This is a genomic window from Roseateles saccharophilus, assembly GCF_031458095.1.
GTDB lineage: Bacteria > Pseudomonadota > Gammaproteobacteria > Burkholderiales > Burkholderiaceae_C > Pelomonas > Pelomonas saccharophila_A.
Window position 1 is genome coordinate 2307363 of the sequence record NZ_JAVDXU010000001.1, and the last position, 111025, is coordinate 2418387.

106 protein-coding genes (2 of these 106 only partly in view) are annotated in these 111025 nt (G+C 68.9%); 47 read left to right on the forward strand and 59 right to left on the reverse strand.

Annotation, left to right across the window (positions count from 1 at the left end):
• A protein-coding gene (locus J2X20_RS10490; RefSeq protein WP_310264171.1) for a TonB-dependent receptor crosses the window boundary here: on the reverse strand, positions 1–1659 show its 5' portion. 1452 nt of this gene lie to the left of the window's left edge; 1659 of the gene's 3111 nt are visible here — the first part of the coding sequence; it begins with the start codon at positions 1657–1659; its stop codon lies beyond the left edge, outside the window.
• Between the two features lie 272 nt (positions 1660–1931).
• Between J2X20_RS10490 and J2X20_RS10495 the strand changes: the two genes are divergently transcribed.
• The 4 genes from J2X20_RS10495 (at position 1932) to J2X20_RS10510 (ending at position 6392) form a co-directional block, all read left to right on the forward strand.
• Positions 1932–2609 (forward strand): GntR family transcriptional regulator, encoded by a 678-nt coding sequence (locus tag J2X20_RS10495; RefSeq protein WP_310264173.1) that lies wholly within the window; start codon positions 1932–1934, stop codon positions 2607–2609.
• Positions 2610–2631: 22 nt separating this feature from the next.
• Positions 2632–3795: a fumarylacetoacetate hydrolase family protein gene (locus J2X20_RS10500; RefSeq protein WP_310264174.1), complete on the forward strand. Its 1164-nt coding sequence runs from the start codon at positions 2632–2634 to the stop codon at positions 3793–3795.
• Complete coding sequence (locus J2X20_RS10505; RefSeq protein WP_310264176.1) at positions 3792–5546, forward strand: IlvD/Edd family dehydratase; 1755 nt, start codon at positions 3792–3794, stop codon at positions 5544–5546. Before J2X20_RS10500 ends, J2X20_RS10505 begins: the two co-directional genes overlap by 4 nt.
• A gap of 114 nt (positions 5547–5660) precedes the next feature.
• Positions 5661–6392: a type 1 periplasmic-binding domain-containing protein gene (locus J2X20_RS10510; RefSeq protein ID WP_310264178.1), complete on the forward strand. Its 732-nt coding sequence runs from the start codon at positions 5661–5663 to the stop codon at positions 6390–6392.
• 22 nt (positions 6393–6414) lie between these two features.
• Here J2X20_RS10510 and J2X20_RS10515 read toward each other — a convergent pair whose 3' ends face one another.
• Positions 6415–6783, reverse strand: a complete 369-nt coding sequence (locus J2X20_RS10515) for a YciI family protein (RefSeq protein ID WP_310264180.1) — start codon at positions 6781–6783, stop codon at positions 6415–6417.
• A 53-nt stretch (positions 6784–6836) separates the two neighbouring features.
• Here J2X20_RS10515 and J2X20_RS10520 point away from each other — a divergent pair, with 53 nt between their 5' ends.
• Positions 6837–7904 carry a pirin family protein gene (locus tag J2X20_RS10520; protein ID WP_310264182.1) on the forward strand — a complete coding sequence of 356 codons (1068 nt, stop codon included), beginning with the start codon at positions 6837–6839 and terminating at the stop codon, positions 7902–7904.
• Here J2X20_RS10520 and J2X20_RS10525 read toward each other — a convergent pair.
• From J2X20_RS10525 to J2X20_RS10535, 3 genes are all read right to left on the reverse strand, one after another.
• Positions 7901–9808, reverse strand: a complete 1908-nt coding sequence (locus J2X20_RS10525) for an AAA family ATPase (protein ID WP_310264183.1) — start codon at positions 9806–9808, stop codon at positions 7901–7903. The two genes, J2X20_RS10520 and J2X20_RS10525, sit on opposite strands and share 4 nt — an antisense overlap.
• On the reverse strand, positions 9801–10034 hold the full coding sequence (locus J2X20_RS10530) for a hypothetical protein (protein WP_310264186.1): 234 nt from the start codon (positions 10032–10034) through the stop codon (positions 9801–9803). Before J2X20_RS10530 ends, J2X20_RS10525 begins: the two co-directional genes overlap by 8 nt.
• A gap of 276 nt (positions 10035–10310) precedes the next feature.
• Complete coding sequence (locus J2X20_RS10535) at positions 10311–10754, reverse strand: Lrp/AsnC family transcriptional regulator (protein WP_310264188.1); 444 nt, start codon at positions 10752–10754, stop codon at positions 10311–10313.
• 92 nt (positions 10755–10846) lie between these two features.
• On the opposite strand from J2X20_RS10535, the gene J2X20_RS10540 reads away from it, so the two are divergent.
• Complete coding sequence (locus J2X20_RS10540) at positions 10847–11470, forward strand: LysE family translocator (RefSeq protein ID WP_310264190.1); 624 nt, start codon at positions 10847–10849, stop codon at positions 11468–11470.
• Here the strand turns inward: J2X20_RS10540 and J2X20_RS10545 are convergent.
• The 4 genes from J2X20_RS10545 to J2X20_RS10560 are packed head-to-tail and all read right to left on the reverse strand — an operon-like array spanning position 11467 to position 16543.
• Positions 11467–12429 carry an SMP-30/gluconolactonase/LRE family protein gene (locus J2X20_RS10545; protein WP_310264191.1) on the reverse strand — a complete coding sequence of 321 codons (963 nt, stop codon included), beginning with the start codon at positions 12427–12429 and terminating at the stop codon, positions 11467–11469. The genes J2X20_RS10540 and J2X20_RS10545 overlap by 4 nt on opposite strands.
• Positions 12426–13256, reverse strand: a complete 831-nt coding sequence (locus J2X20_RS10550) for an NAD-dependent epimerase/dehydratase family protein (RefSeq protein ID WP_310264193.1) — start codon at positions 13254–13256, stop codon at positions 12426–12428. The genes J2X20_RS10545 and J2X20_RS10550 overlap by 4 nt, the downstream gene beginning before the upstream one ends.
• 26 nt (positions 13257–13282) lie before the next feature.
• Positions 13283–14371, reverse strand: a complete 1089-nt coding sequence (locus J2X20_RS10555) for a LacI family DNA-binding transcriptional regulator (RefSeq protein WP_310264195.1) — start codon at positions 14369–14371, stop codon at positions 13283–13285.
• 57 nt (positions 14372–14428) lie between these two features.
• Positions 14429–16543, reverse strand: coding sequence for an alpha-glucuronidase family glycosyl hydrolase (locus J2X20_RS10560; RefSeq protein ID WP_310264197.1), 2115 nt, complete (start codon positions 16541–16543; stop codon positions 14429–14431).
• 237 nt (positions 16544–16780) lie between these two features.
• On the opposite strand from J2X20_RS10560, the gene J2X20_RS10565 reads away from it, so the two are divergent.
• The 9 genes from J2X20_RS10565 (at position 16781) to J2X20_RS10605 (ending at position 27139) form a co-directional block, all read left to right on the forward strand.
• Positions 16781–18304: an MFS transporter gene (locus J2X20_RS10565; RefSeq protein ID WP_310264199.1), complete on the forward strand. Its 1524-nt coding sequence runs from the start codon at positions 16781–16783 to the stop codon at positions 18302–18304.
• Positions 18295–19500 carry an ROK family transcriptional regulator gene (locus J2X20_RS10570; protein ID WP_310264201.1) on the forward strand — a complete coding sequence of 402 codons (1206 nt, stop codon included), beginning with the start codon at positions 18295–18297 and terminating at the stop codon, positions 19498–19500. Before J2X20_RS10565 ends, J2X20_RS10570 begins: the two co-directional genes overlap by 10 nt.
• An 18-nt stretch (positions 19501–19518) precedes the next feature.
• Positions 19519–21153, forward strand: coding sequence for a glycoside hydrolase family 43 protein (locus tag J2X20_RS10575; RefSeq protein ID WP_310264203.1), 1635 nt, complete (start codon positions 19519–19521; stop codon positions 21151–21153).
• A 36-nt stretch (positions 21154–21189) separates the two neighbouring features.
• A complete protein-coding gene (locus tag J2X20_RS10580; protein WP_310264205.1) occupies positions 21190–22707 on the forward strand; it encodes an MFS transporter in 1518 nt (505 codons plus the stop codon).
• A gap of 53 nt (positions 22708–22760) precedes the next feature.
• Positions 22761–24077, forward strand: coding sequence for a xylose isomerase (gene xylA / locus J2X20_RS10585; RefSeq protein ID WP_310264207.1), 1317 nt, complete (start codon positions 22761–22763; stop codon positions 24075–24077).
• Positions 24078–24080: 3 nt separating this feature from the next.
• Complete coding sequence (xylB, locus tag J2X20_RS10590; RefSeq protein WP_310264208.1) at positions 24081–25544, forward strand: xylulokinase; 1464 nt, start codon at positions 24081–24083, stop codon at positions 25542–25544.
• A gap of 50 nt (positions 25545–25594) precedes the next feature.
• The gene (gene tal / locus J2X20_RS10595) at positions 25595–26545 is read left to right on the forward strand and encodes a transaldolase (RefSeq protein WP_310264210.1); all 951 of its coding nucleotides are present in this window, start codon (positions 25595–25597) and stop codon (positions 26543–26545) included.
• A complete protein-coding gene (locus J2X20_RS10600) occupies positions 26542–26664 on the forward strand; it encodes a hypothetical protein (protein WP_310264211.1) in 123 nt (40 codons plus the stop codon). The genes tal and J2X20_RS10600 overlap by 4 nt, the downstream gene beginning before the upstream one ends.
• Positions 26665–26770: 106 nt before the next feature.
• The gene (locus J2X20_RS10605; protein WP_310264212.1) at positions 26771–27139 is read left to right on the forward strand and encodes a response regulator; all 369 of its coding nucleotides are present in this window, start codon (positions 26771–26773) and stop codon (positions 27137–27139) included.
• Between the two features lie 27 nt (positions 27140–27166).
• Here J2X20_RS10605 and J2X20_RS10610 read toward each other — a convergent pair whose 3' ends face one another.
• The 3 genes from J2X20_RS10610 to J2X20_RS10620 all read right to left on the reverse strand — a co-directional run bounded on the left by J2X20_RS10610 (position 27167) and on the right by J2X20_RS10620 (position 30476).
• Positions 27167–27487 carry a plasmid stabilization protein gene (locus tag J2X20_RS10610; protein WP_310264213.1) on the reverse strand — a complete coding sequence of 107 codons (321 nt, stop codon included), beginning with the start codon at positions 27485–27487 and terminating at the stop codon, positions 27167–27169.
• Positions 27488–27579: 92 nt separating this feature from the next.
• On the reverse strand, positions 27580–29265 hold the full coding sequence (locus tag J2X20_RS10615) for a methyl-accepting chemotaxis protein (protein ID WP_310264214.1): 1686 nt from the start codon (positions 29263–29265) through the stop codon (positions 27580–27582).
• A 194-nt stretch (positions 29266–29459) separates the two neighbouring features.
• Complete coding sequence (locus tag J2X20_RS10620) at positions 29460–30476, reverse strand: LacI family DNA-binding transcriptional regulator (RefSeq protein ID WP_310264215.1); 1017 nt, start codon at positions 30474–30476, stop codon at positions 29460–29462.
• Between the two features lie 176 nt (positions 30477–30652).
• Here J2X20_RS10620 and J2X20_RS10625 point away from each other — a divergent pair, with 176 nt between their 5' ends.
• Together J2X20_RS10625 and J2X20_RS10630 are read left to right on the forward strand one after the other, a co-directional pair.
• Positions 30653–31027: a YciI family protein gene (locus J2X20_RS10625; protein ID WP_310264216.1), complete on the forward strand. Its 375-nt coding sequence runs from the start codon at positions 30653–30655 to the stop codon at positions 31025–31027.
• Positions 31028–31045: 18 nt separating this feature from the next.
• A complete protein-coding gene (locus J2X20_RS10630; RefSeq protein WP_310264217.1) occupies positions 31046–32272 on the forward strand; it encodes an MFS transporter in 1227 nt (408 codons plus the stop codon).
• 50 nt (positions 32273–32322) lie between these two features.
• Here the strand turns inward: J2X20_RS10630 and J2X20_RS10635 are convergent, their stop codons facing one another.
• Genes J2X20_RS10635 through J2X20_RS10645 form a run of 3 tightly spaced genes read right to left on the reverse strand, consistent with a single transcriptional unit; the run spans position 32323 to position 39625 of the window.
• Positions 32323–33243, reverse strand: coding sequence for an alpha/beta hydrolase (locus J2X20_RS10635; protein ID WP_310264218.1), 921 nt, complete (start codon positions 33241–33243; stop codon positions 32323–32325).
• Between the two features lie 5 nt (positions 33244–33248).
• Positions 33249–35870, reverse strand: coding sequence for a glycoside hydrolase family 3 C-terminal domain-containing protein (locus J2X20_RS10640; RefSeq protein ID WP_310264219.1), 2622 nt, complete (start codon positions 35868–35870; stop codon positions 33249–33251).
• 14 nt (positions 35871–35884) lie between these two features.
• Positions 35885–39625 carry a glycosyl hydrolase family 8 gene (locus tag J2X20_RS10645; protein WP_310264220.1) on the reverse strand — a complete coding sequence of 1247 codons (3741 nt, stop codon included), beginning with the start codon at positions 39623–39625 and terminating at the stop codon, positions 35885–35887.
• Between the two features lie 229 nt (positions 39626–39854).
• Between J2X20_RS10645 and J2X20_RS10650 the strand changes: the two genes are divergently transcribed.
• Together J2X20_RS10650 and J2X20_RS10655 are read left to right on the forward strand one after the other, a co-directional pair.
• On the forward strand, positions 39855–41474 hold the full coding sequence (locus J2X20_RS10650) for a glycoside hydrolase family 43 protein (RefSeq protein WP_310264221.1): 1620 nt from the start codon (positions 39855–39857) through the stop codon (positions 41472–41474).
• Positions 41471–42481: an aldose epimerase family protein gene (locus tag J2X20_RS10655; RefSeq protein ID WP_310264222.1), complete on the forward strand. Its 1011-nt coding sequence runs from the start codon at positions 41471–41473 to the stop codon at positions 42479–42481. The genes J2X20_RS10650 and J2X20_RS10655 overlap by 4 nt, the downstream gene beginning before the upstream one ends.
• 447 nt (positions 42482–42928) lie before the next feature.
• Here the strand turns inward: J2X20_RS10655 and J2X20_RS10660 are convergent, their stop codons facing one another.
• Entirely contained in the window at positions 42929–43102 is a 174-nt protein-coding gene (locus J2X20_RS10660; protein WP_310264224.1) for a hypothetical protein, read from the reverse strand.
• A 74-nt stretch (positions 43103–43176) separates the two neighbouring features.
• Between J2X20_RS10660 and J2X20_RS10665 the strand changes: the two genes are divergently transcribed.
• Positions 43177–44145 carry a hypothetical protein gene (locus J2X20_RS10665; protein WP_310264226.1) on the forward strand — a complete coding sequence of 323 codons (969 nt, stop codon included), beginning with the start codon at positions 43177–43179 and terminating at the stop codon, positions 44143–44145.
• 90 nt (positions 44146–44235) lie between these two features.
• On the opposite strand, the gene J2X20_RS10670 is transcribed toward J2X20_RS10665, so the two are convergent.
• Positions 44236–44568, reverse strand: coding sequence for a hypothetical protein (locus J2X20_RS10670; RefSeq protein ID WP_310264228.1), 333 nt, complete (start codon positions 44566–44568; stop codon positions 44236–44238).
• On the opposite strand from J2X20_RS10670, the gene araD reads away from it, so the two are divergent.
• The gene (gene araD, locus J2X20_RS10675) at positions 44558–46288 is read left to right on the forward strand and encodes an L-arabinonate dehydratase (RefSeq protein ID WP_310264231.1); all 1731 of its coding nucleotides are present in this window, start codon (positions 44558–44560) and stop codon (positions 46286–46288) included. The genes J2X20_RS10670 and araD overlap by 11 nt on opposite strands.
• Positions 46289–46447: 159 nt before the next feature.
• A complete protein-coding gene (locus J2X20_RS10680) occupies positions 46448–47158 on the forward strand; it encodes a ribonuclease activity regulator RraA (protein ID WP_310264234.1) in 711 nt (236 codons plus the stop codon).
• On the opposite strand, the gene J2X20_RS10685 is transcribed toward J2X20_RS10680, so the two are convergent.
• The 3 genes from J2X20_RS10685 to J2X20_RS10695 form a co-directional block, all read right to left on the reverse strand.
• Positions 47145–48392 carry an SGNH/GDSL hydrolase family protein gene (locus tag J2X20_RS10685; protein WP_310264236.1) on the reverse strand — a complete coding sequence of 416 codons (1248 nt, stop codon included), beginning with the start codon at positions 48390–48392 and terminating at the stop codon, positions 47145–47147. The genes J2X20_RS10680 and J2X20_RS10685 overlap by 14 nt on opposite strands.
• 784 nt (positions 48393–49176) lie before the next feature.
• Complete coding sequence (locus J2X20_RS10690) at positions 49177–49383, reverse strand: hypothetical protein (RefSeq protein WP_310264239.1); 207 nt, start codon at positions 49381–49383, stop codon at positions 49177–49179.
• Between the two features lie 171 nt (positions 49384–49554).
• On the reverse strand, positions 49555–50484 hold the full coding sequence (locus J2X20_RS10695) for a LysR family transcriptional regulator (RefSeq protein WP_310264241.1): 930 nt from the start codon (positions 50482–50484) through the stop codon (positions 49555–49557).
• Positions 50485–50614: 130 nt separating this feature from the next.
• Here J2X20_RS10695 and J2X20_RS10700 point away from each other — a divergent pair, with 130 nt between their 5' ends.
• From J2X20_RS10700 to J2X20_RS10720, 5 genes are all read left to right on the forward strand, one after another.
• The gene (locus tag J2X20_RS10700) at positions 50615–51310 is read left to right on the forward strand and encodes a hydrolase (protein WP_310264243.1); all 696 of its coding nucleotides are present in this window, start codon (positions 50615–50617) and stop codon (positions 51308–51310) included.
• Between the two features lie 24 nt (positions 51311–51334).
• Entirely contained in the window at positions 51335–51601 is a 267-nt protein-coding gene (locus tag J2X20_RS10705) for a XapX domain-containing protein (protein WP_310264245.1), read from the forward strand.
• Positions 51602–53479 (forward strand): amidohydrolase, encoded by a 1878-nt coding sequence (locus J2X20_RS10710; RefSeq protein WP_310264247.1) that lies wholly within the window; start codon positions 51602–51604, stop codon positions 53477–53479.
• A 68-nt stretch (positions 53480–53547) separates the two neighbouring features.
• Complete coding sequence (locus tag J2X20_RS10715) at positions 53548–53910, forward strand: DoxX family membrane protein (protein ID WP_310264248.1); 363 nt, start codon at positions 53548–53550, stop codon at positions 53908–53910.
• Positions 53907–54578: a YoaK family protein gene (locus J2X20_RS10720; protein ID WP_310264251.1), complete on the forward strand. Its 672-nt coding sequence runs from the start codon at positions 53907–53909 to the stop codon at positions 54576–54578. Before J2X20_RS10715 ends, J2X20_RS10720 begins: the two co-directional genes overlap by 4 nt.
• Here the strand turns inward: J2X20_RS10720 and J2X20_RS10725 are convergent.
• The 3 genes from J2X20_RS10725 to J2X20_RS10735 all read right to left on the reverse strand — a co-directional run bounded on the left by J2X20_RS10725 (position 54575) and on the right by J2X20_RS10735 (position 56558).
• Positions 54575–55291 carry a pirin family protein gene (locus tag J2X20_RS10725; RefSeq protein WP_310264253.1) on the reverse strand — a complete coding sequence of 239 codons (717 nt, stop codon included), beginning with the start codon at positions 55289–55291 and terminating at the stop codon, positions 54575–54577. The two genes, J2X20_RS10720 and J2X20_RS10725, sit on opposite strands and share 4 nt — an antisense overlap.
• 67 nt (positions 55292–55358) lie before the next feature.
• A complete protein-coding gene (locus J2X20_RS10730; protein WP_310264255.1) occupies positions 55359–55970 on the reverse strand; it encodes an OmpA family protein in 612 nt (203 codons plus the stop codon).
• A gap of 255 nt (positions 55971–56225) precedes the next feature.
• The gene (locus tag J2X20_RS10735) at positions 56226–56558 is read right to left on the reverse strand and encodes a hypothetical protein (protein ID WP_310264256.1); all 333 of its coding nucleotides are present in this window, start codon (positions 56556–56558) and stop codon (positions 56226–56228) included.
• Between the two features lie 670 nt (positions 56559–57228).
• On the opposite strand from J2X20_RS10735, the gene J2X20_RS10740 reads away from it, so the two are divergent.
• Both J2X20_RS10740 and J2X20_RS10745 read left to right on the forward strand, forming a co-directional pair.
• Positions 57229–57717: a hypothetical protein gene (locus tag J2X20_RS10740; protein ID WP_310264258.1), complete on the forward strand. Its 489-nt coding sequence runs from the start codon at positions 57229–57231 to the stop codon at positions 57715–57717.
• Positions 57718–57860: 143 nt separating this feature from the next.
• Positions 57861–58226: a hypothetical protein gene (locus tag J2X20_RS10745; RefSeq protein ID WP_310264260.1), complete on the forward strand. Its 366-nt coding sequence runs from the start codon at positions 57861–57863 to the stop codon at positions 58224–58226.
• Between the two features lie 125 nt (positions 58227–58351).
• Here the strand turns inward: J2X20_RS10745 and glmS are convergent, their stop codons facing one another.
• Entirely contained in the window at positions 58352–60211 is a 1860-nt protein-coding gene (glmS, locus tag J2X20_RS10750; RefSeq protein ID WP_310264261.1) for a glutamine--fructose-6-phosphate transaminase (isomerizing), read from the reverse strand.
• Positions 60212–60346: 135 nt separating this feature from the next.
• Here glmS and J2X20_RS10755 point away from each other — a divergent pair, with 135 nt between their 5' ends.
• Positions 60347–60817 carry an Lrp/AsnC family transcriptional regulator gene (locus J2X20_RS10755; RefSeq protein WP_310264262.1) on the forward strand — a complete coding sequence of 157 codons (471 nt, stop codon included), beginning with the start codon at positions 60347–60349 and terminating at the stop codon, positions 60815–60817.
• Positions 60818–60907: 90 nt separating this feature from the next.
• Positions 60908–61978, forward strand: a complete 1071-nt coding sequence (locus J2X20_RS10760) for an NF038122 family metalloprotease (protein ID WP_310264264.1) — start codon at positions 60908–60910, stop codon at positions 61976–61978.
• A gap of 55 nt (positions 61979–62033) precedes the next feature.
• Here J2X20_RS10760 and J2X20_RS10765 read toward each other — a convergent pair whose 3' ends face one another.
• The 6 genes from J2X20_RS10765 to J2X20_RS10790 are packed head-to-tail and all read right to left on the reverse strand — an operon-like array spanning position 62034 to position 68081.
• A complete protein-coding gene (locus tag J2X20_RS10765) occupies positions 62034–63215 on the reverse strand; it encodes a class I SAM-dependent rRNA methyltransferase (RefSeq protein ID WP_310264266.1) in 1182 nt (393 codons plus the stop codon).
• Between the two features lie 13 nt (positions 63216–63228).
• Positions 63229–64746: a hypothetical protein gene (locus tag J2X20_RS10770; protein ID WP_310264269.1), complete on the reverse strand. Its 1518-nt coding sequence runs from the start codon at positions 64744–64746 to the stop codon at positions 63229–63231.
• On the reverse strand, positions 64743–65663 hold the full coding sequence (locus J2X20_RS10775; RefSeq protein ID WP_310264271.1) for a tyrosine-type recombinase/integrase: 921 nt from the start codon (positions 65661–65663) through the stop codon (positions 64743–64745). The genes J2X20_RS10770 and J2X20_RS10775 overlap by 4 nt, the downstream gene beginning before the upstream one ends.
• Positions 65663–66370, reverse strand: a complete 708-nt coding sequence (locus J2X20_RS10780; RefSeq protein ID WP_310264273.1) for a DUF484 family protein — start codon at positions 66368–66370, stop codon at positions 65663–65665. The genes J2X20_RS10775 and J2X20_RS10780 overlap by 1 nt, the downstream gene beginning before the upstream one ends.
• The gene (dapF, locus tag J2X20_RS10785) at positions 66367–67206 is read right to left on the reverse strand and encodes a diaminopimelate epimerase (RefSeq protein WP_310264275.1); all 840 of its coding nucleotides are present in this window, start codon (positions 67204–67206) and stop codon (positions 66367–66369) included. The genes J2X20_RS10780 and dapF overlap by 4 nt, the downstream gene beginning before the upstream one ends.
• Positions 67203–68081, reverse strand: a complete 879-nt coding sequence (locus J2X20_RS10790) for a lysophospholipid acyltransferase family protein (RefSeq protein WP_310264277.1) — start codon at positions 68079–68081, stop codon at positions 67203–67205. Before J2X20_RS10790 ends, dapF begins: the two co-directional genes overlap by 4 nt.
• 129 nt (positions 68082–68210) lie before the next feature.
• On the opposite strand from J2X20_RS10790, the gene metK reads away from it, so the two are divergent.
• Together metK and J2X20_RS10800 are read left to right on the forward strand one after the other, a co-directional pair.
• On the forward strand, positions 68211–69392 hold the full coding sequence (gene metK / locus J2X20_RS10795) for a methionine adenosyltransferase (RefSeq protein ID WP_310264278.1): 1182 nt from the start codon (positions 68211–68213) through the stop codon (positions 69390–69392).
• Between the two features lie 330 nt (positions 69393–69722).
• A complete protein-coding gene (locus tag J2X20_RS10800; protein ID WP_310264282.1) occupies positions 69723–71264 on the forward strand; it encodes a methyl-accepting chemotaxis protein in 1542 nt (513 codons plus the stop codon).
• On the opposite strand, the gene glcF is transcribed toward J2X20_RS10800, so the two are convergent.
• The 8 genes from glcF to J2X20_RS10840 form a co-directional block, all read right to left on the reverse strand.
• Positions 71261–72508 (reverse strand): glycolate oxidase subunit GlcF, encoded by a 1248-nt coding sequence (glcF, locus tag J2X20_RS10805; protein WP_310264284.1) that lies wholly within the window; start codon positions 72506–72508, stop codon positions 71261–71263. The genes J2X20_RS10800 and glcF overlap by 4 nt on opposite strands.
• A 7-nt stretch (positions 72509–72515) precedes the next feature.
• Positions 72516–73289: a class I SAM-dependent methyltransferase gene (locus tag J2X20_RS10810; protein WP_310264288.1), complete on the reverse strand. Its 774-nt coding sequence runs from the start codon at positions 73287–73289 to the stop codon at positions 72516–72518.
• Positions 73289–74359: a glycolate oxidase subunit GlcE gene (gene glcE / locus J2X20_RS10815; protein WP_310264291.1), complete on the reverse strand. Its 1071-nt coding sequence runs from the start codon at positions 74357–74359 to the stop codon at positions 73289–73291. Before glcE ends, J2X20_RS10810 begins: the two co-directional genes overlap by 1 nt.
• The gene (locus J2X20_RS10820) at positions 74356–75834 is read right to left on the reverse strand and encodes an FAD-linked oxidase C-terminal domain-containing protein (protein ID WP_310264294.1); all 1479 of its coding nucleotides are present in this window, start codon (positions 75832–75834) and stop codon (positions 74356–74358) included. Before J2X20_RS10820 ends, glcE begins: the two co-directional genes overlap by 4 nt.
• Positions 75835–76099: 265 nt before the next feature.
• Positions 76100–76954: a substrate-binding periplasmic protein gene (locus tag J2X20_RS10825; protein ID WP_310264297.1), complete on the reverse strand. Its 855-nt coding sequence runs from the start codon at positions 76952–76954 to the stop codon at positions 76100–76102.
• A 31-nt stretch (positions 76955–76985) separates the two neighbouring features.
• On the reverse strand, positions 76986–77747 hold the full coding sequence (locus J2X20_RS10830) for a PhaM family polyhydroxyalkanoate granule multifunctional regulatory protein (RefSeq protein ID WP_310264299.1): 762 nt from the start codon (positions 77745–77747) through the stop codon (positions 76986–76988).
• A gap of 21 nt (positions 77748–77768) precedes the next feature.
• Positions 77769–78689 (reverse strand): TraB/GumN family protein, encoded by a 921-nt coding sequence (locus tag J2X20_RS10835; protein WP_310264303.1) that lies wholly within the window; start codon positions 78687–78689, stop codon positions 77769–77771.
• On the reverse strand, positions 78686–79171 hold the full coding sequence (locus J2X20_RS10840) for a retropepsin-like aspartic protease family protein (RefSeq protein WP_310264305.1): 486 nt from the start codon (positions 79169–79171) through the stop codon (positions 78686–78688). Before J2X20_RS10840 ends, J2X20_RS10835 begins: the two co-directional genes overlap by 4 nt.
• A 63-nt stretch (positions 79172–79234) precedes the next feature.
• On the opposite strand from J2X20_RS10840, the gene J2X20_RS10845 reads away from it, so the two are divergent.
• Genes J2X20_RS10845 through J2X20_RS10855 form a run of 3 tightly spaced genes read left to right on the forward strand, consistent with a single transcriptional unit; the run spans position 79235 to position 80998 of the window.
• Positions 79235–79690 (forward strand): DUF6265 family protein, encoded by a 456-nt coding sequence (locus J2X20_RS10845; protein ID WP_310264307.1) that lies wholly within the window; start codon positions 79235–79237, stop codon positions 79688–79690.
• Positions 79687–80154, forward strand: a complete 468-nt coding sequence (locus J2X20_RS10850) for a BON domain-containing protein (RefSeq protein ID WP_310264309.1) — start codon at positions 79687–79689, stop codon at positions 80152–80154. The genes J2X20_RS10845 and J2X20_RS10850 overlap by 4 nt, the downstream gene beginning before the upstream one ends.
• Before the next feature lie 19 nt (positions 80155–80173).
• Entirely contained in the window at positions 80174–80998 is an 825-nt protein-coding gene (locus J2X20_RS10855; RefSeq protein WP_310264311.1) for a DUF6279 family lipoprotein, read from the forward strand.
• 3 nt (positions 80999–81001) lie between these two features.
• On the opposite strand, the gene J2X20_RS10860 is transcribed toward J2X20_RS10855, so the two are convergent.
• The 6 genes from J2X20_RS10860 to J2X20_RS10885 form a co-directional block, all read right to left on the reverse strand.
• Positions 81002–81904, reverse strand: coding sequence for a c-type cytochrome (locus tag J2X20_RS10860; protein ID WP_310264313.1), 903 nt, complete (start codon positions 81902–81904; stop codon positions 81002–81004).
• A gap of 45 nt (positions 81905–81949) precedes the next feature.
• Positions 81950–83173: an ABC transporter permease gene (locus J2X20_RS10865; RefSeq protein ID WP_310264317.1), complete on the reverse strand. Its 1224-nt coding sequence runs from the start codon at positions 83171–83173 to the stop codon at positions 81950–81952.
• Between the two features lie 173 nt (positions 83174–83346).
• Positions 83347–84654 carry an ABC transporter permease gene (locus J2X20_RS10870; RefSeq protein ID WP_310264319.1) on the reverse strand — a complete coding sequence of 436 codons (1308 nt, stop codon included), beginning with the start codon at positions 84652–84654 and terminating at the stop codon, positions 83347–83349.
• Complete coding sequence (locus J2X20_RS10875; protein ID WP_310264321.1) at positions 84654–85928, reverse strand: TolC family outer membrane protein; 1275 nt, start codon at positions 85926–85928, stop codon at positions 84654–84656. Before J2X20_RS10875 ends, J2X20_RS10870 begins: the two co-directional genes overlap by 1 nt.
• A gap of 5 nt (positions 85929–85933) precedes the next feature.
• Positions 85934–86632, reverse strand: a complete 699-nt coding sequence (locus J2X20_RS10880; protein ID WP_310264324.1) for an ABC transporter ATP-binding protein — start codon at positions 86630–86632, stop codon at positions 85934–85936.
• 18 nt (positions 86633–86650) lie between these two features.
• A complete protein-coding gene (locus tag J2X20_RS10885) occupies positions 86651–87928 on the reverse strand; it encodes an efflux RND transporter periplasmic adaptor subunit (RefSeq protein ID WP_310264326.1) in 1278 nt (425 codons plus the stop codon).
• A 204-nt stretch (positions 87929–88132) separates the two neighbouring features.
• On the opposite strand from J2X20_RS10885, the gene J2X20_RS10890 reads away from it, so the two are divergent.
• Genes J2X20_RS10890 through J2X20_RS10900 form a run of 3 tightly spaced genes read left to right on the forward strand, consistent with a single transcriptional unit; the run spans position 88133 to position 91761 of the window.
• Positions 88133–89785, forward strand: a complete 1653-nt coding sequence (locus tag J2X20_RS10890) for a DUF1800 domain-containing protein (RefSeq protein ID WP_310264328.1) — start codon at positions 88133–88135, stop codon at positions 89783–89785.
• A 1-nt stretch (position 89786) separates the two neighbouring features.
• Complete coding sequence (locus tag J2X20_RS10895) at positions 89787–91124, forward strand: DUF1501 domain-containing protein (RefSeq protein ID WP_310264331.1); 1338 nt, start codon at positions 89787–89789, stop codon at positions 91122–91124.
• Between the two features lie 37 nt (positions 91125–91161).
• Entirely contained in the window at positions 91162–91761 is a 600-nt protein-coding gene (locus J2X20_RS10900) for a DUF6151 family protein (protein ID WP_310264333.1), read from the forward strand.
• A gap of 6 nt (positions 91762–91767) precedes the next feature.
• Here J2X20_RS10900 and J2X20_RS10905 read toward each other — a convergent pair whose 3' ends face one another.
• From J2X20_RS10905 to J2X20_RS10930, 6 genes are all read right to left on the reverse strand, one after another.
• A complete protein-coding gene (locus J2X20_RS10905) occupies positions 91768–92277 on the reverse strand; it encodes a hypothetical protein (RefSeq protein WP_310264334.1) in 510 nt (169 codons plus the stop codon).
• A 222-nt stretch (positions 92278–92499) separates the two neighbouring features.
• Positions 92500–93732 carry a DUF1501 domain-containing protein gene (locus J2X20_RS10910; protein ID WP_310264337.1) on the reverse strand — a complete coding sequence of 411 codons (1233 nt, stop codon included), beginning with the start codon at positions 93730–93732 and terminating at the stop codon, positions 92500–92502.
• A 5-nt stretch (positions 93733–93737) separates the two neighbouring features.
• A complete protein-coding gene (locus J2X20_RS10915) occupies positions 93738–95303 on the reverse strand; it encodes a DUF1800 domain-containing protein (protein WP_310264338.1) in 1566 nt (521 codons plus the stop codon).
• A gap of 255 nt (positions 95304–95558) precedes the next feature.
• On the reverse strand, positions 95559–95936 hold the full coding sequence (locus J2X20_RS10920) for a response regulator (protein WP_310264340.1): 378 nt from the start codon (positions 95934–95936) through the stop codon (positions 95559–95561).
• A 207-nt stretch (positions 95937–96143) separates the two neighbouring features.
• On the reverse strand, positions 96144–96878 hold the full coding sequence (locus tag J2X20_RS10925) for an Hpt domain-containing protein (RefSeq protein ID WP_310264342.1): 735 nt from the start codon (positions 96876–96878) through the stop codon (positions 96144–96146).
• Between the two features lie 13 nt (positions 96879–96891).
• Complete coding sequence (locus tag J2X20_RS10930) at positions 96892–97452, reverse strand: response regulator (protein ID WP_409034161.1); 561 nt, start codon at positions 97450–97452, stop codon at positions 96892–96894.
• A gap of 160 nt (positions 97453–97612) precedes the next feature.
• Between J2X20_RS10930 and J2X20_RS10935 the strand changes: the two genes are divergently transcribed.
• The 4 genes from J2X20_RS10935 (at position 97613) to J2X20_RS10950 (ending at position 102222) form a co-directional block, all read left to right on the forward strand.
• Positions 97613–98242 carry an HD-GYP domain-containing protein gene (locus J2X20_RS10935; RefSeq protein ID WP_310264347.1) on the forward strand — a complete coding sequence of 210 codons (630 nt, stop codon included), beginning with the start codon at positions 97613–97615 and terminating at the stop codon, positions 98240–98242.
• The gene (locus tag J2X20_RS10940; protein ID WP_310264349.1) at positions 98239–99021 is read left to right on the forward strand and encodes an ABC transporter substrate-binding protein; all 783 of its coding nucleotides are present in this window, start codon (positions 98239–98241) and stop codon (positions 99019–99021) included. Before J2X20_RS10935 ends, J2X20_RS10940 begins: the two co-directional genes overlap by 4 nt.
• A gap of 192 nt (positions 99022–99213) precedes the next feature.
• Positions 99214–101730, forward strand: a complete 2517-nt coding sequence (locus J2X20_RS10945; protein ID WP_310264350.1) for an ATP-binding protein — start codon at positions 99214–99216, stop codon at positions 101728–101730.
• Between the two features lie 21 nt (positions 101731–101751).
• Positions 101752–102222, forward strand: a complete 471-nt coding sequence (locus J2X20_RS10950; protein ID WP_310264351.1) for a hypothetical protein — start codon at positions 101752–101754, stop codon at positions 102220–102222.
• Positions 102223–102265: 43 nt separating this feature from the next.
• Here the strand turns inward: J2X20_RS10950 and J2X20_RS10955 are convergent, their stop codons facing one another.
• Genes J2X20_RS10955 through J2X20_RS10965 form a run of 3 tightly spaced genes read right to left on the reverse strand, consistent with a single transcriptional unit; the run spans position 102266 to position 103567 of the window.
• Entirely contained in the window at positions 102266–102487 is a 222-nt protein-coding gene (locus J2X20_RS10955; protein WP_310264353.1) for a hypothetical protein, read from the reverse strand.
• Between the two features lie 24 nt (positions 102488–102511).
• A complete protein-coding gene (locus J2X20_RS10960) occupies positions 102512–102754 on the reverse strand; it encodes a glutaredoxin family protein (RefSeq protein ID WP_310264356.1) in 243 nt (80 codons plus the stop codon).
• Positions 102755–102763: 9 nt separating this feature from the next.
• Positions 102764–103567 (reverse strand): ParB N-terminal domain-containing protein, encoded by an 804-nt coding sequence (locus J2X20_RS10965; protein ID WP_310264357.1) that lies wholly within the window; start codon positions 103565–103567, stop codon positions 102764–102766.
• Between the two features lie 87 nt (positions 103568–103654).
• On the opposite strand from J2X20_RS10965, the gene J2X20_RS10970 reads away from it, so the two are divergent.
• Together J2X20_RS10970 and J2X20_RS10975 are read left to right on the forward strand one after the other, a co-directional pair.
• A complete protein-coding gene (locus J2X20_RS10970; RefSeq protein ID WP_310264359.1) occupies positions 103655–103990 on the forward strand; it encodes a hypothetical protein in 336 nt (111 codons plus the stop codon).
• Between the two features lie 62 nt (positions 103991–104052).
• Positions 104053–104388 (forward strand): thioredoxin family protein, encoded by a 336-nt coding sequence (locus tag J2X20_RS10975; RefSeq protein WP_310264361.1) that lies wholly within the window; start codon positions 104053–104055, stop codon positions 104386–104388.
• Here J2X20_RS10975 and J2X20_RS10980 read toward each other — a convergent pair.
• The 6 genes from J2X20_RS10980 to J2X20_RS11005 form a co-directional block, all read right to left on the reverse strand.
• Positions 104385–104543, reverse strand: coding sequence for a DUF3309 family protein (locus tag J2X20_RS10980; protein WP_310264364.1), 159 nt, complete (start codon positions 104541–104543; stop codon positions 104385–104387). The two genes, J2X20_RS10975 and J2X20_RS10980, sit on opposite strands and share 4 nt — an antisense overlap.
• Positions 104544–104635: 92 nt before the next feature.
• Positions 104636–105763: a Gfo/Idh/MocA family protein gene (locus J2X20_RS10985; protein WP_310264367.1), complete on the reverse strand. Its 1128-nt coding sequence runs from the start codon at positions 105761–105763 to the stop codon at positions 104636–104638.
• The gene (locus J2X20_RS10990; RefSeq protein ID WP_310264371.1) at positions 105760–106767 is read right to left on the reverse strand and encodes a sugar phosphate isomerase/epimerase family protein; all 1008 of its coding nucleotides are present in this window, start codon (positions 106765–106767) and stop codon (positions 105760–105762) included. Before J2X20_RS10990 ends, J2X20_RS10985 begins: the two co-directional genes overlap by 4 nt.
• A 2-nt stretch (positions 106768–106769) precedes the next feature.
• Complete coding sequence (locus J2X20_RS10995; RefSeq protein WP_310264374.1) at positions 106770–107720, reverse strand: substrate-binding domain-containing protein; 951 nt, start codon at positions 107718–107720, stop codon at positions 106770–106772.
• Between the two features lie 15 nt (positions 107721–107735).
• Positions 107736–108713, reverse strand: a complete 978-nt coding sequence (locus J2X20_RS11000) for an ABC transporter permease (RefSeq protein ID WP_310264376.1) — start codon at positions 108711–108713, stop codon at positions 107736–107738.
• On the reverse strand, positions 108694–110175 hold the full coding sequence (locus J2X20_RS11005; RefSeq protein WP_310264379.1) for a sugar ABC transporter ATP-binding protein: 1482 nt from the start codon (positions 110173–110175) through the stop codon (positions 108694–108696). Before J2X20_RS11005 ends, J2X20_RS11000 begins: the two co-directional genes overlap by 20 nt.
• Before the next feature lie 163 nt (positions 110176–110338).
• On the opposite strand from J2X20_RS11005, the gene J2X20_RS11010 reads away from it, so the two are divergent.
• Positions 110339–110488, forward strand: a complete 150-nt coding sequence (locus J2X20_RS11010; RefSeq protein ID WP_310264381.1) for a hypothetical protein — start codon at positions 110339–110341, stop codon at positions 110486–110488.
• A gap of 77 nt (positions 110489–110565) precedes the next feature.
• A protein-coding gene (locus J2X20_RS11015) for an HD domain-containing protein (RefSeq protein WP_310264383.1) crosses the window boundary here: on the forward strand, positions 110566–111025 show its 5' portion. 119 nt of this gene lie beyond the right edge of the window; the window shows 460 of its 579 coding nt (coding positions 1–460); the start codon lies at positions 110566–110568; its stop codon lies beyond the right edge, outside the window.

Here is a 111025-nt window from a genome sequence, read left to right on the forward strand (position 1 = left end):
GCAGACGACGTTCTGCAGACGGCCGTCGTCGGTATACGGCGTGATCAGGCGGTGGTAGGTGTCATAGGCCATGCCGCCCTTGACAGTCAGGCTCTCGTCACCCCAGGCCAGGTTCCAGCGTGCACCCCTCGTCTGGATCGAGCGGTCTTCGCGGTTGATGCTGATCTGGGCGCCCGTCGCGTTGCCGTGGTGGTCCCAGGTGTAGAGGGCCGGATTGTTGGGGTCGAAGCCGTTGGGCGTGTAGACCGGGAATTTGCCGTTGGAGCCGATGTTCACCGTGAAGGGCTTGGCCGCGTCGGTCGGGACCAGGATCGTGGGCGCGAGGCGGCTGAATTTGCTGCTGGCCATATTGCCCTGAGCGTCCAGCGTCCACTTGTCGGAGATACGCCATTCGAAGCCCGGGTTCACGGACGTGAAGCTGCTCCTCTCGTCCATCCGGCGGTATTCGAGGAAGCCGGTGCCGTTGAGAAGGGTGCCTCCCGTCACGAAACAGTAGAACGAGCAGTCGCTGCGGTCATAGCTCATGGCCGAAGGGATGACGGCGCTGTTGCGAACGTTGATGTCGAAGTCGGCACGCTCCTGCCTGCTGGTCTTGCGGCCGGTCAGCAAATCAAGGTAGGCGTCGAAATCCGCGGTCGGGCGGAACTCGAAGCTCAGCAGGGCGTTGGCACGGTTGCGCTCACCCGCGAAGTTCACCGGGCGCGGCAGGCGCGGCATATAGCCGTTGTCGATCTGCTGGATCGTGGCATTGGGATTGAGCTGCTTCAGCAGGGCCATGTCGACGGCCTGGCCAGCCGCCAGCGTCGTCGAACCATAGGTGCCGGCGGCCGCGGCGGGCACTGTCGTCGGGATGCCCCAGGCACCGTTGGTGGTCGAGGAGCCCGCACCGGTCTGCAAAGGGTTGGTCAGACGGGGCGTGACCCAGTCCGTGCCGTCCTCGAAGCCGCGCGTGGTGATCTTGTTGCGGGCGAAGGAGACGCCGGCCAGCACGCCGAAGCTGTCGCCGAAGGTCGTGCTGAAGATCGCCGTGCCGCGCGTGCTGGGATCGGGCGCGGGGTCGTTCTTGGCCAGTTGCAGCTTCACGGTGCCGCGCGTGCCGGGCTTGTCGAACGGGCGGGCGTTGCGCATGTTCACGACGCCTGCGATGGCGCCTTCCAGCATCCCGGCCGTGGGGCTTTTGGACACGGTGATGCGCGAGAACAGGTCGCCCGGCATGAAGTCCAGGTCGACTTCGCGGTTGGCGTTGCCGGCACTGGTGAAGCTCGTGGAGGCCGACGCGACGGGGGCGCCGTTCATCAGGATGCGCGTGAAGTTGGAACCCAGGCCGCGCACCTGGATGTTCAAACCCTCACCCGTCACGTCGCGGTTGACCTGGACGCCGGGAATGCGCGAGATCGACTCGGCCAGGTTGTTGTCCGGGAACTTGCCGATGTCCTCGGCGTGGATCGAGTCCGACAGGCCGATGTTCTCGCGCTTGGCAAGCGCCGAGGCTGCCAACGAGCTGCGGATGCCGGTGACGACGACCGTCTCCAGTTGCTGGGAAGGCGCCGCTGGCGCCGTCTGCGCATAGGCCTGAGAAATCAGGCCGGCCAGCAGCGTGCTGCCCAGGGCCAGCGGTCCGCGGACGCGGCGGTTCGGCCGCGAATTCGTCTTGCTCATCTTGTCTCCTGTTGGTTTTATGACGGCCGTTCCATAAAAATGGTAGCGCGCACATTTTCAATTTACGTCCGCCCACCAGGGCCGTCAACCAAGGGTGTGTACTAATGCATTAGTGCGCCAAAAGCCTGAAGCCGCCCGCCAGAATCACCGAGAGCCCCAAGTTTTCGACAACGCCGACGACATGCCGGCCGCCCTGCCAGACAAGTCAAACCCGCGATGACAATGCCTCCTCCAAGGGCCCGCGAACGGCAGAGTTGCCCCTTCCTCCCGAGATGAACACCACGCTAGATCCCACCCGCCATGCGGCGCCCCAGGTCGTCGAGGCGCTGCGAGCCGCCATCATTTCCCTGGAGCTGGAACCCGGCAGTGCACTGGACCGCGGCGAACTCGCACAGCGCTTCGGCGTCAGCCAGACGCCCGTGCGCGACGCCCTGATGCGCCTCAGCGAGGAAGGCCTGGTCATCGTCCGGGCGCAGTCCACCACCCAGGTCAGCCGCATCGACGTGCCCGCCGCCCGCGAGGCCCATTTCCTGCGTCGCTCCATCGAGATCGAGATCGCCCGCCTGCTGGCCCTGTCGCATGACCCGGCCGTCATCGCCGCGCTGCGCAGCCAGTTGGCGCGCCAGGTGGATCTCGCCGTCAGCAAGGACTATCCCGCCTTCATCGCCGCCGACAAGGAATTCCACCGGCTGATGTACGTGGCCGCCGGCCTGCCACGGCTGTGGGCGGTGGTGACGCGCATGTCGGGTCACGTCGACCGGCTGCGCCTGCTCCACGTACCGGCCGAAGGCAAGGCGGAGTCCATCATGACCGGCCACCAGACCATCCTGGAAGCCATCGAGTCCGGCGATGCCGAAGCCGCCCAGCATGCCGTCCGCGACCATCTGACCGGCACCCTGGCTTCGGTGGACGAGATCCAGCAGCGCTATCCCGAGTACCTGATTCTTTAGGTAGCGCTCACAATATCGGCGCATGAATCCTGTCGCCGAGACCTTTCTCCCTGCCGATGCCGAGCGCGCCCTGCTGCTGGGCCGCATCTGGCGCCCCGAAACCGGTGGCCCCGCGCTGGTGGCCGTGCGCCGCGGCGAACTGGTCGACCTGTCTCACCACGCGTCGACGATGGCCGAGTTGCTGGACCACCCGGAGCTGCTGCACATCGCCCGCAGCGCGCCCGGCCAGGCGCTTGGCCCGGTCCAGGCCCTGCTGGACGAGATGCTGGCCGGCACAGGGCACCCTCGCCTGCTCGCCCCCTGCGACCTGCAGGCCGTCAAGGCCTGCGGCGTGACCTTCGCCGTCAGCCTGCTGGAGCGCGTCATCGAGGCCCAGGCCGGCGGCGATGCGGCGCGCGCCCACGCACTGCGCGAGCAGTTGCATGAAAGCATTGGCAGCGACCTGTCCACCATCCGGCCCGGCTCCGAAGCCGCGCAGCGCCTCAAGGCCGAGTTCGTCGCGCACGGCGCCTGGTCGCCCTATCTGGAAGTGGGCCTGGGCCCCGACGCCGAGGTCTTCACCAAGGCCCAGCCCATGTCGGCCGTCGGTTTTGGCGCGGCCGTCGGCCTGCACGCCGACTCGCAATGGAACAACCCCGAGCCCGAGGTCGTGCTGGCCGTCAACGGCCGCGCCGAGGTCGTCGGCGCCACGCTGGGCAATGACGTCAACCTGCGCGACATCGAGGGCCGCAGCGCCCTGCTGCTGGGCAAGGCCAAGGACAACAACGCCTCCTGCGCCATCGGGCCCTTCATCCGCCTCTTCGACGGCGAGCACTTCACGCTGGACACGGTGCGCCAGGCCGAGGTGAGCCTGCGCATCGAGGGCGCCGAAGACGGCTTCGTGCTCGGCGGGGTGAGCCGCATGCAGCAGATCAGCCGCGACCCGCTGGAGCTGGTCGGCCATGCCTGCGGGCCTCACCACCAATATCCCGACGGCTTCATGCTGTTTCTGGGCACCATGTTCTCGCCCATCCAGGACCGCGGCGCACCGGGCGCCGGCTTCACGCATCGCCTCGGCGACCGCGTGACCATCGCCAGCCCGGCCCTGGGCGCCCTGGTCAACACCGTGCAGCGCAGCGACGCCCTGCCGCCCTGGACCTATGGCGTCGGCGCGCTGATCAAGCATTTGCGGACCCGCGCGCCATGACGCGCCGCCTGCGCTCCCAGGACTGGTTCGACAACCCCGACCATGTCGACATGACGGCGCTCTACCTGGAGCGTTTCATGAACTACGGCCTGACGCCCCAGGAGCTGCGCTCGGGCCGGCCCATCATCGGCATCGCCCAGAGCGGCAGCGACCTGAGCCCCTGCAACCGCATCCATCTGGAGCTGGCTCGGCGCGTGCGCGACGGCATCCGCGACGCCGGCGGCATCGCCATGGAGTTCCCGCTGCATCCCATCTTCGAGAACTGCCGCCGCCCCACCGCCGCCCTGGACCGCAACCTGGCCTATCTCGGCCTCGTCGAGATCCTGCACGGCTACCCGCTGGACGCCGTTGTGCTGACGACGGGCTGCGACAAGACGACGCCGGCCCAGGTCATGGCCGCCAGCACCGTCGACATCCCGGCCATCGTGCTGTCGGGCGGGCCCATGCTGGACGGCTGGTTCGAAGGCCAGCTGGTCGGCTCGGGCGCCGCCATCTGGGCCAGCCGGCGCAGGTTGGCGGCGGGCGAGATCGATGAGGAGACTTTCATCCAGATCGCCGCCGCGTCGGCCCCATCGGCCGGCCACTGCAACACCATGGGCACGGCCTCGACGATGAATGCACTGGCTGAGGCCCTGGGCCTGTCGCTGACGGGCTGCTCGGCCATCCCCGCGCCCTATCGCGAGCGCGGCCAGATGGCCTACGAGACCGGCCGACGCATCGTCGAGATGGCGCGCGAGGACTTGCGGCCCTCGCAGATTCTCAGCCGCGATGCCTTCCTCGACGCCATCGTCGTCAACGCCGCCATCGGTGGCTCGACCAATGCCCAGCCGCATCTGACGGCCATGGCACGGCACGCCGGCATCGAATTGACGGCGGCCGACTGGACCGAGGTCGGCCAGCACGTGCCGCTGCTGCTGAACATGCAGCCCGCCGGCCAGTTCCTCGGTGAGCGCTTCCACCGCGCCGGCGGCGTGCCGGCCATCATGTGGGAGCTGCAGCAGGCCGGCCTGCTGCGCACGGCCCGCCCCACCGTGACCGGCCTCACCATGGCCGCCAACCTCAAGGACCGCGAGACACGTGACCGCGAAGTCATCTTCCCGGTCGGCGCGCCGCTGAAGCCCGACGCCGGCTTTGTCGTGCTGAGCGGCAATCTCTTCGACTTCGCCATCCTGAAGGCCAGCGTCATCTCGCCGGCCTTCCGCGAGCGCTATCTGAAGGACGGCGCCTTCGAGGCCCGGGCCATCGTCTTCGATGGCGCCGACGACTACCACGCCCGCATCAACGATCCGGCGCTGAATGTCGACGAAGCCTGCATCCTCGTCATGCGCGGCGCCGGTCCGGTGGGCTGGCCGGGCTCCGCCGAGGTCGTCAACATGCAGCCCCCGGACGCGTTGATCCGCCGCGGCATCACCAGCCTGCCCACGCTGGGCGACGGCCGCCAGTCAGGCACCTCGGACAGCCCCTCCATCGTGCACGCCTCGCCCGAAAGCGCCGTCGGCGGTGGCCTGGCCTGGCTGCGCACGGGCGACATCATCCGCTTCGACCTGAACGCCGGGCGCTGCGATGTGCTGCTCGGCGAGGAGGCGCTGTCACGCCGGCGCTCTGAAGGTCCGCCCAAGCCGCCAGCCAGCCAGACGCCCTGGCAGGAGATCTACCGCTCGACGGTGGGCCCGCTGTCGACCGGCGCCTGCCTGGAGCTCGCCCTGCCCTATCGCGGCGTGGTGGACACCCCGCCCAGGCATAACCACTAGTCTCATCGCCCTCTCAAGCGCACTCGTCGTCTTCCAGCCGGTTTCGTCGCATGCCACAGACGGGGGTCGCCGAGCTCCCTAGATTCCATGACCTCGAATGCAAGAGGTCTGCGCATGGACAACTGGGAACGCCGACGCCTGCTCGGCATGCTGGCCCTCGCGGCGGTGGTGCCGACGCGGGTGGCCGCGGCTGAAGCGGGCGAAGTTCTCGTCATCTCGACGCTGTATTCGCGGCACCGCCAGGTCCCGGCCTATGACCTGGCCGCGCTGAGACGGCTCATCGACGCCGTGAAGCCCGACGTGCTGGTGCTGGACGTGACGCCCACCGAGCTGCGCACGCGCAAGGTCTGGCCCGGCAAGGTCGAGTACACCGAGGTCATCTTTCCCTATCTCGATGCGAAAGGCCTCGTCGCCTATGGCTCGGAGCCGGATGAGGATCTGTTCAAGGAGCTCACCACGGCCGGCGGCGAGAGCTACCAGGCCTTCAAGGCCCAAAACCCCGCCGGTGCCAAGGCCCTGGATGCGCTGAAACAGTCCGCCTACCAGGCGCTGGCCTCGCGCTGGCAATCGGCCGCCGACGTGAACAGCGACAAGACCGACCGCCTGGTGGCCGCCCTGCGCGAGATCGAGGAGGGCCTGGTGGGCGGCAACGCGGGCCCGGTGCAGCAGCAGTGGGACCGGCACCACGCCCTGCGCCTCAGCGACGCGGTGAAGGCCCACCCGGGCCGGCGCGTGCTGATGCTGGTGGGCATGGAGAGCCGCTACCGGGTGCTGCAGGCGCTGCAACAGGGCGGCGACGTACGGCCCGTCGAGTCCGAAGCCTGGCTGCGGCGGGCGGGGTTGTGAGGCTCAGGCCCGGCAACTCGTTTCAATGCGGCCGAGCGCGCTCGGCCATCTCCGCCGGCAGCGGCATGAACTCGCGCACGTCCTGGGCGCAGCGGCAGGCCATGGCGATCCTGGCCGCCCAGTGATGGGCCTCCTCCCGGCTCGCCACCTCGACGATGCTGAAGCCGCCGATGAAATCCTTGCAGGCCCGGTTGGGGCCCTGGCTGATGCTGCCGTCCGTGGCCACCACCGTCGTCAGCGCCGGGTCCAGCAGGCCGCCGCCGAAGATGAACACGCCCTGGTCCAGGGCCTCCAGCACCACGGCGACCGCGGCCTTGCTGACGGCCGGGAAGTCCTCCTCGGGGATGTGGCTCATCGCGCCGTCGTTGAACGAGATCAGATATTGCGTCACTGCGGGTCTCCCAGGGTTCGGCAGGAATCGACACCATCGCCCAGAATGGCGCCATGAGCACCTTGCCCGCTTCCATCGTCGCCATCAAGCCCCTGGCCATGCCCTGGGAGACCCTGGATCCTTTCCTGTTCTGCGTCCACCATGACGACGCCTATCCGCAGGGCAATGGCCGCCATGGGCCGGACGCGGCCCTGCTGCGCGGCCGCCAGATCGGCTCGGACTTCTCCGGCCAGGACGGCTGGAGCATGTACCACGGCCAGCAGGTGCCCGGCTTCCCCGCCCACCCGCATCGCGGCTTCGAGACGGTGACCATCGTGCGTCAGGGCCGCATCGACCACTCCGACTCCCTCGGCGCCGGCGCGCGCTTTGGCGGCGGCGATGTGCAGTGGCTGACCGCCGGCAAGGGCATCGTGCACGCCGAGATGTTCCCGCTGCTGCACACCGACCGGCCCAACCCGCTGGAGCTGTTCCAGATCTGGCTCAACCTGCCAGCCGACAGCAAGATGGTCGAGCCGCACTTCACGATGTTCTGGTCCGAGGACATCCCACGTCATCGCTGCGTCGACCAGGCCGGACGGGCCACCGAAGTCGTCTGCATTGCCGGCGACCTCGCGGCCGCCGATCGCGTGATCAAGCCGCTGGCACCACCGCCGGACTCCTGGGCCTCACGACTGAATGCAGACCTCGCGATGTGGACCTTGCGCCTGGAGCCGGGCGCGCAATGGGTGCTTCCGGCGGCCCTGGGCGACGGCACGCGCCGCAAGCTCTATTTTTTCGCCGGTGCGCAGATCAGCGTCGACGGCCAGGCCGTGGCGGTCGGGTCGGCCATCGAAGTGAAAGCCGGCGCTGCCGTCAGGCTGGTCAACGGCGGCGAAGTCGCCGAGCTGCTGATGCTGCAAGGCCGCCCCATCGGCGAACCGGTGGCGCAATACGGGCCCTTCGTCATGAACACCGAGCAGGAACTGCGCCAGGCCTTCGAGGACTACCGGCGCACCCAGTTCGGCGGCTGGCCGTGGAGCGATGCGGCACCGGTGCACGGCGACGGGCAGGATCGTTTTGCCCGGCATGCCGACGGCAGGGTGGAAAGCCCCGCTTCGCAGGTGCCGCCTCTCCCCGCCTAGGCCCTCAGCAGCGCTGGCCCCGCCGAATTCTCCAGGCGGAACGCCGCCAAACGCTGCGCATACGGGTCCAGGGCATCCTCGGGCCGGCCCAGCGCCAGCCCCGTGACGGCCGCGAACCGCGCTGGCGTGACCTGGCCGTCGGCGATCAGCTCATCCACCAGCGCCAGCAGCGCATGGCGGTGCGTCTGGAGCAGCCGGGTCGCACGCGCATGCTCGGCCTGCAGCAGCGACTCGATGGGTGCATTGCTGGTCTCGACGTCGGTGCACAGATGCTCGTCGCTGTCGGCCGACACGTCGATGCGCCCGATGCGCTCGCCGTGGCCGAGATGGCGCAGCATGCGGGCCGCGGTTTCGGTGGCCTTGCGCAGGTCGCTCTCGGCACCGCCCGAGCTGAGCTCCGGCCCGAAGACCAGCCACTCGGCGGCACGGCCGGCGAGGCTGGTGCAGATGGAGTCCAGCAGATTGCCGCGCGACCAGACCTTGCGCGAGGTGTAGGCGTTGTAGCCGCCCTCGAAGCTGGCGACATGGATCTTGATCTCAGTCGGCGCGCGGCCGAACAGCAGTGCATGCACCAGGCCGTGGCCGGCCTCGTGCACGGCCAGCAAAGCGCGGAAGTCGGGGTTGCTGCGCTGGCGCAGCCGGCTGATCTCGAAAGGCGCGGCGATGGGCTGCGACTGGCCGCGCCAATGCGCGATCAGGCTGCGGCCATCGGCCGTGAGCCCCACGCTGTCGCCGGGGGAGGCGCCGCGCTCCAGCGCCCACAACGCCGCCTTGGCCAGGCCCGCGCCGAGGATGGCGTGCAGCGATGAGAACAGCGGCCGGGTGCCCTGGGCGGGGAACACGGCGTTGGCGTAGATCTGCTCGCGCACGCTCGCGGCCAGCTCGAAGCGCAGGCCGCAGCGGCCTTCAGTTTCGCGGGCATAGCGGAGGCAGCCCTGCTCAATCAGCTGCTCGTAGGCATGGCGCGGCAGCGACGGATAGATCACATGCTCGTTGCCAAGGCGCGCCACCTGCTCGGGCTTGAAACGTTTGTTGAGCGCCTGCTTGACGTCGATGACGCTCAGCTTGACGGTCAGCGCATGGAAGGTGTCCGCATCGCTGTCGCAATCATCCACGCTGGTGGCAAGGTCCTCGTACATCTCGTCGAGGTTGCCGCAGACGAAGATCAGCAGCCGACTGTAGTCGGTGTCCCATTGCGCTTGCCCGCTTTCGCGAAAGGCCTGCAGGCGGGCCTGGATCTGCTCGGGCGTCCAGGCCATGATCTCCAGCAGCGGTTCGTCGAGCTTGAGGTTGCGCTGCAGCTCCTTGGCTTCCCAGCTGCGCAACTTGAAGCGCAGCTTGGCCTCGTCGACGTCGGCGCGTTCGGCGTCGAAGGCGGCCTCAGCGATGGACGACTCGATGTCGCCCAGCAGCGAGAGCGCAGGAGGCAGGCGGCCGTCGGACAGCAGGGCCCAGACGTCCTGGTAGCGTTCGACGCGCAGCTCGTTGCGCTTGAGATCGATGGTGCGAAAACGCTGGAACTCGTCGAGCGCCAGGATGCCTGGCTCGCCCTCGCGCACGCCGGACTGCGCCAGCATGGCCGAGATGCTCGCCGCGGCCCGCCAGCCCGCGCCGTTCGAGAAGCCGTCCATCTGGACTTCGACGAAGCGGTCGTAGAAGCCCAGCAGCTGCGCCAGGCGGCGTACCAACTGGGTCTTGCCCGTGCCCGTCAGGCCCCACAGGCAGACGATGACGGGCCGCGAGACCAGTTCGGGCAGGACATACCAGGCCCGCACCGAATCGATGACGCGGTCGATGATGGCGTCGATGCCGAACAGCTCGGCCTTGAGCTGGGCGGCGATAGCTTGCAGCTGCTCGTTTCTCTGCGCCAGCTGGTCGCGCAGTTCATGCTGGGAATCACTCATCCCAATCCTTTCGTCGCAGCAGCGCCTGCAGCGCCACGCGGTCGGCACGGCGCTGGGCGCCGCGACTTTGGATGTGTTGACCGGCGCCTCGCAAGCCGCGCTGTGCCAGGGCGCGCGCCACGGGGTCGCGCGCGCCTTCAAGCACCAGCGTCATCGGCTGTTTCATGCGGCGCAGGGCCTTGACCCGCCCCTCCTGGAGGGCGCGGGAACGGAGTTGTGCACTCATTCGGTTTCCGAAAAGCAAAAGCCCCGGCTGTGTGGATCCGGGGCTTTGCTCGCCGCGCGGTCTGAGGCCGTATCTGGGAACAGACACGGTTCAGCCGGGGCTCGGGAACCGTGTTCAGTCGATGGTCGTAATGAACAGGGAGGACATAAGGGGATCTCCGTCATGCGGGCGCTGTCGTGGCGCCTTCAGCAATGGGGGCCGGATGATGGTGGTGTTAGCGCCGGCGCGCAAGCGGCAGGCGCTGCGGCGTTGCGCATGGCCAACGGCCTGTGCCGGCTAGAACCGTTGCACGCCGCGTCGCGGGATCTGCGACGACATCACGATGGAGGTGCGCGTCTCGCCGTACTGGTTGATGCCGGCGAGGAAGCCCTCGAGGTCCTGCATGTCCTTGGCGACGACGGTGAACAGGCAGGAGTCGGCCCCCGTCACATGCAGACATTCCAGCACCTGCGGCTTGGCTCTCAGCACCTCGATGAACTTGTGCTTGTAGGGATGCTGGGTGGTGATGGCCACGACGGCCTTGATGATGTAGCCGAGAGCCTCGGGCGCGATGTCGGCGTGATAGCCGCGGATCAGCCCGGCGGCCTCCATCTTCTTGATGCGCTCGGCCGTGGCCGGCAGCGACAGCCCGGCGATCTCGGCCAGGGTCTTCAGCGAGGCGCGGGCGTCGGCCTGCAAGGCCTCGAGAAGGCGCCAGGATTTCTCATCCACGATGCCCATCACGAGATCTCCTAAAACTTTCAGGCAATGCGATGAGTCTGCCTGAAAAACAGCATTTATCGCCCTCACGGCTCTGCATAGACTTTTGGCCCATGGATGCCTCAACCCTGCCCATCTTTCTGAAGTCGACGCTGATTGGCCTGTCCATTGCCGCGCCCGTCGGGCCGATCGGCCTGCTGTGCATCCAGCGCACCCTGGACCACGGCACCCGCGTGGGCCTGGCCACCGGCCTGGGTGCGGCCGTGGCCGACGCCCTCTATGGCGCCATCGGTGCCTTCGGCGTGACGGCGGTGATCACGCTGCTGACCGATGCCCGCTCCGTGCTCGCGCTGGGCGGCGCCCTCTTCCTGCTGTGGCTGGCCTGGCAGGCCTGGCATCAGGCGGAGGCCAGGCAGGCGGCCGCCGTCCAGGGCGGCGTGAAAGGCTGGCAGGCCTTTGGCGGCACCTTCCTGCTGACGATGTCCAACCCCGCCACCATCCTGTCCTTCATCGCGGTGTTCTCGTCGCTGGCCGCCGGCATGGCCAACGTGTCACCCACGTGGATGATCGCCGGCGTCTTCATCGGCTCGGCGGCCTGGTGGCTGGTGCTGGTGGGCATGGTGGGCCGCCTGCGCGAGCGGCTGCGCAGCGCGCATCTGCGCTGGATCCGGCGCGGATCGGCCCTGCTGCTGGCCGGGTTCGCGGCCTATCAGCTGACCACGCTGGTGGCCGGCTAGGCCACGGCGCCGCGCGTGTTCACATACAGCGCGTACAGCGAATGCGTGCTGGCCATGAAGAGGCGATTGCCCTTGGCGCCGCCGAAGCAGAGGTTGGCGCAGCGCTCGGGCAGATGGATATGGGCCAGAGCCTTGCCCGTCGCGTCATAGACCTTGACGCCGTCGAGCCGCGACGCATCGGCGCCGGCGCTGCCATCGCTGCCGAAGCCGCACCAGAGATTGCCCTGCACGTCGATGGCCATGCCGTCGAAGGCGCCGGGGCCGCCGGCATCGACGAAGAGGCGCTTGTTGCTCAGGGCTGCACCGTCCACGTCATAGGCCCAGATGCAGCGATGCGGCCTGGCGCGGCTCTCGATGACGTAGAGGACCTGGCCATCGGGGCTGAAGGCCAGGCCGTTGGGGCCGTTGAGGTCGTCGAGCTGCAGTGTGAGCTCGCCCGTCGCGCCGTCGATACGGTAGACGCCCTGGGCCAGTTCGGGCTCGGCCCTCTCGCCTTCGAAGTCGCTGAGGATGCCGAACAGCGGGTCGCTGAACCACAGGCTGCCGTCAGCTGCGCAGGTGATGTCGTTGGGCGAGTTCAGGCGCTTGCCCTGGTAGCGATCGGCCAGCACCGTGATGCGGCCGTCATACCCGGTGCGCGTGATGCGCCGCGTCAGATGTTCGCAGCTGACCAGCCGACCTTGGGCGTCGCGCACATGGCCGTTGGCGTTGTTGCTGGGGTTGCGGAAGTCGCTGACGGCGCCCGTCGTCTCGTCCCAGCGCAGGATGCGGTTGTTGGGGATGTCGGAGACCAGCAGATAGCGGCCGTCGCCGAACCACACCGGGCCTTCGGCCCAGGCCAGGCCGGTGGCGAGCTGCTCGACGCCGGCGGCAAACAGGCGCAGCGGCAGGAAGGCCTCGTCCAGCACCTCGATGGCCGGATCGGGCCGGCGCGCATTGGGCGTGAAGGCGATCTTCATGCTTCGGGATCTTTTTCGAAGGGACCGAGGGTGACGAACTGGCCGCCCTGGCAGCGCACCTCGGGCCGGCTGGGATCGACATAGGGCTGGGCCGCCTCGACCTCAGCGCGCCAGGGCTCGGAGCTGTCCTGGGGCTTGAAGCCGATGTGGTTGGACTTGCTGTTGTCCCACCAGGTCGAGCGGTTGTCGCTCATGCCGTAGATGATGCTGTGGCCGACGACGGGCGCGCTCAACGCCGCAACCATCAGGCGCTCCAGATCGTCGAAGCTGAGCCAGCTCGACAGCATGCGTCTGTCGGTCGGCACCGGCCAGCTGGAGCCGATGCGCACCGACACCGTCTCCAGGCCGTAGCGGTCGAAATAGAACTGGGCCAGGTCCTCGCCAAAGGCCTTGGACAGGCCGTAATAACTGTCCGGCCGCGGCGCGGCCTGCGGCGTCAGCGTCTCGCCCTGGCTGTAGAAGCCGGTCACATGGTTGGAGCTGGCGAAGATGATGCGCCTGACGCCGCGCTGGCGCGCCGCCTCGTAGACGTTGTAGGCACCGACGATATTGGCCGGCAGCACGACGTCGAAGGGCTTCTCGATGGACACGCCGCCGAAGTGCAGTACCGCGTCGACGTCCTTCAGCAGGGACTGCATCGCGGCCAGGTCTTCCAGGGGCGCCTGCACGACTTCCTCGCCGTCGCCGGCGGGATCCATGGCGGCGAGGTCCGACAGGCGCAGCACATCGCAATAAGCCTTCATGCGCGGGCGCAGCACGCGGCCGAGGTTGCCGGCGGCGCCGGTCAGCAGCAGGCGCTTGAAGCGCGGGGCGGAAAGAGGAGTCATGCAAGACGGCCCGATGCGGGCCGGGGTCAGGAAGCGCCAGCCTTGCGCAGCGGCGGGCGCAGGCGCGGTGCGGCGTCGGACTGGCGTCGGACCAGTTCGAAGTCCTTGAGCTCATGCTCGCAGGGCAGAGGCTCTCCGGTGCGGCGCGCCTTGATGTGGCGCACCAGCAGGTCGACCGCGGCGCCGGCCATCTCCATGATGGGCTGGCGCACGGTGGTCAGTTCGGGCCAGATGGTGGTGGCCAGCGGCGCATCGTCGAAGCCGACGACGGTCAGGTCGCTGGGCACGTCCAGGCCCATGCGGTGGGCGATGGCGACCGTGGCGGCGGCCATGTCGTCATTGCTTGCGAAGATGGCCGTCGGGCGGCGCTCCTGCGACAGCAGGAGCTCCGCCGCGTCCAGGCCCGAGCGGTAGGTGAACATGCCCTGGGCGACGACCTCTTCCTCCTCGATGTTGAGGCCGGCGTCGGCCATGGCCGCATGAAAGCCCGCGAGGCGGCGCGAGCTGCTGCTCTGGTAGGGGTCGCCGATGATGAAGCCCAGGCGGTGGTGGCCCAGGTTCAGCAGGTGGCGCGTCATCTCGTAGGCGGCCTGGTAGTCGTCGATGCCGACGGCGCAGACGTCCTCGGGCGGTTGGCCGGCAGACACGACGACGGCCGGCGTGTCGGTCTCGGCGACGAGCTTCAGAAGCGGCTGGGAATCGCAGAAGGGCGGCGGCAGGATCAACCCGTCGATGCCGTTGGCGATCATCTCGGCCACCGGCTTTTCCTCGCCCTCGCGCGCGGCCTCGCAGCGCTGCACGATGAGCTGCACATGGCGCAGGCTGGCCTTGTTCAGCAGCCCGATCAGGAACTCGTTCAGATAGCCCGCCGTCGGGTCGATATAGAGCATGCCGATGCGGATGGGCTCGGAACCGGCCAGGTGGCGGGCCGCCTGGTTGGGCACGTAGTTCAGCTCGGCGACGGCGGCCTGCACCTTCTCGCGCGTGCCGGGCCGCACGTTCTGCTCACCGTTGATGACCCGCGACACCGTCATCGGCGACACGCCCGCGAGCTGGGCCACGTCGGCGATGGTGGCGACCTTGGTGCTGCGTCCAGCACGTGCGGATGGCTTCAAAGGTTTATTTCCTCGAATGACGGTGGGGCTGTTTGCGCAATCATATTTGGAGCGGGTCTAGCCCCCACGGCCCGGTGCGAAATTGAAACGTTGGGCCTTGTACTCATCCAGGGAATGTGCCGGCGCCCGCGTGCCCGCCGGCAGCGGCAGGCCCGAGACGGACTGGAAATAGGCGACGCAGGCGTCACGCCACCAACGCGCCTCGGCCTCCTGCACGGCGAGATAGGCGGCGACGTCGGCATGGCGCTGCGGGTCGATGTCTGCTTTCAGCGCGGCCCATTGCGAGCGCATGTCGGCCACGGTCGCGACACCGCGGTCATAGCGGGCCACCAGCTCGGCCCACAGCGTGCGGCCCGAGCGCAGCGGATAGTCCCAGGGCAGGTGGTGGAACCACAGCAGCCAGTCTTCGGGCGTCGTCTCGGGCCTGGCCAGGCGGGCGGCCCAGTCGGGCGCGTACTGGGCCACGGCATTGCTGCCGCGCGGCGTGCGGTCGAAGCCGATGCCATCGCGGCCGGCGCGGTGGAAATAGACCGGGTTCCAGTCGGCCCGCTCCAGGTCGTCGACCCAGGGCGCCGGGCCATGGTGGTGGGCGGTGCCCATCAGATGGTGCAGCCCCAGCGGCGTCATGTAGTCGACCACGGCCTCGCGCGAGGCCAGCATCATGGCGACGAGGCTGTCGACGGCGCGCGGCGCGGTCGTGAAGGTCTGCTGCACCCACTCGCGGGCGACGTCGCTTGAGGCCAGCTCGGGGTTCCAGGCCAAGCGGCCGAAGGCGTACCAATTCGCCTGGTCGAAATGCGAGCCGCTCCAGTTGCGGTCGCTGCCGATATTGGCCACACCGGCAATCGCCTTGACATGCTGGGCCACCGGCGCGCCGTCGGGCTGGGCGCGCAGCACCTCCTCGAACAGCGGGCCGAGGTAGACGAGGTGGGTCGAGAAGCCCAGGTATTCCTTGGTGATCTGCAGTTCCAGCGCCAGCGGCGTCTTCGGCATGGCGCCGAACAAGGGATGGAAGGGCTCGCGCGGCTGGAAGTCGATGGCGCCGTTCTTGACCTGCACGATGACGTTGGCAGCAAACTGGCCATCCAGCGGCTGGAACTCGGCGAACGCCTGTTTCGCCCGGTCGCCGGTATCCGGCGCATAGACAAAGGCCCGCCACATGACGACGCCGCCATGGGCGCTGAGCGCCTCGGCCAGCATATTGGCGCCGTCGACGTGATTGCGCCCATAGTCCTGCGGCCCAGGCTGGCCTTCGGAATTGGCCTTGACGAGGAAGCCGCCGAAGTCCGGGATGCTCTGGTAGATCTCGTCGGCCTTGGCCTTCCACCAGGCGCGCACGGCCGGGTCCAGCGGGTCGGCCGTCTTCAGCCCGCCCAGTTCCTTGGGCGCCGAGAAGCGCGCCGACAGCCACACCTTGATGCCATAGGGGCGCAACACCTCGGCCAGCGCCGCCGCCTTGGCGATGAAGGGCGCGGTCAGCGAATCGGCCTTGGCGTTGACGTTGTTCAACACCGTGCCATTGATACCCAGGGATGCGTTGGCACGCGCGTAGTCGACGTACCTGACGTCGCGGAGGTCGGGCAGCTTCCACCAGTCCCAGATCGAGGCGCCGGCATAGCCACGCTCGACCGTGCGGTCCAGGTTGTCCCAATGGTTGAGCAGACGCAGGCCGAGCTTGGGCGCGGCACGCAGGTCCAGCCGGGACAGGTCGGCGCCCGTCTGTGCTGCTCGCAGCCACGCAAAGCTGCCGTAGAGCAGGCCGGTATCGGTGTTGGCGGCGATCACGGTCACCGCCCGGCCGCCCAACTTCAGGCTGCGCAGCGCATAGCCCTCACGGCCGAGTTCTGACCAGGGCAGATCGACACCCTTGGGCGCGTTGGCCGGCGTGACCAGCAGCAACGCGCCGTCCGCCGACTGGGTCGCCGACGCCGCCTCCTTCCCCGTCATGCCGGCCACGCCGCGCTTCAGTTCCGCCACCGCGGCCTGCAGCGTTGGCGAGGCCGGTTCGGCGTGGACGATGCTGCGCGCCTGGGTCGCGACCCGGGCCTGGGCCACCATGGCCAGGCCGCGGTAGCGCAGCCACAAGTCGTAGCCATCCTCCACGGCGCCCCAGGCGGGCAGCAACGCCATCCCCAGCAGCGCCGCTGCCAGCCTCTTGGCCCAAGTCTTCATCCTGTCTCCTGTTGTCGCCCGGGCCAAGACCCCGGAATTGCGGGAATGTTAGAGATTTCTCGCTTGCACAAAGCAAAATGGTAGCGCTACATTTGAGCCCCTAGCAAGCCCGAAAAGAGGCGCCACCGCGCGCCGCGCCCCTGGAGACAGCACGTTGAACCCTGACCTCGCCATCCTGGCTCCCGCGACCTCCGCCCGCGCCACCGCGCCCGGGGCGGCTGCGTTCAAGGGGGCGTGATGGCCGGGGGGCTCGCCAAGCCGCTGGGCCGCCAGCGCTGGATCGTCTGCGCCCTGCTCTTCGTCGCGACCACCATCAACTACATCGACCGCAACGCGTTGTCGGTGCTCAAGACCAGCCTGCAGCAGCCCTTCGAGGCCGGTGGCCTGGCCCTGAGCGACGCGGACTATGGCTGGATCACCTTCGCCTTCACGGCCGCCTACGCCGCCTTTCCACCGCTGATCGGCACGGCCATCGACCGCTTCGGCGTCAAGCGCAGTCTGGCCGCCGCCCTGCTGCTGTGGTCGGCTGCCGCCGCGGCCCATGGCGTGGTGGCCTCGGTGTTCGGGTTGATCGTCGTGCGCTTCCTGCTCGGCATGGCCGAAGCGGCCCATTTCCCCGCTGCCATCAAGGCCGTGGCGATGTGGTTCCCGCAGCAGGAGAGGGCCCTGGCCACCGGCGTCTTCAACTCGGGCACGGCCCTGGGTGTCATCGCCTCACCCATCACGGTCTGGCTGGCGGTCAGCTTCGGCTGGCAGTTCGCCTTTGTCGCCATCGGCGGCGTGGGCCTGGCCTGGCTGGTGTTCTGGGAGCGTGGCTTCAGCGCGCCGGAACAGCACCAGCGCGTCTCGGCCGAGGAACTGGCCCACATCCAGGCCGGCCAGCCGGCGCAGCAGGCGACGGTCAAGCTGCCCTGGACGGCCCTGTTGCGCTTCAAGGCCATCTGGCCCTTTCTGATTGGCAAGCTGCTGACCGACCCGGTCTGGTGGTTCTTCCTGTTCTGGCTGCCGTCCTATCTGGAGCGCGAGCGCGGCCAGAACCCGCTGAAGAGCGCCGGCCTCGTCGCGCTGATCTATCTCGGCTCCAGCGTCGGCTCCATCTTCGGCGGCTGGCTGTCCAGCACCCTGGTCAAGCGCGGCTGGCCCGTCGGCCATGCTCGCATGACGGCCATGGGCGCCGCCGCGGCCTGCATGCCCGGCGCCATCCTGGCCTACAGCAGCGACAGCTTTGCGCTGTGCATCGCGCTGATCACGCTGGCCACGGCCTGCCACCAGGCCTGGTCGGCCAATCTGCTGACCTCGGCGACCGACCTCTTCCCGACCAAGGTCTCGGGCGCCGTCATCGGCCTGGGCGCCACGGCCGGCGGCATCGGCGGCATGTTCATCGCGCTGCTGGCCGCGCTCGCCGTGCAGTGGACAGGCACCCAGCAGTGGGTGTTCGTCTTCGCCGGCCTGATGCACCTGAGCAGCCTCGGCATCTTCTGGCTGTGGTTCCATGGCCGCTTCGAGCGCGTGGATGTCGACGCCGGCATGGACATGCGCCTGCCCCACCGGGGCCTGCTGACGGCGGGCGGCCTGCTCGCCACCGTCGGTGCCGCGCTCGCCTGGCTGATCGCCGCGAACTGGGAAGCCTGCGTCGCCGCAGCCAGGTTCTCCGGCGCCGCCCAGGCCTTGACCGCCGCCATCGGCGTCACGCTGATCGGTGGCGCACTGCTGCATGCCGGCCGTCCGCGTGCCGCTTCGGAGGTGCTGGCATGCAGCTGACCGCCGACCAGCACCTGCTCAAGGACCTCAACCGCATGGCCATCGTGCGGCAGTTGAGCGCCTGGCCGGGCCAGTCGCGTGCGGCCTTGGCCGAGGCCCTGCAATTGACCAAGTCCACCGTCAGCGCCCTGACCAGGGAGCTGATCGCCGAGGGCTGGCTGCTGGAGCGCGAGGTCGTCGCCACCGGCGAGCTGGGCCGCCGGCCCACGCCTCTCTTTGTCGACCCCGGCCGCCTCGTGCTGCTGGGCGCCGAACTGGGCGTGGACGGCGTCAACGTCGTCGCCACCTCGCTGACCGGCGACGTGCTGGCCCGCGCCCGCTCGCCCCTGGACGCCGGCCGCGACGCCCACCTGGCCCTGGTGCGTGCCGCCAAGCTGCTGCTGCAGGTGCATGCGCGCCTGGACACGCCGGCCCAGCGCGTCATCGGCATCGGTATCGGCCTGCCCGGCGCCGTTGACGAGGCGCGCGGCCATCTGCACTTCGCCCACAACCTCGGCTGGCGTGACCTGCCCGCCGGCCGGCTGCTGTCCGAGCACCTGCGCGGCACGCCGCTGCAAGGCGCGCCCCTCTTCGTGCAGAACGACGCCGACATGGCCGTCATGGGCGAACTGGAATTCGGCGCCGCCAACGAAGCCGTACCCGATCCGCTGATCTTCCTGAGCCTGGGCCTGGGTGTGGGCGCCGGCATCGTCGTGGAGGACAGGCTGCTGACCGGCGCCCATGGCCTGGCCGGCGAGGTCGGCCACACGACGCTGGACATCGACGGCCCGCGCTGCAGCTGCGGCCGCCGCGGTTGCGCCGAGGCCATGATCGGCTTTCGCGCCATGTTGCCGGAAGGTGACGCGGCCGGCGGCCTGGCCGAAGTGCAACGCCGCCTGCACAGCAAGGCGCCCGGCAGCACTGAGGCCGTGGCCCAGGCCGGCCGCTATCTCGGCATGCTGCTGGCCAATCTCTGCGCCGCCTACGACCCCGGCCGCATCGTGCTCGGCGGCAGCGCCGTCGAACTCGGATCGCCCTTCCTGCATGCGGCCTTCCAGACCCTGGAAGGCTTTGCCACCGCCGCGAGCGTGGCCACACCCACGGTCACCCTGACCCGCTTCGGCGCCGACGCCGTCCCCGTCGGCGCCGCGGCACTGGCCCGTTATCGACTCACCCGCCCCCTGATCGCCGCCCGCCGCCTGGCCGCGGCCGCCTGACTTCGTCGTACTGATTCCATGATCACCAATCCCATCCTGCCGGGCTTCCATGCCGACCCCTCGATCTGCCGCGTCGGCGACGACTACTACATCGCCACCTCCACCTTCGAGTGGTGGCCCGGCGTGCGCATCCATCATTCGCGCGACCTCAAGCACTGGCGCCATCACAGCTATGCCTGCACGCGCAAGAGCCAGCTCGACCTGCTCGGCCACCCCGACTCGGCCGGCGTCTGGGCGCCCTGCCTGAGCCATGCCGGCGGCCAGTTCTGGCTGATCTACACCGATGTGCGCTCCACCATCGGCGCCTTCAAGGACACGCACAACTATCTGATCACGGCGCCCAGCATCGACGGCCCGTGGAGCGAGCCCATCTATCTGAACAGCTCGGGCTTCGACCCCAGCCTCTTCCATGACGAGGACGGCCGCCACTGGCTCGTGAACCAGCAGTGGATCCACCAGCCCGGCAAGCACCACTTCAACGGCATCCTGCTGCAGGAGTACGACCATGAGGCCAGGCGCCTGGTCGGCCCGGTCAAGAACATCTACGCCGGTACCGAGCTGCAGGTCGTCGAAGGCCCGCATCTGTACCGCCGCAAGGGCTGGTACTACCTGATGACGGCCGAGGGCGGCACCTTCTACGAGCATGCCGTGACGCTGGCCCGCTCGCGCAACATCGACGGTCCCTACGAGACCCTGCCGGGCAACCCGCTGCTGACGGCCTGGAAGCAGCCCACCGACGGCCTGCAGCGCAGCGGCCACGCCAGCCTGGTCGAGACCCAGAACGGCGACTGGTACCTGGCCCACCTCTGCGGCCGGCCGCTGGAATGGAGTGGCCCGAACGCCGGCAAGCAGAACGGCGTCTACGAAAACCTGCACTGCCCGCTGGGCCGCGAGACCGGCATCCAGCGCATCCACTGGCGCGACGATGACTGGCCTGAGATCGAGGGCGGCGGCAATGCGCCGCGCCTGCAGGTTGCCGAGCCCGGCCTACCCGAACATGTCTTCCCCGCCGAGGCGGTGCGCGACGACTTCGATTCGCCGACGCTGAACCATCACCTGAACTCGCTGCGCGTCCCTTTCGACGAGAGCTGGCTCTCGCTGACCGAACGCCCCGGCTGGCTGCGCCTCAAGGGCCGCGAGTCGCTGATGAGCCTGTTTGACCAGAGCCTGGTCGCACGCCGCCAGCAGCACTTCAACTGCCGCGTCGAGACGCGGCTGGAGTTCGCGCCCGAACTCTTCCAGCAGATGGCTGGACTGGTCGCCTACTACAACACCGGCAACCACGCCTATCTGCATATCAGCCGCGACGTCGATTCCAACAAGCGCGTGCTGCGCCTGACCGTCAATCGCGACTCGGCGCTGAGCGAGCCGGCCACGCCCGTCGCGTTGGAAGACGGCGCTGTGGACCTGGCCGTCGAGTTCCGCCACGACCGCTACCAGTTCCAGTTCCGCCAGGGCGACGCGGCCTGGCAGGACGTTGGCCCGCTGCTGGACACCGCCATGCTCAGCGACGAGGCGGTCACGCGCTTCGTCGACGGCTATGCCCGCAGCTTCGGTTTTACCGGCAACTTCATCGGCATCGCCTGCCAGGACCTGTCGGGCCAGCGCCTTGCCGCCGACTTCGACTACTTCTCCTACGAAGCGCAGCCCTGAGACCAGCGCTCACACAACAACAGACGAGACAAGCCCATGGCCACCACCCACGCACCGTTGTCCTTCCTGGAGAAGGCCGGCTACAGCTGCGGCGACGCCGCCGCCAACTTCGTCTTCATGACGATGGTGCTGTTCCAGCTCAACTTCTACACGGACGTGTTCGGTCTGTCGGCCAGCACGGCCGCGGCCATCCTGCTGTGGCCGCGGCTGTGGGACGCTCTCTTCGACCCCATCATGGGCATCCTCGCCGACCGCACGAACACCCGCTGGGGCAAGTTCCGGCCCTGGGTGCTGTGGACGACCCTGCCCTGGTGCGTCGTCATGATCGCGGCCTACACGACGCCCGACCCGAGCTGGGGCTGGAGCACCGGCATGGTCATCGCCTACGCCGGCATCACCAACACGCTGCTGATGACGCTGTACTCGATGAACAACATGCCCTACTCGGCCCTGGGCGGCGTCATGACGGGCGACCTGAACGAGCGCACCAAGCTCAACTCCTACCGCTTCGTGTCGGTCAACATCGCGCAGTTCATCGTCGGCGGCTTCACGCTGCCGCTGGTGGCCAAGTTCGCGCAAGGCCATGACCGCGCCCACGGCTGGCAAGTCACGATGACGATCTGGGCCGCGCTGTGCCTGGTGCTGTTCGTGATCACCTTCTTCACGACGAAGGAGCGCATCAAGCCCATCGTGGAGACCCACGCCTCGCCCCGGCAGGACTTCGCCGACCTGCTGAAGAACGGCCCGTGGATCGCCCTGGTGGCCTACACGGTCTTCAACTTCGGCATGCTGTCGCTGCGCGGCGGCGCCCACTACAGCTACTACCACCACTATGTCGACAAGGCCGCCATGTTCGACTTCGTCGCGGCGCTGGGCCTAACGACGCCCGACCCCGCCGGCACCGGCAGCCTCGCCGACACCCTGGGCTATATCGTGCACGGCACGCGCGACAGCCTGGCCCAGTCCAATGTGGCCGACGTCTACAACAGCATCCTGAACATGGCCGGCTTCGGCACGACCATCGTCGTCATCATGCTGACCGCGGGGCTCTCGGCACGCTTCGGCAAGCGCACCGTCGCGATCGCCGGCTTTGCGCTGGCGACGCTGCAGGCCTGCGCCCTGTACTTCATGCCGCCCACGGCCGTGTGGGGCATGCTGGGGCTGCACATGCTGGGCTCGGTCTTCTACGCGCCCACCATCGCCGTCATGTGGGCCATGTATGCCGACGCGGCCGACTACTCCGAATGGCAGACCGGCCGCCGCTTCACCGGCATGGTCTTCGCCACCATCGGCTTCTCGCTGAAGTCGGGCCTGGCCCTGGGCTCGGCGGGCCTGCTGTGGTGCCTGGCCGGCTTCTTCGGCTACGACACCCAGCAACCCACGGCGGCCAACGCCGTCGAGGGCTACCGCGTCATGTCCAGCTTCGGCGTCGGCGCGCTGTTCGCGGCCTGCACCCTCTGCATGCTGGCCAACAGACTGAACAAGCACACCACGTTGAAGATGGCCGACGACCTCGCCCAACGCCGCCTGCAAGCCGGCCTGGCGCCCGCCTGAACCTCCTGCTCGCCCTTCCCTCCTTCCCTATTCCCCGCTGTAAGGACCCCGCCATGAGCACCGCCTACTCCGACCTCCCCACCGTCAAGTACGAAGGCCCCTCCTCCACCAACCCGCTGGCCTATCGCTGGTACGACGCCAAGCGCGTCGTGCTGGGCAAGACCCTGGCCGAGCATCTGCGCCCCGCTGTCTGCTACTGGCACAACTTCTGCTGGAAGGGCGAGGACGTCTTCGGCCTGGGCGCCACCGCCTTCCAGCGCAACTGGTTCGCCGAGGGCGATGCCGTCAAGTCGGCGCAGCTGAAGCTGGACGCCGCCTTCGACTTCTTCGGCAAGCTGGGTCTGCCCTACTGGTGCTTCCATGACCGCGACGTGGCCCCGGAGGGCGCGACGCTGGCCGAGTCCAACCGCATCCTCGACGGCCTGCTCGAAGTCGCCGCCAGGAAGATGCAGGATCAGAAGATCGGCCTGCTATGGGGTACGGCCAACCTGTTCTCCAACCCGCGCTTCATGAGCGGCGCCGCCACCAATCCGGATCCCGAGGTCTTCGCCTACGCCGCCGCGCAGGTCAAGCATGTGCTGGAGTGGACGAACCGCCTGGGCGGCCAGAACTATGTACTGTGGGGCGGCCGCGAAGGCTACGAGACCCTGCTGAACACCGACCTCAAGCGCGAGTTGGCCCAGTACGGCCGCTTCCTCAGCGCCGTCGTCGAGCACAAGCACAAGATCGGCTTCAAGGGCGCCATCCTCATCGAACCCAAGCCGCAGGAACCGACCAAGCACCAGTACGACTACGACAGCGCCACGGTCTACGGCTTCCTGAAGACCTATGGCCTGGAGAACGAGGTCAAGGTCAACCTCGAGGTCAACCACGCGACGCTGGCGGGCCACAGCTTCGAGCATGAAGTGGCCACCGCCTGCGCCCTGGGCATCTTCGGCTCCATCGACGCCAACCGCGGCGACGAGCAACTGGGCTGGGACACCGACCAGTTCCCCAACAACCACGCGGCACTCGTGCCCGCCATGCTGGAGATCATCCGCGCCGGCGGCTTCACGACCGGCGGCACCAACTTCGACGCCAAGGTGCGCCGCCAGTCCATCGACCCGACCGACCAGCTGGAGGGCCATATCGGCGGCATGGACACCATGGCCCGCGCCTTCCTCAGCGCGGCGGCGCTGTATGAGAGCGGTCAACTGGAAAAGGCCGTTGGCGACCGCTATGCCGGTTGGGAAGGCGACCTCGGCAAGAAGATCCACGCTGGCGCCAGCCTGGATGACTTGGCCGCAGTCGTGCACGCTCAAGGCATCTCGCCCATCGCTCGTTCGGGTCGTCAAGAACGCCTGGAAAACATCGTCAACAACTTCGTCTGATCCATGTTTCTTGGCATCGACCTCGGCACCTCCGAGCTGAAGCTGCTGCTGCTCGACGAGCAGCACCACATCGTCGCGACCACCGGCGTCGCGCTGACCGTGCAGCGGCCTCAGCCGCTGTGGAGCGAGCAGGATCCCGCCGCCTGGTGGGAAGCGCTGGACCAGGGCATGGCCAAGCTTGGCCACGGCCACGCCGCGGCGCTGGCGCGGGTGCGCGGCATCGGCTTGTCGGGGCAGATGCATGGGGCTGTCACGCTGGACGAGGCCGACCGCGTCCTGCGGCCGGCCATCCTGTGGAACGATGGCCGCAGCGCGGCCCAATGCGCGGAGATGATGGCCGCCTGCCCCGAGCTGCCGGCCATCACCGGCAACCTGGCGATGCCGGGCTTCACGGCCCCCAAGATGGCCTGGATGCGCCAGCACGAACCCGAGCTGTTTGCCCGCGTCGCCAAGGTGCTGCTGCCCAAAGACTGGCTGCGCCTGCAGCTCAGCGGCTCCCACGTCAGCGAGATGAGCGACGCCGCCGGCACGCTGTGGCTGGACGTCGCCCGCCGCCGCTGGTCGCCCGAGGCGTTGGCGCTGACGGGGCTGAACGAGAGCCATATGCCGCGCCTCGTCGAAGGCAGCGAACCCAGCGCTGGGCTCAAGCATGAGCTCGCCGAACGCTGGGGCCTGAAGGCCGGCACCGCAATAGCCGGTGGCGGCGGCGACAACGCGGCCAGCGCCGTCGGCATGGGCGTCGTCAAGCCGGGCCAGGGTTTTCTGTCCCTCGGCACCTCGGGTGTCATCTTCCTTTGCAACGAGGCCTTCAGCCCGAATCCGGCCCGCGCCGTCCACGCCTTCTGCCATGCCCTGCCCGACACCTGGCACCAGATGAGCGTCATGCTCAGTGCGGCGAGTGCGCTGCGCTGGGTCACGCGGCTGCTGGGCGAGCCGGGCGAGGCCGAGCTGATCGAGAAGGTCGCCGCGCTGAGTGACACGCAGCGCCAGCAGGCCCCGATCTTCCTGCCCTATCTCAGCGGCGAACGCACGCCGCACAACAACGCCAACGCCCAGGGCGTGTTCTTCGGTCTCACGCATGAGCATGACGCGGCGGCCCTGGGCTATGCGGTGCTGGAAGGCGTGGGCTTCGGCCTGCTGGACGGCTGGCAGGCCCTGCAGGCCGGCGGCGGCACGGCCGAATCGCTGTGGCTGGTCGGTGGCGGTGCGCGCAGCCAGTGGTGGGCCAGGCTGCTCGCCTCGCTGCTGAATGTGCGCCTCGTCAATGGCGTCGGCGCCGAAGCCGGTGGCGCACTGGGCGCCGCGCGCCTGGCCTGGCTGGCCTGCGGCGGCAGCGTCGACGAGGTCTGCCGCACGCCCGACATCGCCCGCGTCGCCGAACCCGATGCCGCGTTGGCTGCAAGCCTGCAGCCGCGCTTCGAGCGCTTCAAGCGTCTGTACAGCGCGCTGCGCGCCGAGTTCTCCTGACCCCCACCACGCCAGGCCATGCCGTTCGCGCGGCAGGCCCCGTCACGCCCATGAACAGCCTAGCCCAGCTCCGCCAACACAGCACCGTGGTCGCCGACACCGGCGACTTCGATCAGCTCGCGCAATTCGCGCCGCAGGACGCGACGACCAACCCGTCCCTGGTGCTGAAGGCCGTGCAGTCGCCGCGCTACCGGCCGCTGCTGGAGCAGGCCGTCGCCGCCCACCCCGGCGCTTCGGCAGCGACCGTGGCCGAGCATCTGCTGGTGGCCTTTGGTATCGAGATCCTCAAGCTCGTGCCCGGCCGCGTGTCGACCGAGATCGATCCGCGCCTGTCGCACGACACCGCGGCCTCCATTGCCACGGCCCAGCGCCTGATCGCCCTCTACGCCGCCGCCGGCGTGCCGCGCGCCCGTGTGCTGATCAAGCTGGCCTCGACATGGGAAGGTATCCAGGCCGCGCGCCAGCTGGAGCAGCAGGGCATCCATACCAATCTGACGCTGCTGTTCTGCCTGGCCCAGGCCCGCGCCTGCGCCGACGCCAGCGTGCAGCTGATCTCGCCCTTCGTCGGCCGCATCTACGACTGGTTCAAGAAGACGGCGGGCCACAGCTGGAACGAAGCGGCCATGGCCGGCCCCAATGACCCCGGCGTGCGTTCGGTGGGGGAGATCTATCGCCACTACAAGCGCCACGGCATCCGCACCGAGGTCATGGCGGCGAGCTTTCGCAACACCGGCCAGATCATTGCGCTGGCCGGTTGCGACTTGATGACCATCAGCCCGGCATTGCTCGCTGAACTGGCTCAGGCGACGACGCCGGTCGAGCGTCGGCTTGCATTGCACGAAGGCCGCATCGAGGTGCCGCCACCCGCATTGACCGAGGCCGAGTTCCACGCCGCACTCGCCGCCGATGCCATGGCCCGCGACAAGCTCGCCGAAGGCATCGCCCAGTTCATCGCCGACACCGAGACCCTCGAACAACTCATCCTGTGCCACAGCGCATGAGAGCACCGGCAGCGCCTTCGCGCATCGACAGCTTCGATGAATCAACGCCGGCGGGCGCGCTGGCTGCCCCCCTCGGCCTGACGGCCCAGGCCATCGTGGACACCGCCTGGGCTGTCTGAAGTGACTCGCCCCCCCACCTTCTTCCCGTGGCATCACACTTGCTTAATCCGCCTATCAGGGCGTTACAAAAGATGCGCCCCGCCGACGCATCGAGAGGAGACAACCATGCCGAAGGAGGACATCCGCGTCGTTCTGGTCGATGACGATCTGGATGCCTGCGAAACCTTGAGCGCGTTGCTCAAGGGTGACGGCTACAGCGTGCGTTTCGCCACCACGGCGGAAGCTGCCATCACCGCCGTGGCTGAGTACCAACCGGTCTGCGCCCTGGTCGACCTCGGCCTGCCCGACCTCGATGGCGTGGAACTGTCCAGACGCTTGCGCGCCCGCTATGGGCCTGACCTCGTCCTCATTGCCGTGACCGGCCGATGCGGCGCCCAGGCCCACGACGAAGCCATGCAGGCAGGCATTGACCATGTCCTGAGCAAGCCCTTGTCGATAGAAAGGCTGCGGCGTTTCTTCCCGCCACGCGGCTGAGTTGACGGCAAATATTGCCGACCGCCCTCAATGGGCCCTGGCCCGCGCCTCGGCATTGCGTTTGCGAGTGGCGGCCGCCTTCTTGGCTGAGGCCGACCGCTGGGCTGCCGTGCGACTCGCCGCGGCCTGGCCACCCAGGCGCCCACCCTTGCGCGAGGGTGCGTGGTTTTCGGGCTGGCCCCGGCCAGAACCCGACTTCTTGCCGCCGCCGGTCTCCTTGTTCACCGTCGCCCAGGCACGGCGCTCGGCCTCGTCCTTGGGCACGCCGCGGTCTTCGTAACCTTCCTCGATGTGTTCGGCCTGGCGTTTCTGCTTGTCCGTATAGGACGACTTGTCACCGCGCGGCATGGCAGTCTCCTGGAGTTGGAAAGCTCTACCATGCAACGGTGAAGTTTGCGGCGTTGTAGGACGCTGTGCCGCTTACATCCGCTTCGACCCGTTCAGAAGCTCTCCCAATTGCCGGCTTCGTCGGCTGCCATCGCCGGTTTGGGCGCCGGCCTGGGCGCGGGCCGCGGTGGCGCCAGGCGTGCCATCGAGGGCGCACGCCTGGGCGGCGGTGGCGGCACCTGCACGTCGGCGCCGAGCTTGAACTGATCCACCACTTCGGCGAGGCGCGCCGCCTGATGCTTGAGGCTCTCGGCGGCGGCGGCCGATTCCTCCACCAAGGCCGCGTTCTGCTGCGTGACCTGGTCGAGCTGGTTGACGGCCTCGCTGACCTGGGTGATGCCCTTGGCCTGTTCGCCGCTGGCCGCATCGATCTCGCCGATCAGGTCGGCCACGCGCTTCACGTGGGCGACGATCTCGCCCATGGTGCTGCCGGCCTCGGCCACCAGCTGGGAGCCGGCGTCGACCCTCTCGACGCTCTGGCTGATCAGGCTCTTGATCTCCTTGGCCGCCTCGGCCGAGCGCTGGGCCAGCACGCGCACTTCGCCGGCCACGACCGCGAAGCCGCGCCCCTGCTCGCCGGCGCGGGCCGCCTCCACCGCCGCATTCAGCGCCAGGATATTGGTCTGGAAGGCGATGCCATCGATGGTCGCGATGATGTCGACGATCTTGCGCGAGCTGGTCGTGATGTCGTCCATGGTGCTGACGACGCGGCCCACCACCTCGCCGCCCTTGCTGGCCACACCGCTGGCGCTGCTGGCGAGCTGGGTGGCGGTGCGCGCGATATCGGCGTTCTGCTTGACCGTCGCGCTCATTTCTTCCATCGAGGCCGCCGTCTGCTGCAGATTGGAGGCCTGCTCCTCGGTGCGCTGCGACAGGTCGGCATTGCCGGTAGCGATCTCGGACGAGCCGGTGGCGATCGAGTCCGAGCTGTGGCGCACCTGGCTGACGATGCGCGCGAGGCTGTCGTTCATCGCCGCCAGCGCGCGCAGCAACTGGGCCACCTCGTCCCGGCCACGCACGCTGATGCTCTGGCGCAGGTCGCCGGCGGAGACGGCCTCGGCCAGCTGTACCGCAGCGGCCACCGGCTGCGTGATGGAGCGGGTGATCAGCCAGGCCAGTAGGGCACCCATGGCGATGGCGAAGACCGCGGCGGACACGGTGATCCATTCGGCGCGATGCTGAACCGCCTGGGCCGCCTCGAACTCCTCTCGAGCCTCGCGCACCTGCAGGCGCTGCAATTCACCCAGGCTGTCCGCCACCTGCGGCGCCATCTCGGCAACCTTGCCGTCGTAGAGGGCGCGCGCGGCCTCGACATCCCCCTTGAGCAGCGCCGCCCGCGCCGGCGCCAGGCCCTGCTGGGCATAGCTGGTGCGCGCGGCGACAAAACGGTCGGCCAGCTGCTTTTCCTCCGGCGTCAGCTTGGTGGCCAGGTACTGCTTCAGCAGCTCGTCGATGGCCTTGATGTTGCCGGCCATCTCCTGGGTGTGCTTTTCGATGACCGCAGGCTCGGCCTTCAGCATCATGTCGGCCAGCAGGAAGCGGTTGCGGATGGTCAGGCGGCTGATGTCGCCGAGTTGGGCCAGCGGCACGGTGCGGTCCTGGTAGACCGTCTCCAGGCCCTCGGCCACCTGGGCCAGGCTGGCCCGCCCGATCAGGGCCACGGCGGCCAGCAGGCACAACACGACGCCAAACGCGAGGCCCAGGCGCGGGCCGATCCTGACCTGTTTCAACCAGTCCATCTTCTTCTCCCTGTAGGTGGACGAACTCTAGGCAGGGCTTGACCGCGCTGTCAAAGGGTGGGTGCGGCGCGCCAAGCTGTTGGACTGATCTGCGTCAAGCGCGCGCAAGGGCGAGGGAAACCAGCCATGGGATTGGCATGCCCCGGGAGAGAGTCCGGCGTGGCAGTCGACGCACCGTTAGCGGCGACGGGCCCTCAGACGAAGCGCGTTGAATGCCTCACCACCAGTTCGGGCTCGGGCGCCACGGCCCGCGGCCGCCTGTGCGCCAGCAGGTCCAGCATGGCCGCAGCCGCGCGGCGGCCCAGCTCGGCCGGCGACAGGTTGACCGTGGTGCGCGGCGGGCAGGCATGGGCCGAGGCCAGCACATCGTCGAAGCCGACGACGGACACGTCCTCGGGAATGCGCAGGCCGTGGCGGCAAAACGCCTGGGCAGCGCCGGCGGCCATCTGGTCGTTGGCGGCAAACAGCGCAGAGAACTCGATGCCGCGGCGCAGCAGGTCTTCCGCGCCGCGCTCGCCGCTGGCCTCCTGGTAGTTGCCGCGCACCACCAGGGCGCGGTCCAGCGGGATGCCTGCCTCCTCCAGCGCCGCCCGATAGCCCTGCTCGCGCTCGAGAGCATCCGGGTGGCTGGGGTCACCGGTGACGTGGGCGATGCGGCGATGGCCGCGCTGGATCAGATGCCGTGTCGCGGCGCGGGCGCCCTCGAAATCGTTGGAATGCAGGCAGTGCAGGCCCGGCGCCTTCAGCTCGCGGCCGGTGGCCACGACGGGCAGCTCCTGGGCCAGCTCGGTCAGGAAGCCGTCGTCCAGCGTGCCGGTCAGCACGATGATGCCGTCCACGCGCCGCGCCTTCAGCGACTGCACGCAGCGCTCCTCCTCGCGCCGGTCCCAATGCCCGCTGGCGACGACGAGGCCATAGCCCGCCTTGGACAGCGCCTCCTCGACGCCGCGCAGCGTCCAGGCATAGCAGGGGCTCTCGAAATGCTGGACGACGATGCCGATGGTGCGCGAGCGCCCGTCGGCCAGGGCCCGCGCGATGGTGTTGGGCACGAAGCCCAGGCGCGCTATCGCAGCGAGCACGGCCTCGCGCTTCTCGGGGCGCACATGGGGTGCGTTGTTGATGACTCGCGAGGCGGTCGTCGTCGAGACGCCCGAGGCGTCAGCCACCATGCGCAGGGTGGCGGCATGAGAGGAGGCGGAATGGCTTTTCATGAAACCGGGCGAAATGACAGCGTTGTCAACGTGTTTGCAATCGTGCATCAAGTTGGGCAGTTCGGCAAGCCGGCGGCTGAATTCGAACTGGCTTGTCGATTTGGCGCGACCTCGTTCGTCATCAGAGAGCCGGCGGAATCCGTCCGCCGCGATTCGAACTTGGATGGAGACCGAGCATGCGATTCCTTTCGATGATCCGCGCCGACGAAACCACAGGCCAGGCGCCCAGCGAGCAGCTGATGACCGAAATGGGCCATCTGATCAACGAGCTGACCCGCAGCGGCCAGCTGATCAGCACCGCAGGGCTGCGGCCCACGTCGGAGGGCGTGCGCGTACGCCTGCACCGCGGCGGCCTGCTGTCGGTGGTGGACGGCCCCTTCGCCGAGACCAAGGAGGTCATCGCCGGCTATGCCCTCTTCGAGGCCCCGTCGCGCGAAGCCGCGCTGGCGCTGACGCATCGCTTCCTGAAGCTGCACGGCAGCGACTGGGACCTCGAATGCGAAGTGCGCCAGATCGACGAGTTCGGCTGCGAGGCCTCCGCCAATTCCTGAACGCCGAAAGGACAGGCTATGTCTTCCCGGACCCAAACCCTGCGCCAGCACTACCGCTGGATCATCGTCGCCGCCGGCGGCCTGCTCGGCTGCGTGGCCATCGGCGCCCTCTTCTCCCTGCCGGTGTTGCTGCGCCCCATTGCCCTGGACACCGGCTGGTCGACCACCGGCATCTCCACCGCGATGACGGTCGCTTTCGTGGCCATGGCGGTGGGCAGCATGTTCTGGGGCACGCTGTCCGACCGCGTTGGGCCACGACTCGTCGTCGTGGCCGGCACGCTGCTGCTCATCGCCGGCCTGACGCTGTCCAGCCTCGCCACCTCGCTGCTGGCCTTCCAGGTCTGCTTCGGCGCCGTCGTCGGCGTCAGCGCAGCGGCCATCTTTGCGCCGCTGATGGCCTGCGTGACCGGCTGGTTCGACACCCACCGCAGCCTGGCCGTGTCGCTGGTGTCGGCCGGCATGGGCATGGCGCCGATGACGATGTCGCCCCTGGTCGCCTGGCTGGTGCAGGGCCACGACTGGCGCAGCACGCTGCAGATCGTTGCGGCCGTGGTGGCGGGCCTCATGCTGCCCGCCGCGATGCTGATCCATCGCCCGCCGGCGCTGGTACAAGCCGCAGCGACGCCCGACGCGTCGCAGCAGGCCGGCCCCTCCGTCGGCCAGGTGGTGCGCTCGGCGCCCTTCCTGATCCTGGTGTTGACGAGCTTTCTGACCTGCGCCACGCACTCGGGACCCATCTTCCACACTGTCAGCTATGCCGTCACCTGCGGCATCCCGCTGATGGCCGCCGTCTCCATCTACAGCCTGGAAGGCCTGGCCGGCATGGGCGGCCGCATCGTGTTCGGCCTGCTGGGCGACCGCTTCGGCGCGGCGCGCACCCTGGTGCTGGCCCTGCTGGCCCAGGCCATCGTCGTGCTCGGCTATATCTATGCCCGCGAGCTGAAGAGCTTCTACACCGTGGCCGCGCTGTTCGGCTTCACCTATGCCGGCGTGATGCCGCTGTTCGCCGTCATCGCCCGCGAGAACTTCCCGCTGCGCATGATGGGCACGGTGATCGGCGGCACCGCCATGGCCAGCAGCATCGGCATGGCGCTGGGGCCGGTGCTGGGCGGGCTGATCTACGACTCGTTCTCGACCTACAGCTGGCTTTTCATCGGCGCGTTTGCGATGGGCATGGGCTCTTTCCTGTGCGCCCTGGCGTTCACGCGTTTGCCGAAGCGGCTGCTGGCCGCTGTGCCGGCATGAGCGCGATGGGGCTGGCGCTGAGAGCCGCGGCGGCCAGCCGCGCGTCTGTGCTACGGCGTGGCCTTGGCGGCGAGCAGGCCGTTCACATCCAGCCAGTGCATGAAGACGGGAAACCAGCCATTGGCGGTGTTGCCCGGATAGCCCAGGCCAAAGCCATGGCCGCCGTTCTGGTAGAGGTGGAACTCCACCGGCCGCCCGGCGTCGAACCAGGACTTGACGACGCCGAACTGGCCGCGGAACAGGAAGTCGTCGCTGGCGATGGCGCTGAACATCGGCGGCGCGTCCTTGGGCACGTCGACCGGGCCCATGCCGCCGTAGATCGGCGCGATGAAGGCCAGCTTCATGGACTTGGAGTTCAGGGTGCTGTGCAGCGTCAAGCCCGCTCCCGCTGAGAAACCCATCATGCCCAGCCGTTTGGGGTCGACGCCCCAGGCCTTGGCGCGCGACAGGATGAGGGCATAGGCAGCCTCGGCATCGGCAAGCTGGTTGGACAGGTCGGGGTTCAGCGGCGGCGGCTTGCCGCCCTCGCCGGCGGCCGAGAACAGGCGGTTCATCGAGTTCTGCAGGCCTTCCAGCGAGTCCGGCGTCGGGATCAGCCGGTACTTCAGGACGAAGGCCGCGACGCCGCGGTCGGCCAGAGCCTGGGCGACCTTCCAGCCCTCGTTGTGGATGGACAACCAGCGAAAGCCGCCGCCCGGCGCGACGAGGACGGCGGCGCCATTGGCCTTGCCCGGCGCGGGCAGGAAGGGCGTGAGCGTGGCGGTGCTGACATTGCGCACCATGGGCTCGCCCCATTGGCGGAACCAGCCCTCGGCGGCCGGCTGCTTGTCGACGCCGCCGGTGCCGAGCGGGATGGCGTGGGGCTCGGGCGGCGCCTGCAGCGGATAGATGCGGCCGTCCTGGGCCTGGGCGCCCGTGGCGCCGGCGAGCAGCAGGGCCAGGGAGATCAGCGTGGTGCGAAGGGATGTCATGGGTTTCATCTCGGCAGCAGGGTTCGTTGTTTCAGGGAAAACTCGGCGCTCACGACCGGCGCACCGGTGTCAGGCTGGCCACCACCGACGCTGAGGCGGTAGCTGCCGGGCATGAGCTGGCGGACCCCGTCGCGGTCCACGAAGCTGAGGTCGCGCGCATCCAGGCTGTAGCTGAGCTCGCGCCGCTCGCCGGCCTTCAAATGCAGGCGCTGGAAGCCGCGCAGGGCCAGGCGCGGGCCGCCTTCGAAACGCGGCGGCAGCAGATAGAGCTGGACGACCTCGTCGCCGTCGCACGCGCTGGTGTTGGTGACGGCCGTGCGCACCAGCAGGCGCGTCTGCAGGCCGTCTTCCTGCACCTCGACCTTGGGCGGCTCGTAGCGGAAGCTCGAGTAGCTCAAACCATGGCCGAAGGGGTAGACCACCTCGCCGCCGAAGAAGCGGTAGGTGCGGCCGGCCATGCGGTAGTCGTCGAAGGGCGGCAGGTCGGCCGCGCTGCGGTAGAAGCTGACCGGCAGGCGCCCGGCCGGGTTGGCCGCACCGCCCAGCACCTGGGCGATGGCCCGGCCGCCGCCTTCGCCGGGATACCAGGCCTGCAGGATGGCCGCCGCATTCACCTTGGCCCAGGACAGGTCGATGGCGCTGCCGCTGAGGTTCACGACCACCAGCGGCTTGCCGAGCCGGGCGGCGGCCTGCAGATAGGCGCGCTGGTCGGCGGGCAGGTCGAGCTTGGTGCGATCGCCGCCCTGGAAGCCGTCGATCTTGACGGGCATCTCTTCGCCCTCGAGGTCGGAGGTCAGGCCCACGACCGCCACTACCACGTCGGCCTTCGCTGCGCCCGCGCGCAGCTCCGCCAGCGGCTGGCGCGACACACGCTTCCAGACCATGCCCGGCGGCGCGCCGCCGCCCGATTCGGCTTCGAAGTGCAGTGCGACGCGCTCGCCCTGCTTCAGCTCGACCTGCGTCAGCGCCACCGGCTCGGCCCATTGGGTTGCTCGCTTGGCGAGGATCAACTCGCGCCCGCCGACGCGCACCTGGCCCTTGATGCCCGCCACGCCGATCCGGTAGCTGCCGCTTTCGGGCGCGACCAGGAAGCCCGTCCAGACGACACGTGTCACTGCGCCCGCCTCGGAAAAGTCCCGTGCGCGCGACTCGAGCTGCGCCACACCGTGGCTGGCAAAGGCCTTGGCCTGGAAGCGGCGCTTGCCCGCGGCCGTCGGTGAGCCGGCCTCCAGGTTGAAGTAGCTGGCGTGCAGCCCCGTGCTGCCGTCGGGTGCAACGAAGGCACTGGCCGGCACCGGGTCGCCGTCGGTGATGGACGGGCCGAAGGGCACCAGCTTGACCTGGGCCGCCGCGAACTGCCGGCTCAAGGCCTCGAAGACCGTCTGCGTCGGCCCGGTCTGGCCCGAGGAATAGTTGCCGCGCATGACGCGACGCGCATCGGCCAGCGGGCCGACGACGGCGATGCGGGCCGTGGCCGGCAGCGGCAGCACGCCGTCGTTCTTCAGCAGCACCAGGCTCTCGACGGCGGCGCGCAGCGCCAGCGCGCGGTGCTCCGCCGAATTGATGGTCTCGGCCGCCGGGAAGCTGCGCTCGCCCAAGCCCGGCAGGTCGCCGTTGCGCAGCCGCGCCGAGAACAGGCGCACCAGCGCGTTGTCGATGTCGGCCTCGCGCAGATAGCCGCGCTGCAGCGCCTGCTTGTAGCGCTCGCCCAGGCCCGGCGTGTGGGACAGCGTTGCGACATTGCACTCGTTGTCCATGCCGGCCTTCAGCGCCGCGGCGGCACCGGCGGCGGCGTCGACGGCGTATTTGTGGTGGGCGCTGATGTCGATGACCGCGTCGCAGTCCGACACCACATAGCCGCTGAACTTCCAGTCCTGCCTCAAGGTCTTCACCAGCAGGCTCTGGCTGGCGCAGGCGGGCTCGCCGTTGACGCGGTTGTAGGCGCACATGAGGGAGCCGGCCTGGGCGTCGACGATGGCGGCGCGAAAGGCCGGCAGATAGGTGTCCTCCAGGTCCTGGGCCGAGACCCACACGTCCACCGAGTGACGCGTCGATTCCGGACCGCTGTGCACCGCGAAGTGCTTGGGGCTGGCAATCACCTGGGGCCGCTCAGCGTCTGGCCCCTGCATGCCGCGCACGAAGGCCTTGGCCAGCGTGCCGGTCAGGAAGGGATCTTCGCCATAGGTCTCCTGGCCCCGGCCCCAGCGCGGGTCGCGGAAGATGTTGATATTGGGCGACCAGGTGTCCAGCGAGCCGCCGATGCGGTTCGGGTTGTCCTTGCCGCGACCCAGGGCGTAGACGGCGCGCACCTCGGTGCTGATGCTGGCCGCGACGTCCTGCATCAGGTGGTCGTTGAAGCTGGCGGCCAGTCCGACGGGCTGGGGGAAGTTGGTCGTCGCGCCGGGGCCGAAGGCGCCGTGCAGCGACTCCGTCCACCAGTTGTAGGCCGGGATGTTCAGGCGCGGGATGGCGGGCGCGCCGTTGAGCAGCTGCTCCGTCTTCTCGTCGAGGGTCAGCTGCGACACGATGCGCCGAGCCTGGGCTTCGGCATCGGCGGGCGGCGCCGCGACGGCCGGGCCGGCCAAGGACAGGCAGCCGGCGAGGCCGACCGTCAACAAGATCTTCATTTGTGTATCCCTTCTCACCAGACCCGGAAACGGCCCGTCACATGCAGCAGGGCCATGAACTGCAGCAACCCGTCGTAGTAGCGCCACCGCCCGGCGGGCGGCTGCAGCGCCCACAGGTCGTTGACGAAGCGCTCGGCCAGCGGCTTGTCGACGAGCAGGGCCGCGACGGCATTGCTGGCCATCAGGCCCGTGGACGCTTCGGGGTCCAGCGGCTTGCCGTCCAGCGTGTACAGATGGGGATAGGGCTTGCCGTTCGGGCCCTGTGACGCGAAGAAGGTCAGCAGCTTGCGGCTCAGGCCGGCGGCTTGCGGGTTCTTGTCCCACCAAACTTGATCGACGCTCCAGTTCACCGCGGTGCGGAAGGCGTCGTAGCGGAAGTCCTCGTGGCCTTCATGCTTGTGGGCGCGGCCGTCGAACTCGGCGTAGTCGGGCGTGAGGCCTGTCTTCGGATGCGCGGCCACCGAGAAATAGGCCCGGCTGATGTCGGCGATCTCGGCCCAGCGCTTGCGGTCCTCGGGCTTGGCGGCGCGCTGTGCCCAGATCTCGTAGAAGGCCGGCAGGTGATAGGACGGATCGCTGAAGTCGGCCGCCTCGCCAATCGGCACGAAGACGACCTGGCCGCGCTCGGGCGAGAACATGGACCGCACACCGGCCACGATGCCGCCGTTCATGGCCTCCTTGTGCAGCATGGTGCTGAGCAGTGCCTGGGCCTGGGCGTTGTAGTCGTAGAGGCCCTGGCCATTGCCCCACCGAGAAGCGGCCATCAGCAGGGCGGTGGCAAAGTAGGCCTCGCCGTCGGAGGCGGGCACGGCGTCCTTGTCGCAGCCCTTGGGCTGGCACTGCCAGCGGAAGTAGCCGGCGCGCGGGCCCGTGCGGTAGCGCATATGCGTCGCGGCCCAGTTCCACAGCGCGTCGAACTCGGGCTTGCGGCCCATCTGCACGGCAATCATCATCCCGTAGGACATGCCCTCGCTGCGCACGTCGGCGTTGTTGACGTCCAGCACATAGGCGGCCGGGCCATCAGGCGTGGTGGCCGCCGGGTAAACGACGCGCTGCTCCGCGCCGCCCTCGAACAGCGACTTCCAATAGCCGGCCAGCTTGGCATCGATGGCGGCCTCGCTGATGTCGGGGCGGATCTCGCGCAGCAGGTTGCGGTAGTTGCCCGTGACCGCCGCGCCGCGCGGCGCGACGTTGACGCTCTGCAGTGGCGCCAGCACCAGCTTCTGCAGCACCGCGTTGTCGTCCAGGCGCCAGACCTTGATGACGTGCTTGCCGGGCTTGATGTCCTTGAACGAGGCCTTCAATACGAAACCGTTGTCCTTGACGGCCTGGGCCCAGTCCTTCTCGCCGCGGCTCAACTCGGGACCTGCGGTGGGCTGCAGGTTCAGCTTGAGCTCCTGCGCCGGCTGCTCGTCGATGCCGACGGCCAGGCGGATGCCGCCGGCATTGCGCGTGTCCAGCGTCGGCACCATGTGCAGGCTCAAGAGCATGTCGCCGCTGTGCACGGTGTCGACGTCGTACTCCAATCGAACCCCATCGGCCAGCGTCGTGGCCGCGCGTCCTTGCGGCAGCGCCGTCACGGCGCCCAGGCCCTGGCCGAGGTTGGAAATGGCGGTCCACGTCAGCCCCTGACCGTTGATGGCGCGGCTGAAGCGCGGCGCTTCGAGGGTGATTGCGGCAGACGCCACCGGCACGCCCCGCGCCAAGTGGCGGTCCACCTCGGCCGCATCCGCGCTGCCCGCCACGCGCGTGACCGCCGGCATGATGTTCTTGTCCGGCTGCTGCCAGCTCGTGTAGCCGATATGGGTCTGCAGCATCATGCCGGCCCATTTGCCGCCGGCCAGGGCGTGGTACTGGTCGGCAATCGCCTGGTCGCGCCGGAAGGCGGCCTCGGCGCGATCGGCAAAGACATTGGCGCGCGCATCGCCGGCGGCGGCCAGCTTGCGGTTCCAGGCCGCGGCGTAATGCAGGCGGTAGAGGTTGGCCAGGGCCAGCACCGGGTGCTCAACGAGCTGGAAATAGGCATCGAGCTGGTCGGCGCGCAGCCCGGCCTTGACCTTGGCCACACGCGCCTCCAGCGCGGCCCATTCGGCGACGCGACGTCCGAAGTCGCCACCCTCCAGCGCATCAGCCGAGGCGTCACCGAGAGCGAACGTCGTTGGGTCGATCAGCTCAGGCTTGCGCCGCGCCGCGTACTGGCTGTAGCGCGTGACCAGCTCGCCGATCTCCGCTGCCTGGGCCGGGCCGAAGGTGCGTGCCGCCCAGTCTTTCGGGTAGGCCGCCAGCGCCGCCGGCGTCATGGCCTTGGGCGACCAGGCCATGTCCAGGAAGAAGCTGATCGGAAACTCCATCGGCTTGATGTCGCCGACGTTGACGATCCACAGCGCGTCGGCCCCGCGCTCGTGGGCGAGGTTCATCTGCTGCCAGGTCTTCTCGATCTGGTTGGTGTTGAGCCACTTGTAGTTGCGCGGCCCGCCGACGTAGTCGAAGTGGTAGTAGACGCCGTAGCCGCCCTTGCGTCTGGCGTCTGTTGCCGGCAGGCGGCGGATCTGGCCCCAGTTGTCGTCGCAGAACAGCAGCAGCACGTCGTCGGGCACCTGCATGCCTTTGTCGTAATAGTCCTGCACCTCCTTGTAGAGGGCCCACATCTGCGGCGTCTGATCGGCCGGCTTGCGGGTCACGTCGGCCAGGATCTGGCGCTGGTCCTTGACGATGCCTTCGAGCAGGCCTGTGGCCGTGCCTTCGCTCATGGCCTCGTCGCCGTCGCCGCGCATGCCGACGGTGACCAGGCTGTCGAAGGCGCCGCCGTCCGGCCGGCCCATCATGCGCTGCACGCCACCGCGCCAGAACTCGCGCAGCTTCTCGCCGTTCTTCGCATAGTCCCAGCGCCCGCCCTTGAAACGCGCCCATTCGTCGTGGGCCCGCATCATGGGCTCATGGTGGGAGGTGCCCATGACGACACCCATCTCGTCGGCCAGCGCCATGTTCTTCGGATCGTCCGCACCAAAGGCCCGCGGCTGCCACATCGCCGGCCATAGATAGTTGCCGCGCAGCCTCAGGATCAGCTCGAAGACATGCTCGTAGAAGGCCGCATTCGTGCCGCCGAACCTGGCCTGGGCCCAGGTGCTGAGTGCCGGCGCCTCGTCGTTGATGAAGATGCCGCGGTACTTGACCTGGGGCTGGTCGTCGCGGCTGCCGGCGGTGATGAAGACATTCGCCTTCTTTTCCACCGGCACATCCGCCCACCAGGCCCAGGGGCTGACGCCGATGCGGGCCGAGACGTCATAGGTGCCGAAGACGGCACCGCGGCGATCCGCGCCGACGATGACGAGGGCGCGGGCGACGCCGGGCCAGGGTTGGTCGACGACGACCTGGCGGAAAGCCTCCCAGCGCCCCCGCAGCCCGTCGACGCTGAGCTTGTGCCGCTTCACCAGGTCGTCCAGCATGACGCTGTGGCCCAGCACGCCGATGACGACGACGTCGCCGCGCGCCGCGCCGGCGCCGTTCAGCAACTTCGCCGGCTGGCCCGACACGCGCTCCAGATCGGCCGCGAAATTGCGGCCGGCGTGCTTGAGCGCGGGATCGGCAGCCGCATCGACGACGACAGCCGCCGGCTGGCCCGACACCACGAGCGCCAGCGCGCGGCCTGGGTCGCGTGAGCAGACCGACGCCGGCGCGTCGCAGGCCAGTGCCGGCACACACAGGCCGGCCACGGCCAGCAACCCGGCCAGGGATTTCAGAACACGACGAATCACCGTTTGTCTCCAGGCCCGGCACCTCTCGGCGGGTGCTCTTTGCCATTGATGTTTACGCAATCAGTTTTGTGGCTCGTCAATGAGCCTCGGGCCCGATCGGGATTTTCCCTTGGATTGACGCCACTTTTGCCATGGACTTGCCGTCAGGCCGGGTTCAGGCAAAGCGCGCCGCAATCGATTCATGGTAGCGTAACCTTTTCAATGCCGCCAGCTGATTCGAGCCCGATCCATGATCCGCAACCCCGTGCTGCCCGGCTTCAATCCGGACCCGTCGTTCTGCCGCGTCGGTGACGACTTCTACATCGCCACCTCGACCTTCGAGTGGTATCCGGGCGTGCAGATCCACCACTCGCGCGACCTGGTCAACTGGGCGCTGGTGGGCCGGCCGCTGAACCGCAGGAGCCAGCTCGACCTGCGCGGCAACCCCGACTCCTGCGGCGTCTGGGCGCCCTGCCTGTCCTACGCCGACGGCCAGTTCTGGCTGGTCTACACCGACGTCAAGCGCTTCGAGGGCAACTTCAAGGACGCGCACAACTACATCGTCACAGCGCCCAGCATCGACGGGCCGTGGAGCGACCCTGTCTATGTGAACTCATCGGGCTTCGACCCCTCGCTCTTCCATGACAGCGACGGCCGCAAGTGGTTCCTCAACATGCTCTGGAACCACCGTACCGGCTCCATCGGCGGTAGCCCCAAGGCACCGGCCTTCGACGGCATCCTGCTGCAGGAATGGGATGCCGCCAGCGGCAAGCTCGTCGGCCCCGTCACCAACATCTACAAGGGCACGTCGCTGGGCCTCGTCGAGGGGCCGCATCTCTTCAAGCGCAAGGGCTGGTACTACCTGGTCACGGCCGAAGGCGGCACGGGCTACGGCCATGCGGTAACGATGGCGCGCTCGCGAGAGCTGCACGGGCCTTACGAGACCCACCCGCACCAGCATGTCGTCAGCAGCAAGGACGCCCCCGAGGCGCCGCTGCAGCGCGCCGGCCATGGCCAGGTGGTCGAGCTGGATGATGGCAAAGGCGGGGGCAGCACCTATCTCGCCCATCTCTGCGGCCGCCCGCTGCCCGGCACGCTGCGTTCGCCGCGCGGCCGCGAGACGGCGATCCAGAAATGCATCTGGGGCGAAGACGACTGGCTCTACCTCGAGCACGGCGGCATGGTGCCGGCCGTGGAGGTGCCAGCGCCGGTCGCCGGCGTCGAGCCCGAGCCACGCAAGCCCATCCGCCGCAGCTTTGTCGACTGCCCGGCCCTGCCGCCCGAATTCCAGTGGCTGCGCACGCCCGAGCCTGACCGGCTGTTCCAGCTGACCGGCGGCGCCTTGCGCCTGACGGGCCGCGAGTCGGTGGGCAGCTGGTTCGAGCAAAGTCTGGTGGCGCGTCGCCAGGAGGACGCGAGCTTTCGCGCCGAGACCACCTTGGCCAGCTTCGCACCCGACACCTACCAGCAGGCCGCCGGCCTCACCCACTACTACAACCGCCACAAATTCCACGCCCTGGTCGTGACCTGGCAGGACGGCATCGGCCGCGTGCTCAGCATCCTGTCCTGCCCTGGCGACTGGCCGGACAACCGGCTGGAGTTCCCGCTGGCCGAAGCCATCAAGCTGCCCGACATCGGCCCGGTGCGCCTGGCCGCCGACGTCCACGGCGTGGCCCTGCAGTTCTTCGCCGACTGGGGCCTGGGCTGGCGGCCCATCGGCCCGGTGCTGGACGCCAGCGTCATCTCCGATGAAGGTGGCCGCGGCGAGCATGGCAGCTTCACCGGTGCCTTCGTCGGCATGCTGGCCTTCGACACCAGCGGGGGCGCGCGCACGGCCGATTTCGAACGCTTCGACTACCTGCCGAAATGAAGGCCGAGGTCTACCGACTCGGCACGGCCGGCGGCCTGCAGATAGCAGTCAGCAACTACGGCGCACGCTGGCTGTCCTGCCTCGTGCCCATGCCCGACCGCAGCGTGCGCGAGGCCATCCTCGGCCATGCGACGCTGGCCGACCATGCCCGCGAGCCGGGCTTCTTCGGCGCCGTCGTCGGCCGCTATGCCAACCGCATCGGCGGCGCGGCTTTCACGCTGGATGGCCAGCAGCATCGATTGGTCGCCAACGAGGGCGCCAACCAGCTGCATGGCGGCCCCGAGGGCTTTGACCGGCGAACATGGGACCTCGTCGACCAGGGCCCTCTGCATCTGCGCCTGGCCCTGCATTCGCCGGACGGCGACCAGGGCTATCCGGGTGCGGCCGGCGTCGACGTCGAGTACCGCATCGACCCGGTGCGCAAAGCTGTCACGCTGCGCTTCGGCGCCTGCACAACGGCGCCCTGCCCCATCAGCCTGACCAGCCATCCGTATTTCAATCTCGACGGCGGCACGGCACCGGTGTTGGCACACCGCCTGCATGTCGCCGCCAGCCGGATGCTGCCTGTGAGGCCGGACATGATTCCCACCGGCAAGGTCGCATCGGTCGACGCTACGCCTTTCGATCTGCGCCAGGCTCGCCGCATCGGCGATGGACTGGGTCAGGGCGAGCAGCAGCGTTTCGGACACGGCTATGACCACTGCTTTGTGCTGGACGCCGCCGCTGCGTGCGGTGAACTGGCCGCAGCAGAGCTGACGTCGACCGACGAGCGCCTGGCGATGCGCCTCTTCACCGACTACCCCGGCCTGCAGGTCTGCAGCGGCAACTTCGTGCAGAACTCGCGCGGCCGGGACGGCCGGGCGTTCAAGCGCCATGCCGGCATCGCGCTGGAGCCACAGTTCTTTCCCGATGCACCCAACCACCAAGCGTGGCGCGAGCAGGGCTGCATCGTGAGGCCGGGCCAGCCCCTGTCGCGCTGGATGCGGCTGGAGTTCGACGCGCGCTAGAGGTCGGCTGGCAGCAGCAGCTCGCCGGCCTTCACCGAGAGGCCAGGCCGCCCTGCGTCGTAGGTGTAACGAGAGTTTGTTACCGCAAGGAACGGGCCCGCGTTTTGCGATGGATTGCGAACCGCGCTGCACGGCTTGAACGGACAGCGCACCGCCCGCCGACCGCGTTCAGGCCCGACCGTTTGCTGCCCGCAGTCGCGCGACGCAGCGAACGACGGCCACCCATTCCGAAGGAAAAAATGTCACCGGCACTGAACATCGCATCCCATGCCCGCCTTGTCGCGGTTGCCCTCCTCAGTGCAGGCCTCGCCGCCTGCGGCGGAGGCGGGTCGTCATCGACTACCCCCGAAGCGCCGTCCGCACCCGCACCCGCACCCGCACCGGTGCCTGCACCTGCACCTGCACCTGCACCTGCACCTGCACCTGCACCGGTGCCTACGCCTACGCCTACACCCGCACCCGCACCCGCGCCCGCGCCCGCGCCCGCACCAGTGCCTGCGCCCACGCCCACGCCCACGCCTGCACCAGCACCAGCACCAGCACCAGCACCTGCACCTGCACCAGCACCAGCACCAGCACCAGCACCTGCACCTGCACCTGCACCTGCACCTGCACCTGCATCGTCGATCAACGCAGCCCTTGGCATGCCGAATCGGCTTCTGGGCGGTCTGGGCGCAGGCAACTCGATCGCGGACATGAAGAGCCAGCAGATTCCGCCCGACATCATCGACACCTACCTTGTAGGCGTGGGAAACGGCTCATGGCCTTACTGGAACAGCCCCGACGGGGCCTACGTGAGCTATGTCTCCGCGAACGTCAAGGCCATCGGCGCGGTGCCCATGTTCACGCTCTATCAGATGGCCTCCAGAGGCGAAGGGAATCTCGGCGCCGTCAATGACGCGGCCTTCATGGCCAGCTACTGGGCACAGGTCAAGCTGATGTACCAGAAGATCGGTGCAACGGGCCTGCCCACGCTGGTCAATCTGGAGCCGGACTTCTGGGGTTTCGTGCTGGCAGGCGCTCCCGGCGGCGACCCGACGAAACAGCCGGCGCGGGTCAGCATGGTGACCGAGTGCGCCAGCCAGCCGGACAACGTCGCGGGACTCGCGGGATGCCTGTTGGCGCTCGGGCGAACCTATGCCCCCATGGCCAAGATCGGGTTCCCGCCCTCCTTCTGGGGCCGCGATGCCACCACCGTCGGCGACTTCATGCTGAAGGTCGGGGCGCACAAGGCCGATTTCATCGTCGCGCAGACGACCGACCGCGATGCCGGTTGCTTTGAGGTCGCCGCGCCGCCAGCCGAGTGCACAGGGCGCGGCGGCGGGCCGTTCTACTGGGATGAAACCAATGTGGCGACACCCAATTTCCGTCAGAACATGGGTGAGTGGAGCGCCGTGCGAAACGCGCTTGGCAAGCTGCCCATCCTGTACTGGCAGACGCCGATGGGCGTGCCCTCGGCGACCCCCGGCGGCAGCCCGGGACACTTCCGGGACAACCATGTCCAGTACATGCTCACGCACCCGACCGAGTACACCGCCATCGGCGTGTTCGCGATCGTGTTCAGCGGCGGCGGGAGCACCTCGGCAAACATCACAACGGATGGCGGACAGTTCGCGCGCCTGTTCCAGGCCTACCTGGCCAAACCTGCTCTGCTTCCCCACTGAGGCCGCCCAGGCAACCATCCCGGTCGCGGCGGCGCAAGCATCAGCTCCGGCGCGACGCGTTCGCGCAGCACGAGTTGCTCCGTCAGCCGGTCAGGCAGCAGGTGTTGAGCAGCCACCGGCAGGCAGCGCAAGCCGCGGCCACCCGGCAGCACATGAGCGGTGCACGCCGCGCATGGTCAAGGCCGGTGCGGCGCGCATCATTCTGGTGAAAACGCTGAGCGCCCGGGATGCTACCGCAATTATGATAGCGCTCCCATTCAAACCGTTGTGATGACCGCCCATGAATCCCAGCGCCAGCATGGCAGCCCAGTCCAGAGCCGCAGCTGCGCCGGTCTCTTCGGCCCGAGCTGCCCGGTTGATACCGCCGAGCGCATGCGCATCGATGCGTCGGGCTTGCTGATCCGAGGCCAGGATGACGATCAAGAAGCTTGAAGACCTGCGCAGCGCCCGCTGGTTCGCCAAGGACGACTTCCGTTCCTTCGGCCACCGCAGCCGCGTGCTGCAGATGGGTTATGCCGCCGAGGATTTCATCGGCAAGCCGGTCATCGCCATCATCAACACCTGGAGCGATGCCAACCAATGCCACACCCACTTCAAGCAGCGGGTGGAGGACGTCAGGCGCGGCATCCTGCAGGCCGGCGGCTGGCCGCTGGAGCTGCCGGCCATCTCCTTGAGCGAGAGCATGGTCAAGCCGACCTCCATGCTTTATCGCAACTTCCTCGCCATGGAGACCGAGGAACTGCTGCGCAGCCACCCGGTGGACGGCGCCGTGTTGATGGGCGGCTGCGACAAGACCACGCCGGGCCTCTTGATGGGCGCCATCAGCATGGGCCTGCCCTGCATCTATCTGCCGGCCGGCCCCATGCTGCGCGGCAACTGGCGCGGCCAGGTGCTGGGCTCGGGCAGCGACGCCTTCAAATACTGGGATGAACGCCGCGCCGGTCGCTTGAGCGACCAGGCCTGGGCCGAAATGGAAGCCGGCATCGCGCGCAGCCACGGCACCTGCATGACCATGGGCACGGCCGCCACCATGATGGGCATTGCCGAGGCCCTGGGCTTCACGCTGCCGGGCGCCAGCAGCATCCCGGCGCCGGACGCCAACCACATCCGCATGTCGGCCGAATGCGGCCGGCGCATCGTGCAGATGGTGTGGGACGACCTGACGCCCGCGAAGATGCTGAGTGCGGGCAGCTTTGCCAATGCCATCGCCGTCGCCATGGCCATGGGCTGCAGTACCAACGCCATCATCCACCTCGTCGCCATCAGCCGCCGCGCGGGTCTGGCCATCACGCTGGACGACTTCGATGCGGCCAGCCGCCACGTCGGCGTCATCGCCAACATCCGGCCCAGCGGCGATGCCTATCTGATGGAAGACTTCTTCTACGCGGGTGGCCTGCCGGCGCTGATGAACGTCATGCGCGACAAGCTGGACCTGAGCGCGCAGACCATCAACGGCCTCACGCTGGGCGAAAACATCGAGGGCTCGCAAGTCTTCAACGCCGACGTGATCCGGCCGCTGGACAACCCCATCTACGCCGAAGGGGCACTCGCCGTGCTGCGCGGCAATCTCGCGCCGGACGGCGTCGTCATCAAGCCGAGCGCCGTCGCACCGCATCTTCTGCAGCACACCGGCCGCGCGCTGGTGTTCGACGACTATCCCAGCCTGAAGGCCGCGGTCGAAGACCCGGACCTGGAAGTGACCGGCGACGACATCCTGGTGCTGCGCAACGCCGGCCCCAAGGGCGCCGGCATGCCGGAGTGGGGCATGCTGCCCATCCCGACCAAGCTGCTGAAAGCTGGCGTGACCGACATGCTGCGCCTGTCGGACGCGCGCATGAGCGGCACCAGCTATGGCGGCTGCCTGCTGCACTGCAGCCCCGAGGCCTTCATCGGCGGGCCATTGGCGCTGGTGAAGACCGGTGACCGCATCACCGTCGACGTGCCGGCCCGCCGCATCCATCTCGAGGTCAGCGACGAGGAATTGGCCGCGCGCCGCGCCGCCTGGACGCCCCCGCCCCCACGCTACGAGCGTGGCTATGGATGGATGTTCGGCCGCCATATCCTGCAGGCCCACGAAGGCTGTGACTTCGACTTCCTTGAAACCCAGTTCGGCGCCCCGGTGCCCGAGCCGGTGATTTATTAGCCCCTCGTCCAAGGATTACCTTGGCCGGTCCCCCGAGGGGACGGCGATGCTTGCGGCGTCGAGCCGCAAGCACATCGCCAGGGCGGGCCGGCTAGGGAGCGGCCCGTCGCTCGGCCCGCAAATACCCGTCTGCTGCGATGGAGAACCGATATGCAAACCATGAATCCCGACACCCGCAGAAAGCTGATGGGCGTCAGCACCGCGACGCTGTGCACCGCCTTGTTCAAGCGCGGCCTGCGCGGTCAGTTCATCCAGGACGTCAGGCCGCTGAACCCCGGCCTGCCCCATATGGTCGGCCCGGCCTACACGCTGCGCTATATCCCGGCGCGCGAGGATCTGAACGACATCGGCGTGTTCAAGGACCGTGCCCACCCGCAGCGCAAGGCGGTCGAGGAATGCCCCGAGGGCGCCGTCCTCGTCATCGACAGCCGCAAGGACGCGCGCGCGGCCTCGGCCGGCGGCATCCTCGTCGCGAGGCTGATGGTGCGTGGCGTGGCCGGCGTCGTCACCGACGGCGGCTTTCGCGACAGCCCTGACATCGCCAAATACCCCTTCCCGGCCTACCACTCGCGCCCCAGCGCGCCGACCAACCTGACCCTGCACCAGGCCATCGCCATCAACGAGCCCATCGGCTGCGGCGACGCGCCGGTCTTCCCCGGCGATGTGGTCGTTGGCGACGCCGAGGGCGTCATCGTCATCCCGGCCCATCTGGCCGACGAGATCGCCAACGAGGCCGTCGAGATGACGGTCTTCGAGGACTATGTGCAGGACAAGGTCATGGGCGGCCGCAGCGTGCTGGGCCTGTACCCACCGACCGATGCCGACGTGGCCGCGGACTTCGCGGCGTGGCGGCAGCTCAAGGGGCGTTGACGCAACGGCGTTCCAGCACCTCGACCGGAAAGGCCTCGGCCATCGCGCGATAGCCGGCCAGCGAGGGGTGCAGACCGTCGTTGTCGACCTCGGCGCGCAGGAAAGCAGGACGCGCCGGGTCGCGCATCAGCGCATCGAAGTCCACCAGCGCGTCGAAACGGCCGGGCTCGCGCAGCCAGGCATTCAGCGCCTGGCGGTCGGCCTCGTTCTCGGCCTGGGGCGCGTAGTAGCCGCTGCCCGAGTAGGGCATGACGGTCGAGGCGATCAGGCAGACGCCTCGCGCCCTGGCACGTTGCGCCAGGTCCGCGAACCCGGCCTTCAGTTCGGCCAGCAGAGCTGCACGCGACTCGGGCGTGGTCGGCTTGCCGCGATGGCTGACGCCGAAATCATTGACGCCGATCAGCACCACGGCATGCGTGACGCCGCTGCGTTCCAGCACGTCGCGGTCAAAGCGCGACACGAGGTTGGGGCCCAGGCCGTCACGCAGCAGGCGGCCGCCGCCGATGCCGGTGTTGACGACCGATGCTTCTCGGCCTTGAGCATCCAAGCGGCGCGACAGCATGTCCGTCCAGCGCTGGTAACTGCCTGATGGCACGCCATAGCCATCGGTGATGGAGTCGCCCGTCGCGACGAGGACGGGCAGCGGCTTGGCGGCGCGCACGTCGACGGCAGCCAGATGCCACCAGCCCTCCTGGGCCACCGCCTCGGGCCAGTCGGCCAGGCCGACGCGGTTGCCGTCCACGGCCCAGCTGCGGATGCGCGAGCCGGGATGCACGGTGGCCATAGTCGGGCCGGCCTGCACATGCATCTGCACGGCGATGTCGGCCTGGCGCGGCACGGTCAATTCGAGGGCATCGCTCCAGATCTCGGCGCGCGCAGGGACGACAACGCCGCGCAGGCCGCCAAAGCTCAGCGAGCGCAGGCTGGCGGCGTTCACCGTCATCCCATCCACAAGGGCCACGCTGACGGCGCTTAGCGTCAGCGGCTCGGCGCCAAAGAGATTGCTGATGCGCACGCGCAGCACGGGGCCCGTCGCGTCCATGCGCACGATCTGGCGCAGGCTGACGTCGCGCATGGGCTGGCGCCATATGGTTGCGGCGTTAGCGACCGGCGCCTGCTCCAGCTGCGCACTGCCCCAGGCCGCCAACCAGGGGCCATTGCCAGGCGGCGCGCTGGCGCAACCCGCCAGCACCAGGGCCACGGCCAGCAGGCCCGCCATCAAGGATTTGCTCATCCAAAAATGGTAGCGCGACCATTGCTCCTGTCATCGGGGCGATCCCCAGCCCAGGCCCCGCGAGATGGCAATCGAGCAGAGCAGCCCGGCCGAGCTCTACGACAGGCCGGCCAACCGCTTTGTCGCGGGCTTCATCGGTTCCCCGGCGATGAACTTCTGCACGCTGCCGGCCGCTGCGAACGGTCACCGACAAGAAGCTGTGCCACCCTCGGGCTCGCGGCCGAGCCTGCGCTGGAGCCCGACAAGCTGCTGTCAGTCTTGCTGATGACGCGCCGTGCGACCCGCTCCGAGCAGCCCCTGCTGGAGCCCCTGATGGCCTCACGGCCTTCGGACCTGGACTGGCTGCTCCGGCCCGTGCCCGCCAAGGGCTAGCGGGTCAGTCCTGCGACAACCAGGTGCAGGCCCCATTGGAGGCCTGCCGATTGCTCTGCACCCCGACCGGCGTCGTCTTGCTGAGGTGCGTGGCCAGCTGCTCGATGTACGACTTGCTCGGATGCCAGGGGCCTGAGCAGAAACTGTCACTCTGCAAGGTGACTCGGCGGGTATAGATGACCCGCCACAACAAGACATTGTCCACTTCAGCGACTTTGCTAACGTCCTGAAGAAATCGTACGAAATGCCCCCTCGGACGTCAGCACCATCGATTAACAGACGCGCGTCGAGTGCCGCTTAGTTCACGCATTTTTTCCGCGCGTGCCCGAGGTGCATATTGACAAATCTTCCGTTGTAGGCAGCTCACCTACAGCAGCTGTCAAGAACTCCCGGCTTGCATCTTCGGCGCGGCTCAACGCCGCACTTGCATCGGCGCCAGCTGGGCCGACCACAGGGGTTGTCTGGCGAGTTCCGCGGCGGTGACATCGTCGGCCGTCACGGCATATTCATTGCTGCTGCGCTCCACGAAATAGGCCGAGCGGTAGCGCTGCAGCAGGCCTCCGAGTGCCTTGCGGGCCTGGTTCGAGGGGCCGTTGAAGGTGAGGGTCAGCGTGGTCATGGTCTTGCTTCCGTCATGGGGCCGATGGCATCGCCGTCGGTCTTCCTTGAACGCTGTCACGCCGGCATGGTTGACCGACGAGATTGATACAGCTTGTGAGCTGACGCCGGCCATCGCGGCCTTCCTCGTCGCGCCCGTCGTGCGCGTGACCCGACCAACAATGCGAGCCCGTCAGGGGCTGCGCTTCACAACCAACGCTTCTGCCAACCGTGGACCGAAAAATTCCACGAAGGCGCGAACCGCCGGCGAGGAGCGCGCGCTGCTGGCGTAAAGGGCGAAGACGCCGATGTCCGGCGTTACCAGCCAGTCCTGCAGCACATGGCGCAGGCGGCCGGCGGCGATGTCATCCTGCACCATGAAGGCCGGCAGCACCGTGAAGCCGAGGCCATCGATGGCGGCGCGCAGCAACACGTCGCCATTGTTGGAGCACAGCGGCCCTCGCGTCGTCACGCTGAGGACCTTGATGGCCGACTCCATGTCGGCCGGGCGGAATTGCCAGGGCAAGGCGGCTCCGGCCTCACCGTATTGCAGGCAGGCCAGCCGTGACAGCTGGTCCGGGTGTGTTGGCTCACCAGCAGCAGCCAGATGAGCCGGTGAGGCGATCACCCAGCGCGGCGCAATGGCGATGGGCCGCGCGACCAGGTCCAGCTGCTCAGGCAGCTGGGCAATTCTCAGCGTAACGTCCGCGCCGGTCTTGGCCGGGTCGGCGAAGCGGTCGTCCAGGTCGATTCGCAGCTGCACCTCGGGGTAAGCGGCATAGAAACCCGCCACCAGTGGCGCGAGGTAGCGCTGGCCAAAGCTCATCGGTGCATTGACACGCAGCGATCCGCGCGGTGCGCCGCTGAGCCCGCGCAGTTCTCCCAGGGCCTCGTCGATCATCGTCACGATGGCCTCGGCACGGCCGATCAAAGCCTCGCCGGCGCTGCTCAGCGTGATGCTGCGGGTGCTGCGCGCGAACAAGGACGCGCCGACTTCCGATTCGAGTGCAGCGATCTGCTTGGAGACCTGGTCGCGCGTCAGATCGAGCTTGCGGGCGGCTGCCGAGAAGCTGCCCAGGCGCGCGGCCTCGACGAATACGCGGAGGTGGCTGATGCGATCCATGTCGAGGATTGTCTTCGTACTGGAGACAACGGGTTGCCGCTGAACTGGCTTCTCGGCGGGGTGTTGCCTGCGAAGAATGCGATCCCAGACGCCCCGCAGCGTCCCCCACCCACCCGCCAAGGAAACCATCATGAGCCACCCGAAACTGGAAGTCCTGACCCCGCAGAATTCGCAGCTGATCTTCATCGACCAACAACCGCAGATGGCCTTCGGCGTGCAGTCGATCGACCGCCAGACGCTGAAGAACAACGTCGTCGGCCTGGCCAAGGCCGGCAGGGCCTTCGGCATCCCGACGACGATCACGACGGTCGAGACGCTGGGCTTCTCGGGCCCGACCTACCCCGAGCTGCTTGCCGTCTTCCCTGAGGCGCCGTTGCTGGAGCGCACGTCCATGAACTCCTGGGATGACCAGAAGGTGCGCGACGCGCTGGCACGCCATGCCGGCCAGGGCCGCAAGAAGATCGTCGTGTCGGGTCTGTGGACCGAGGTCTGCAATCTGAGCTTTGCCCTTTCGGCCATGAACGACACCGACTACGAGATCTACATGGTGGCCGACGCCAGCGGCGGCACGAGCAAGGATGCGCATGACTACGCCATGCAGCGCATGGTGCAGGCCGGCGTGGTGCCCGTCACCTGGCAGCAGGTGCTGCTGGAATGGCAGCGCGACTGGGCTCGCAAGGACACTTATGACGCGACCATCGGCATCGTGCGCGAGCACAGCGGCGCCTATGGCATGGGCGTCGACTATGCCTACACCATGGTCCACAAGGCTCCGGAGCGCGTCAGCCACGGCCCGGTGCTCGCCGCCCAGCCGGCCGGCAGATAAGCCCGAACGTCCGGAGCATCAGCCATGAAGGTCTACCTCCTGTCCCTTGGCGCCGGCCTGCTCGTGGGCGTCATCTACGCGCTGCTGCAGGTGCGCTCGCCGGCGCCGCCCGCCATCGCACTGCTGGGCTTGCTCGGCATGCTGGTGGGCGAGCAAATGGTGCCCCTGGCGAAGCGGGCCTGGGCCGGTGAGCCGGTCACGCTCGCCTGGTTGCACAGCGAATGCACCCCCAAGATCACCGGCGTGGCCATGCCTCAGGCGCCGGCCGCCCCCGCCCCCAAGGAGAGCTGAATGGAAGCCGCCGACCTCATCGTGCTGAACGCGCGCATCGAAACCCTGGACCGACAGCGGCCTCAGGCTGAAGCCCTGGCGGTGCGCGGCGGCCGCTTCGTGGCCGTGGGCGCAGACGCGGACATCATGGCCATGCGCGGCGCCAGCACGCGTGTCATCGACGCCCGCGGCAAGCGCATCATCCCTGGGCTCATCGACAGCCACATCCACCTGATCCGCGGCGGCCTCAACTTCAACCTCGAACTGCGCTGGGAGGGCGTGCCCACGCTGGCCGATGCGATGGCCATGCTGAAGGAGCAGGTCGAGCGCACGCCGGCACCGCAATGGGTGCGCGTGGTCGGGGGCTTCAGCGAGCACCAGTTCGCCGAGAAGCGCCTGCCGACGCTCGACGAACTGAACGCCGTCGCGCCGCACACGCCGGTCTTCATACTGCACCTCTACGACCGCGCCTTGCTCAACGCCGCGGCGCTGCGCGCGGTGGGCTATGACAAGGACACGCCCAACCCGCCGGGCGGCGAGATCCAGCGCGACAGTGCCGGCCGACCGACCGGCTTGCTGCTGGCCCGCCCCAACGCGGTCATCCTCTACTCGGCGCTGGCCAGGGGACCGAAGCTCGACCCGGCCGACCAGATCAACAGCACGCGGCTCTTCATGCGCGAGCTCAACCGGCTGGGCGTCACCAGCGTCATCGATGCCGGCGGCGGTTTCCAGAACTACCCCGAGGACTATCAGATCATCGACAGGCTCGCTCGCGACGACGAGCTGACGATTCGCATTGCCTACAACCTCTTCACGCAGAACAAGGGCGCGGAGCTGTCCGATTTCCTGCGCTGGAGCGACATGCTCGCCCCGCTGGCGGGCAGCGAGATGTACCGCCACAACGGCGCCGGCGAGATGCTGGTCTTCAGCGGCGCCGACTTCGAGGACTTCCGCGAGCCGCGCCCCGAGATGTCGCCCGGCATGGAACCCGACCTGGAAGCCGTCGTGCGGCTGCTGGTGCAAAAGCGCTGGCCCTTCCGCATGCACGCCACCTACGAGGAGACCATCAGCCGTGCTCTGGACGTGTTCGAGAAGGTGAACCGCGACATCCCGTTCGCGGGTCTGCACTGGTGGTTCGACCATGCCGAGACCGTCAGCCCGCGCTCCATCGACCGCATCAAGGCGCTGGGCGGCGGCATCGCCGTGCAGCACCGCATGGCCTTCCAGGGCGAGTATTTCGTCGCCCGCTATGGCGCCGAGGCCGCGCGCGCCACGCCGCCGGTGCGCCGCATGCTGGACGCCGGCTTGCCGGTGGGCGCCGGCACCGACGCCACCCGCGTGGCTTCCTACAACCCCTGGACCAGCCTGGCATGGCTGGTCACCGGCAAGACGGTGGGTGGCATGCGCATGTACGGTGAGGCCAACCTGCTGGACCGCCACACCGCGCTGCGCCTGTGGACCAGCGGGAACACCTGGTTCAGCCATGACGAAGGCCGCAAGGGCCAGATCACACCGGGGCAGCTCGCCGATTTCGCGCTGCTGAGCCGCGACTACTTCAGCGTGCCCGAGGACGAGATCGGCGATCTCTACGCCGAGCTGACCGTCATGGACGGTCGCGTCGTGCACGGCAGCGGGGACTTCTCCGGCGAGGCACCGCCTTTGCCGCCCGCATCGCCGGACTGGTCGCCCGTCAACCGCTTTGGCGGCCACTGGCATCGCAACCCGGCCGCGGGCCTCTTCACCCGGCCCTCGGGGGCGTCGACCCGAAACCTGGCCAGCTGCTGCGCCTTGCCCTGCGGCGTGCATGGCCATGGCCACGATCGCGCCTACACGTCCAGCGTGCCGGCCGACGACCGCAGCTTCTGGGGGGCGCTGGGCTGCGCCTGCTGGGCGTTCTGACCATGGCAGCACTTTCCACTTCTTCGTCCCGCCCGGTTCGCACACTGCAACGCGCTGCACTGCTTGCCTTGCTTGCGCCCTACCTCATCAGCGGCGTCCTCAAGCTGTTCGACTGGGCCGGCACCCAGGCCGAGGTGGGGGCGCTGACGGGCCTGAACCCAGGACCGCTGCTGGTGCTCGTCGCCGCTGGCGTCATCGGGTTGCAGCTCGGCGCCAGCGCCTGGCTGCTCTCGGGGCGGCACGGCGCCTGGCTCGCGGCCCTCGCGCTGGCCGGCTTCACGCTGGCCGCCACCTTCCTCGCCCACACCTGGTGGCAGTTGCCGGCGGGAGCAGAGCGGGCGCATGCCTTCAACGGCTTCTGGGAGCACATGGCGCTGGTTGGAGCACTGGTCTTTGCCGGCGTCATCAGCTACCGGGAGGACATCACATGACGCCGACGCCCACCCACCGGCGCCGGGCCGCACTGCTGGCGCTGGCCGCGGCCTACGTGGACACCTGCGGCTTCATCGGCCTGTTCGGCTTGTTCACGGCGCACGTGACCGGCAACTTCGTGCTCATCGGCGCCGAGCTCGTCAGCCACCACGACCAGATCCTCACCAAGCTGCTGGCGCTGCCCGTCTTTCTGGTCAGTGTGCTGCTGACCGCCCAGGCGGAGTTCGTGCTGCAGCGGCGCGGCAAGCCCGCGACGGCCTGGCTGCTCGGCATCGAGGCGTTGTTCATCGCCGCCGCCGCCCTCGCCGCATGGCGTCTGCCCGCGCCTGGCCGGCCTGACGACATGGTGACCATGTCACTCGGCTTCACCCTCATCGCCGCCATGGGCGTGCAGAACGCGCTGATGCGGACCAGCCTGGCCGGTCCGGTGCAGACGACGGTGATGACGGGGAACGTGACGCAGACCGCCATCGACCTGTTGAGCCTGGCCAGCGGCCGCGCCGATGCGGCCGTGCGCACGCGGATCTACAACGCGTGGCCCGCCATCCTGGCCTTTGCGGTCGGGTCGGCCCTTGGGGCGGCGGGTTACGCCTGGGTCGGCTTCGATTGCTTGTGGCTGGCCGTGGCGCTGCTCATCGCGGCCGCGTTGGCCGTGCCGAACGTCTAGGGCAGGTCGAACCACAACCACGTGGCTTCGGTGGCGGGTGAGGCGGTCAGCTTGGTCACCGTCTCCAGCTGAAGGGCATCGCCTCCGCGCAACTCCATCGGCTGCGGCTCGCCGTCGACCTCCACCACCAGGATGCCCTCGAGCACCTGCAGCCACGCAAACCTGCCGGCGGTGACTTCGTGGGAGCAGCTTTCACCCGGCTTGCCCGATGCGGCCCAGATGCTTACGGGCGCCCGCAACTGCAACGTCCCAGGCTGCTCCATCGGGCTGGCAATCAGGCGGGGGCCGTCGGTGGTGCGCAGCGCGCCCTGCAGCAATTGGTAGCGCGGCGGACGATCGTCGGCGTTGCCGTGCAGCCAGATCTGGAACAGGTGCGTCGGCTGCTGAGGTGCCGGGTTTCGCTCGGAATGCTTGATCCCGGTGCCCGAGCTGATGAGTTGGACGTCGGCTGCGCGAAGCCTGCCCTCATTGCCCGCAGAGTCTTTGTGCTCAAGCGCACCCGACAGCATGAACGTCAGGATCTCGAAGTGGTCGTGGGCGTGCTCGGCGAAGCCTGAGCCGCCTGCAACGATGTCTTCATTGATCACCCGAAGCGCACGGAAACCCATCCGCGTCGGGTCGTTGAACGAGCCGAAGGAGAACGTATGGTGCGCCTGCAGCCATCCGGTCCGGGTCCAGCCACGCGCCTGCCGGTCATGAAACACATCGCTCATGGCCTGGTTATAACTGCCGTGGCTCAGCAGGGCAGCGTGAACGGTCTCCTGCTTCGATCCCTCCAGCTCAGCGCATCACGATCAGCTGAACCCGCCGGTTGGTACTGCGGCCTTCGCGGGTCTTGTTGTCGGCCAGGGGCGCCGATTCGCCGTAGCTGATGGTCGACATGCGCGCCAGCGGCAGGCCGGCTCGAGACAGGTGCAGGCGCACGGCTTCGGCCCGCTTGAGGCCCAGTTGCTCGTTGACCGCGTCGCTGCCGGTGGAGTCGGTGTGGCCCTGGATCTCGATGTACACCGGCTGGTTGTCGGCCTTGAGCTTGGCGACGAGTTGATCGAGTTCCCGGCCGGCCTCCTCGGTGAGCTGGGCGCGGCCCGAGCTGAACTTGATCTTGTCATCGGTCAGCACGGTGCTCATCAGCAGGCCCGGCGGCTTGGGCAGATTGTTGAGGATCTGGGCTCGCGCCGCGGCGTCCTGCTGCAAGGCAACGATGCGCGCCTCGCTGCCCTGCAGCCGGCCATCCAGGGCCTTGAGGCCGTCGTCATGCGCCTGCACGCGGGTGCCGAGACCTTCCACGCTGGTCTGCACCGGAGCGACGGTCTCCTTGACGAATTCCTTGGTGGCACAAGCGCTCAGCAACAGGACGCTGCTGGCAACGATCAGGGGCGAAAGTCTCGTCATCGGGGGACCCGGGGAGTAAGGAAGAGGCGCGACTCTAGGCAGTCCTTCACGGAAAAACGTACCGAGCTGTGAGCAATCCTTGCGGCGTTAACCGGGGTGAACAAAGCCTTACCGATCTGCGATGCGGCGTGACACGCCCAGCCAACTTTGGAGGCTCAGGGGATTCGACTGTCAGAAAAAAGTTGCAGAAAGGACCTGAGACGTGGCTGGCGCAGAGATCACCCTGGGACGGCGATGCCGTCACCGCGGTCTGGCTCAGTGGCGCACCGGCGAGATGCTGAAGCTGGCCACGCCTTCGGAAGCCGCGATCTCGTCGGCCAGCAGGGCCGGTGCGAGGGCGCTGGACCGGCTAAGCGCGACGACGCTGAAACGCCACACCGGCCGGCCGTCGGCAAAGCTGATGCACAGGCTGTCGCGCAGCAGCCGGTAGCCACGTGCGGCGGCGATGCCAGCGACGATGTCGTAGGCCGGTGGATGCGTGGGCCTGAAAGTCAGCGAGACATCCAGCGTCGCCCGTCCCGGCAGCATCAGCTCCACGCGGTGCTGCAGGGACATCGACAGCCGCTGCGCGCGGTTCCAGAACTGCAAGCGCTGCCCGATTCCGTTGAGGCTGCAGCCGATGAACTTGGTCGAATCGTCCGCCCCCTGCGCGCCGGCCTGCATCCGCTGCGCCTATTGACCGCTGGCGCCTGGCTCTTCGCGCACCCCGAAGCTCTGAAGCAGGCCATGGCCATAAGCGCCGGGATTCCCGACCTCATCACAGTCGCACCAGATGTGCCCCAGTGCGTCGAGTCGGCGACGGACGCCCTCCGCTTGAGCTTCGTCCAACTCGTGCGCGACGGCGCCTCCGTCACCAGCGCATCGACCGCTGTTGGCATATCCACCAACACTGGACTGGCCTGGGCAGCTGTAGCCGGCTGGCCGCGACGCCGCGTCCGAAGCTTCTCAAACCACAGACGAGGGCCCAGCTCATTGAGCTGCTGCGCAGCGGAGCTGAAAGGGCAGATGCTGCCAGCAAGGCTGGCGTTGGCGTGGGCACCGTGGATCGGCTCTTCCAGACGGAGCCCCAGCTCCATGCGCAATGGACCGACGCCAAGCTTGCTCGCGCCAGAGGCCAAGCTCGCTCAACCTGGCTCAAAGCGTCCGGGGTCGCGGGGTCGGGGGCATCAAGCTTGCGCGGATGATGGAGCCGGCCGCGTATGCGTGCCTGCGAACGCACGCCGCGCCAGAGGCACCATGGTTGTATGGCTCGCCGTCCGTGCTGCCAGTTCGCCAGGTGCGACTGCACGCGCGGGATCGCACCGTCAGCCTGGACGTCGCCCGCCAGTGGCGCGGTGGGCTTCGCAACCTCGTTGAGCACGGCCAGCTTGGCCTGGAACTCGCGGTACGCATCGCGGAACTCCAGCAGCTTGCGTCCGGTCGCTCCGGCCGGTCCCAGCACCGCACGCTGCTCGCCGACGAGCGGACTCAGTGCCCGCTGGATCGCCTCGGCGCGCGCAGCATCACCGGCTGCAACTCGAGCCACTGCATCGGCAAACGTCCGAGCCCAGGCGCCGTGCCTCTCGACAGCGTCCCAGTCGGTCTGCACGCCAGAGTAAGCCTCGTCCAACAAAGCCTCGGCATCGGCATGCATGCCTCGGAGGAATTGGTCCTCCTCGTTGACGTCGGCCAACGGCTTGAGCGCTGTGCTCAGCGCTGCACCAGGCGGCGGCCGGGAGTCCTCACGCACCGCGGCCAGCTTCGCTAGGACGCCTCGTTTGGCGAACCAGGACTTTGGCCACCAGGCGTTGTTCGCTGCTGTCCACTGTCCGTGGAGCTTCGCATCGACGCGATGGCGTCGTCGACCACGGATGGCCGGTGGAACGGGGCGTAGAACCTGAGGAGGGTGCGGTGGCGGGCGATTTGATCGGCATCACCGTGGACACCTTCGACGCGCTCCACGAACGAATCAAGCCGGCTCGGGAAGTCGTGCTGGTTGCCGGCTTGGCTGTGCCCAAAGAGCGCCTTGGTGGTGTAGCCGCTGACGGGATGACCGCTGAACCGGTGATGCCGGCTGCAGAGGCTGTAGAACGTCTCGCCCGGCAGCCATTGCAGCAGCGGGACGCGCGTCTCCAGCCCTCGGGTCGTGCCGCCCATGGCCAGACCGTACCCAAGAGAGGGCCGGCCGCAAAGCCCCATGGCGCGCCGGAGACCTCCGAGGAGGTGTCGCGCCAGGCCGGCGGCGCGCTATTCAATCTTTCTGAATGGGCGCTTTGAGGCGGCCGGAAAGCCTTGAGAGGCGCGAGTCGTTTCCGACATTCAGGCCTCAGGCGTTTCCGACTTTATTTGTATGTTTACGACTTAATTAGACGAGAACACCGCTGTTCACTTTGATCGCGCCGTCACTCGACAGTCACGCTCTTCGCCAAATTACGAGGCTTGTCGACGTCGGTGCCACGCGCACATGCCGTGTGATACGCCAGCAACTGCAGCGGCACGACGTGGAGGATGGGGCTGAGTTCACCGTAGTGCTCGGGCATGCGGATGACGTGCAGGCCGGCCTCGCTTTCGATGGCGGTGTCGCCGTCGGCAAACACATAGAGCTGGCCGCCGCGGGCGCGGACTTCCTGCATATTGCTCTTGAGCTTCTCCAGCAGCGCGTCGTTGGGAGCGACCGTCACCACCGGCATCTCGGCGGTCACCAGGGCCAGCGGGCCATGCTTCAACTCGCCGGCCGGATAGGCCTCGGCGTGGATGTAGCTGATTTCCTTGAGCTTGAGCGCGCCTTCCAGCGCGATCGGGTAATGCAGGCCGCGGCCGAGGAAGAGCGCGTTTTCCTTGCGGGCGAACTCCTCGCTCCAGGCGATGACCTGCGGCTCCAGGGCCAGCACGGCCTGCACGGCGACGGGCAGGTGGCGCAGGTCCTTCAGGTGCTCGGCTTCGTCGGCCTCGCTGAGATGACCGCGCGTCTGGGCCAGAGCCAGGGTCAGCAGGAAGAGACCGACCAGCTGGGTCGTGAAGGCCTTGGTGGACGCGACGCCGATCTCGGCGCCGGCCCGCGTGATGTAGGCCAGCTCGCACTCGCGCACCATGGCGCTGGTGGACACATTGCAGATGGTCAGCGTGTGCTTCATGCCGAGTGAGCGGGCATGCTTGAGCGCGGCGATGGTGTCGGCCGTCTCGCCGCTCTGGCTGATGGTGACGACCAGGGTGCGCGGGTTGGGCACACTGTCGCGGTAGCGGTACTCGCTGGCGATCTCGACGCTGGTCGGGATCTTGGCGATGCTCTCCAGCCAGTACTTGGCCGTCGAGCCCGAGTAATAGCTGGTGCCGCAGGCCAGGATGAGGACGTTGTCGACCTCCTTGAAGATGCGGTAGGCACCGTCACCGAAGAGCTCGGGGCTGATGCCCGTCACGGCGTCCAGCGTGTTGGCGATGGCCACCGGCTGCTCGAAGATTTCCTTCTGCATGTAGTGGCGGTAGGGGCCGAGTTCGGCGGCACCGCTGTGCGCGTGCACGGTCTTGACCTCGCGCTGCACGGCGCCATAGCGGCCGGTCGTCGTGTCCAGGCGGCTGAGCCAGTAGCGGCCGAGCTGCAGGTCGACGACGTCGCCCTCTTCCAGGTAGACGATCTGGTCCGTCACGCCGGCCAGTGCCATGGCGTCGGAGGCGACGAAGTTCTCGCCTTCGCCCACCCCCAGCACCAGCGGCGAGCCCTCGCGGGCCGCGACGACGCGATGTGGCTCGTCACGGCAGAACACGGCCACGGCGTAGGCGCCCTTCAGGCGCGGCAGGGCCTGCTGCACGGCGTCCAACAGGTCGCCGCTGTAGAGGTGGTCGATCAGGTGGGCGATGACCTCGGTGTCGGTCTGGCTGGAGAAGACATAGCCGCGCGCCTTCAGCTCCGCGCGCAGTTCGTCGTGGTTCTCGATGATGCCGTTGTGGACCAGGGCGATGCGGCCAACGCCATCGGCCGCCGCGTTCGGGCCGGCCGAGAAATGCGGGTGGGCGTTGTGCACGGCCGGCGCACCATGCGTGGCCCAGCGGGTGTGGGCGATGCCGGTGCCGGCACTGATGCCATCCTGGTCGGCCTGGGTCTGCAATTCGGCGACACGCGAGGTGGAGCGCGCCCGGCGCAGGCCGCCGTCCTGATGCACGGCCACGCCGCAGGAGTCATAGCCGCGGTACTCGAGGCGCTTCAGGCCTTCGACGAGGATGGGGACGATATTGCGCTGACTGACCGCGCCGACGATGCCGCACATGGATGAGTCTCCGTTTGAGGAATGACCGCATCCTAGGCAGGTCGACATGGAGAATGGATGCAAAATTCACGCGTCAATGATGGAAAATTTCTTCCGCCTCATTGAGAGAAATATTCATTCAAATATCATTTGAAAATGAATGATCTTGACGCCATCGACCTGCGCCTGCTGGACGCCTTGCAGACCGATGCCTCCCTGAGCAACCAGGATCTGGCCGCCCGCGTGGCCATCTCGCCGGCCACCTGCCTGCGGCGCGTCAAGCGCCTGGTCGAGGCCGGCATCGTCGAGCGCCGCGTGGCCCTGCTGTCGCCGGACAAGCTGGGCGCCGGCCTGTCGGCCATCCTGGAGATCACGCTGGACCGTCAGGGGGCAGAGCATCTCGATGCCTTCGAGGCCCGGGCCGTGCAGGAGGCTGCCGTGCAGCAGTGCTGGCGGGTGTCGCCGGGGCCGGACTTCGTGCTGGTCGTGCAGCTGGCCGACATGCCGGCCTACCAGGCCTTCACCCAGCGCCTGCTGACCCAGGACGCCAATGTGCGCAACATCAAGGCCTTCTTCAGCGTCAAGCGGGCCAAGTTCGAGACGCGCATCGGGCTGCCTCCCCCCTAACTTCGAAGGCGCCCCTGCGAGCCCGGGGGGCAAAAAGCGCTCCCGCAGCCAAGAGAATCCGAGTCCCCGCGCCCTAGACCGGAGCCTCCCATGCTGTCTCGCAAGTCTTTCCGCCCCGCCGCGTTCGCGCTGGCCCTGGGCCTCATCGGCATGGCCCCCACGGCCCAGGCTCTGAATATCGTGCTGACCGACATCGGCGCCACCAAGATGTCTGCCGAGCAGTTGAACGCCTTCCAGACCGCCGCCAGCTACTGGTCGAGCAAGCTCAGCGACAACGTCACCGTCTACGTCAACATCTCCTTCAGCGACCTCGGCAACAACGTGCTGGGCTCGACCCGATCCGAGCAGACCACCGTCAGCTACAGCGACCTGCGCAGCCATCTCTCGACGGATGCCCGATCGGCCGTCGACGCCGCTGCCGTGGCCAGCCTCCAGGCCGGCACCGCTGCCAGCTTCTGGGCGACCCAGGGTGACCTGACGAGCCGCTTCGACAACGACGGTTCGGCGAACAACCGCTCGCTCATCATCAACACGGCGAACGCCAAGGCCATCGGCCTGAATCTCGGCCCCAATCTCGGCAACCTGGACGCCACGGTCACCTTCGCCAATGCCTTCGCCGGCAGCTTCGCCTACAGCCGCACCAACGGCCAGGTGCCGGCCAACCAGATCGACTTCATCACCGTGGCCGAGCACGAGATCGGCCATGCGCTCGGCTTCGTGTCCGGCGTGGACACCGTCGACGGCTGCATCAGCCATGCGGCGCAGTGCGGCCTGTCCGGCCTGCCCAACGAGTTTGAGAGCTTCGCGGTCTATTCGCCACTGGACATGTTCCGCTACTCGGCGAGCGGCAAGCGCGACCTGACGGTGGGCGGCTCGCCCTATTTTTCCGTCGATGGCGGCCTGAGCTCCATCCAGCCTTTCTCGACCGGCCGTGAACATGGCAATGGCGAGCAGGCCAGCCATTTCGGCATCGGCGTCATCACGCTGATGCGCCCCTTTGTCGGCAACGGCCAGTCCTACGACGCCTCGACCAGCGACCTGACGGCCTTCGACGCCATCGGCTGGGACCTGGCCGCCGCCGTGCCGGAACCAAGCCAGTACGCGATGCTGCTCGCCGGGCTGGCTGCCATCGGCCTGGTGCGTCGTCGCAAGCGCGTTTGAAACCAGCCCTCCAATGCAAAGCGGCCCCGCGGGGCCGCTTTTTGTTGGCCGGCGCTCAGCGCTTGAGCAGCCCCAGGCCCTTCAGATAGTCGCCTTCCGGGAAGCAGACCGTCTGCGGATGGTCGGCCGCGGCGGACAGCCGCTCGACGATATAGCCGTCCACACCGGCGTCCAGGCCGGCGCCGGCGACGATCTTGTGGAAGAGGTCGGGGGAGATGCCGCCCGAGCAGGAGAAGGTGTAGAGCAGGCCGCCCTCGTTGAGCAGCATGAAGGCCAGACGGTTGATGTCCTTGTAGGCCCGTGAGGCACGCTCGGCATGGGCGGCGGTCGGGGCGAACTTGGGCGGGTCCAGCACGATGGCGTCGAAACGCCGGCCCTCGGCCAGGCAGCGGCGCAGCGTGGCATTCACGTCGGCATCCCAGGCCTGGTGGCGGCCGGCGTCGAAGCCGTTCAGCGCCACATGGGCCTGGGCCCGCTCCAACGCCGGGCCCGAGGAGTCCACGCTGATGACTTCGCTGGCGCCGCCGGCCAGCGCCGCCACCGAGAAGCCGCCGGTATAGCTGAAGCAGTTCAGCACGCTGTTGACGCCGTACTGCTTCACCGCGTCGGCAAAGCGGCGCCGGCTGTCGCGCTGGTCCAGGTAGTAGCCGGTCTTGTGGCCCTCGGCCACGTCCAGCGTGAGCCGCCAGTCGTGCTCGCGGATGGTCAGCGCCGTCTCGCCTTCCCCGCGCAGCCAGCCCGTCTGCGCGGGCAGCCCCTCCCACTCGCGGGCCTGGGCGTCGGAACGCTCAAACAGGCGCGTCAGGCCGGTCGTGGCCAGCAGGGCATCGGCTATTCCGGCCTTCCAGCGCTCGGCGCCGGCGCTGCCGAACTGGGCCACCAGCGTGTCGCCGTAGCGGTCCACGACGAGACCCGGCAGGCCGTCGGCCTCGCCATGCACCAGGCGCCAGGCGTCGGACGCGATGGCCAGCCGCTGGCGCATCGCCACCGCCTGCTCGATGCGCCGCTTGAAGAAGGCGGCATCGATGCGCTCGGCCTCGTCGAAGCTCCAGGCGCGCAGCCGGATCAGCGATTTCGGGCTGAAGGCCGCCCAGCACAGGAAGGCACCATCGGCCGCCTCGACGCGCACGGTCTCACCCGAATCGGCCCCACCGCGCGCGATGGAGCTCTCGAACACCCAGGGGTGGCGCTTGACGAGCGAGCGCTCCTTGCCGGCGCGCAGGGTGATCTTTTTCATCGCCGGGCCATTTTCATCGTTGCAGCGTCCCGAAGGCGTAGTTGAGGCCGACGTGGATCACCGGTGTGGACTGGTTGTGGCCGCGCATGGTGCGGAACTCGCCGAGGCCGGTGCGCAGCCGCAGCCGCTCGCCGACCCGCCATTGCGCCCACAGCTCGGCCTGCGTCACGGCACCACCGCCCACCTGCACGCCGCCGCCGCCGGCCGCGCCGACCAGCCATTCCGCGCCCACGCGCATGCCGCTCCACAGCGGCGCGCTCTGCACGCCCAGGCCGATCAGGCCGAAGGAATAGGCGCCCGCATGGCCGGCTGCGGCACTGCCGGCCTGGGCCGTGCCGTAGAGACTGAGCGTGAACTCGCGGGACATGTTGATGGCCAGATGGCTGACCGCCTCGCGGCGGCCGTCCTTGAAGCGCACGCGCGGCAGATGCATGACGCTGGCGCCGAGCTGCTGCACGCGCACGGTGCCGCCGCTGTCGTCGGCGTACAGCACAGGCGTCTGATCCAGCGGCATGGAGATGGCGGCCCGCACGAAGCGTGCGCTGTAGTTGCCTTGGGGGGCGTGGGTCAGGCCGGCATCCAGTCGCAGGCTGGGGCCCCAGGGCGTGATCCAGCGCAGCGTCGGGCCGGCACGCAGCAGCAGGCCACTGCCCGTGTCCAGGTTGCCGCCACCGGCCAGGCCCACGCCGACCTGGCCACCGACGCGCAGGCGCGGCGAGCCCAAGGCCCAGTCCTGGCCGATCTGGCCCAGCACTTCCATATAGCCGTCGGCGCCGCCCTGGGCACCGCCCGCGGCCTCGATGCCCCACCAGCTGCCGTCGACGATGTACTGGCGCAGCTCGGCACCGGCCTTGCCCACGCGCCGCGTGCGCCTCTCGCCGTTGCGGTCGATGCTGACGGAGCGCGGCGACTCGTAGCCGCCCATCAGAGAAACCTCGTCGAACTGCAGGCCGGTGCGCTGGCTGGCGCGGCCGCGGCGGCCGGCGTCATCGGGCGAGAAGCTTGCAAAACTCATGGCCCGGCCGAGCGTGAAGCTCAGGCCCACGCCGCTCTTCACATTGCCGCTCGGGAAGCGGATCTGCGACAGGCCCACCCCCGTGTACCAGGCGCCGACCTCGGTGCGCAGCGACAGCTCGGGCCTCAGCATCAGGCCGCCGCCGAAGCGCAACTGCTGGGTGGACAGGCCGCCCCCCGCTCCCACGTAGAGGCTGGCTGCCAGATGGGTGTTGCTGTTCAAGCGCCAGCGCCTCTGGCCCGTGAAGCCGACCGTGAAGATGCCGCCGTAGTTGCCCTTGGCGGCGCCGTAGACGCCGGGGCCGAAGCCCCAGTCGTCGTCCAGGGCCATCAGATAGCTGATCGATGCGAAGGCCGTGCGGCCGCCGTCGGGCATCTTCATGCGGGTCCAGCTGCTCTCGATGGCAGCCGGGCGCAGCGTGTCGACGCTGGCGAACGGCGCCTCGTCGGGCAAGGCCCAGGTCGTTGCCGGCAGCAGGGCCACCAGCGCGGCCAAAGCCGTGATTCGGAATCTCATTTTTTGGCTCGGGGGTGGGCCGCGTCGTAGATGCGTGCCAGATGCTGGTGATCCAGCTGGGTGTAGACCTGGGTCGTCGTGATGTGGGCATGGCCCAGCAGCTCCTGCACGGCGCGCAGGTCGCCGCTGGACTGCAGCAGGTGGGAGGCAAAGCTGTGGCGCAGCATGTGGGGGTGGACATGGGCCGGCGAGCCGGCCGCGACGGCGCGGGCGCTGAGCATGGCGCGCAGCGTCGAGCCGGCGACGCGATGGCCCCGGGCGCCGACGAAGAGAGCCACCTCGCCCGCCGCCGCCACCTGGGGCCGTACCGTCAGCCAGGCCCTCAGCGCCTCGGCCGCGGCCTTGCCCAGCGGCGTGCTGCGGCGCTTGCCGCCCTTGCCCAGCACATGCACCTCGGCCGACTGCAGGTCGACCCAACCGGCGGCCTGGCCGCTGGCCTGCACGTCCAGGCTGGTCAGCTCCGAGGCACGCAGGCCGGCGCCATAGAGCAGCTCGACCATGGCGCGGTCGCGCGCCTCCATGACGGGGTCGGCCGCGGCCTCGGGCGCATAGGCCGCGAGCTGCACCGCGTCGTCCACGCCCAGGGCCTTGGGCAGGGGCTTGGGCGCCTTGGGCGCGCGCAGGCCGTCGAAGGGGTTCAGCGCGACGCGGCCCTGCAGGCCCAGCCAGCGGTAGGCGCTGCGCCAGACCGACAGCAGCAGCGCAATGGATTTGGGCGCCAGGCCCTCGCGATGCAGCAGGGCGGCCAGGCGACGCGCCTGGGCCAGCTTGAGCTGGCGCGCATCGATCGCGGCTTCGGCCAGCATGGCCTGCAGGCGCTCCAGGCCATCGGTGTAGATGCGCAGCGTGCGCGGACTCAGGCGCTGCTGCACGCGGGCGTGCTGCAGGAAGTCGCCGAAGTCCGCCGAGAGCTCCATCAGGCCAGCAAGCCCGCCAGCCCGGCGCTGGCGATCTCGCCGACGCGGGTCAGGAAGTCCGTGCCCATCTCGGCCGTGTAGCGCGTCGGGTCGGGCGAGCCCAGCACTAGCAGGCCGAAGGGCTTGTCCTCGTTGGCGCTGGGCTGGTGCAGAGGAATCAGGGCCAGCGAAGTCGCCGTGCCGCCGCTCTCGGAAAGGCCCAGCCAGCGCGCTGCCTCGAAGCCCGAGTTGACGCCGCAATAGGGCTGGCTCAGGCTGGACGCGAAGCTGCGCACATCGGTACTGACCGAAGCGGCGAACTCCAAGGCCTCGTGCTCAGGCGCCACGCCCCACAGGCGCAGGCTGGCCTGCGGGATCATGAACTGGTGGCGCAACTCGGCCAGCAGCACATGGGGCAGCTCGGGCGTGCCGACGGCGCGCATGACGGCCAGCGTCCAGCGGTGCAGGCGGTCGGCGATGGCGACGTTGTCCTGGCCGTTGCGGATCATGTCGATGATGCGCAGCTCCAGGCCCTTGATCTTGTCGCGCAGCATCTCGGCCTGGCGCTCCTGCAGGGACACGGCGCGCGCGCCATGCGGGTGCTGCAATTGCACGCTGGCCAGCAGCGCCGCGTGGCGCTCGAAGAAACCGGGCGTGGCCGCCAGGTAGTTGGCGATGTCGGTTTCGGTGATGCCTTGCACCGCGTCCGCGGCCGGGTTGGAACTCACAGCGTGATCTCTCCGTCAAAAACTTTCACTGCGGGGCCGGTCATCAGCACCGGGTTCTGGCCACCCGCCCATTCGATGCGCAGCAGGCCGCCGCGGGTCTGCACTTCGACCGCCGGGTCCAGCCAGCCGGCGCGGATGCCCACGACGACGGCCGCGCAGGCGCCCGTGCCGCAGGCCAGGGTCTCGCCGGCGTCGCGCTCGAAGACGCGCAGCTTGATGCGGTCGCGGCTCAGGACCTGCATGAAGCCGGCGTTGACGCGCCGGGGGAAATGCGGGTCCTGCTCGATCAGCGGCCCCTGGGTCAGCACCGGTGCCGTCTCGACGTCGTCGACGCGCTGCACCGCATGCGGATTGCCCATGGAGACCACGCCCAGCTCCACACCCTCAAGGGGCCAGAGCTCGAAGCCGTTCACCAGGCGTGGCGTCAGGCCGCGGGCGTCGAAAGGCAGGGCCTCATGTTCGAACACCGGCGCGCCCATATTGACCGTCACGCGGCCATCGTCCTGCAGCTTGAGCAGCAGGCGGCGGTTCATCGTGTCGACCTGGATCTCGCGCTTGTCCGTCAGGCCGGCATCGACGACATAGCGCACGAAGCAGCGCGAGCCATTGCCGCAATGCTCCACCTCGTCGCCGGTGTTGTTGAAGATGCGGTAGCGGAAGTCCGCGCCGGCGTCCTGGCTGGGCTCGATGACGAGGATCTGGTCGCAGCCGACGCCGAAGCGACGGTCGCCCAGCAGGCGCATCTGCTCGGGGGTCAGCGCGAAGGGCTGCTTCGTCGCATCGATGACAACGAAGTCATTGCCCGCGCCGTGCATCTTGGTGAAGCGCAATCTCATGGAGCCGGATTATCGGGGGCGGCCCCGATGTCCAGGCCACGCGGCTGCTTATAACGGTGATAGCCCCATAGATACTGGCCTGGCGCGCGCCGGATGACGCTCTCCATGGCCGCATTGATGGTCGCCGCCGCGTCTTCGGCCGACGCGTCCCTGGCGATCTGCGGCGCCGGCATCACGTGCACCACAAAGCCCTGCCCGCCGGGCAGTCGCTCGCCCCAGATCAGCAGCAGGGCCGCGCCGGTCTGCTGCACGAGGCGGGCGGCCAGCGTCATCGTGTAGGCGGGCTTGCCGAAGAAGGGCGCCCAGACGCCCAGGCCGTCGGGCGGCACCTGGTCGGGCAGCAGGCCGATGACCTCGCCCTTGCGCAGGGCGCGGATCATCTGGCGCACGCCGGCCAGGGAGGCCGGTGCGGTGGCCAGACCGGGGCGCTCGCGCGAACCGGCCATCACCTCGCGCAGCGAGGCCTGGCGCGCCGGGCGGTAGAGCACGGTGATGGGCGACTCGGGCGTCGTGAAGCGCTCGGCAATCGCCTGGGCGCAGATCTCGAAGCAGCCCATATGGGGCGTCAGCATGACGAGACCGCGCTTCTCTGCCAGAGCGGCCGCGATCAGCTCGCCGCCATCCCATTGCAGCTTGTCGCCCAGCGGCTTGCCGCGGGTCGCGACCCAGAGCCACGGCAGCTCGGCCGCCATACGTCCGGCAGCGGCGATCGCGGGCCGCGCATCGCTCCAGGCCACCCCGGCCTGGGCCACATTGGCCTTGAATCGGCGCCGGTAGACGCCCGAGGCGAAATAGACGATCCAGCCCAGCACCGCCCCCAAAGCGTGCAAAAGCGCCAGTGGCAGCCGGGACAACCCACGAAAGACCCAAGCCATGTTTCTTATACTTCGCGCTTCGCCGAGTTATTGAACTACTTGCGGGGCGAATCACAAATCCCGCTAAAGCGTTCGCCGCACCTCCAGGAGCGACGGCGACGCCGCCAATGAAGCAACCGGAGTTTAAAAGTGGCCAACGATTTCCTCTTCACGTCCGAATCCGTCTCGGAAGGACACCCCGACAAGGTGGCCGACCAGATCTCGGACGCCATCCTGGACGCCATCTTCGAGCAGGACCCGCGCAGCCGCGTGGCCGCCGAGACACTGTGCAACACCGGCCTGGTGGTGCTGGCCGGCGAGATCACGACGAACGCCCACGTCGACTACATCCAGGTCGCGCGCGACACCATCAAGCGCATCGGCTACGACAACACCGAGTACGGCATCGACTACAAGGGTTGCGCCGTGCTGGTCGCCTACGACAAGCAGTCCAACGACATCGCCCAGGGCGTGGACCATGCGTCCGACGACCACCTGAACACCGGCGCCGGCGACCAGGGCCTGATGTTCGGCTATGCCTGTGACGAGACGCCCGAGCTGATGCCGGCGCCGATCTACTACGCCCACCGCCTCGTCGAGCGCCAGGCCCAGCTGCGCAAGGACGGCCGCCTGCCCTTCCTGCGCCCCGACGCCAAGAGCCAGGTCACGATGCGCTATGTGGACGGCAAGCCCCACAGCATCGACACCGTCGTGCTGTCCACCCAGCACTCGCCCGAGTACTCGCTGGGCGACCGCATGACGGATGAGTTCTATGAAGCCATCCGTGAAGAGCTGATCAAGCCCGTGCTGCCCAAGGCCTGGCTCAACGCCGACACCAAGTACCTGATCAACCCGACCGGCCGCTTCGTCATCGGCGGCCCCCAGGGCGACTGCGGCCTGACCGGCCGCAAAATCATCGTCGACACCTATGGCGGCGCCTGCCCCCACGGTGGCGGCGCCTTCTCGGGCAAGGACCCGTCCAAGGTCGACCGCTCGGCCGCCTATGCCGCGCGCTATGTCGCCAAGAACATCGTCGCCGCCGGCCTGGCCCGCCAGTGCCAGATCCAGGTCGCCTACGCCATCGGCGTGGCCCGCCCGATGAACGTGACCGTCTACACCGAAGGCACGGGCGTCATCCCCGACGACCAGATCGCCAAGCTGGTCAACGAGCACTTCGACCTGCGTCCCAAGGGCATCATCCAGATGCTGGACCTGCTGCGTCCGATCTATTCGAAGACGGCCGCCTACGGTCACTTCGGTCGGGAAGAGCCGGAATTCACTTGGGAACGTGTCGATAAAGCCGCTGCCCTGCGGGCTGCGGCCGGCCTTTAAAGGCCGCCGCGCACAAGCGCGGTTCGACACGTGGGCGAAGCTCATATCGCATGGCGATGTGAGCGCAGACCAAAAGACCGACAAGGCTCAGCCGCTGCGTGCAGCGGCCGGGCTGTAAGGCCCGGCGTTTGCGCCAGCAAACCTGAGCCTTGGGGCGAAGCTCATGTCGCCTGCGACGTGAGCGAAGACCACAAAGCCGCCCGCATGTAACACCGCCCCTCAAGGCGGTGTTTTTCTTTCTGCCGCTGCCATCCGCCGGCATGTAGAGTCAACGCACCGGCAGGGTGCGCGCCAGCCGCGCCCGCCACTCCATCAACCCTGGAGGCGGTGATGAAGATGCAGTCCTTGCGAATCGGGACCCGTTTGGGCCTGGGCTTCGGCCTCGTCTTGCTGCTGCTCGCCGTGGCCCTGGGCCTGAGCTACCGGCAGATCGGCTCGGTCGGCCCCCATATCGACCTGCTGGTGGAGCTGCAGAAGCGCCAGGACATGGCCCAGGATTGGCGCACCCAGACCCAGCTCAATGTCACGCGCACCGATGCCGTCGCGCGGGCTGGCGGCTCGGGCCCCGTTGCCGAGTTCTTCTCGCCGGTCATCAAGGCGACCAGCGCCAAGATCACCGAGTTGCAGGAGGGCCTCACCAAGTTGGTGGACACCGAGCGCGACAAGACCCTGCTGACGGAGATCGCCGACGCCCGCAAGGCCTATGTCGACATCCGCAACCAGGTCTTCGCCCAGCTCAAGGCCGGCGAGGCCGACGCGGCCCTGCAGACGCTGGAAGGCAAGATGCGGCCGGCCTCGGAGACCTATGTCGCCGCCATCAGCCGCATGGCCGATTTCCAGGGCGAGCGCGTGCGCGCCGAGACCCAGCAGGTCATGGAGGAGGCTCGCCGCACGCAGATGATCATGCTCGTCATCGCCATTGCCTGCCTCAGTGTCGGCGTCGCGGCGGCGTGGCTGATCACGCGCTCCGTCGTCGGCCCATTGCGCGAGGCCATCCAGGAGGCCGAGGAAGTCGGCCGTGGCGACCTGTCGCGCGACATCCGCAGCACAGGCAGTGACGAGACCGCCCAGCTGACCCAGGCCCTCGGGCAGATGCAGCAGGCCCTGCGCCATGTCGTCGGCTCGGTGCGCGAGAACGCCAACGGCGTCGCCACCGCCAGCACCGAGATCTCCCACGGCAGCAACGACCTGTCGGCCCGCACCGAGCAGCAGGCCAGCGCCATCCAGCAGACGGCGGCTTCGATGGAAGAGCTGTCGGCCACGGTCAGGCTCAATGCCGACAACGCCGGCGAGGCCGACCAGCTCGCGCACGATGCCAGCCAGGTCGCGCGCCAGGGCGGCGAGGTCGTCGGCGAGGCGGTGCAGCGCATGAAGGGCATCGAGGAGAGCTCGCGCAAGATCGCTGACATCATCGGCACTATCGACGCCATCGCCTTCCAGACCAATATCCTGGCCCTGAACGCGGCGGTCGAGGCCGCGCGCGCTGGCGAGCAGGGCCGCGGCTTTGCCGTCGTCGCCAGCGAGGTGCGCATGCTGGCCCAGCGCAGCGCCGACGCGGCCAAGGAGATCAAGACCCTGATCGGCGACAGCGTCGAGCGCGTCGAGCAGGGCGCCGTACTCGTCAATCGGGCGGGTGAGACCATGGAGCAGGTCGTCACCGCGATCGGCCGCGTCGCCCAGATCGTGCGCGAGATCAGCTCGGCCAGCCGCGAGCAGAGCACCGGCGTCAGCCAGGTCGGCCAGGCCATCACGCAGATGGACCAGGCCACGCAGCAGAACGCCGCCCTGGTCGAGGAAAGCGCGGCGGCGGCGGAGAGCCTGAAGCAGCAGGCCGACGAGCTGGTGAAGCTCGTCTCGACTTTCCGCGTCTAGGCGCTCACCCCACGCAAGGCATCATCCAGCACCTCCACCCAGTGCCGCACCGGCTGCGTGGTGCCGCTTTGCAGATGCTGGATGCAGCCGATGTTGGCGGAGACAATCTGCTCGGCCTGCAGCGGCGCCAGCGCCGCGAGCTTGCGGTCGCGCAGCTGCGTGGCCAGCTCGGGCTGCAGCACGGAATAGGTGCCAGCCGAGCCGCAGCAGAGGTGGCTGTCGCTGGGCGCGCAATCGATCTTGAAGCCCAGTTCGCGCAGCGCGGCCTCGACGCCACCCTTGAGCTTCTGGCCGTGCTGCAAGGTGCAGGGCGGGTGGTAGGCCAGCGAACCGGGCTTGGCCTTCAGGCGTGACTTCAAGGCCGGCACCAGCTCGGGCAGCAGCTCGCTGAGATCCTTGGTGACCTCACTGATGCGTCGGGCCTTGTCGGCATAGGCCGGGTCATGGGCCAACAGACGCGCATAGTCCTTGACCATGGCGCCGCAGCCCGAGGCGTTCATCACCAGCGCCTCGACGCGTTCGCCCATGCCGGCGACCAAGGGCCACCAGGCGTCGATGTTGCGGCGCATCTCATTCAGCGCGGCCTCGTGGTCGCCCAGATGCTCGCGGATGGCACCGCAGCAGCCGGCACTGTCGGCCACCACGGTCTGGATGCCGGCCGCATCCAGCACCCGGGCCGTCGCGCTGTTGATATTGGGCGCCATGGCCGGCTGCACACAGCCCAGCAGCAGGGCGACCTTGCGATTGAGCTGGCGCGTCGGCCAGTCGTGGGCCGTGGCTGGCGGCTTGGCGGGCACCTTGTCCTTCAGCGAGGCCGGCACCAGGGGCCGGAACATCTGGCCCAGCTTCATGGCCGGCTTGAACAGCGGCGAGGTCAGCCCTTCCTTCAACAGCCAGCGCGCGCGCTTCTCGCTGCTGGGGCGCTCGACCTTGGCGTCAACGACACGCCGGCCGATGTCGACCAGGCGGCCGTATTCGACGCCCGAGGGACAGGTGGTCTCGCAGTTGCGGCAGGTCAGGCAGCGGTCCAGGTGCAACTGCGTCTCGCGCGTCGGCTCGGTGCCCTCCAGGACCTGCTTGATCAGGTAGATGCGGCCACGCGGGCCGTCGAGCTCGTCGCCGAGCAACTGGTAGGTCGGGCAGGTGGCCGTGCAGAAGCCACAGTGCACGCAACGGCGCAGGATGGCTTCGGCCTCGGTGCCTTCAGGGGTGCCGGCAAATTCGGGGGCAAGCGTCGTCTGCATGTCGTCGTCAGGCCAGACGCCCGGCCTGCCAGGCCTGCGTCACATAGGGAAAGGCAATGACCGGTTCGCGCAGGGCGGCAAAGCGTTGCTGCAAGGCGCGCAGCTTCGCTTCGACAGCCTGGCGCTCGGCCGCGGGCAAGGCCGCGATGAAGCTGACCGAAGCGATGCGGTCGATGACGACCTGCTCGAACGAGCCCTCATGGCTGTGTGGGAACTCCGTCAGCTGCAGTGGTGCAAACAGCGCCTGCCCTTCGAAGGCGCGCTTCCACTGCCCGGTGTAGTAGCGCGGCGCGTCGCCCTCGTAGGGCGTGATGATCTCGGTGATGGCGGCAACCCAGTCGCAGGCCTCGTCCCGCACATTCCAGACCAGGCCCAGCCGGCCGCCGGGCTTCAGCACGCGGTGCATCTCGCCCAGGGCCTGGGCATTGGCAAACCAGTGGAAGGCCTGGGCGCAGACCAGCACATCGGCCTCGCCATCGGTCAGGGGTATGGCCTCGGCCGCGCCGGCCAGCGTTTGCACGCCGGGCAGGCTCTCGGCCAACTTGGCGCGCATCGCATCCACCGGCTCCACGGCCGTCACTGCGGCGCCGGTGCGGGCCAGCAGGTGGGTGAACTTGCCCGTGCCGGCGCCCAGGTCGACGACGCGGGCGCCGTCGCGCACGCCGAGCGGTGAATCCAGCCAAGCCACCAGGGCTGGCGGGTATTCCGGCCGACCGCGCTGATAGCTGTCGGGGGCCAGGGTGTAGCCGCGCTGGGCGGCGTCGTGGATGGGTGGGCTCATCAGAGATCCGCGTAGAGCCGGCCGGGATTGAACACGCCCCGCGGATCGAAGCTCGCCTTCAAGCGCTTGTGGATGGCCGCCAGCGGCGCGCTCAGCGGCGCGAACGCGCCGGCGCTCTTGTCCAGGGCGCGGAACAGCGTTGCATGCCCGCCGACCTTGGCCGCCGCCTCGCGCACGGCCGCCGGCTCCATCGGCGTGACCACCCAGCGCTGGGCGCCGCCCCAGTCGACGAGCTGCTCACCATGCAGCTTGAGCTCGGGCGCGGTGCTGGGCAGGCCCAGCCGCCACATGCGCGCGCCGCCCGCGACGGCCCGTTCGGCACCGACGAAGAATTCATCGCTCTGGTCGCGCAGGCCCATCCAGAAGGCGCCGGCCAGCTCGGGCGGGATCACGTCTCCGCCCAGCTTGCGCATGGCGGCCTCGACGGCCGCCTGCGCGCCGGCCAGCCGCAGCAGCAGCGCGCCGTCCCACCAGGCGCTGGCCTCGATGGGCAGGGGCTCGCCGCCCCAGCGGTTCATGGCCATCAGGGCAGGCGCCTGTTCGAACTCGAAGCGCAGCGTCGCCACGGCGGCCGGCAGCGGCAGCACCTTCAGCGTGACCTCGGTGATGAGGCCGAGCTGGCCCATGGAGCCGGCCAAGGCGCGGCTGACGTCGAAGCCGGCGACGTTCTTCATGACGGTGCCGCCGAAACTCAGCAGCTCGCCCGCGCCGTTGATCATCACGGCGCCCAGCAGGTGGTCGCGCACCGAACCCAGGGCCGCGCGGGCCGGACCCGACAACCCCGCGGCCACCATGCCACCGACCGTACCCTTGCCGCCGAAGCGCGGCGGCTCGAAGGCAAAGCGCTGGCGATGCTGGGCCAGCAGCGCCTCCACATCGAAGACCGGCGTACCCGCCAGCACGCTGATGAAGAGCTCGCTGTGTTCGTAGGCTGTCACGCCGTTCAGTTCCAGCGTGGACAGGGTCTCGCCCTGCAGCGGCCCGCCATAGAAATCCTTGCTGCCGTGGCCGGTGAAGCGCAGCGGCATGCGCGCATCGCGCAGGCGCTGCTGCAGGTCGTCGAATTTCAAAAACGCTCCAGTTCCGCAAAGGCCAGCAGGCCGCGCTTCACATGCATGCGGCCGTACTCGGCACAGCGGGAGAGCGTCGGGATCTGCTTGCCGGGGTTCAGCGTGCCGGCGGGGTCGAAGGCGGCTTTCAGCGCCAGCATCTGCTCACGCTCCTCGGTGCTGAACTGCACGCACATGGAGTTCAGCTTCTCCACACCCACGCCGTGTTCGCCCGTCACCGTGCCACCCAGGGCCACGCTGCGCTCCAGGATCTCGGCGCCGAACTGCTCGCAGCGGTGCAGCTGGTCGGGGTCGTTGGCGTCGAAGAGGATCAGCGGGTGCAGGTTGCCGTCGCCGGCGTGGAAGACGTTGGCGCAGCGCAGGCCGTACTTCTTCTCCATCTGCTGGATGTCGAGCAGGATGGTGGCCAGGTGCTTGCGCGGGATGGTGGAGTCCATGCACATGTAGTCGGGGCTGATGCGGCCTGACGCCGGGAAGGCGTTCTTGCGGCCGCTCCAGAACTTCAGGCGCTGGGCCTCATCCTCGCTGACCTGGCAGCGCGTCGCGCCGCTGGCCTGCAGCACGGCCTCCATCCTGGCGACCTCCTCGGCCACTTCCTCGGGCGTGCCGTCGCTTTCGCACAGCAGGATGGCCTCGGCCTCGAGGTCGTAGCCGGCATGCACGAAGTCCTCGACGGCCGCCGTCATGGGCTTGTCCATCATCTCCAGGCCCGCCGGGATGATGCCGGCCGCGATGATGGCCGCGACCGCGTCGCCGGCCTTTCGCACATCGTCGAAGCTGGCCATGATGCAGCGCGCCAGCTGCGGCTTGGGCACCAGCTTGACGGTGACCTCGGTGACGACGGCCAGCATGCCCTCGCTGCCGATCACGAGGGCCAGCAGGTCCAGGCCCGGTGCGTCCAGGGCCTCGCCGCCGAACTCGACCGCCTCGCCCTCGGCCGTGAAACCGCGCACCCTCAGCACGTTGTGCAGGGTCAGGCCGTATTTGAGGCAGTGCACGCCGCCGCTGTTCTCGGCGATGTTGCCGCCGATGGTGCACGCGATCTGGCTGCTGGGGTCGGGCGCGTAGTACAGGCCGTGGGCTGCGGCGGCCTCGCTGATGGCGAGGTTGCGCACGCCGCATTGCACGCGGGCCGTGCGCGCCAGCGGGTCGAGCGACAGGATCTTGTTGAACTTGGCCAGGGCCAGCGTCAGGCCAGCCTCGTGCGGCATGGCACCGCCCGAAAGGCCCGTGCCCGCGCCACGCGCGACGACGGGCACACCGAGGCGGTGGCAGGCCTTGAGCACGGCCGCCACCTGGGCCTCGGTCTCGGGCAGGGCCACGGCGAGCGGACGCTGGCGGTAGGCCGTCAGGCCATCGCACTCATAGGGCGTGGTCTGCTCGGCCTGGTGCAGCAGGGCGTGCGCCGGCAGCAGCGGCGCAAGGGCCGCCATGAGGGCGGCGCGGCGGGCGGCAAGGTCCAGCGGGGCATTCATATCGGACCCACTTTAGTTGCCTATTCCGAATTCGCTTGCGGGCCGAGCGCCGGGCCGCTCCCTAGCCGGCCCGCGCTGGCGATGTGCTTGCCGGTCAATCCGGCAAGCATCGCCGTCCCCTCGGGGGCTGAGGCCGGACACATGGCGCCCAGTGGGCGGCATGTGCCTGCCGAAGGGCTGCGGCTCATGCCGCAGCGCGGTCTGCAAGACCGACCAGACTCGCTCGCGTTCAGCGACGCGAGGTTGGGCGAGGGGCAGGTTCATCTCAGCTTTCGATGACGAGCCAGTAGGCGGGCTTGTGCAGGGGCGTCTCGGGCGGCAAGAGCGGGTTCTTCAACAGCAACTGGCGGCGGCGGGCCAGATTGTGGCGGCGCAGCAGGTCGCCGAAATACTGCTGGAAAAGACGCGCCAGGCTGCCGTCGCCGGCCGCTGACTCCATGCCGCGCTGCAGCTCGGCCGCCAGCTGCGGCCGATCGGGGCGCACGAAGAGGTAGGAGGCCGCGGGATAGCGCAGCAGCACATGGGGCTCGATGACAAGGTCATGGGCCTGCGGCGTGGCCGCCTCGTCGTCGATCTCGAAGACGGCGCGTGGGAAATAGTCGATGCGGCGCAGCCTCAGCATGTCGAACAGCGCCTCGTAGCGGCTGATGCCCTGCACGGGCAGGCCATTGGCGCGCAGGATGCCGGTGTCGGGCCAGTCCTGGCCCTGGCCGGCGGTGTAGCGCGCCAGCCCCTCGACATCGCGCAGATCACGCCAGCGGTCCACGTCCTCGGGGCGGACGAAGGCGATGCGGCAGCCGATGAGGCCGCGGTCCATGGGCACGCGCACCGGCAGCATCTGCGTCTCGCGCTCCATGCTGGTCATGGTCCAGCACAGGTCGATGCGCCCGCTGCGGTCGGCCAGCTCGCGCACGACGCGGGCCTGCGTCATCGGCACGGGTGATTCGACCAGGTCATAGCTGGCGCCGCTGCGCGTGATCGCGAGCTTGATGACCTCCTGCATGTAATGCCATTGCGGCACGCGGCCGGGGTCATGCTGGGGGTAGACCAGCGGCGTGGGCCGCGCAGACACCTCGGTGGCGGCGGCGGCCAGCAGCACCAGCAGCGGCCGGCGCCTCATCGCCCGGGATTCGCTCCGGCCGGCATCGGCCTCAAGTCTTGCGGCGCGGGGTCTTGGCCGCGGTCTTCGTGGCCGTCTTGGCGGCGGTTCTCGCAGCCGGCTTGGGCGGGGCGCCCGCAGCCAGGCCCTTGGCCACGCTGCCCACCACCGAACCCGGCACAGCGGCTGCGCGGCGCAGCGTGTCGCTGGCCGCGTCGAAACTCTGTTTGACGAGGCTGCCGGCCAGGTTCTTGGCCGCGTCGGTGGCGGTGTCCTTCATGGCCGAGGTGGCCAGCTGGGTGAACTGCTGGCTCAGGGCCGTCCACCACTGCGTCGGGTCGACGACGGCCGCCGGGTTGTCGGCCACGGCCTTGGCGGCGTTGCCGGCGGTCTTGGCCGCAGCGGTGGCCGTCTTGGTCGCCGTCTTCACGGCTGTCTTGGCCGCGGCCTGGGCCACCGGTGCCGCGGCGGCCATGATCTCGGGCGGGATGACCGGCCAGGACGCACCGTCGCCGCCGGTGGGCAGCTTGAGGCTGTCGCGCAGATCGGCCAGGGGCACGTTCATGGATTTCAGCGTCGACAGCGTCATGCGCTGCACCTCCAGCGCCTGGATGGTGGCGGCCAGCATGCGCGCGTTCTGCTCCAGCCAGAACTGCACCGTGCGCAGCTCCTCGATGCGCTTGGACAGCTCTTCGGGGTTCAGCGTCGGGGCCACCCACTGGCCGATGCCCGGCAGGGCCGAACCGGCATTCTTGACGAGGCCCTGCAGGAACTCGAAACCGGGCACGAACTTGGTGAAGCTGTTGTCGGTCATGGTGTGTCTCCTGCGTTGATCCTACTTCGCGGGCAGCAGGGCTTCGACGGTAAAACCCTGCTGCGCCAACAATCGCGGCAGGGCCTGGGGGCCGCTCATGTGCAGGGCCCCCACCGCCACCAGCAGGTTCTGGCCGGCGCCATGCAGGGCGGTGATGCGATTGGCCAGCGGGCCGTTGCGGTCGTCGTTGACGCGCTTGAGCCAGGCCCGCTCCGCCGGGCTGTCGGCACAGGCGCACCAGCGCGGGTAGTCGGCCAGGGCGCGCAGGTCGCCGCGCGACCAGGCGCGGCTGAGCTTGCGCAGCGGCTCGCGCATCTGGCCCTTTTGCAACTGGCGCAGCGTGCCGTCGACGATAGCCGGCAGCTCTGCCGCCTCGGGCGCCAGGGCCAGCAGCTGTTCCTCCACGGTTTCGAGCGACTGCACCGGCCGGCCCTCGCTCTTGGCCCAGGCCATCAGCATGACGTCCTGGCCAAAACCGGCGTCGAAACCGTCGCGCCGCGCCTCCATCAGGGTCAGCATGCTGAGCCGCAGCATGACCGGCAGCGCGCCCAGGGCGTCGGGCGACAGGCAGGCCGCACGGGCCTGGGTGTCCAGGCGCCGGGCCATGGCCGGCGGCAGCGGCGCCGCCTTGGGCAGTGCCGCCAGCACGGCGCCGACGTCGGCGGGATCGAGCTCGACGGCCAGCACCTCGGTCTGTGCCCAGGCGGCGCGCAGGGCCGGCCCGGGGTAGGCCCAGTCGGCCTTCCCCACATGCAGGCTGCCGTAGAGATAGCTGCTGTGACCGTCGCGGCTGATGCGCCACAGCAGGCCGCGGTCGGGGGCCTTGGCGGCCCAGGTGGCGGCTTGGTCGGCGCTGGGCAGGGCCGGCGTGGGGGGGCAGTCCGCCCGGACGCTGCCGGCGGCGGCAAGGGCGAGCAGCAGAAGTAGCAGGGCACGGATCATGGCTGGGGCTCGATGCGGAGTTCGCCGGGTTTTTGCGAGAAATGCAGGCGGCCGAGCACGTCCATGCCGAGCAGGGGCGCGCTGAGATTGGGCAGCACCATGACGCTCAGCTTGTCGGCGCGGACGCCGCCTTCCAGCGTGACGTCGGCCCGCGCCAGGAAGCCGCGTGCAGCGCCGGCCGCGGTATGGGTCTGCACGGCGCCCAGGGGCTTGAGCCCGGCGCGATCGGCCAGTGCCTGCGGCAGGGCCGTGGCGGTGGCGCCGGTGTCGACGAGGAAGTCCACCTCGATGGCGCCGACCCGGCCGGGCCAGTGGAAATGGCCATCGCCGGCACGCGTCAGCACGATGACCTCGCCGGCCAGCTTGAAGCGGCTGGCCTCGCGTTCGCGCTCCCAGGTCTTGAAGCCCAGGAAGATGATCAGGCCGATGAGCAGCCAGACCGTCAGCAGCTTGAGGGTGTGAGGCAGATCCTGGTGAGACACGCGCGGGTTGGGGCAGGGTTTGCTTGGGCGCCAACGATAACCGCGCCGCTCAGAATCAAAGGCATGAAGCTGTTACCCGCTCTTCTCTTCGCGGCCTGTGCCTCGGCCCAGGCCAACCCCTTTGTTCCCGTCGAGTGGCTGGCCGGCTGCTGGGTGCAGACCGGCCGCGAGGCCGGTTCGGTCGAGCAGTGGATGGCGCCGGCCGGCGGCCTGATGCTGGGCATGGCGCGCATCCTCAAGAACGGCCGCGTCGTCGAGTTCGAGTTCATGCAGATCCGCGCCGACGCCGACGGCAAGCTCAGCTTCGTTGCCCAGCCCCAGGGCAAGCCGCCGACCGAGTTCGGGCTGCTGCGCTCCGGCGAGGCCGAAGCCGTGTTCGAGAACGCCGGGCACGACTTCCCGCAGCGCGTCATCTACCGCCGCGAAACGGCCGACAAGCTGGTGGCCCGCATCGAGGGCAGCCTGAAGGGCAAGGAGCGCGGCATCGACTTCCCCATGCAGCGCAGCGCCTGCCCGTGAAGGCCCTGCTCGTCGCCCTGCTGCTGGCTGGCAACGCCGACGAAGAGGTCCTGAACCGCTTCAACGACCCCTTTGAAGCGGTCTCCAGCGACATCGCCGACTGCCCCGAGCCGCGCGGCCCGCGCATCACCGCCGCCGAGGCCCGCGTGCAGGCCCATGCGCGCGCCGAGCGCGGCACGACCTGCTGGCTCAAGGGCCAGTGCAGCGAGCCCAATGCCTTCCGCTACGACGCCGGCATCGCCGTCGCACTGCGCGAACGGCTGCAAGGCGCCGCGGCGCTGAAGCCGAGCAGCCTGTGGCTGACGGTGCAGGGGCGCGTCGTCTACTTCGAAGGCTGCGTCGAGCGCCAGGAACAGGCGGCCGAACTGGAAGCCCTGGCACGCGGTTTGCCGGATGTGCAGCAGGCCCTGGCCCTGGTGCGGGTGGGACGCCATGGCGCCCTGCCCTACCGGCGCTTGAACTGACCTGCCACCATTGGCAACCATGCATCTGCTGAAGCGACTCACCACCCTCCTCGCGTTGACCCTGCTGCTCAGCCTGATCGGCTGCTCCAGCCTGACCCTGGCCTACGGGCAGCTGCCCCTGCTGGCCGGGCTGTGGGCCGACAACTACCTCGACCTGGACAGCGCCCAGCGCCGCCAGTTGAAGACGCAGCTGCAGGCCTGGCAGGCCTGGCACCGCCGCGAGGAGCTGCCGCAGTGGATAGCGCTGATCCACCAGGCCAATTCGGCCCTGGACGACGGCGTCACCCAGGAAGAACTGCTGGCCCTGGAGCGCGGCGCGCGGGCCAGCGTCGAGCGCTGCCTGCAGCATGCCGCGCCGCTGGCCGTGCCGGTGCTGGCCGGCCTCAGGCCCGAGCAGTGGCAGCATCTGCAGAAGAAGATGGACGAGAAGACCGAGGAATGGCGCGACAAGCACTCGGGCGGGCGCAGCCCCGACGAACGTGCCAAGCGCTACACCAACAATCTCGAGCGCTGGCTGGGCGACCTGGACCGCCCGGTTCGCAAGCAGGCCGCAGCCGACGCGCGCAGCTGGCATTTCGACCTGCCCGTCATGGCTCAGGCCCGCGCTCAGCGCCAGGCGAATCTGGTGCGGGCCCTGCGCGCCTGGTCACACCAGGACCTCGCCGCCGGCACCGCCCTGCTGATGCAGGACTCCCAGACCTTCGCTGCCGAGCAGCCCTACCGCGACGAAGTCGTCGCCAGCCTGCTGAAGCTGCTCAACGGCCTGGACGCCGACCAGCGCGCTGCCGTGCGCAAGCATTGGGCCGACTGGACTGCCGAGCTGCGCAGCCTGCAGGCCTCCTAGGCGCTAGCGGCTGCCCTGCGCGCGCGGCGGCAGCGACTGCAGGAAGGCGTGCAGGCCGCGCAGGTCGACATCATTCATCTGCGCCAGCGACTGAAACGGCATGACGGCGATGGGCGAGCCATCGGGGCGCGTGCCGCTCCTCATCATGGCGACGAAGGCGTCGACGCCGGCATAGCGCGCCGCCATGGCGCTGCCGGCACCCGGCGTCAGATTGGCCGCGGCCGGCCAGTCCGGCGGGCCGCCTGGGATCTTGCCGCCGCCATAGCCCTCGCCGTGGCAGCCGATGCACATCTGCGCCACATAGCGGCCGTGCGCCACCGTCGGCCCCTCCGGCACGGGCGCGGGCGGCGCCAGGCTGTGGTCGATCTTGGCGGCAGCGTCCTGGATCAGCCCCAGGCCGTAGAGCACGCGCACCGGCGGCGGCAGCTGGATGACGGCCGTCTCGCCGCTGACGGCGGGCAGTTGCCGGGCATAGGCGATCAGCGCGCCCAGGTCGGTGTCGGTGAGGCGGTTGTAGTCCTCGCTGGGCATGATCATCAGCGGCCGCCCATCGGTCTTCAGGCCGTGGCGGATGGCGCGCACCCAGTCCTCGACGCGGTAGGCCGCCGTCACCGAGCCCGGCCCGGGGCTGATATGGGGCGCGACGACCAGCAGGCCGCCACTGTCGATGACCTTGTGCCCGCCGCCGTTGGCGCCATGGCATTCGGCGCAGCCGCGTGAGTTGAAGAGATAGCGGCCGCGCTCGAGGGCGGCCGCCTCCGTGGGCAGGGCCAGGGCCGCCACGCTGACGTCGATGCGGCGCTCCAGCTTGCGCCCCGCCTGCAGCCAGCCGGTGGCGGCAATGGCGATGACAACGATCGCAGCCAAGCCGACGGCGATGCCCAGCCACTTGAAGAGCTTGCTCATGGTCCCTCCTTGACGCGGCCCTCACCGCGCGGCGGGACTATGGCCTCAAGAGCGCAGCGCCGCCACTGCGGACAAACGCGCGGCCCGGCGCGCCGGCACCCACACGGCCAACTGGCCCAGGATCCACAGCGTCAACGCGCCGGCGGGCAGGTAGAGCCAGGGCAGGCGCGGCAGCTCGTAGCTCTGCATCAGCAGCTGGCTCAGGGCCCAGGCGCCGACCAGGCCAATGAGGACGCCGGTCGTCGTCAGCAGCAGGTTCTCGAGTTGGAAGTAGCGCAGGATCTGGCTCTCGGTGGCGCCCAGGGCGCGGCGCGTGCCGATCATGCGGGTGCGCTGCTGCACCCAGAAGCTCGCCAGGCCGACGATGCCCATGGCCGTGACCAGCAGCAGGGCCATGCAGACGCCCCCCATCAGCCAGGCCATGGCCCGGTCCTGGGCGTAGAAGGCGGAGCGCATCTCGGTCAGCGAACGCGCCTGGGTGACGACGCGGCTCTTGTCGCCCTCCTCCAGCGCGGCCGTCACGGCCTTGATCTGGGCATCCAAGCGGCCCGGCTCGGTGCGGATGACATACGAGCCGCCGCCGCGCAGCGGCAGGATCATGGCGGTGCCGCCGCCGTCGCGGCGCGCGCGGTGCAGCTGGGTGTGGGTGAGGGTCTCGACGACGCCGATGATGGTCGACGGCGAGCGGCCGAACAGATAGACCTGCTTGCCGACGGCCGGCTGGCCGGGGAAGAGCTTCTCGGCCATCACCTTGTTGATGATGAGCTGAGGGATCTTGGGGTCGGAGACGGCAAAGGCCTGGTAGCCGTCAAGGACCTCGTCGGCCGAGAAGTTGCGGCCCTCGACCAGCTTGAGGCCGAAGGTCGGGATCATCTGCTCGTCGGCCGCGTATTGGGCCGCCGTGATGCGCAGGCCCTTGTTGTCGGGCTCCAGCGAGACGCCGCTGTTGTTGCTGTTGTTGCCGTAGACGATCTGGTTGGCCACCGTGGCCGCCTTGATGCCGGGCACGGCGCGCACGCGGGCCAGGTCCTCGGCCACGATGCCGGCCGTGCGCTCGGGCAGCTGGGGCTTGCTGCCGCGCAGCGTCAGCACGGCGATCTCGGACTCGGCCATGCCGCTGTCGGCATTCAGCGCCTGGATGCGGGTCTGGATGAGGTGAAGGGCATTCGTGACGATGCCGCAGGACAGGGCCACCTCCAGCACGATGAGGCCGGCCGCGATCCGATGGCGGCGCAGCGTCGACAGAATAGGCATCAAATCTTTGAACATCTTCTTCACCTCATGTGTCTTGAACATGCGGGCCGAGCGCCGGGCCGCTCCCTAGCCGGCCCGCTCTGGCGATGTGCCGGCGGCTCAACGCCGCTGGCATCGCCGTCCCCTCGGGGACCGACCGGACTCGCTCGCGTTCAGCGAAGCGAGGCTGGGCGAGGGGCTGCGTCATCTCACTGCACCTTGAGTTGGACCGCGGGGGTGACGAGGGCGGCACGCCAGGCCGGCAGCAGGCCGGCGATCAGGCTGGCCAGCAGGGCCAAGCCCAGGGTCAGAGCCAGCATGCTGGAGTCGAGCTCGGCCAGGCGGGCGTAGTCGTTGGGGCTCTGGCGCACCAGCCACAGGCCGCCCTGGGCGAACATCAGGCCCAGCAGCGCGCCGGCCAGGCCGAGCAGGCCGGCCTCGACGACGAACTGCTGGAAGATGTCGCTGCGCCGGGCGCCCAGGGCGCGGCGCACGCCGATCTCGCCGCTGCGGCGCAGCGTCTTGGCCAGCAGCAGGCCCACCATGTTGACGACGCAGACGGCCAGGAAACCGAAGGCCAGCCAGGTCTGCAGGCGCACGTCGGCGGGCAGCACCTTCTGGGCGCCCAGCCAGTCCATCACGCTGCGCAGGCGCACATTGGTCGGGCGCTCGAAGCGGCCGGCCTTGCGCTGGGCCTCGGAGTAGGCGGTGAGGTAGTCGCGGTAGGCGGCGGCGTCCTCGGGCTGGGCGAATTCGACCCAGTACTGGATCCAGGAGCAGCTGGCGTTCAGGTCCAGCGAGCTGCCGCCGTTGGCGCCCTTGCCCCAGCAGTCCATATTGCCCCAGTGGCCCATCTTCAGGAACATGGCCGTCGAGAAGGGCAGGTAGAAGTCCTCGGTCTCGGTATAGCTGCCCAGGGTCAGGTCCCAGAAGTGAGGCTGCACCTTCCAGGGCTTGAGCACGCCGACGACGCGCAGCGGCTGGCCGCGCACGATGACTTCCTTGCCGACGCTGTTGCCACCGCCGAAGAGCTTCTCGTTCAGTGAAGCCGAGATGACGGCGACACGACCCTCGCCCTCGTCATCCGCCGCGCTCCAGCCACCGCCGTACTGCCAGGGGGCGTCGAACATCGCGAAGAAATCGGCCGAGGTCATGCGCACGCCGGAGAAGATGGGCTTGACGTTGGCGTCGGGCAGGCCGACGGCCGTGTTGAAGCCGCTGGACATGGCCTGGCGCAGCGCCTTTTTGTCGCGCAGCAGGGCCGTCGCGTCGTAGCGCGTCAGGTCGAAGGTCGGCTCCTCGCCGGCCTTCCAGCCCACCATGTCCGAAGCGTCGAGCTGCACATTGAAGAGCTTGGCGCTCTTGTGCGGGATCGGGTCGCCCGACAGCACGTGGTAGACGGTCAGCGTCGTCATGCAGGCGCCGATGCCCAGGGCCAGGGCCAGCACCATCAACGCGGAGAGGCCCTTGGCGGCGAGGGTGTTGCGCCAGGCGAGTTCGAGGTAGTGGAGGAACATCAGTTTTTCTCCAGGAGTGCGTTGACGGTGGCGAGCTCGGTGTCGCCGAGGGACCCGGCCGCCTGGTGCAGGGCCAGCAGGGCCAGCACATGGCGGTGGCGGGCCTGGGTCTGGGCGTTCTGGGCGCCGGCCAGGGTCTGGATGGCGAGCAGCAGATCGGTGGTGCTGCGCGTGCCCAAGGTGAGGCCGGTGCGGGTGGCCTCCAGCGCGCGCTCGGCGGCCTGGACGGCAACCTGCGTGGAGCGCAACTGAGCCTCGCCCTGGCCCACGGCCAGGTGCTGGGCGCGCACCTCGCGCAGCACGGCACGGCGGCTGGCTTCGAGCTGCTCGCGCGCGGCATCGCGCTGGAAGCCGGCGCGGTCGGAAGCGGCAGCCACGGCGCCGCCGGCAAACAGCGGCACGGTCAGGCGCACACCGACCGTCGTCGGCGTGCGGCTGGCGTCGAAGGCCGACACGCCATCACCGCGGCGCCGATTGGTGTCCACGCCCACGCTGAGCGTCGGCAGATGGCCGGCGCGGGCGGCGGAGATGCGCTGCTCGCTGGCCTGCACGTCCAGCTGCAGGGCGCGCAACTCGGGGTTGGCCTGCAGGGCGCGCTGGGCCCAGGCCTCGGCGTCGTCGGGCAGGGGCTGGGCGGTGAGATCGCGGCGCAGCGGCTGCAGGGCCGCGGGCGCGGCGCCGGTCAGCTGGGCCAGGGCCTCGCGGGCATCGGCCAGGTTGGCTTCGGCGGCGAGGGTATTGCCGCGCGCCAGCTCGCGGTAGGCGCGCGACTGGTCGGCCTCGACCTGGGCCGACAGGCCGGATTGGAAGCGGGTCTCGGCCTCCTTGACCTGGCGGTCGAAGGCCTCCTCGTTGGCGCGGGCCGTGGCCAGCTGGGCCTGGGCCGACAGCAGGCCGAAATAGGCCTCGGCGACACGGGCGCGCGCGGCCTGCTCGGCGGCCGCCAGGCGGGCCGACTGGGCCGAGGCATCACTGCGGCTGGCATCCCATGCACGCAGGGCGGCGAGGTCGAACAGCGGCTGGCTGAGGCTGCTGGTCGTCGTGCGCGTGCGGCCACCGCCACCGTTCTCGCGCTCCTCGCTGCTCTGCAGGCTCCATTGCGGCAGCAGGGCGGCGCGCGCTTCACGCGAGGCCGCTTCCTGCGCGCCGTTGAAGGCGGCGGCCTGGCGCAGCAACGGATCGGCCGCACGGGCCTGGGCCCAGACCTGCAAGAGGTCGTCGGCGCGGGCCGCTTGAGCGGTCAGCAGCGCGAGGACTAGGATCAATCGACGCATGGAACTCAGGCGACGGCCAGGTTCATCTTCAGCTCGGCGGTCAGGTCCACGACCTGGCCGTCGATGACGTGCACATTGCGCTGAGCGCGTGCGGCGAGCTGCGGGTCGTGGGTGACCATGACGATGGTGGCGCCGTCGCGATGCAGCTCTTCCAGCAGCTCCATGACGCTGCGTGCCATCGCGCTGTCGAGGTTGCCGGTCGGCTCGTCGGCGAGCAGCAGACGCGGTTCGCCGGCGAGCGCCCGGGCGATGGCGACGCGCTGCTGCTGGCCGCCGGAGAGCTCGTTCGGGTAGTGCTTGCCGCGCGCCGACAGGCCGACGCGGGCCAGGGCGTCCGCGGCGCGCTTCTTGCGCTCGGCCCCGCTCATGCCGCGGTAGCGCAGCGGCACCTCGATGTTGTCGAGCACGCTCAGGTCGGGAATCAGGTTGAAGGCCTGGAAGATGAAGCCGATCTTCTGGTTGCGGATGCGCGAGCGCTCGCCATCGCCCATGCGGCTGACGTCGATGCCGTCCAGCAGGTAGCGGCCGGCGCTGAAAGCCTCCAGCAGGCCGGCGATGGTCAGGAAGGTGGTCTTGCCCGAGCCCGAGGGCCCGGTCACGGCGACGAACTCGCCCTCGTTGACGGTCAGGTTGAAGTCGCGCAGCGCATAGGTCTCGACCATCTCGGTGCGGTAGACCTTCTGCAGTTTTTCCATCTGGAGCATGGCTTTCCTTCCTCTTCCTTAGTCCGCAATGAGGACGCGGTCTGCGCCCTTGAAGTTGTCCGCACCGGAGATGACGACGCGGTCGCCCACCGACAGACCTGAAACGATTTCGACCCGCTCCAGCGAGCGAGCGCCCAGCTTGACGGCGACCTTCTCGGCCACGCCGCCGCGCACGACGTAGGCATAGCTGCCGCCGCCCTCGTCGACGAAGCTGCCGCGGGCCACGCCCAGCACCTTGTCGCGCTTGTCCAGCAGCACGCGCACCGACAGGCGCTGGTTCTGGCGCAGTTGCTCGGGCTGGGTGCCGGCAAAGCGCAGCCGCGCCGCGACTTCGCCGTTGACGACCTCGGGCGAGACCGAGCTGACCTGGCCGGCCCAGCGCTGGCCATTGCCGCTGATTTCGCCGGGCATGCCGGGCTGCAGCTCGCGGGCGAAGCTTTCGGCGACCTGCATCTGCACTTCCAGCGCCGACAGGTCGATGACCGACAGCAGCTTGGCGTCGCGGGCGACGTTGGTGCGGTCGGGGATGAAGAGCTGGCCGACCTGGCCGTCCACCGGCGAGCGCACCAGCAGCTCGGCCACCTGGCGCTCCAGGTCGCTGACGAGCAGTTGCTGGCGGGCCAGGGCGCTCTGCTTGGCCTGCACGTCGAGCTTGAGGCTGTCGGTCTTCAGGCCGCGCAGGTCGCGGGCCTGGTCCAGGGCCAGCTTGGCCTTGGCCAGGGCGTCCTGGGCGCGCTCGACCTGCATGCGGGCCGTGGCGCCGGCCTCGAAGGCCTGGGTCTGGCGGGCCAGGTCGTTCTGGGCCGTCTGCTGGTCGATGCGGGCGTTCTCGTAAGCGCTCTGCAGGGCGGCGCTCTGCTGGCGGGCCTCGACCTCGGCGCGGGCCAGGTCGGCGCGCAGCGCGTCGACATTGCTGCGCTCCTGGGCCAGGCGGTTGGTCAGCTCGGGCGAGTCGACCTTGGCCAGCACCTGGTTGCGCTTGACCGGGTCGCCAGCCTGCACGGCCAGGGTCACGGTGCCGGCGCCGGGGGCGAAGAGCGTGGGGCTCTGGGCGGCGACGACACGGCCTTCGCCGGCGACGTCGCGCGTCAGCGGCCCGACCTCAACGCTGGCCAGGGACAGGCGGGCCACGCTGACGGCCTGGTCGGCGGACAGCATCTGCTTGACGCGGCCGCCGCCCAGCAGCAGCAGCACGCCGACGAAGGCAGCGCCGCCGGCCAGCAGCCAGGGCCAGCGCCGGGACGGTGGAGCCAGGGGACGGTCCTGCTCGGAGGTGTCGCGGAAGCGGGTGTTCATGCCCCGTATTCCGCAAGCGCTGTGCCAGCCCCTGAACCGTGACAAATCAACGGCTTGGCGGCGGCCGGACTGTCCGCGGACAGCTTGCGGACAGTCCGAACAAGGTCAGCTACCGTCCGCAGCGTTTGCTTACCAAACGGCACAACTGGTGGCGAGACGACACGTCCGCCGCCCTCCAACATCGCGCCGCTTCGGAGACTCACCATGCCTTGTTTTGCCCGACTCTGCCTGTGGGCCGCGGCAGCCAGCCTGAGCTGGCCCGCCCTCGCCGCCGACCCGCCCGCCGCCACGATGACCGAATCCGAGGCGCGGCGCTTTCTCGCCCAGGCCAGCTTCGGGCCGACGGACGCCAGCGTCGCCGAGCTGATGTCGCGCGGCCGCCCGGCCTGGCTGGCGAGTCAATTCACGCTGGCCAATTCCGACTTCACGGGCGTGCCCTATGTCGACCCCGACTCCAGCAAGGGCTGCCCCACCGGCGCGCCGGCCACCTGCAAGCGCGACAACTACAGCCTCTTCCCGGTGCAGGTGCAGTTCTTCGCCAATGCCGTCAACCAGCCCGATCAGCTGCGCCAGCGCACCGCCCTGGCCTTGTCGGAGATCCTGGTCGTGTCGGGCAATGTCATCAAGCTGCCCCATGCGATGGCCAACTACCAGCGCATCTTCCTGCGCAACGCCTTCGGCAACTTCCGCGACGTGCTCAAGGAAGTGACGCTGTCCCCGGCCATGGGGCGCTTCCTGAACATGGCCAACAACGACAAGCCCAACCCGGCCAAGGGCATCGAGCCCAACGAGAACTACGCCCGCGAGGTGCTGCAGCTGTTCTCCATCGGCCTCTTCCAGCTCAACCCCGATGGCAGCGTCCAGCTCGACGCCAAGGGTCAGCCCGTCCCCAGCTATGACCAGGAGACGGTCGAGGGCTTCGCCCATGTCTTCACGGGCTGGACCTATGCGCCGCGGCCGGGGGCCACCAAGAACAGGTTCGGCAACCCGAGCTATTACGACGCGCGGATGATCGCCTTCGACGAGCATCACGACAAAGGCACGAAGAAGCTGCTCAGCGGCACCGTGCTGCCCGGCGGCCAGACGGCGCAGGCCGACCTGGAAGCGGCCATCGACAACATCTTCAACCACCCCAATGTCGGCCCCTTCATCGGCCGCCAGCTGATCCAGCAACTCGTCACCGCCAACCCCAGCCCTGCCTATATAGCTCGCGTGGCGAGGGCCTTCAACGGCGCGGCGAGCGACGTCGGCTCGGGCCGCCCGCGCGGCGACATGAAGGCCGTGCTGACGGCCATCCTGACCGACCCCGAGGCGCTCACGCCCCAGGCACCGGCCAATTCCGGCAAGCTGCGCGAGCCCATCCTGCAGCTGACGCATCTGCTGCGCGCCATGGGCGGCGTCAGCGACGGCGTCTGGCTGCGCTCCCAAGCCGCGGGCCTGGGCCAGACGGTCTACAGCCCGGCCAGCGTCTTCAACTTCTTCCCGCCCGACTACGACCTGCCCGACAACCCCAGCCTGGACGGCCCGGCCTTCGGCGTCTTCAATGCCAGCGCTGCCTTCAAGCTCAGCGGTGTGCTGCAGACGGCACTGAACGGCAAGGGCGTGGCGCCCGACACCACGGTGCCCGGCGCCATCGGCACCAAGATCGACCTCGCCCGCTGGCAGACCCTGGCCGCCACACCGGCCAGCCTGGTGGCCGAGATCAACCGCGTGCTCTTCGCCGGCCGTGCCAGCGCTGCCCTGCAGGCCGCCCTCCTGAAGGCCGCGCAGATTGCGCCAGCCACCAAGCCTCTGGACCGCGCCAAGGCCGCGTTGTTCTTGGCTGCCATGTCCCCCGAATACCTGGTGGAGAACTGAAATGCTGTCCCGACGCCATCTGCTCTCCCACGCCGCTGCTCTTGCCGGGGCTTCCGCCCTGCCCTCGCTGGCAGCCCCGCTGATGGGCAGCGACTACCGCGCCCTCGTCTGCGTCTTCCTCTACGGCGGCAACGACGGAAACAACATGGTCATCCCCATGGATGCCGCCGGCTATGCGGCCTATGCCAGGGCGCGCGGCACGGCCGGCGCCGGCGGGCTCACGCTGCCGCAGTCGTCCCTGGCCCCGCTGAACGGCGGTGGTGTGGGCCTGCATCCGGCCTTGACGCCGCTGGCCGACATCTGGAACCAGGGCCACCTCGCCGTGCAGGCCAATGTCGGGCCGTTGGTGCGGCCCATGACCAAGGCCGAGTTCAATGCGGCGAACGCCCAGCGGCCCAGCAATCTGTTCTCGCACGACGACCAGCAAGACCAGTGGCAGCGCGGCCAGTCCTACAGCGGCAACACCCTGCCGTCGACGGCGGGCTGGGGCGGGCGCGTCGCCGACCTGCAGGCCACGGGCGGCGTCGTGCCCATGGCCCTCTCGGTCAGCGGCAACAACGTCTTCATGAACGGCGCCACCAGCCAGGGCCTGACCGTCGGCTCGGGCACCAACTTCGCCATCAAGGGCTTTGGCAGCAACCCCAGCGCCAGCCCGCTGTACCAGCTCTACCAGAGCCTGCTGCAGCAGCCCTATGGCAATGCCGAGGAACGCGCCGCCGCCAGCGTGCTGAACCAGGCCATCAAGGCCAGCAATGTGCTCAACACGGCCCTGTCCAGCACCGGCAGCGTGGCCGGCCTCTTCAACGGCCTCTCCAGCAGCATCGCCCAGCAATTGCTGACCGTGGCCAAGATGATCGAGGGCCGCTCGGGCCTGGGCGTCACGCGCCAGCTCTTCTTCGTCAGCATGGGCGGCTTCGACACCCACAACGACCAGCTCAACCAGCAGAACCAGCTCTTCGCCGACCTCGCACCCGCATTGAAGGCCTTCTACGACGCCATGCAGCAACTCGGCGTCGCCAATGCGGTGACCACCTTCACGGCCAGCGATTTCGCGCGCACCCTGCAGCCGGCCTCGGGTGGCGGCACCGATCATGCCTGGGGCAATCACCAGTTCGTGATGGGTGGTGCCGTCAAGGGCGGCCTCTATGGCCGAATGCCCCAGCTCGTGCTCGGCGGGCCGGACGACTCCGGCGACGAGGGCCGCTGGCTGCCGACAACGTCGGTGGACCAGATGAGCGCGACGCTGGCGAGCTGGTTCGGCGTCGGCGCGGCCGACCTCGGCGGCGTCTTCCCCCACCTGGCCAACTTCAGCGTCAAGAACCTCGGCTACTTCGGCTGATGACAAAACTGGCAGGGGCGGCTGGTACAAGCGCCCCATGCCTGAAAGCCATCCCATCCAGTGCCGCTGCGGCCAGCTCCGCGGCTTGCTGCAGCCCACGCGCCCGTCCAATCGCTGCGTCTGCCATTGCTCCGACTGCCAGGCCTTTGCCCGGCATGTGGGATCACCGGACACCCTGGACAGCCGGGGCGGCACGGACATCGTCCAGGTGCCGGCCTCTCATTTCACGTTCACGCAGGGCCGCGAGCAGCTGGCCTGCATCCGCCTGACCGACAAGGGCATGCTGCGCTGGTATGCCAGCTGCTGTCGCACGCCGATTGGCAACACGCTCGCGGACCGCAAGGCCGATTTCGTCGGCCTCATCCACGCAGGTCTCGGTCCTGGCAGACCCTCTCTGGACGAGTCGTTCGGGCCGGTCAGGATGCGCGTCGGTGTCGACGGCGCTCCGGGTGCTGACAAACCCAAGGCGGCCGGCGTGTTCACCGGCATGGCCAAGGTCCTGTCCTTCATCGTGAAGGGGCGGCTGCGCGGGACCTGGCGGGCCAGCCCCTTCTTCGATCCCCAGACCGACCTTCCGATCGCCCAGCCCCAGGTGCTGTCGACCCAGGAGCTGGCGGCGGCCAAGCGTCGGGGCTGAAGGCGGCTATTTCGGCTGAGGCTTGGCGCAGGGCTGGGTCAGCAGGCCGTAGTTCGCTTCCTTGGCATACAGGAAGCGGCCGCTGCCGATGTCCATGATCAGATCGGTGGACACGATGCGCCCCCACCAGGCGCGCATGAAGATCAGCTCCTCGTTGATCCACCGGGCCTCGACGCTGTCGAGCTCGCGGTCGAAGTCCATGCGCCAGCGGGCGCGGGTCTTGACGGAGAAGATCTGCAGGGCCACGGTGTCCGGGCCGTTGAGCCCGGGCCGGGTCACGCGTGTGAAAGCGGCCGTGCGCTGCGGCGCCCAGCGTTTGTCTTCAGCGCCCTCTTCCTCGTCTTCCGGTGGCTCGGCCGGCCGCGCGGCCAGGCGCTTGACGGTCACATGGCCTTGCAGCGGGATGAGCTGGGGGGCCGAGTAGAGGACGACGGCCTCGTCGCAGCTCTGCAGGGTTTCGGCCTGGGCAGTGCAGGCAACGGTTGCGAGGGCAAGGGCGTAAAGGAGTGGGCGCATGGCGACGGCGTTGAGAGGTTGGCGAATGCTGCCAGCCTCAACGCGTCGCCCCGCCCGGACGGACGACTTCGTTCGTGGGAGCTGCCTCGAGCTTCAGGCAACGCCCGTCACGACCAGGAAGCAATAGGCCAGCACCGCGCCCCAAAGGCACAGGCCGAACAAGGAGGAAGCGCTTCGCATCACGTCGTTCTCCCATCTGTTTGAACGCTGCCGCTGCACGCCTCAGGCCCGCAGCAGCTTGTCTGCATAACGCCAAGTTTGCGGGGCTTGGGGAAACACTGTTGCCAGTGCGGTTTCCGACAGGCCCAGGTGGCGCTGCAGCAGGGGTGACAGGACCTGGCGGAAGTCGGTGCGCACCGCCAGGTCGCGGCCATCGGCCAGGGCGCTGGCGTCCAGGCCCGGCCATTCGCCCAACATCTGGCCGCCGGCCACGGGGCCGCCCATCAGCCAGATGACATTGCCGCGGCCATGGTCGGTGCCGCCATTGCCGTTCTGGCGCAGGGTGCGGCCGAACTCACTGACGACGACGATGACGGTGTCCTTGTAGGCATCGCCCAGGCCGACGCTCAAGGCGTCCAGGCCCTCGCCCAGGCTGGCCAGGCGGTTGGCGAGCTGGCCGCGGGCGGCGCCCTGATTGACGTGGGTGTCCCAGCCGCCGACGGCCGTGAAGGCGAGCTGGGTGTGGGCGTCCTTGCGGATCAGCGTCCCCAGGCGCCGCGCATCGGCGGCAAAGCTGCGCGCGGAGGGCGCGCCGGCGTCGGCGCTCGGGTCCATGGACTTGCCTTCGCCGCCGGCCATGCTGCGGCTCATCTCGCCACGGCCCTGGGTCGTGTCGCGCAGCGTGCTGCTGAGCTGGGCGTCGTTGGCATAGAGCTTGGCCAGACCCGCCTGCATCTGCGGGTCGTCGATGGCACGGCGCTGCATGGCATTGGGCCCCAGGCCCAACGTGGCGACGCTCGCGGTACCCGCAAAGATGCGCGGCGGCGTGCTGCCCTGGGAGATGGCGCGCGTCGGCGCCGGCTCCCCGGGCAGGGCCGTCAGCAGCCGGTTCATCCAGCCGTCGGGCGTGGACTTGCGGCCCGGCGTGCCGGATTCGAGATAGTCCTGGGCATCGAAATGGGAGCGCGTCGGGTCGGGCGAACCGCTGGCATGCACGAAGGCGAGCTGGCCGCCGTCCCAATGGCGCTTCAGCGGGCTCAAGGACGGGTGCAGGCCGAACAGCGAATCGAGCTTGATGAGGCCGTCCTCGGCGCCGGGCGCGGCCAGGGCGATCTGCGGGCGGCTGGCGGCGTATTCGCGCTCGCCGTAGGGCGCCACGACGGAGAGGCCGTCCACCGCGCCGCGCAGCATGACGACGACGAGCTTCTTTTGGCTGCCGCCTTGAGCCTGCACCAGCGACACGGGCAGGCCGCCCAGTGTGAAGGCGCCAAAGTGGAGGAGTTGACGACGCAGCATCGCGGTCACCTTTTCATGAAGTCGGGGCTGGCGAGCAGCAGGGCCACCTGCTGGCCGGCGGGTTCGGCGGCCAGGGTGCGGCGGGTCGGTTCGCTGACCGAGGCGCCCAGCGTGCTGGTCAGCTTCTCGGCACTGATGCCGCTGCGCTGCCCCAGCGTCGTGGCCAGCTGCACGCGCTGGGTCAGCGCCTCGGGGTTGCGCCAGGCCGCGGCCGTGTTCTTGTAGCCGTCGGGCGTCTGGGCGCCGTACAAGGGCTGGCCGGCCTGGGCCAGGGCGGCCAGCAGGTTCTGGGGATTGGCGGGCTGCAGGTCCAGGGCGCGCAGGGACGACAGCAGGTATTGGTAGGGCGTCTTGAACTTGGCCTGGTAGGCCTCGCGGCTCCAGAACTCGTCGGCGCGGATCAGCGTACGGGTGAACTCGCGCAGGTCGCCGCCGCTGGCCTTGAAGTTGTCGGCCAGCTTCTGCACCAGGGAGGCCGGCGGGTCGTCGGCCACGAAGGCCTGGGCGAACTTGAAGGCCAGGTGGCGGGCCGTGGCCGGGTGGGCGGCCAGCACGTCCAGCGCATGTTCGCCTTCGGCCGGGCCGGCGCCCTTGACGGTCTGGCCCAGCCAGCTCTTGGTGCCGTTGTCGTGCTTGCGCGCATCGAAAGCAAACAAGTCGCCGGTGCCGCCGACCAGGGCCTTGCGCGAGTCCAGGCCCCAGCCGGTCAGCATGCGCGCCAGCTCGGTCACGTCGCGCTGGCCGTAGCCGCCATCCACGCCCAGGGTGTGCAGCTCCATCAGCTCGCGGGCATAGTTTTCGTTCAGGCCGCTGGGCACGCGCGCCTTCAACTCGGGCCGCTCGGCCAGGAAGCGGCGCGCGCGCTGCGGCGGCTCGTAGCCGGCGACCACGCTCTGGGCGTTGTCGAGATAGATCAGCATGGCCGGATGCCGGGCGGTGGCGCCCAGCATGTCGCGGAAGCGTCCCAGCACATGGGGGCGGATGGCGCGCTGCTCGTAATCGGCGACGAGAACACCCACGGCGTTCTTGCCGGCAAAGACATTGAAGTGGTTGAACCAGAACTCGGCCAGCGTCTCCTCAAGCTGGGCCGGACTCTGCAGCGCACGCGACAGCCGCGCCGTCGCCGCCTGGGCGACGAGGGGGCGGATCTTCTCGCGCACCGCATTCAGCGCGTCGGCATCGGCTGGTCGGCCCTGGGCCTGTTCGCGCCGGGCCTCGCGGGCCGATTTCACCGCCTCGCGGTAGCGGCCCAGCAGCTCGGCCTGGCCGAGCTTGAGCACCTCCAGTTCGGCAAGACGGGCGCTCAGCGCTTGCGGCTGCGGCAGGCGGCGCGGCTCCAGCTGTTCGCTGAGGAAGCGCTCCAGCCATTTGTCGGCGCCCAGCGCGGCGATGGCGGCAGCATCGGCCGGCCTCGGGCCGTAGCCCAGGCGATTGAGGGCATGCAGGGCGCGCTCGTCGGCGCTCAGGGCGGGGCCGGCAACAGCTGTGGCCGCCTGGCTGCGGCGCGCCGCCAGCATGACGCCACTGGCCAGGGCGGCGGCGCTGCTCAGCACAAAGCGGCGGTTTTTCATGGGACATCTCCGGTGTCGTCACCGAAGCATCCCGCCAGGCGCGCAAGGCCTTGTGGCCCACGCGCAAAGATTTGTAGAGATGGCGCCCCTAATCTGAGGAGTACATGCTTGCCGGTTCGACCGGCAAGCACATCGCCCAAGGCGGGCCGGCTAGGTGAACTGGAGTCGGACACAAGCAGTCCCTGCGGACTGCTTGTTCCTACCGAAGGCCATGGACCTCTGGCCCATGGCAGGCCCGGCGCTCGGCCCGCAAATTCATCTGTCGCGCAACCAATGCTCCAGGCTGCGCAGCGTGGCGGCCACGTCCAGAGGCTTGTTCCAGTAGCCGTCGAAACCGTGGCGGCGGGCCAGCTGGGAGGCCACGAACTCGGACTCGGCCGTCACCAACAGGGCCGGCACGCCTTCGGACAGGCCCGCCGCGCGCAATTCGGGCAGCAGCTCCTCGCCCCCGATGTCGGGCAGGCGCAGGTCGCACAGCAGCAGGTCGACACGCCCCTGCGAGACCAGGCGCCGGGCCTCGGCGCCGCTGCGGGCCACCAACAGGCTGCAACCGGGATGCAGCTCGAGGATGCCCTGCATCAGCATCGCGTTGACGGGATCGTCCTCGACATAGAGGACCAGGCTTGTCGTCATGCCAACCCCTTCAGCAGCGGCTGGCATGCCGCAAGGTTCGAACTCGGGCAGGGCGGCAACGGCGAGAGACGGACATAGGAGCATGGCTTGATCTGTTTGCACCGATTATCAAATCTATTAATAAAGACGAGCAATGCACCCGCCCCTGAACAGGTGGGGTGGGTTCAGATTTGCCAAAAATTCCCCGACGCCCGTTGCGGGCCTGGTCTAGGCGCGGCGACGCAGTTCCGCCATCCCGCGCGACAGGCGCAGCCAGCCCTCGGGCAGGGGTCGGCCCGGCTCCCAGGCCGCCGCAGCGTCCTCCAGCGTGCGCGCCTGGCTGGCCAGATCGTTCTGGCCGAGCAGCTCCAGCACCGCCTTCAGGCCATGGGCGACGCGCCGCAACGCGGCCGCGTCGCCACTGGCAACGGCCGCATTGCCTTGCGCGAGGTCATCGGCGAAGCGCTCGAGGCAGCCCGCGCGAAAGCTTTCGTACAGGCCGCGATCGCCGCCGAAATGCTGCAGCACGGGGTCGATGGGAGGGCCGGCCGCCCGGGCTGGCGCGGCAGCGGCCGCACCGCGCAGCAGCTCGCTGACGGTGTCCAGCAGCTCGGCCAGAGGCACGGGCTTGCGCAGCGTGCGCACCACGCCGCACGCCGCCAGGGTCTTGTGGTGATCGGCGTGGACGCCGGCACTGAAGATGACCCAGGGCGGGGCGCCGACGGCCTGGGCCAGGCCCTCGGCGAGCAGCAGTTCGGCCGAGCCGTCGGGCAGCATCAGGTCGCTGATGACGAGCTGCCAGCCACCGGCCGCCAGCGCCGCGCGGGCCTCGGCCAGGCGGCGCACGACGCTGAGCTCGACGGCCGGCGCCGCGGCGTCATGGCCGGGCAGTTCCTCGAGGGCGAGCTGGACGAAGCGGGCGATCGAGGCGTCGTCCTCGATCAGCAGCAGACGCGCAGCCATCGGTGGGCCAAGCTCAGGCCGGCTGGGCCGCCACGGCCTCGGCCAGCAGCGCAGGCAGCTCGGTGACCAGGGCCGACTTGTGCACCAGCGGCACGCCCTCCAGCGCAAAGGCATAGGGCGCCCGCTGCGCCTCGTCCAGCGCGGTCACGACGATGAGGCGGCTGCGGGCGAACTGCGGATGCGAGCGCAGGCTGGTGATCAGCGCGGCGCCGTCGATGCCGGGCAGCAGGATGTCGATGAGCAGCACGTCCGGCTCCAGGCGCCCGGCCATGGCCAGACCGGCGATGCCGTCGGAGGCCACATGCAGCTCGGCCTCCGGCAGCTCGCGCTTGACGACCAGGCTGATGAGGTTCTGGAAGTGCACCGAATCCTCGATGAGCAGCAGCGTCAGCGGCCGCTCGCCCGACCCGGCGGGCCCGGCGCCGGCCATCGGCAGCGCTGTCGATGCAGACCCGGCTCGGGCTGCCAGCCAGGCCTCCAGTGAGCTGCGCAGGATGCGGCGGTGGCCGCCCGGCGTTTTCCAGGCCTGCAGCTCCCCGCGGTCGACCATCAGCTGAACGGAGCGCACGGCCATCCCCAAGCGCTGGGCGGCTTCGGTGGTCGAGCAGGTATCGGGCACGTTGGTGGTGCGGTTCACCCGCGATATTTTGCCGAATTCGGCGGGAACTGCCGAGTCAGCACATTTGATAAAAATGATTGCATCGGAAAATACAGTTTCTGCCAAGGGAACCGCCATGCTGCCCATTGCCGTCGACCTGCCCAACCCGCCCCCGTTGCTGCCGCACACCGATCTGGACGAAAACCATGACCGCAGCGCCCACCGTGTCCGCCTGGGGCATCTGGCCGAAGCCCTGGCCCTGCACCTCGGCCTGGGTGCCGACAGCGCCCGCCAGCTGCGCCTGGCCGCGCCCTTGCACGACATCGGCGAGTTCGATGCCATCGACACCGGCAGCGAGCCGCCCTGGCCGCTGACGGCCGATGAGGAGCGCCACCGCCGGCGGGCCCAGCCACGCCGCGGCGCCGCCCTGCTCAGCGGCTCCAGCCTGCCGCTGTTCGCGCTGGCGGCCGAGATCGCCCTGCACCACCGCGAGCGCTGGGACGGCAGCGGCTATCCCGTGGGCCTCAGGGGCGAGACCATCCCGCTGTCTGGGCGTATCGTTGCCGTCGTGGACTATTTCGACGCCCTGACCATGCCCCGCAGCTACCGCCCGGCCCGCGCCGACGACCGCGCCCTGTCCATGCTGGCCGAACAGGCCGGCAGCGCCTTCGATCCACGTGTCGTCGCGGCCTTCCTGGCGCATGCGCCCGAATTGATCGCTCTGCGCGATCACGTCAATGCGACGCGGTCGGGAGGCGCGGCATGATGCAGCTGGCCGCCGCCCTGCTCGGCCTGCTGGCCGCCACCTCCTCCCTCGCGGCTCCCACCCTGCAGCGCGTGCAGGACAGCGGCGAGCTGCGCGTTTGCATCTGGCCCGACTACTACGGCATCTCGCTGCGCAACCCGCGCACCGGCCAGCTGGCCGGGCTGGACATCGACCTGTCGGTCGCCTTCGCCACCGACCTCAAGGTCAAGCCGGTCTATGTCGACTCCTCTTTCCCGACCCTCGTCGACGACCTGCTGCGCGACCGCTGCGACATCGCCATGTTCGCTGTCGGCATGACGCCGCAGCGCGCCCAGGCCCTGCGCTTCAGCCGCCCCTATCTGGAAAGCGACATCTATGCGGTGACGACGCGCAGCAGCCGCGTTGTCAAGCGCTGGGAGGATCTGGACCGCCCCGGCGTGCGCATCGCCGTGCAGGCCGGCACTTTCATGGAACCCGTCATGGCAGGCGCCCTCAAACAGGCTAACCTCGTCGTCGTGCGGCCCCCCGACACGCGCGAACGCGAACTCGAGGCCGGCCGCGTGGACGCCTTCATGACCGACTACCCCTACAGCCGACGCCTGCTGGACAACGCCGACTGGGCCCGCCTCGTCGCACCGCCATCGCCCTTCTTCGTGCTGCCCTATGCCTATGCCGTCAAGCCCGGCGACGCCGCCTGGCTGAGCGCCGTGGACGAGTTCGTCAGCCGCATCCAGCGCGATGGCCGCCTGCAGGCCGCCGCCAAACGTCACGGCCTGAGCGCCATCGTGCGCGGTAATTGATGCCCCTCGTCCGGCCTCGCATCGCTGAACGCGAGCGCGTCCAGCCGGCCCCCCGCGGGGGCGGCGATGCTCGCGGCGTCGAACCGCGAGCACATCGCCAGTCGGGCCGGCTCGGGAGCGGCCCAGCGCTCGGCCCGCAATACCCGGTTTCGTGCGTCATTGGCGGGCGCGAATGCCCAGTGGGCCGCTGAGATGCCGCATCGCAGTCGCTGGCGCCCAAGCATCATCACCGCCGGCGCCGGCGTCCTGCTCGCGGGCATGCTGCTCGCCGCCACGGGCTACAGCATCTGGCGTGAAAAGCGCGAACTGACGACCGAGACCGCCGCCCGCCAGGCCCTGCTCGCCCGCGTCCTCGAGGACCATGCCAGTCGCAGCCTCGACGCCACCCAGCTGGCGCTGACCGGCCTGGCCGATGTGGCCGAGCGCGGCGCGCCGCCGGAGGTGCTGCAGGCCCTGCTCGGCCAGACCCAGGCCAGCCTGGGCTTCCTGCGCGGCGTCGCCCTGCTCGATGAGGCCGGCCATGTGCTGGCCGCCGCCGACCCTGCCGACCGCGGCGTGCAGATCGTGGCGGCCCGGCTCGGCCCCTTGCCGGCCCCGGGCCAGGACAGCCTCGGCGGCTTTGTCGCCGCACGCAGCCTGGCCGGCCTCGCACCCGGCGACGTGGCGGCGGTGGTGCCGCCCGGCGTCGGCTTCATCCCGCTGTCGCGCGGCATCAAATTGCCCGGCCATGGCGGCGAGGGCCGCCCGGCCCTGCTCACCGCCCTGCTCAACCCCGATGCCCTGGCCAACTTCCAGGAGCTGACGTTGAACGACACGCGCGCCGCCGCGGCCCTCGTCGACCTCGATGGCCGGCTGCTCGCCGTCACCGCCGGTGCCGATCACCTGGCCGGCGAACGCCTGGCTTCGCTGCAACTGCCCACGGGTCCGTTGGCCCGCGTGCGCACCGGCACCGAGTACGGGCGCTGGGATGGTCCGGGCCTGCGCGACGCGGAACAGCTCGGCGCCTTCCGCGCCCTGCGCGCCCGCCCCCTGGTGGTCGTCGTCGAACTGTCCCAGGACGAGCTGCACAGCCAGTGGCTGGCTACCATGCGCGACCTCGGCCTGCCCGCCATCGGCCTTGCGGTCGCCCTGCTGATGCTGTCGGGCGTGGGCACCGTCGCCCTGCATGCGCGCGAGCGCTCCCTGCTGCAGCTGGACGCGGCCCAGCGTCAGGTCGCCGAGCGCGAGCGCGAGCTCAGCGCCATCTTCGGCAGTGTGCAGGATCTGCTGTTCCGCACCGATGCCCTGGGGCACGTCACCTTCATCAACGAAGGCTATGCCCGTCTCAGCGGCCACCCCGTCAACCAGGTGCTGGGCCGGCCGCTGCAGGAGCTGTTCGGCGGCTCGCCGGCCGTCGCCGCGCTGTTCGCCGTCGGCGAAGTCCACGATGCCAGGCCGCATGAGCTGCGCGCCGACTGGATCGCGCCCGACGGCAAGGCGCGCAGCTTCGAGATCCACCTGGTGCCGCTGCGCCGCCAGGCCGGCGTGCTGGAATGGGTGGGCAGCGCGGCCGACGTCAGCGGGCTGGTGCGCGCCCAGTCCGAACTGCGCGCCCAGCTCGGCCTCGCCCGCTCGCTGCTGTCCAGCAGCCCGCTGCCCATGTCGGTGCTGGACCGCGACAACCGCTACCTCGACGTCAACCGCGCCTGGGAGCAGTTCACCGGCCGGCGCCGCAGCGAAGTGCTGGGCCGCCGGGCCGCCAGCTACCTGCGCCCCGACGAGGCCGCCCTGCACGACGACCGCGACGCCGAGCTGCTGGCACGCGGCGGCGAGATGAACTACGAGGCCGTCTGGCACAGCAGCGACGGCCGCCGGCGTGACCTCTACATCAGCAAGTCCACCTTCCCCGATGCGCACGGCCAGCCCATGGGCATCGTCGTCTGCTTCATGGACATCAGCGAATTCCGCGAGGCCGAGCGCGCCACCCGCGCTGCGCGCGACGCGGCTCTGGAAGCCTCGCGGGCCAAGTCCGACTTCATCGCCAACGTCAGCCACGAGCTGCGCACACCGCTGCAGTCCATCCTCGGCTTCTCCGAGATCGGCGCCCTGCGCGCCCGGGCCGAACCGCGCCTGGCTGAGCTCTTCGGCGACGTGCACCGCGCCGGCCAGCGCATGCTCAGCCTCGTCAACGACCTGCTCGATCTCAGCAAGATCGAGCGCGGCGCCGAGCCCATGCAGCCCGAACGCCTGGACCTGCGGCCGCTGGCCGTCGAGGTGGGGCGTGAACTCGAGCCGCTGCTGAGCGCCCGCCAGCTCGGCTTGGGCATGGCCCTGGGCGACGAGGACCTCGTCGTGTTGGCCGACCCACAGCGCCTGCAGCAGCTGCTGCGCAATCTGCTGGCCAACGCCATCCGCTTCTCACCCATCGGTGGCCATATCGAGGTGACCGCCTGGCATGACGAAGAGGCCGACGAAGTGCGCGTCGACGTCGCCGACCGCGGCCCCGGCATTCCGCCGGACGAGCTGGAAAGCATCTTCGAGGCCTTCGTGCAGTCCAGCGCCACCAAGAGCGCCGCCGGCGGCACCGGCCTGGGCCTGGCCATCTGCCGGCGCATCGCCGAAGCCCACGACGGCCGCATCTGGGCCGCCAACCGCCAGGACGGTGGTGCGGTCATCTCACTGGCGCTGCCAGCGGCGCGGTTCGGGGATACGTCGCCGGCGCCGCTTTGAGCCATCGAGTAGGCTGCGGCCATGAGTTCTGAACCCGGCTGCATGGCCTTGGACCTGGCCAACGACCTTGCCGGGTTGCTGGCCCAGGCATTGCGAGAAAACCGGACACGGTTCGGCGCCGACACCCTGCGTGCCTTCGATCTCGGCTGTTTCCCATGGCATGGCTATCTGGAGCTGAGCTTTCTGACCACCGACGAGCCGGGGCTGAGAAACGACAGGTCGCCCTTCACGTCGGTAGCTGACTGGCGGTTCTACGACTTCGTTCCGGGTTGGCCGGCCGCCAGGCATATTGCGGCCGCCATGCAGCGAGAGTGGTTGGCCTCCAAAGACCGGAAAGCCACCGCCGACGCTTGCTTTCGTGAGTGCGCCCAAGCGCTGCGCAGCGAGACCGTCGGGGCCGCGCTCGCCCTCTACTCGCGTGCGCCAGACTTCGTTCTTCTGGTGGTCAACTCGGATGATCCAAACAGCGTCAACTACTGCACGGTCGCCTGACGAGAGGTTCAGGATCGGGTGTGGGGATGCCGGCGGCCCCGCCCTACATCAAGGCATCGCCCGCATCCGTATCGACGCGCTTGCGGCCTGCCTTGGCCGGCTGGGCCAGCGCCAGCCGCTTGTTGACCACGACGTCGCCGTTGGCCAGCACGCTGTAGAGAAAGGGCCAGTCATGAGGCAGCAGCCGGACCGGCAGGCCAAGGCCCGGCACCACGGGCGCCGGAGGATCGACATCGGCTCGCGGCTTCCTGATGCGCGAGGCCATGGTCGCGCCGGCCTCAGCCGGCCATCAGAGCTTCAGCTGCGCGAACGCCGCCCGCAGGCCTTCCACACCGCCGACGCGCTGGTCGTTGATGAAGACCTGAGGCATCTGGCGCACGGCAGGGCCGCATTTCGCGTAGAAGGCCAGGCGCTGCTCCTCGTCATCGATGAGGATCTCCTCGAAGGCCAGGTTGCGGGCCTTGAGCAGGCTTTTGACGGTGTCGCACTGCGGGCAGGCAGACTTGGAATAGACGGCGATCTTGAGCTGCATGGCTGAAGTCTAGGGGCGAAGCGCCGCCAGCTCCTGGCGCAGGGCGGCATTCTCGGCTTCCAGCTCGGCAACCCGAAGGCGCAATGACTCCATCGTGGGCTCGGCCGCGGCTGCGGCCATGTCCGCCTCGGCTGCCGGCTCGCTCGCCTGCGCCGCGGGCGGCCTGCGCTTGGCCTCGCGCACGCGCTTGGCAGCCTGCTTGAGCTCTTCGGCACCCGCGGCGGCAGCGGCGGCTTGCTCCTCGGCGGGCAGCGTGGCGACGGCCGCCGCTGCGTTGATGGAAACCACGCCCGACTTCACCGCCGCCACCAGCTCCGGCGCGCCCTGCTTCTGGATCTTCTCGATCAGCACCACCTGGTTGCTGCTCAGCCGCGCCGCCTTGGCCAGGGCCTCGCGGGTTTGCAGCGCCTCATGCGCTGGCACGTCGGGCGCCTGCGCCGCCACCGGCGCACTCGCCTCGGTGGGCGCGGGCGGCGTGCTGCGGGCGCGCCGCTCGGCCACGATCTCGCGCTTGCGCAGGGCCAGCTCGCCGCGCTGGTAGTCGGACAGGCTGCGCCGACCCAGGTGCTGGTCGATCATCCACAGGTGCACGTCCTCCATGGACTTGAAGCGCGGGTTCTGCACGGTCTGGAAGGGCAGCCCATGCTTGCTGCAGATGCCATAGCGGTTGTGCCCATCCACCAGCACATTGCCCCACAGCACCAGCGCGTCGCGGCAGCCTTCGGCGAGGATGCTGCGCTCCAGGGCCTCATGCTCGTCCGCCGTCAATGGTTCGATATAGGCCTTGAGTTCTTCGTTGACGACGATGTCCATGGAAACCGGAAGCGGGTTTGCTGCAAAAGGGGGCGAATTCTAGAGAGCCCACGGTTTCCGGCAGCGGCCGCGGACAATCCGGCCGCCATGCCCCGCCGACCGACCCGCAGCCACCATCACGTCTATGTCGTGCTGTTGTCCGAACGCGTCTGGAACGAGCCGGCCTTTCGCAAGTCCAACCCCGACCACGACATCCTCAAGCCCTGCGTCTATGTCGGCATGACGGGGCTGGACCCCGATCTGCGCTTTGACAAGCACATGGCCGGCATCCAGGCCAACCGCTTCGTGCTGAAGTACGGCGTCAGGCTGATGCCCGAGCTCTACGAGTGCTACAACCCCATGCCTTACGAGGCGGCGCGCGACATGGAAGTGGAACTCGCCATCGGCCTGCGCGAGGCGGGCTATGCGGTGTGGCAGGCCTAGGCGGGTGGCCCCACAGGCATCGCGATTGCCGCGCTCACGGCATTGGCTGACAGGAGAACTCGATGAGCACGCCCTATTCCAGCGATGAACCGTCGCGCGCCGAAGTCGATGCCCTGGCGGGTCATACGGTGCTCGAATTCGGCGCCAACTGGTGCGGCATCTGCCAGTCTGCCCAACGAACCATCGGCGAAGCCTTGGCCACGCATGCGCCGCTGCGCCATCTGAAGATCGAGGATGGCCGCGGACGACCCTTGGGCCGCTCCTTCGGCATCAAGCTGTGGCCGACGCTGGTGATGCTGCGCGACGGCCGCGAGGTCGCCCGCGTCGTGCGACCGGGCGGCACGCGCGAAATCGCCGAGGCGCTCGAACGCCTCGACGCCCCGGCTGCCGGGACCTAGATCCGGCCCATCAACACCAGCACCAGCACAATCAGCAAGACCAGACCGAGGCCCCCGCTGGGTCCATAGCCCCAGCCGCGGCTGTGAGGCCAGGCGGGAATGGCGCCGACGAGCAGCAGGATCAACACGATGAGCAGAATGAGACCGAGGCTCATGGCCATCTCCTTGGAGAGTGAGTGGGACGGCCCCACTCTCCTCGCAAGGCCGCTGGAGCCGTGTAGGACGTGCCCGAGCTACTTGTAGGCTGTCACGCAGCTGCCATGTCCACCCACAGGCCCTGGGAAGCCACGGCACGCTCGACGAAGCGCACGCCGCGTGCACCGTCCGCGACGCGCGGGTAGTCGCCGCTGCGCGTGCCGGCATGCAGGTCGGCCGCCAGCTCTGTGTAGAGATTGGCGAAGGCCTCGATGAAGCCCTCGGGATGGCCAGGCGGCAGGCGGCAGGCGCGGCGGGCGGATTCGCTGAGCCCGGCCGAGCCGCGCGTCAGGCGGCGCGGCGGGGCGTCCAGCGGCGCATGAATGAGGGCATTGGGTTCTTCCTGGCGCCAGTCCAGGCTGCCGCGTTCGCCAAACACGCGCAGGCGCAGGTCGTTCTCATGGCCCACGGCCATCTGCGAGACGAGCAGCACGCCGCGCGCGCCACCGCTGAGGCGCAGCAGGATGCTGGCGTCATCGTCGAGCCGGCGGCCAGGACCGAAGCTCGCGAGCTCGGCGCAGAGCTCCTCGATGGCGAGGCCGGTGACGGTGTGCAGCAGGTTCTCCGCATGCGTGCCGATGTCGCCCAGGGCGCCGCCGGGGCCGCTTTGCGCCGGGTCGGTGCGCCAGGACGACTGCTTGTTGCTGCGGCTCTCCAGCGCACCGGCCAGCCAGCCCTGGTGGTATTCGACGACGACCTTGCGGACCTTGCCGATGGCGCCGCCGCGCACCAGCTCGCGGGCTTCGCGCACCAGGGGGTAGCCGATGTAGTTGTAGGTCACGCAGAAGGCCGTGCCGCGAGCCTGGACGAGGGACACAAGCTCCCCGGCCTGGGCGACGCCATGCACCAAGGGTTTGTCGCAGGCGACGTGGAAGCCCGCATCGACAAAGGCACGGGCCACGTCGAAGTGCAGATGATTGGGCGTGACGATGACGACGAGATCGACGCGTTCAGCGGCGGGGCGGCGCAGCTCGTCGGCCAGCAGGGCGGGCCAGTCGGCGTGGATGCGATCCTCGGCCAGGCCCAGGTCGCGGCCCGAGGCCAGCGACTTCCCGGGTGTGGACGACAGCGCACCCGCCACCAGCTCGTAGCGGCCGTCCAGGGCCATGGCATGGCGGTGCACGGCGCCGATGAAGGCGTCGCGGCCGCCTCCCACCATCGCAACACGCAGCTTTCTCATCTCGCCATGCCTTTCGAAAACGCCGCGTCGAAGGCGCCATGCGCGGGCGGGAAGTCCAGGCGCCGGCAATAGGCCGCGCTCTCGGTGGCGCCATGCACGCGGTCCATGCGGCTGTCTTCCCATTCGACCGACAGCGGCCCGGCATAGCCCACGTCGTTGAGGGCCACGATGATCGACTCGAAATCGATCATGCCGCGGCCGACGCTGCGGAAGTCCCAGCCGCGCTTCGGGTCGCCAAAGCTGGTGTTGCCGCCGAAGGTGCCCACCGTGCCGTCGCCGCGGCCCCACCAGACGTCCTTCATGTGCACATGGAAGATGCGCGGCCCGAACTGGCGGATGAAGCGCACATAGTCCACGCCCTGGTAGGCCAGGTGGCTGGGGTCGAAATTGAAGCCGAAGCGCGGGTGGCCCTTCAGTGCCGCGAGGGCGCGTTCGGAGGTGGCGATGTCGAAGGCGATCTCGGTGGGGTGCACCTCCAGCGCGAAGTTGACGTCCTGCTCTTCGAAGACATCGAGGATGGGCGTGAAGCGGCGCGCGAAGTCGGCAAAGCCGGCGTCCCAAAAGGCCTGCGAGGTCGGCGGGAAGGCATAGGCGGCATGCCAGATCGACGAGCCGGTGAAGCCGGTCACGCGCTGCACGCCGAGTTTGGCGGCGGCGCGCGCCGTGTCCGCCAGCTCAGCCGCCGCGCGCTGGCGCACGCCTTCGGGATCGCCGTCGCCCCAGACATGGGCCGGCAGGATGGCCTTGTGGCGCTCGTCGATGAGGTCGCAGACGGCTTGGCCGATCAGATGGTTGCCGATGGCGTAGACCTTGAGCCCGTGCTCGGCCAGCAGGGCCCGCTGACCGGCGGCATAGCCCGTCTCCTTGAGCGCGCGCTGCACATTGAAATGATCGCCGCCGCAGGCCAGCTCCAGGCCGTCATAGCCCATGCGCCTGGCCAGCGGCGCCAGCTCGGCCAGCGGCATGTCGGTCCATTGGCCGGTGAAAAGAGTGAGGGGTCTCATGGTCAGAACGGACTGTCAGGGAAGTAGAAGTCCTTGGCGTTGTCGCGGGTGATCAGCACCGAGGGCACGATGGTCTTGGCCGGCAGCTTCTGGCCCTTCAGCCGCGCCTCGGCCGTCAGCTTGATGGCGTCATAGATGAACTTGGGCGAGTAGGAGACATTGGCCTGGATGCGAGGGTCGCTGCCGTCCTTGAGGATCTTGACCATGCCCTTGGCGCCGGCGCCGCCGAAGACGAGCTTGATGTCGCTGCGCTTGGCCTGGTCGATGGCCTTCAGCACGCCAAAGGCCATGTCGTCATCCGCGGCCCAGACGGCGTCGATCTTCTTGAAACGGGTCAGGAAGTCCTGCATGACCTTGAAGGCGTCGTCGCGGTTCCAGTTGCCATGCTTGGCGTCCAGCAGCTTGATGCCCGGGCTCTTGGCCAGCACGGCCTTGAAGGCGTCCATGCGCTCGTTGTCGATGGTGGTGGGGATGCCGCGCAGGGCCACGAGGTCGCCCTTGCCACCGAGCTGCTTGGCGATGAACTCGGCCGGCACGCTGCCGAAGGCAGTGTTGTCGCCGGCCACATAGGCGTCCTGGGCCGAGGCATCGGTCAGGCCGCGGTCCACCACGGTCACATAGACGCCCTTGTTGTGCAGCTGCTGTACCGGCTTGGTCAGCGCGGCCGACTCCTGGGGCAGGATGACCAGCGCGTTGATCTTGTTGGTCGTCAGCAGGTCCTGCAGCTGGTTGGCCTGCTCGCCGGCCGAGGCGGCCGCCTTGACGGTGATCTTGAGGCCGGGGTTGGCCGCCTCCAGCTCCTTCTTGGCCTGGTTGGCCCACCAGACGATGCCGGCCGTGAAGCCGTGGTCGGCCGAGGGAATGGCCACGCCCAGATTGACGGGCGTCTGGGCCTGGGCCGCGAAGGCGCCGGCGAGGGCCAGGGTGGCGACGAGTCTGCGGGTCAACAACATGCGGAAGTCTCCTGTCTAGCGTTGCCGTCTTTGCATGAAGGCGACGGCGATGATGACGATGCCCTGGACCGCGGCATTCAGGTGGATGCTGATGAAGCTGGTGAGGTTGAGCACATTGCCGATGACCGACAGCAGCAGGGCCCCGACCACGGTGCCGGCAATGCTGCCCGAGCCCCCCTTGAGGGCCGTGCCGCCGATGATGACGGCAGCGATGGCCTCCAGCTCCCATAGCAAACCCGTGCTGGGCGAGGCCGATCCCAGGCGCGGCACATAGAGCAGGGTCGCGACGCCGACCATGGCGCCCAGTACGCAGTAGCTGCCCAGCTTGACGGCATCGACCTTGACGGCTGCATAGCGCGCCACCTGCTCGTTGGAGCCTATGGCCTGCACATAGCGGCCATAGGCGGTGCGCTGCAGCAGCGCCGCCGCGGCAAGGGCCACGACGGCGAACACCCAGACCGGCACCGGCACGCCCAGCAGCGTGCCGTAGTAGACCGGCGCGTAGGCGTCGGCCAACTCGTTGTCCAGGGTGATGGCGCCGCCGTCGGCAGCCCAGGTCAACACGGCGCGAAAGATGCCCAGGGTCCCCAGCGTGACGATGAAGGGTTCGATGCGGCCGCGCGTGATCAGCCAGCCATGCGCCAGCCCCAGCCCGCTGCCCAGCAGCACGGCGCCGCTGGCCCCCGCCACCACGGCCAGCCCCGGCGCCACGCCGTGAGCACCCAGGGTGTTCATCAGCAGGATGACGCAGCCCGCGATCAGCGCCGCCATCGAGCCCACCGACAGGTCGATGCCGCCGCCGACGATGACGAAGCACATGCCCACGGCGATGATGCCGATGAAGGTGGTGCGGGTCAGCACATTCAGCGCGTTGTCGAGCGTCGCGAACTCGGGGTTGAGGACCGAGGCAATCAGGCACAGCAGGATCAGCCCGGCGAGAGGGCCGAGGCCGCGAAGGCGTGCAGCGATGGACTCAGTGCGTTCCGGTGGCATGGGCGATCAGCAGGTCTTCGGTGGCGTCGGCGGCATCGACGACGGTTTGCAGGCGGCCGCCGCGCATGATGGCGATGCGGTGGCACAGGCCTATGAGCTCCATCAGCTCGGACGACACGACGACGATGGCCAGGCCTGAAGCCGCGAGACGCTGGATGAGGCCGTAGAGCTCGCGCTTGGCCCCCACGTCCACGCCGCGCGTGGGTTCGTCCAGCACGACGATGCGCGGCCCGGGGTGCAGCACCTTGGCCAGGGCGAGCTTTTGCTGGTTGCCGCCGGACAGCGAGCGCGCGGGCACGCCGAGGGAAGAAGCGCGGATGCCGAACTCGTCGACCGCGCGCTTCAGCGCCGCGTCCTCGTCGGCCGGCCGCAGCCAGGGCCGGGCATAGCGCGACAGCGTCATCAGCGTCAGGTTCTGGCGCAGGCCGAAGTCCAGATGCAGGCCCTTGCCCTTGCGGTCTTCACTGAGATAGGTGAGGCCGAGGGCGGCGGCTTCACGAGGGTTGGTGATGCTCACGGCGCTGCCGGCGATCTCGACCTGGCCGGTCGCACCGGGCCGCAAGCCGATCAGGCCCTCGAAGAGCTCGGTGCGGCCCGCGCCCACCAGGCCGGCAAAGCCAAGGATCTCGCCCGGCGCGACCTCGAAACCTATGTCCTGGGCCCAGCCCGGCACGCTGAAGGACTGCAGCTTCAGCAGCGGCTCAGCAGTGGGCCGGGTCGCCTTGGGCGGGAAGAGATCACTGAGCTCGCGGCCCACCATCAGGCTGGCCATCTGCGCCCGGCTGAGGCTTGCCGTCGGCGCGCGGGTCACGAAACGGCCGTCGCGCATGACCACCACTTCATCCGTCAGGCGCTCGATCTCCTCCAGCTTGTGGGAGATGTAGATCAGCGTCACGCCATCGGCCTTGAGACTGTCCACCAGGGCGAAGAGCTGGTCGGCCTCCTTGCGCGTCAGCGTGGCCGTGGGTTCGTCCATCACCAGCACACGGGCGCGGCGCTGCAGGGCCTTGGCAATCTCGACGCGCTGTTTCTGCGCCAGGCTCAGGGCTCGCACCGGCGTGTCGGGCGAGCAGTCCAGCCCGACCTGGGCCAGCAGCTGGTTGGTGGTGGCGCGCATGGCGCTGTCGTCCAGCCACCAGCCGCGCTTGATCTCATGGCCGAGGAAGATGTTCTGCGCCACGGTGAGCGCCTCGGCCAGCGCGAACTCCTGGTGGATCATCGCGATGCCGCTGGCCTCGGCCGCGCGTGGGCCGTCAAAGCGCACCGCCGCGCCGTCCAGCCTCAGCTCGCCGGCCGTGGGCGCCTCGTAGCCGGCCAGGATCTTCATCAACGTGCTCTTGCCCGCACCGTTCTCGCCCAGCAGGCCAACGGCGCGGCCGGCGCTCAGCTCGAAGCTCACCTCGTGCAGCACCGGCACGTGGCCAAATGACTTCGCGACGGCGTGGAAGGCCAGAGTTTTCATGCCGGAACGAACGGGAGGTCTGAGCGCATGCGTCGCGGTGGGTCGAGAAGCGCAGATGGCTGCGGAGTCTAGAGGCGTCCCGGGCCGGGCGCGTCACGGTCCTACAGACAGCGGCCGCACCGCGGCCAACACTGGCCCCCTGCCCACCGCGCAGGAGAACCCCATGATCCGCAAGCTCGGCAGCGGCCAGTACCGCCTCTACTCCCGCAAGCCCGACCCCAAGACCGGCAAGCGCCGCAACCTCGGCACCTTCGACACCCGCGAGCAGGCCGAAAAGCATGAACGCGAGGTGCAGTACTTCAAGCGCCACTGAAACCGCGCCGAGTTCCGCACGCGACAGTCTCGCGCGGGGCCCCGGCGCAGAATCGCCCGAGCCCTTTGGAGACCGTCATGAACGCACGCGCCAGCTTCACCCGCATGGACGAAAGCACCCGCGAGGACTGGGGCCTCATCGTGCCGGAGGCGATGAAGATGTCCCGCAGCCTGCCCGACCGCGTGCTCGACCATCTGCGCCTGCTGGACGGTGACTTCGGCGGCTTCCCGGTCGACCGGCTGACCCATTGCCTGCAGACGGCCACCCTGGCCCACCACGACGGCCGCGACGAGGAATATGTCTGCTGCGCCCTGCTGCACGACATCGGCGACACCCTGGGCAGCTTCAACCACCCCGACATCGCCGCGGCCATCCTCAAGCCCTTCGTGACGGAAGAGAACCTGTGGATGGTGCAGCAGCACGGCATCTTCCAGGGCCACAACTTCTTCCACCACATCGGTCTGGACCGCGACATGCGCGAGCAGTTCCGCGGCCATCCTCATTTCGAGCGCACGGCGGAGTTCGTCGAGCGCTATG

Coding starts and splice junctions, on each gene's coding strand:
- J2X20_RS10540 (WP_310264190.1), top strand. CDS start 10,847: ATGGATGCCTCAACCCTGCCCATCTTTCTGAAGTCGACGCTGATTGGC.
- J2X20_RS10545 (WP_310264191.1), bottom strand. CDS start 12,429: ATGAAGATCGCCTTCACGCCCAATGCGCGCCGGCCCGATCCGGCCATC.
- J2X20_RS10880 (WP_310264324.1), bottom strand. CDS start 86,632: ATGCTCCAGATGGAAAAACTGCAGAAGGTCTACCGCACCGAGATGGTC.
- J2X20_RS10915 (WP_310264338.1), bottom strand. CDS start 95,303: ATGAAAAACCGCCGCTTTGTGCTGAGCAGCGCCGCCGCCCTGGCCAGT.
- J2X20_RS10890 (WP_310264328.1), top strand. CDS start 88,133: ATGCCTTGTTTTGCCCGACTCTGCCTGTGGGCCGCGGCAGCCAGCCTG.
- dapF (WP_310264275.1), bottom strand. CDS start 67,206: ATGAGATTGCGCTTCACCAAGATGCACGGCGCGGGCAATGACTTCGTT.
- J2X20_RS10615 (WP_310264214.1), bottom strand. CDS start 29,265: ATGGACTGGTTGAAACAGGTCAGGATCGGCCCGCGCCTGGGCCTCGCG.
- J2X20_RS10610 (WP_310264213.1), bottom strand. CDS start 27,487: ATGCCGCGCGGTGACAAGTCGTCCTATACGGACAAGCAGAAACGCCAG.
- J2X20_RS10775 (WP_310264271.1), bottom strand. CDS start 65,663: ATGGAGCTCTCGGCGGACTTCGGCGACTTCCTGCAGCACGCCCGCGTG.
- J2X20_RS10530 (WP_310264186.1), bottom strand. CDS start 10,034: ATGAGTGCACAACTCCGTTCCCGCGCCCTCCAGGAGGGGCGGGTCAAG.
- J2X20_RS10695 (WP_310264241.1), bottom strand. CDS start 50,484: ATGGATCGCATCAGCCACCTCCGCGTATTCGTCGAGGCCGCGCGCCTG.
- J2X20_RS10525 (WP_310264183.1), bottom strand. CDS start 9,808: ATGAGTGATTCCCAGCATGAACTGCGCGACCAGCTGGCGCAGAGAAAC.
- xylA (WP_310264207.1), top strand. CDS start 22,761: ATGAGCACCGCCTACTCCGACCTCCCCACCGTCAAGTACGAAGGCCCC.
- J2X20_RS10665 (WP_310264226.1), top strand. CDS start 43,177: ATGAAGAGCCAGCAGATTCCGCCCGACATCATCGACACCTACCTTGTA.
- J2X20_RS10600 (WP_310264211.1), top strand. CDS start 26,542: ATGAGAGCACCGGCAGCGCCTTCGCGCATCGACAGCTTCGATGAATCA.
- J2X20_RS10930 (WP_409034161.1), bottom strand. CDS start 97,452: ATGGCCGTGCGCTCCGTTCAGCTGATGGTCGACCGCGGGGAGCTGCAG.
- J2X20_RS10845 (WP_310264307.1), top strand. CDS start 79,235: ATGAAGCTGTTACCCGCTCTTCTCTTCGCGGCCTGTGCCTCGGCCCAG.
- J2X20_RS10905 (WP_310264334.1), bottom strand. CDS start 92,277: ATGCGCCCACTCCTTTACGCCCTTGCCCTCGCAACCGTTGCCTGCACT.
- J2X20_RS10560 (WP_310264197.1), bottom strand. CDS start 16,543: ATGAAGACTTGGGCCAAGAGGCTGGCAGCGGCGCTGCTGGGGATGGCG.
- J2X20_RS10875 (WP_310264321.1), bottom strand. CDS start 85,928: ATGCGTCGATTGATCCTAGTCCTCGCGCTGCTGACCGCTCAAGCGGCC.
- J2X20_RS10940 (WP_310264349.1), top strand. CDS start 98,239: ATGATGCAGCTGGCCGCCGCCCTGCTCGGCCTGCTGGCCGCCACCTCC.
- J2X20_RS10660 (WP_310264224.1), bottom strand. CDS start 43,102: ATGCAGGTGCAGGTGCAGGTGCAGGTGCAGGTGCAGGTGCTGGTGCTG.
- J2X20_RS10870 (WP_310264319.1), bottom strand. CDS start 84,654: ATGTTCCTCCACTACCTCGAACTCGCCTGGCGCAACACCCTCGCCGCC.
- J2X20_RS10825 (WP_310264297.1), bottom strand. CDS start 76,954: ATGAGGCGCCGGCCGCTGCTGGTGCTGCTGGCCGCCGCCGCCACCGAG.
- J2X20_RS10655 (WP_310264222.1), top strand. CDS start 41,471: ATGAAGGCCGAGGTCTACCGACTCGGCACGGCCGGCGGCCTGCAGATA.
- J2X20_RS10575 (WP_310264203.1), top strand. CDS start 19,519: ATGATCACCAATCCCATCCTGCCGGGCTTCCATGCCGACCCCTCGATC.
- J2X20_RS10900 (WP_310264333.1), top strand. CDS start 91,162: ATGCCTGAAAGCCATCCCATCCAGTGCCGCTGCGGCCAGCTCCGCGGC.
- J2X20_RS10950 (WP_310264351.1), top strand. CDS start 101,752: ATGAGTTCTGAACCCGGCTGCATGGCCTTGGACCTGGCCAACGACCTT.
- J2X20_RS10685 (WP_310264236.1), bottom strand. CDS start 48,392: ATGAGCAAATCCTTGATGGCGGGCCTGCTGGCCGTGGCCCTGGTGCTG.
- J2X20_RS10550 (WP_310264193.1), bottom strand. CDS start 13,256: ATGACTCCTCTTTCCGCCCCGCGCTTCAAGCGCCTGCTGCTGACCGGC.
- xylB (WP_310264208.1), top strand. CDS start 24,081: ATGTTTCTTGGCATCGACCTCGGCACCTCCGAGCTGAAGCTGCTGCTG.
- J2X20_RS10765 (WP_310264266.1), bottom strand. CDS start 63,215: ATGAAAAAGATCACCCTGCGCGCCGGCAAGGAGCGCTCGCTCGTCAAG.
- J2X20_RS10520 (WP_310264182.1), top strand. CDS start 6,837: ATGAGCACCTTGCCCGCTTCCATCGTCGCCATCAAGCCCCTGGCCATG.
- J2X20_RS10810 (WP_310264288.1), bottom strand. CDS start 73,289: ATGAGCCCACCCATCCACGACGCCGCCCAGCGCGGCTACACCCTGGCC.
- J2X20_RS10995 (WP_310264374.1), bottom strand. CDS start 107,720: ATGTTGTTGACCCGCAGACTCGTCGCCACCCTGGCCCTCGCCGGCGCC.
- J2X20_RS10650 (WP_310264221.1), top strand. CDS start 39,855: ATGATCCGCAACCCCGTGCTGCCCGGCTTCAATCCGGACCCGTCGTTC.
- J2X20_RS10835 (WP_310264303.1), bottom strand. CDS start 78,689: ATGATCCGTGCCCTGCTACTTCTGCTGCTCGCCCTTGCCGCCGCCGGC.
- J2X20_RS10895 (WP_310264331.1), top strand. CDS start 89,787: ATGCTGTCCCGACGCCATCTGCTCTCCCACGCCGCTGCTCTTGCCGGG.
- J2X20_RS10980 (WP_310264364.1), bottom strand. CDS start 104,543: ATGAGCCTCGGTCTCATTCTGCTCATCGTGTTGATCCTGCTGCTCGTC.
- J2X20_RS10770 (WP_310264269.1), bottom strand. CDS start 64,746: ATGAGATTCCGAATCACGGCTTTGGCCGCGCTGGTGGCCCTGCTGCCG.
- J2X20_RS10495 (WP_310264173.1), top strand. CDS start 1,932: ATGAACACCACGCTAGATCCCACCCGCCATGCGGCGCCCCAGGTCGTC.
- J2X20_RS10725 (WP_310264253.1), bottom strand. CDS start 55,291: ATGAGCGATGTGTTTCATGACCGGCAGGCGCGTGGCTGGACCCGGACC.
- J2X20_RS10535 (WP_310264188.1), bottom strand. CDS start 10,754: ATGGGCATCGTGGATGAGAAATCCTGGCGCCTTCTCGAGGCCTTGCAG.
- J2X20_RS10720 (WP_310264251.1), top strand. CDS start 53,907: ATGACGCCGACGCCCACCCACCGGCGCCGGGCCGCACTGCTGGCGCTG.
- J2X20_RS10865 (WP_310264317.1), bottom strand. CDS start 83,173: ATGTTCAAAGATTTGATGCCTATTCTGTCGACGCTGCGCCGCCATCGG.
- J2X20_RS10990 (WP_310264371.1), bottom strand. CDS start 106,767: ATGAGACCCCTCACTCTTTTCACCGGCCAATGGACCGACATGCCGCTG.
- J2X20_RS10885 (WP_310264326.1), bottom strand. CDS start 87,928: ATGAACACCCGCTTCCGCGACACCTCCGAGCAGGACCGTCCCCTGGCT.
- J2X20_RS10960 (WP_310264356.1), bottom strand. CDS start 102,754: ATGCAGCTCAAGATCGCCGTCTATTCCAAGTCTGCCTGCCCGCAGTGC.
- J2X20_RS10970 (WP_310264359.1), top strand. CDS start 103,655: ATGCCCCGCCGACCGACCCGCAGCCACCATCACGTCTATGTCGTGCTG.
- J2X20_RS10730 (WP_310264255.1), bottom strand. CDS start 55,970: ATGACGAGACTTTCGCCCCTGATCGTTGCCAGCAGCGTCCTGTTGCTG.
- J2X20_RS10570 (WP_310264201.1), top strand. CDS start 18,295: ATGCAGCTGACCGCCGACCAGCACCTGCTCAAGGACCTCAACCGCATG.
- J2X20_RS10790 (WP_310264277.1), bottom strand. CDS start 68,081: ATGGCTTGGGTCTTTCGTGGGTTGTCCCGGCTGCCACTGGCGCTTTTG.
- J2X20_RS10700 (WP_310264243.1), top strand. CDS start 50,615: ATGAGCCACCCGAAACTGGAAGTCCTGACCCCGCAGAATTCGCAGCTG.
- J2X20_RS10975 (WP_310264361.1), top strand. CDS start 104,053: ATGAGCACGCCCTATTCCAGCGATGAACCGTCGCGCGCCGAAGTCGAT.
- J2X20_RS10640 (WP_310264219.1), bottom strand. CDS start 35,870: ATGAAGATCTTGTTGACGGTCGGCCTCGCCGGCTGCCTGTCCTTGGCC.
- J2X20_RS10510 (WP_310264178.1), top strand. CDS start 5,661: ATGGACAACTGGGAACGCCGACGCCTGCTCGGCATGCTGGCCCTCGCG.
- J2X20_RS10830 (WP_310264299.1), bottom strand. CDS start 77,747: ATGACCGACAACAGCTTCACCAAGTTCGTGCCCGGTTTCGAGTTCCTG.
- J2X20_RS11010 (WP_310264381.1), top strand. CDS start 110,339: ATGATCCGCAAGCTCGGCAGCGGCCAGTACCGCCTCTACTCCCGCAAG.
- J2X20_RS10985 (WP_310264367.1), bottom strand. CDS start 105,763: ATGAGAAAGCTGCGTGTTGCGATGGTGGGAGGCGGCCGCGACGCCTTC.
- J2X20_RS10565 (WP_310264199.1), top strand. CDS start 16,781: ATGGCCGGGGGGCTCGCCAAGCCGCTGGGCCGCCAGCGCTGGATCGTC.
- J2X20_RS10680 (WP_310264234.1), top strand. CDS start 46,448: ATGAATCCCGACACCCGCAGAAAGCTGATGGGCGTCAGCACCGCGACG.
- J2X20_RS10860 (WP_310264313.1), bottom strand. CDS start 81,904: ATGAGCAAGCTCTTCAAGTGGCTGGGCATCGCCGTCGGCTTGGCTGCG.
- J2X20_RS10635 (WP_310264218.1), bottom strand. CDS start 33,243: ATGACATCCCTTCGCACCACGCTGATCTCCCTGGCCCTGCTGCTCGCC.
- glmS (WP_310264261.1), bottom strand. CDS start 60,211: ATGTGCGGCATCGTCGGCGCGGTCAGTCAGCGCAATATCGTCCCCATC.
- J2X20_RS10820 (WP_310264294.1), bottom strand. CDS start 75,834: ATGAATGCCCCGCTGGACCTTGCCGCCCGCCGCGCCGCCCTCATGGCG.
- J2X20_RS10920 (WP_310264340.1), bottom strand. CDS start 95,936: ATGACGACAAGCCTGGTCCTCTATGTCGAGGACGATCCCGTCAACGCG.
- glcF (WP_310264284.1), bottom strand. CDS start 72,508: ATGCAGACGACGCTTGCCCCCGAATTTGCCGGCACCCCTGAAGGCACC.
- J2X20_RS11000 (WP_310264376.1), bottom strand. CDS start 108,713: ATGCCACCGGAACGCACTGAGTCCATCGCTGCACGCCTTCGCGGCCTC.
- araD (WP_310264231.1), top strand. CDS start 44,558: ATGACGATCAAGAAGCTTGAAGACCTGCGCAGCGCCCGCTGGTTCGCC.
- J2X20_RS10690 (WP_310264239.1), bottom strand. CDS start 49,383: ATGACCACGCTGACCCTCACCTTCAACGGCCCCTCGAACCAGGCCCGC.
- J2X20_RS10620 (WP_310264215.1), bottom strand. CDS start 30,476: ATGAAAAGCCATTCCGCCTCCTCTCATGCCGCCACCCTGCGCATGGTG.
- J2X20_RS10760 (WP_310264264.1), top strand. CDS start 60,908: ATGCTGTCTCGCAAGTCTTTCCGCCCCGCCGCGTTCGCGCTGGCCCTG.
- J2X20_RS10945 (WP_310264350.1), top strand. CDS start 99,214: ATGCCGCATCGCAGTCGCTGGCGCCCAAGCATCATCACCGCCGGCGCC.
- J2X20_RS10800 (WP_310264282.1), top strand. CDS start 69,723: ATGAAGATGCAGTCCTTGCGAATCGGGACCCGTTTGGGCCTGGGCTTC.
- tal (WP_310264210.1), top strand. CDS start 25,595: ATGAACAGCCTAGCCCAGCTCCGCCAACACAGCACCGTGGTCGCCGAC.
- J2X20_RS10925 (WP_310264342.1), bottom strand. CDS start 96,878: ATGGCTGCGCGTCTGCTGCTGATCGAGGACGACGCCTCGATCGCCCGC.
- J2X20_RS10705 (WP_310264245.1), top strand. CDS start 51,335: ATGAAGGTCTACCTCCTGTCCCTTGGCGCCGGCCTGCTCGTGGGCGTC.
- J2X20_RS10630 (WP_310264217.1), top strand. CDS start 31,046: ATGTCTTCCCGGACCCAAACCCTGCGCCAGCACTACCGCTGGATCATC.
- J2X20_RS10955 (WP_310264353.1), bottom strand. CDS start 102,487: ATGGCCTCGCGCATCAGGAAGCCGCGAGCCGATGTCGATCCTCCGGCG.
- J2X20_RS10855 (WP_310264311.1), top strand. CDS start 80,174: ATGCATCTGCTGAAGCGACTCACCACCCTCCTCGCGTTGACCCTGCTG.
- J2X20_RS11005 (WP_310264379.1), bottom strand. CDS start 110,175: ATGAAAACTCTGGCCTTCCACGCCGTCGCGAAGTCATTTGGCCACGTG.
- J2X20_RS10935 (WP_310264347.1), top strand. CDS start 97,613: ATGCTGCCCATTGCCGTCGACCTGCCCAACCCGCCCCCGTTGCTGCCG.
- J2X20_RS10910 (WP_310264337.1), bottom strand. CDS start 93,732: ATGCTGCGTCGTCAACTCCTCCACTTTGGCGCCTTCACACTGGGCGGC.
- J2X20_RS10505 (WP_310264176.1), top strand. CDS start 3,792: ATGACGCGCCGCCTGCGCTCCCAGGACTGGTTCGACAACCCCGACCAT.
- J2X20_RS10625 (WP_310264216.1), top strand. CDS start 30,653: ATGCGATTCCTTTCGATGATCCGCGCCGACGAAACCACAGGCCAGGCG.
- J2X20_RS10710 (WP_310264247.1), top strand. CDS start 51,602: ATGGAAGCCGCCGACCTCATCGTGCTGAACGCGCGCATCGAAACCCTG.
- J2X20_RS10605 (WP_310264212.1), top strand. CDS start 26,771: ATGCCGAAGGAGGACATCCGCGTCGTTCTGGTCGATGACGATCTGGAT.
- J2X20_RS10965 (WP_310264357.1), bottom strand. CDS start 103,567: ATGGACATCGTCGTCAACGAAGAACTCAAGGCCTATATCGAACCATTG.
- J2X20_RS10580 (WP_310264205.1), top strand. CDS start 21,190: ATGGCCACCACCCACGCACCGTTGTCCTTCCTGGAGAAGGCCGGCTAC.
- J2X20_RS10500 (WP_310264174.1), top strand. CDS start 2,632: ATGAATCCTGTCGCCGAGACCTTTCTCCCTGCCGATGCCGAGCGCGCC.
- J2X20_RS10755 (WP_310264262.1), top strand. CDS start 60,347: ATGAATGATCTTGACGCCATCGACCTGCGCCTGCTGGACGCCTTGCAG.